The organism is Pseudarthrobacter sulfonivorans, from assembly GCF_014712225.1.
Classification (GTDB): Bacteria; Actinomycetota; Actinomycetes; order Actinomycetales; family Micrococcaceae; genus Arthrobacter; species Arthrobacter sulfonivorans.
Genome location: NZ_JACXBW010000010.1, coordinates 1 through 115,343 on the forward strand (window position 1 = coordinate 1; position 115,343 = coordinate 115,343).

Genomic DNA, 115,343 nt, shown 5'->3' on the forward strand with positions numbered 1-115,343 from the left:
GGAACCCGCCCGGAACCACCCACGCCAGCACCACGCCCCGTGGCCCCGGAACGCGGGCCCCACACCCCTTCGGCACCCCGCCCCGGCACCGCCCCGGAAACCCGCACCAACTGCCAGAGCGTTCCCCGGGAACCCGCATCAACTGCCAGAGCGTTCCCCGGAAACCCGCACCAACTGCCAGAGCGTTCCCCGGAAACCCACAGGAACTGTCAGAGCGTTCCCCGGGAACCCGCATCAACTGTCAGAGCGTTCCCCGGAAACCCGCACCAACTGCCAGAGCGTTCCCCGGAAACCCACAGGAACTGTCAGAGCGTTCCCCGGAAACCCGCATCAACTGTCAGAGCGTTCCCCGGAAACCCGCATCAACTGACAGAGCGTTCCCCGGAAACCCGCATCAACTACCAGAGCGTCCCCCGGAAACCCGCACCAACTGCCAGAGCGTCCGGATAGGCCGCGTAGAGTTGACGTCCATGGATAACCTTTTCAGTCACTTGGACGATGCCGTGCCCGTACCTCCAGAGCCGGCGGAGAGCCTCGAGCCGGTCGTCTGTACGGTGACGGTGCCAGTCCCGGTGGCGCAGGCGTTTGCCGGGTTCACGGACCATACCCACCTGTGGTGGCCACTGGAATCTCATGGCGTGTTTGGTGCCGGCTCGTATGTCGAGTTTGAGGAAAACCTCATCATGGAAACGGCTGACGACGGCAGGACAGCTGTCTGGGGCACCATCGATGACTGGCAACCGCCGTTGTCCTTCCACGCCTCCTGGTATCCGGGAACGACTGCCCTGTGGTCCACCGAGCTGAGGCTAGCTTTCAAGGCTATCCCCGAGGGGACCGAAGTGCGGTTGGTGCACGACGGCTGGGAGGGCGCCGAGGACCCGGCTGCCACTCGGGCCTCCTATGCCGCGGGCTGGCGTGGGGTGTTGGACCGTTTCGTGAGGTTCATGGGCGGGAACGGCAATGACGACTCCGCCGGCAAGTGACGGCGTGAGCTTCGTGGGCGGCTTAATCGAAGACCTCGTTGAGGCCCTCGGCACCGGGCATGTCAGCACGGATGCGGCGGCGCTGGCTAGATACGCGGTGGACCAGGCCCCCGTCCTGGACTTCCAACTGCCTGAAGCCGTGGTCTTCGCCCGCACGGTGGCCGACGTCCAGGCCGTCCTCAGGCTGTGCGCCAAACAGGGCGTCGCAGTTGTGGCCCGCGGCGCCGGGACGGGTGTTTCCGGGGGTGCTCACGCGAGCCGGAACTCCATCGTCCTGTCGATGGAACGGATGAACCGCATCCTTGACCTGAACGCGGACGACGAGACCGCCGTCGTCGAGCCCGGCGTCATTAACGCCGCACTCAATGAAGCGGCAGCTCCCCACGGCCTGATGTATGCGCCCGATCCGGCGAGCTTCCGAACGTCAACCATTGGCGGCAACGTTGCTACTAACGCAGGAGGACTGCGCTGCGCCAAATACGGCGTCACTAGGGACTCGGTGCTGGCACTGGACGTGGTGCTGGCGGACGGGTCCCTTCTCCATACCGGGCACCAGACGTTCAAAGGTGTGGCCGGCTACGACCTAACGGGCCTGTTCGTCGGCTCCGAAGGGACCCTGGGGATCGTGGTGGGCGTAACAGTGCGCCTCAAGTACCTCCCCCGTGACGTACACACCATCGCCGCGTTCTACCCTGACTTTCGGCAGGCCGCAGCGGGTGTCCTGGCCGTGGGCCGGGCAAGGGTCCAGCCAGCCATCATGGAACTGCTCGACGGCGGTACGCTGGCCCAGCTGGACCACCTCCACGGCTCGGACCTGAGCTCCCGTGGCGGTTCGCTGCTCCTGATCCAAACGGACGGGTTCGGCGCTGGGGCGGAGGCCGACGTCGTGCGTTCTGTCCTTGCCGCCGGCGGAGCCACGGTGAGTACCGAATCCACCGCGGAAGCAGAACAGCTGGTGGAACTCCGCCGGAACAGCCGCGGTGTGGAAGTGGACGACCAGTACCGGGTGGGCGAGGACGTTGCCGTGCCGCGGTCCCGTCTTGTGGACTACGTAGCGGCGCTTGAAGACCTGGCAGTGCAGCACGACGTGAATTTGAAGGTGGTGGCGCACGCCGGGGACGGCAACCTGCACCCCACGTTTTGGATTGACCGGGCGGACAGCGCCGTCGACGCGGGCGCAATGGACCGGCTGAACCTCGCCCTGGATGCCTCCGTCATAGCGGCCCTCGACATGGGAGGCACCATCACGGGGGAGCACGGGGTGGGCCAGTACAAGCTGCGTTGGCTGGGCCTGGAGCAGCCGGAACCGGTCCGGGAGCTCCAGCGGAGGATCAAGGAACTCTTTGACCCCGCCGGCATCCTCAACCCCGGTAAGGCCATCTAAGGCCGCCCGCACGCAACTGGGTAGCAGTAGATGTCGTTATGAGCGCTCAAAACGACATCTGCTGCTACCCAGTTGGGTTGTGTTAACACAGCCGTGCTGCGACCCCGGGCTCTTAGTCGTCGACGTCCGGGTACTCGTCGATGGACTCCTCGTCTCCATAGCGGGATTCCTCGGTCTCGACCTCGAGGATTTTGATCATGTCAGTGTCCGGGTTGAGCATGATGGCTGCCTCGTCGCGGCGGTGGCGCAGGACCGAGTCAATATAGGACTGCACAGCCTCGGCGAGCGGGATGTGGCGCGCCTGGTCCTCGGACATGTACCAGCGGTGCTCCAGGACCTCGTGGACTGCCTCCGCCGGCTCAAGCTTGCGGGACAGGTCCCGCGGGATGGAACGGACGATCGGTTCGAAGACCTGGCTGACCCACAGGTGCGCGCTGTATTCCTCGTCCATCCCCGGGTTGTTGTCTGCCCGGAAGGTGTCCATGTCGTTAAGCAGGCGCCTGGCCTGGTTCTCTTGGGCGTCAAGGCCGGTCAGACGCAGCAGCCGGCGCATGTGGTGGCCCGCGTCCACCACCTTGGGCTGGAGCTGGATGGTGGAGCCGTTCTGGGTGGTCTTGATGGCGTATTCCTCGACGTCGAAGCCGAGTTCGTTGAGCCGCCGGATGCGGGCGGCCACGCGCCACCGTTCGCCGAGTTCGAAGGATTCCTTCTCCGTCAGTTCCGCCCAGAGCCGCCGGTAGCTTTCCATGATGAGCTCGCTGGTGGCAACGGGGTCCACCTTCTCCTCGATCAGGCCCCCATCCAGGAGGTCCATCAGCTCACCGGCAATATTGACGCGCGCGATTTCGAGATCGTACTCACGCTGGCCGGTGGAAAGGTCGGGGTAAAGTTCGCCGGTCTCGGCGTCCACCAGGTAGGCGGCGAATGCGCCCGCGTCACGGCGGAACAACGTGTTGGACAGTGAAACGTCGCCCCAGTAAAAGCCGACGAGGTGCAGCCGGACCATCAGGAGCGCCTGGGCGTCGATGAGGCGGGTCAGGGTGTCCTTGCGCAGCATCTGGGAGAACAGGGCACGGTACGGCATGGAGAACTTCAGGTGGCGCGTGACCAGCACCGGGTTCAGCGGCCGTCCGTCCAGGGTGGTGCGGCCGGTGATGACTGCCACCGGGGTGACGCAGGGGACGTCCAGGCGGGCCAGCTTGCGGAGCATGTGGTATTCGTGGCGGGCTATATGCTCGGAAGTTTCCTTGATGGCAATGACGGAGCCGCCCAGGTGGGCGAAACGCACGATGTGCCGCGAGATACCGCGGGGGAGGGCCGCGAGGTTCTCCGCCGGCCAGTCCTCCAAGGCGATGTGCCAGGGCAGATCAAGGAGTTCAGGATCCGCCGCCGCAGCCGTGATGCTCAGAGAACTTGAGGCCGCGGCGAGTTTGGAGTCGTTGGCGCTTGCCGCCTCAAACCGGGGCAGTTTGCCCACCTGCGCGTAGTCGGTGGGCTCGTCGTGCCACTGGGCGCTGTTTTCATCGGTCATGAATCAATTCTTCCGTACATTGGGGCCGCAAGGGCAAACTGCAGAAACGCCGACGGCGGCCCTCCCGAAATGGGGAGAGCCGCCGTCGGTCAGGGCGAGCTTGGGCCCACGCCGCCAGGGTTTCTTGGCCGAAGCGGAGCGAGGTCAGGGCGCCGGTGAGCTCGGTCAGCGGTTGGGCTAGTCGCCCAGGCGCAGGCCGGTCTTGGTGTCGAACAGGTGCACATGGCCCGACTGCGGACGGACGTAGATGGACTCGCCCTTCAGCGGGGGGCGGCGGCCGTCGACGCGTGCCACGATGTCGTGGTCCTTGCCGTCCAGCGTGGTGTGGCCGTAGACGTATGCATCGGCGCCGAGCTCTTCAACAACGTCAACTTCAACCTTGAGGCCTTCGCCCTGGGGCGCGGTCTCGAGGTCCTCCGGACGTGAGCCCAAGGTGACGGTGCTGCCGTGGGCCTCTTCGAGGACATTGCGCGGCACGGGGTAAACCGTTCCGCCGAACTGGACACCGCCGTCGACGACGGGCAGTTCAAGCAGGTTCATGGCGGGGGAGCCGATGAAGCCGGCAACGAAGACGTTCTTGGGCTTGTCGTAGAGGTTGCGCGGGGTGTCAACCTGCATCAGCAGGCCGTCCTTCAGCACTGCGACGCGGTCACCCATGGTCATGGCCTCGACCTGGTCGTGCGTGACGTAAACCGTGGTGACGCCCAGGCGGCGGGTCAGGGACGCGATCTGCGTACGCGTCTGGACACGCAGCTTGGCGTCCAGGTTGGAAAGCGGCTCGTCCATGAGGAAGACCTGCGGGTTACGCACGATGGCGCGGCCCATGGCAACACGCTGGCGCTGACCGCCGGAGAGTGCCTTTGGCTTGCGGTCGAGGTACGGCTCAAGGTCAAGAAGCTTGGCTGCTTCACGGACGCGCTCGGCACGCTCCTCCTTGGAGACGCCGGCGATCTTCAACGCGAAGCCCATGTTGTCCGCAACAGTCATGTGCGGGTAGAGCGCGTAGTTCTGGAAAACCATCGCGATGTCGCGGTCCTTCGGCGGAACATCGGTGACATCGCGGTCGCCGATCAGGATCCGGCCGGCGTTGACGTCCTCGAGGCCTGCGAGCATGCGCAGGGAGGTGGACTTACCGCAACCGGAGGGTCCAACGAGGACCAGGAACTCGCCATCGGCGATTTCAATGTTGAGCTTGTCAACAGCGGGCTTCTCTGTGCCCGGGTACAGACGCGTAGCGTTATCAAAAGTAACTGTAGCCACAGTTATCAATCCCTTCACCGGCAGGTACGTGCCGGACGATCCGTAGTGAATGGTTCATGTAATTCAGTTATCCACGGCATTGCAGCCGTGTACTCCCCGGCCGAAGCCGAGGAGTATCGCGTGACGCCGCACGGTTCTGTGCGCCACATCACAAACAAGAGTATGTCAGAAGAATGCTGAATTGGTGCAAATGTTACGGACGTCACACGTGAGGTTGGACATAGGGGTCATTCAGTGAGGGTCCCTCACTGGGTGGCGGGGCCCTCCTCGGCCACCACCAGGCTCCGCTCCTGAAGAAGGGTCTCCAGCAGTTCCGCCACGTGGACGGGCGCCTCCACCCGGAACTCGGCCTGGGTGAAGTCCAAGCCAACCTTCACGCCCACGTCGCCGGCCTCGAGGCGGCCCAGGGCGTCCTCGTCGGTGACGTCGTCCCCGGCGAAAAGGACCGCAGTTGCCCCGGTGATCTGGCGCAGGAACGTGAGGCCTTCGCCCTTGGAAGCGTTGACCACGGAGGTTTCCAGGACGCGTTTGCCGTTCTTCAGGAAGACGCCTTTGCGGTCCTGGAGCACCGAGCGGGCCGCGGCCACCGCATCCTCGGCAACATCGTCCTCAGCGAGCCGGGTGTGCAGGACCACGCCGGCGGGCTTGTCTTCCAGGAGTGTTCCCGGCGCCTGCTCCACGATGTCTTCGAGGACACCGCGTACCTCAGCGAGGAGGACGCGCTGGCCCTCGTCGAGGGTCAGCTCCGCGGAGCCCGGGCCCAGCCAGGCTTCGGCCCCGTGGCTGCCGATCAGCAGGGTGTCCACCGGCGGCGAAGCCACCGCACGCAGGGAGGCGAGGGCGCGGCCGGAGAGGAGCGCCGTCGTCGTCCGTGGGAGGGCAGCCAGTCCCGCGAACGCGGTGGCGGAGCGCGGAAGCGGGCGGGCGTCTCCGGCGCGGTCGACGATCGGGGAAATGGTGCCATCGAAGTCCAGGGCCACCAACAGGTGTTCGGTCTGGGCGATGCGCCGCACGGCCTCCCGGAGTTCCGGGGACAGTGCTAGCGGTTGTTTGGCGTGGCGGCCCTCAGGAGTCATCGCGGACAACCTTTTCGTTCAGGGCCGCGAGAAAATCTGCTGACCAGTGGTCGACGTCGTGCTCCAGGATTTGCTTGCGCATGGCGCGCATGCGGCGTGCGGCGTCCCTCGGGGACATGTTGACGGCGTGCATGATGGTGTCCTTGAGGCCGTCGATGTCATGCGGGTTCATCAGCAGGGCCTGCTTCAGCTGGTCGGCCGCACCGGCAAACTCGCTGAGCACCAGGGCGCCGTCGTTGTCCTTGCGGGCTGTGACGTATTCCTTGGCCACAAGGTTCATGCCGTCCCGCAGTGCCGTCACCAGCATGACGTCCGCGGCAAGGTACAGCGCCACCATCTCCTCGACCGGGTAGCTGTGGTGAAGGTAGCGGACGGCTGTGTTCTGGATGGTGTCGTAGGTGCCGTTGATGTGGCCGACCGTACCCTCGATCTCTTCACGCAGGAGCCGGTACTGCTCCACCCGTTCCCGGCTGGGGCTGGCCACCTGGATCAGCGTGGCATCTGTGACGGCCAGCTTGCCTTCGTCGAGGAGCTCTTCGAACGCCTTGAGCCGGTGGCGGATGCCCTTGGTGTAATCCAGCCGATCGACCCCCAGCAGGATGGTCTTGGGGTTGCCGAGGTCCTGGCGGATCTGGCGGGCGCGTTCGATGACCTCCGGCTTGTGGGCCAGTTCGCTGATCTGGGCCACGTCAATGGAGATGGGAAAGGCCTGGGCCCTGGCGATGTGGGTGATTTCGCCGTCGCGGCCCTTCACATGCACCTGCTGCTGCTTGACGCTGGCGCCAAGGAACCGGCGGGCGGAGCGCATGAAGTTGCCGGCGTCGCTGGGACGCTGGAAGCCTACGAGGTCAGCGCCCATCAGGCCGTCGATGATGGCCTTGCGCCACGGCAGCTGGGCGAAAATTTCCGGCGGGGGGAAGGGGATGTGGTTGAAGAACCCGATCCTCAGGTCCGGCCGCGCCTCGCGGAGCAGCCGCGGCACGAGCTGCAGCTGGTAGTCCTGGACCCACACCGTGGCGCCCTTGTCCGCGTGGTGTACGACGGCGTCGGCGAACCTCTGATTGACCTTGCGGTACGCGTCCCACCAGGTCCGGTGGAACTCCGGCGGGGCGATGACATCGTGATAGAGCGGCCACAGGGTGGCGTTGGAGAACCCCTCGTAGTAAAGCTCAACATCGTCCGTGCTCAGCTGGACCGGGACCAGATCCATGCCGCTGTGGCTGAACGGCTCAACCGTTTCGTCGGGAGCGCCGTGCCAGCCAACCCACGCGCCGTCGGTCTTGGTCATCATGGGTGCGAGGGCCGTCACCAGTCCGCCGGGGGAGCGGCGCCAGCCGGAGCCGTCGTCTCCGCTCTCACCGGGCGTGCTGCGGTCAACGGGCAGTCGGTTGGATACCACCATGAAGTCGTACTTGGTGGGCGTATTGTGGCCGTGCGCGGCCGGATGGCCTTCGGGTACGGCTGTTGGTTTTTCTTGGACGGGTGTTTGCATTGCGGCCCCCTGGGGTTGCTTGTGCCTTTAAGCCACCTTAATAGGATGGATACTTTGGGGCCATTCCTCCGTGCGTTATCGGGGGCGAATACTTGAAAAGGCAAGCTCTCAGGTTTCTGTCCTAAAATGGGTGGAGTCGCCACAGAGTGGTCCCCCTATGTCGATCGACCCTAGGAACACATGAGCCCCGCAAATGAAATACGTAAGTCCAAGGCTGAGCGCACTTCGGAGGCGCGCGAGAAGGCCCGCCTGATCCGGGAGGCCCAGCTTAAAAAGGACAAGCGCAACAAGCTGCTGATCGGCTGGGGCATCGTTGTGGCCGTGGTGGCCATCCTTGCGGTGGTGGCCCTTGTGGTGACCACAACCATGCGGCAGAACGCCCCCATTGCCGACCAGGGACCGACGCCGGCCAACGGCAACGTCAACGGCGGCATCACCCTGCTGGCCAACGCGGACGTCGCGAAGCTGCAGCCGGCCACCGTTGACGCCGCTTCCGTGGGAGAGCCGCCGCAGACTGCCCCGGCAGAAGTGGTTGCGCCCGGCGCCGAGGCTGAAGCCGGCAAGCCGGTCAAGGTGGTCCTCTACATCGACTTCATCTGCCCGGTCTGCAAAAACTTCGAAGCACAGTACAACGAACAGCTGACGTCACTGCGCAACGAGGGCAAGATCTCGGTTGAATACCGGGCCCTCGGCTTCCTGGATAGCCGCTCGTCGACCAACTACTCCTCGCGTGCAGCCAACGCCGCCGCCTGTGTTGTGAACGAGTCCCCGGAAAAGTACGCCGAATTCGTTGATTCGTTGTTCGCCAAGCAGCCTGCCGAAGGCGGCGCCGGTCTCTCGGACAACGACCTGAAGAAGATGGCGACAGACATCGGCGCCAAGCCCATCGACACCTGTGTGGATGAGAAGACCTACCGCCCGTTCGTGAAGTTCACGACCAAGCAGGCTGCCGCCATCGGCGTTACCGGCACGCCCACCGTGTTCGTTGACGGCCAGCAATGGGGCAAGGGTGCCAGCGCGCAGACCCCGTTCCCGGACTTCCTGCAGGCTGCCATCGCCGCGAAGGGCTAACCTGCCCTAGCCTCTGCTGACATTGCAGTGATGGCCCGGTCCCGGATTCACTCCGGGGCCGGGCCATTTTGTTTTTCCATGCGCGGTTGCCCGCGTTTTTACCAGCGGGCGGTGCGCCGCGTTTTTACGAGCGGGCGGACTTGGGCTAACCTTATCTAGCGCCGTTCAGGCGCACACCCGGTAAGGGTGCGCCTCCTTAGCTCAGTTGGCCAGAGCACCGCTCTTGTAAAGCGGGGGTCGTCGGTTCGAATCCGACAGGAGGCTCCGATTGTGGGGTTTGACCTGCTGTTTTAGTGTTTTCGCCAAGCGTCATTCGCACTATTTACCCAGAGACTCACCCTTTACTCACCCCTATCGTTTTCGCCCTCGGCCGGTGCCGGACCTTCTTTTCCCGGGTTGGTCGCATTGAAGGCACCCAGTACGGCGCGCGTGTCGATGGCTTCTTTGTACTCCTCGACGTAGTGTTTCCGGGTCATGGACACCTTGGAATGCCCAACTTGATAAGCGGCTGCTTCTGCACCCATCGTTCGGGCAATAAGCGTTGCATTGGCCTTTCGGAAGGTTTTCAGCGTTACCCAGGGGTAGCCGATGGCGTCCGCGGCTTTGCGCCATGTCTTGCCGACGTTGTTCTGATCGCAGACAGTGCCTGTGGACGAGGGGAAGACCAGCCCCATTGGATTCGGCGCGCCGCTGCTTTCTTGCCTGGCACGTCGGGTGCGCAAGGCCGCGGCGAGATATGGGGGCACTGTCACATACCGGATCCCGTGCTCGGACTTGGGATGATCCTGAATTGTCACACCGCCGACGGATGTGCGAATGACGGTCGAGTGAACATGGACGGTAGGCGGATCCGCGTCGAGATCTATGTCTGTCCAGCGCAGTGCAAAAAGCTCGCCGGTGCGCAGCCCGGTGTTGACAAGGAAATCCGCGATTTCGTGAAGGTCTTGGGATCTGTTGCGGCCAAGCGCCGGCTCCTGTTCCCATGCGATGAGTTTTGTTCTCATGTCCAGAAACTGCTTCGGATCCAGGGCCTGGGGCTTTGCCGCATGACTCTTCGGAATGGAAATTCCAAGAACGGGATTGATGCTCACGGCGTCGTGGCGGAGCGCGATCTTGAACATCCAGGACAGCACTGCCCCGCAGGTGCGAGCCGTAGCCGGGCCTGCTGTATCGACAACGTTTCGAATGAAATGGTCAACAACGCCGGGCGTCGCCTCACCGACGCGAATCGATCCGATTCCCGGGGAAATGTACTTCTTGACTGTGAAGCTGTACTTGTCTTTCGTCCGGGCGGCCTTGTCCGACCTCTCCAGTTCGGCCAGGAAGACTTCGGCCAAGTGACTGATTTTGCTGGTTGAGGCGACAATTGCGTTTCGTGGAGTCTGTCTCTTTTGCAGCTTGATCTGCAGGTTTCTTGTTGCCGCTGCGGCCGACGGTCCCCGGGCTTCGACCTTGCGTGTCGTCCCATCGAGGTCTCGATATTTCGCCCGCGCCCGCCAGCTTCGTGCCGTCGCTTTGTCAGTGCGAACTAGGCCCCACGTGCCTAGCGGCAGGGGATACTTGCTCATGATCAGGTGCGGCGGCTATTGCTCTGCATGCAGTGCGAGCCATGCGATGAAATCGCTGTGACTGATACGCAGATGCCGACCAATGCGATAAGCGGGCGGCCCGACACGCTTGGCGCGCCACTGGTAGAAGGTTTGCTCCGGGATTTGGAGCTGGGCGCAGATGTCTTTCGGCGTGAGCCATGTTTCGTCGGTGGATTCTGCGGTCCGGCCGCGTTCTGGAAGCGAGGTCATTTGGGTCTCCGTCGTGTCGCCTCGTTCGTGCCAGCACGAATGCCAACTCTGTTCCTAGCTCATGGAATCCAAGCGATCAGACGGCATGACGGTGGCGTGGAAGCTCGCTGCGAGGGCCTCCAAGTGGTGCTGCACGTGTTCGGGGGAAGTGCTGAAAAAAGCCGATGAATGTTGCACCAGTCCGGCGTCCCGAAGCAAGTGGAGGTGTCGGCGGACGTTCGACGGCGACGCGTCGAGATGGATGCCGATCTGGCCGCAGGTCGACGGGCCGTTCCTGAGGAGGAAGCGGATGATTCGGCTTCGTGTTCGGTTCATCAAGATGCTCGACATGGAGGCCACAACCTGAGGAGTGATGAAGGACTTGCTTCTGTAGACGGGTCTACACCTGCAGGGTACTCCCCTTGGGCGTCATGTTGGAAGAGGCCGGCGGCGGAAATGATCGCCAAAGGACGGGAGGAGATTGCCATGAAGTACTACCCGCAGATAATAGCTTTCAACAAAGCAGCCTCGACGCTGGGTGCTGAACCGTACTGGGACTACGGCTCGACAGACGAGCGCGTCGAATGTCTGCGGGCGCTTGGCGACGTGCTGACCGAGGTCTCGTACCACCTACACGCGAATGCGGTGCTGCCGCCGGCGACCCTGGAGGCATGGCAGAATGTGGCGGATCCAGGGATCCGGGAGCTACGGCTGCCGCCGTCGTCCGGGTCTGTTCTGATGTCTTACCTGGACCGCCGGATTGAGCAACTGATTGCAGCGCCGGATGACGCACGGAATACTGGGGCGATAGGGATCACCCAACCTAACCGGGCGGATGGCCTATGAAACTGCTGAAGGGTAGGCCATGCGGACGGACGAGACGGGGCCTGGTGACATGTTGTCACTCCAGGCCCAGCTTGCCCGTCGTCTGAACCTGTTGCTCGACGTCGTCGTTGCTGAACGCGGCAAGCCCGTGACGTTCCGGGAAGTACAGGCCGAGCTCGAGGCTAAGGGCATCAAGTTGTCCCGCGCGCGCTGGTTCTACATGAAGGAGGGCACTGGGCGTTTGGTCAGTGATCCGGTGCTATTGGCTGGGCTCTGCAACATCTTCAACGTAGACCCCTCCTACTTGATCGGTGACGACGCCGAGCTGCCTGAACGCATCGATTCGCAACTCGAGTTCGTGAAATCACTCCGTGCGGCCAGAGTGAAGTCCTTTGCCGCGCGTACGTTGGGTGACGTATCGCCTGAGACGTTGAAGGCCATTTCTGAATACCTCAACAGGGACATTGGGCGCCATCCTGGAGCGGAAGCGGCTGCTGCTAGTCCTCCAGAAGATACTGAAGATGAGCGGCCAACAGCTCCTTGATCCTTGCCGAGTTAGCTGAATACCGAGGCGACCGGCCATGCCGCCGGCCCGGTTCGACGTCGACTATGATGGCGCCAGACTCCTCCAGCGCAAGAAGGTGTTTCGCCACGCTGGGCTCGCCGGCACTAACCCCTTCCACGATGTCCCCGCGGGTTGCCGGACCGTGCGCTGAAAGATAACGCAGGATCTCATTGCGGGACCTGTTGCCGAAGGTCGCGACGGCGGCTTCGACGTCGGCCGACCATGCGGCGTCGTGAGGCTGCGTAATCCTGGGCATGCAACCATTCTTGCCGAAGGCCAGTCGAAAAGTAAGACCGGGAATCTTGACGATACTTTAAGTATCCTTGACAATAGTTTGCATAGCCTTCGTGTAGTCGTGTTTGGCGCCCTGTGGGCGGTCACTTTAGCGGCCAGCAGTGCTGGCCGCGGACTTATTGGAATCGCGAATTGAAGCGGTGAAGACCATGCCAGTCGAAGCCCGGGCGAATCAAGCCCAGCAAGAACAAGTCAACCAAGGAATCATCGATGTTTCCCTGCGCGCTGCCCCAGAGTCCGCCATGCGTTCCGTCCCGGTCGACCAGATCATGGTGGCCGTGGACGGGGTGCAGCGCTACGTCGTCTCGCACCTGTCGCGCATCGGGCGTGCGTGCGATGTGGACGACGTCATGCAGGACATCCGCGTCGCCGTCTGGGATGGAGTGACACGAGGTCATTACCGGCAGCTACCCGGGGTACCGTTCGGTGCGTGGGTCCAGGGCGTGTGCGCGAACGTATGCGCGGCCCACATCCGCCGGGAGATGACCCACCAGACGCTACCGCTGCTCCTGGAGCCAGAGGCTGATGATTGTCTGTCACTCGACGCTGTGACGCTGCTTGGTATGGACCGTGGGGCTGATCGAAGCGCTGAGAAGTTTGCCGACCAGCAGTGGGCGCGAACCATTATCGAACTGACCCGTGAGAGCGTTCCTGGGGGAGTGTGGGAACTCGCCGTTGACAGTCTCACCGGGCCGCGGCAGTACGGTCCGCCGTCGCCGCAGGACCGCCGACGGTGGCACGCGGCGACGGTGGTCCGCCAGACGGCGAGGACTGTTCAAAGCGCTCTGGAGGTTGATCATGCCCGCATCCGGAACATCCGGGATGTCTGCGAGCAAGCAGCAGAGTGCTTGCCTACGCCGGTGCTCCGCCGCACGGCGGCAACGATAGTTCGTCCAGATGTCCGCGGCCCGGAACGAACCAGGGCCGTGGCGGCACTGGCCGCCGAGCTTGGCGTCACGGAGCGCTATGTGGCCGTCCAGATCGGCTTTGCCCGGCGGCTGTATCAAACCTCGTGGAGGATTCTCCGGGCCGGAATGCGTTCAGCTCCCTGAGTCACGTCCTTATCGGCCGTTCATGACATGAACGGGCGTGGAGCGTGGAAAATTGTTCTCTTTGAAAAATGCACTGGCGAGTCTGGGTCGACGCCGCCGATGGTGGTTTCTGGCAATGGTCATCTTGGGCGTGGCCGTGGCGTTGTGGACTCTTGCACGGCCACCGTCCGGGCCCGCCGCCGAGTCGGTTGCGTCGCCGTCGAGCGGACCGGCCGGAGATAGTCCGGTTACGTCGGCCCCGAGCCCGGAACGGGAAACCCCGACGGCGGCTCCGGCCATTTCGGGGCCCGTTCCTGATGGTGCCCCGCGAACCACCGACTTCCGGCAGTTGGCTTTCGCGGCAGCAACGGCGATCTATTCGTGGGACACCCGCTCGTCGTCGTACTCTGAGGTCTACTCGCGGGTCCGCGCATGGTGGCATGTGCTGCCGGACGACTCCAATCCGCTGGCGGTGCTGGTGCAGGAGTTCGAAGCGACAGGCGTCAACGCCGCATCATTTGCGTCCTTGGCCAGCCAGCAGGCATACCGCTCGGCCAGCGTCGAGTCGTTGGCGTGCGACGGCGAACTGGCCAAGGTACGCGAACAGCCTGCTCCTTGGGTGGGGCTGCACGTGTGCACCGTCTTCCTAAAGGTTCTGGAACAGTCGACGGCGACCCGGAACTCTTACACGGCCCCCGTCAGCGTGATGGTGAACTGCCCGCCCGCCTCCACGGCACCGCAGGATCACTGCGCCATGGTCGCCTTCTACGCTTCGCCAAGCAGGATCGTGTACTGATGCCTGCCGCTGTTGTGCTCGCGGGGCTTGCTAGACGTCGGGTTATTGGGCGGGCAGTGGCCGCAGCGGTCTCAGCGCTGTTTCTGGCGGGTGCCCTTGCGTTCTGCGCCGCGGTGGCGGTGCTCGGGGCCAATTCAGCAAAAGCGGCGTCTGTCTGCTCCCCAGCGTCCTTGGGTGGTCCGCCAGGTGCCAGTGCCCCCGCTACGGTTGTCCGCGCTGGCAGTCAGACAACCCTGAACCTGACCGCACGACAAGCGGCCGTGGCCATGGACTATATTTCAATCGGAAAGCAGCTGGGAGTACCTCGGGATGGCCAGGTCATCGCGATCATGATGGCTCTCCAGGAATCCAGTCTGAGGGTCCTGGCCAACGCGAACGCGCCTTCGTCGCTCAGTTACCCGAATGACGGCGTCGGCAGTGACCACGATTCTCTGGGTAGTGCCCAACAGCGACCGGCCGCCGGATGGGGGACCATTGAGCAACTGATGGACTCCGCCTACGACGTGCGGGCTTTCTACGGCGGCCCAAGTGGTCCCAACCACGGGAGTCCACGGGGGCTGCTCGATATCCGTGGATGGCAGTCGATGACCAAAGGCCAAGCTGCCCAGGCGGTCCAAGTGTCCGCTTTCCCGGAACTCTATGCACGGTGGGAAGAGGAAGCGACGGCGATCGTCCTTGCTCTCGATGACGGGACGGCACCGGTTCTGTGCAGGGGAGCGCTGAACCTCCCGCCGGTGATCCCAGACCTCGCAAATCTGAGTGAGATCCGCAAAGACATCTTGCGGTTTACCCTGGAAGGCGTCGGCGGCACGTATGTATGGGGCGGCACAGCATTCAAAGCATGGGACTGCTCCGGCTACGTTCAGTGGATCTATCGGCAAGCCGGCATCGACCTTCCGCGTGTGGAGCAATGGCGCGTCGGTGTGAGAACTGAAAATCCCCAGCCAGGAGACCTGGTCGTCCAGAACGCCCAAGGGCCGAACAATTGGGGACACGTTGGAATCTTTGCCGGCGACGGCATGATGTGGAGTGCGCTCAATCCTTCGGTGGGAACGTTGCTTCATCCAATAGCCTGGAACTCGGACACAGCATACTTCGATCTTCTGGCCTGACAATTGGCGCAGGAAAGGATGCTCGAAGAGATGGCGCTGTGGCAGAACCGGGCGCGTTCAGGTTGCGCCACTGTGAGACATTGGCTAAAGAGGCGCGTGCGGCTTTTGGTTGCTCCCGGCAGTTTAGGTGACGGAGGTTGACCCAGTTTCGTTGTCGATGAGCCCGAATGGCTGGACCTCAGGATCTCGCGTATATCGCACTACGACATGTTCCTCCACTTTGTCCGGAGGAGTGTTATCGACGACGATGACCTGTGCACCGGTACCGGCAGTCCCGAGCCACCCAACCAAGTGGGCATAGACCCTCTCGACCAAGTGAATGTCTGCGAACTCTGCGTCGTCGGCCGCCCCGCCTAGATTCTTTTGGGGCGTGTCGATAAGCAGAACTCCTGGGTGCGCCGCGTTCAGTTCATAGGCAATCTCAAAAACTGAAAGCATCCACGCTAGCGATACGAGCACCTGGCCGCCGCTGCTTGCCTCCCTGAAATGTTGATTTCTGACGTAAGGAACCAGTTTCTCGTCCAGATAAGGCGGCAGCACACCGTCCTGCATCACTTTGGGGTATTGGATCTCCACCAGGATTTGTGCGTATCGTTCCGAGATCTGTCGGAGGACTGCATCTCGGTCTGGGCGCTCCTTCTTATCCCGTTGCTCCTGGCGCAGGATGTCGAGATTTCGCCGGGATCGATCCAAGTTTGTCAGCCGCGCTTCAAGCCCAGTTCGGAGCTTTATTCCGTTCGTTGCTTCGCTCCGCAAGACGAGAGATGCTTGGCGCCTTCGCTGTAGCTCGTTGCGTTCCCCGAGGAATGGGGTCAGCGCGGCGTGGGTAGCCTCGTCAAGACTGGAACCAGCCTCAGCCTCGGCCAAGGCGGCAGCCTCTGCGTTCCGGTGAAGCGTCGGCAGTTCGTCGTTGAGACGTTGCCAATAATCATCCAGTTCTTTGTAGCGGCGCTTCCCAGCCCGCAACTCTTTGCGGGCATGCTGCTTCGAATCGTCCTGCCGAATCGACGCTGCTTCTTCGGGCTCGTCGAGTTGAGGAGGCGCGCTCTGATGGCAGAGACTGCAAGTGCCGTTGTCTTGATTCGGGGCGTCGAGCAGAGTATTGAAGCAGGCGGGGCATACCTCCACAGATAACTGGTCGAAAGCGTTCTCGGCCTCAACGAACAGCGTGAGTTTGCGTACGTCGTCCGCATACTGCGCACGCAGGCTGCCGAATCGGTTAATCAATGAAAGCCGGTCCCGCACAAACGCATCCGTCTTCGCGGCTTGGATCGCCAGCTCGGCGTGCCGTTGGCGAAGTTCCGAGGCGAACGCTGAAGCTGCAGCTTCGCGCCTGCCGAGTGCACGGAGCTCTTCGTCGATCCCACGGAGCTCTTTGTCGAGATCTTCTGCTTCGATTTCGAGCGCTACGAGTGGTTTGGGTTGCTGTTGTGCGACGAACTCCTGTAGCAATTCGACAGCTTGACGCTGGTTGTCCAGAGCTGCTTGCGCTTCCTTAATCCTTCGTGCCAGCTCGGCCTGATCGTTGTCGTGAACACCATAAATGGCGTCGACGACCTGGCGAAGCTTCAGCTCTTTCATAAAGTTGCCGGAGTGCAGAAGCTGCTGACTTCCCACGCGCTCATTAAGGTAAAGGCAAACCCCCATGACGTCCCGAAAACCTAGCCTGTCGGTGCCCGACTCATCTTGGGTGGGGGATTCCTTGAGTTTGACGTCCTGCAGTCCGACGGTGGCTAGCAGCAGTTGCGAGACACTGTCTGGGTGGCCGGTCGGATCGATTACGAAGGTGGACGCCGTGACTGCATCGGAGCTGTCGATATCGGACGGATAGAGAATGGCATTGTTTCCGCCGAGCACTCGCTCGAGGGTGACGATGCCGTCGGGAGTCTGCAACTCCAGAGCGACCGATCTGACTTGACGCAGCACTTCGCTGTGATTAGGGAACGTCTTTGCGCCGAGCGCATATTCAATGAATCGAAGAACACTTGTCTTACCGGTATTGGTTCTTCCGGCGATGATGCTAAGGGGGCGGGACGACCCGTCAGCCTCACGAAAATCGATATCGAACGAGCGAGTGGAGCCAAGCAATCGGAGGCGCCGAATGCGTATTCCTCTTCCAATAGTCATAAGGGGAACCGGTTCCTTCGACGTAGTCTCGTGGCTGGAATCGTTCCCGTTCTCGTTGGCTTGGGTAACGGGACGCATGCTTCCACTTCCCGTGCCTTCGGTACTCAAGATAAGTCACGTCCATCCGTGTCGGATACAGGTTGTGCGGACACGAAATTCTCCGCTGGGACGTCGACTACTCCATATAGATCGAGTAATAGCGATGGTGTCCGTAGCCAATCGCGGACCGCGGCCGCGAGTTGGCTGTCAGATAGCCCTTTAAACCGCCTGTGTACGACCCTGACGGAATCTCGGTATTGATCGGCGTACAGGGCGGTTAGAGAGCTGGCGAAGTCGTTGCCCTTGTCACTGATCCCGTATCCGGCGCCACGCTGCACGGCTAATCGGTATGCGACGAGCAGGGCTACGTCGTGTTGCAGCCGCTTTCGACGGTTGGCAAATCTTGATCCAGTCGATGCATAGGACAGTTGACGCTCATCGAATGCTGCTCGGTGCAACTGTGCTTGCTCAACCGGGTCTTCTGCGCCGAAGATCGCGAACGGATTGGCGGAAAAAAAGTCGTAGTATCCGAGTCGTTCGAGATCGAGCCCCTTGGCTCCGAGCGGTGCAATTTCGTCCAGTAGGATGACAAGCTGAGCGAGCCGGAACGTGGTGTGATCCTCCGGTGAACTCGCGGATAGGCGGCCGAAACCGTCACTGTCCGATTGGCCTTGCTCGTGGTCCAGGCTCATATCGTTTCCCCGTCAGCTTTTGGCAAAGCCGCTGCTGGCACAAGCGTTGGGGCACCGTCCAAGTCTGCGGTTACATCGGATCGGTCGATGACATGATCTTTGGCGATATCGTGCCAATCATGCACCCAGCCGGCCCGGCCGTCTTCGACGATTCTGTGCATGAGGCCGCGCGTATGAACCGGCCGGAGTGGTAGCTCAATCGGTGGCTGGACAGCCCTCGTCTGCTTCATGACGCTGGAGAAAAGTTTGCGTGCAGACAGTTGGTAGTCGTTAGCGTTTGGCGTAGTATCCGGGTCTGCAACGGCATCTTCCCAGTTGCCGAGCAGTGTTGCGTCAATTTCGCTAATCGCCGCAAGTTGATCCGGCATCGCCCGTGCGCTGACATCCCGAACTAACATGTCGGCATTGAAGAACGCTTTGCGTTGGGCATCGATAGCACTTACCCCTGCGACAGACATTTGTTTGACGAACAGGGCACTTTCGTAACTAGGAGTCTCCTCAAGCGATATGGGCGGCGCGGGTTGTGTCACTCCTTCGGCGTTGGCGGCTGCCCGCGCCTCAATTACCTCTCGGTTGGGTCCGTAAAACTCGGCCCAGACGTCCTTGGCGTCTGGTGACATCAGCTTCCTTCGCAGGCGAGGTGCGTCCCACAGATCGAATTGCACTCCGTCATGGAGTTTCTTCCACTCTCTAACCTTCATATCCCACCATTTGCGTTCTGGTGCGCTGACCTCGCATGCCACGCAAAGCGTCCAGGTTTCAACCGTGTAGCCTTCATTCTTCGCATTTTTCATTGCGGATGCGAACGATTCGCGAATCTGCTCTTTCTGGGAGTCCCCAATTTTGTTGTAGAAGTATTTCGACTGCCAGACCGAGACTGTGCCCACTAGGCTGCCGACGAAAACGTCGATGCCCCAGTCACCAGGGTCGGCTCGAACGTCAGTAGCTGTAGGGTGCGTGATGCCGACCAACGCGGAAAGCATCCGGTGAAAATCGACCCTGCCTGCGTCGTCGCTGCCGGTCCGCACCGCGTGGATTCGAAAGTCGATCAGAGAAGGTATCGTCACTGCATCCTCATGATTCTTCTGTGCGGGGTCGAGAAGGCAGGTCGGCCTTCGGCATGCACCAGGATGTGAATCGACTGCACAGCTGTCTTTCCCCCGTCCCCCTATTCCGCTCATCGTATGACATTCCTCGTCCACCTTGATTCCGAAGCTTCGGGCATCAATGCAATATCCACGTTGCGACGCCGGAGCGAGGCCGCGCAAGCGACGGGGAAACCGTCAATACGCCCTGTTACCGCAGCGCTGGCCCGTCCCCTCCTCGACCACGCATGTTTGCCCGCACAAGCAAACGAAAGGGAACCAAGTCGTCCGCCGAATCAAAGACGCTGCCGTGGCCATTAGGAGGGTGGCGAAAGCCGCCGCCGCTGTGGTTTGGCTGCTGGGGAGTGCGCAAGGCCGCCGTATGCGCTATTTAAGTTGCCTACCAGGTGGGATGGTGGCCCGCAGCTTGTCCGACGTTCGAGCTCACTAATTCAAGGGCGTCGAGCCGCGACTGCCGCGGATATCTGACTCTCTAATATTTCGGGCCACGGAATGGCGGCGGCCTTCGGGACGGAATCCCCTGACGATACGTCTATAAACTCACTCGGCCCGTGGGGCACAGTTTGGTTTCGGTCAACGAGGCGTTCCAGCTGTATGAGGTCAGAGCGTCCAAAAGCTGCCCCGATGGGTTGCCTTGTTCGGTGGCATATGTATTGAAGTCCTAGCGGGCCTGCGTGATTGGAATCAGCGTCAGTCATGTCGCCCCATCCCGCCGCCTCCATGAAGTCGTGAACCCAAACCTCTCACGCCCTCGAAGACAACAAATGGAGCCCCGATGTTGATGGCAGCAGTAGACCCCGGAATCACCCCCAACGCCAGCTTTCCCTTCCTTGAATCGCTAAAGCAGATCGGCGGCGGCATCTTGGTCGGCGCATTCATAGTGATCGCCATTGTCGCAATCGTCGGCGCGGCGATGTTACTGGCGGGGAAGCTGAGCCAATCGTCGCGGCTGGCTTCCGGCGGCGGCATGATCCTGCTCTGGACTGGCCCTGTGGCCGCGATCCTGGGTGGCATCAACGGCTACATTCTCTGGTCCCAGACGGCGTTCAACCTCGGATTCTAGGCCCGGCCTGTCATGCCCGTTCAGTGTGATCTGAATGGATGGTGGCCGCCCGGGTGTGGTCTCGTGTCCCAGGCCAACGACGGTGTTCAAAGTTCCATCACGTCGTTCTTCGCGAACATTTTGCAGAATGTCGCCGCCTGGATCTGGTCGTTCATCACGGGCGCTTTCAGTGTCTCCAATGTAGATGATTCGCAGTGGACCGCCATCGAAGGACTGACGAATTGGTGGGTCGTAGTCATGCTCACGCCGCTCGTCGTCGTGATGATCCTCCAACTGCTCTCCGCGCTGATCAGCCAGCAGCCCCGCCGCCTGGTGCGGGCGCTCGCGGGCGGCGCCGCCGCTATCCCCATGGTCGCGGGCGCCGTCTACCTGGTACGCCAGCTCACCAAGGTCAGCGATGAGGCGTCGACGGCGCTGCTCGGCTCCCTGGGTACGGACCCCTACGTGCTGTTCATGCGGCTCTTCGGCTTCGAGAAAGCTCCCGCCGGCTCTGGCCGGGAGTGGAACGTCGTGGCACTGGCTCCCGGGTCCACTGGCGGCGCAGCTGGGGCGGTCGTCGTCACCGCCTTGGCCGTCATCGTGGTCTGGGCCCTGGCCTTCATCCTGATGTGCTCTATGATCTTCCGGTCGTTCGCGCTCATCGTGCTGGCCGCCGTCGCCCCGGTGGCGCTGATGCTCATGCCGTGGGAGAAGACGAAATCATTGACGCGCCGGTGGACAGAGGTCGTGGTCGCCCTACTCTTGGCCAAACCGCTGGCCGCGACAGTGCTCGCGGTGGCCATCAAACTCTTTGCCGAGTCGAAGTCGTTCGCCGGTTTGGCCGCGGGGACCGTCGGGATGGCTCTGGCGTGCGCCGCGCCCATGATGGCACTGCGCCTGGTGAGCTTTGCCGGTGGCGAGCTGGCGGCAGCCGCCCAGACCGCAGGTGGCGGCCACGTGCTTTCCCGGAGCTCTGGCTTCGCTGCCCGGCAGATCAGCCGGCAGACGGGAGGCCGCTTCACGCTCGCTGCGTTGGCCAGCCGCTCAGCCATGAACCGCCCCATCCAGTCCAGCAGGCCGGTATTCCCCACCAGGACGCTGCCGCCCCGTGTACCGCTGCCCGGGATCGGGACAGGCCCGGCGCCGTCGCATACTTCCGGCGGTGGAGGCACCGCTGTGATGCTCGACGCCGGGCCGTCGCCTTCCGAAACCATGCCGCCGCATGCGCATGCGCAGGAGCACGAGACAACGGGACCGAAGGCGCGCACGTCGCCAAGCGGACTGACGCCCGGCGCGAACCTCGAGCCCGCGCGGCCGCCGTCGACCCCGTCCGCACCTGATCCCGGCGCCGTTCCTGCAGCGGCGCCGCCAGTGCGGCCGCTGAAGCCGCGGCATCCTATCGTCCAGCCACCCAAGGATGGTGATTCCCGTGTCTGAGAACTCCCGGGCCCTCGAAGCCGTCAAATTTCCTAGGTATGAGCGACGCGGCTTGTTCATGGGTCTGAAGTGGTACCAATTGCTCTTCCTCGCTGGCGGTGTCCTGGTGGCCAGCGCGGCATCGGCGGTCAGCGGCCCTGCCGGCCTTTTCGCCTCGGGACCGATGTGGCTGACGCTGCTACTCCTCGGGTTACTGCAGTACTCACGGATTCCCTACCCGGTCTGGGCCAGCCACGCTGTCCTGTTCTTCGTCAGGCTAGCCACGAAACAGACCCGCTTTCTCGTGAGGCCTGAATGGGCTGCCCTGGCCGGGCGGCTGGCGCTGCCCGGCGGATTGGGGAACCTGGAGGTGCGCCGGACGTCCAGCGGCGAGGCGTTCATCGTGGACGCCCGCGGCAGGGAAGCCATCGCCGTGTTGCGGTGCAGCACAAGATCATTCGCCCTGTTGGACTCTGACGACAAGGCGTGGGCTGTGCAGTCATGGTCTCGAGTGCAGGCAGGTTTGGCTCAGCGCAGCAGCGTTGCGAGAATCGCAGTGCAGGATTACACGGTCCCGTATCCCTCGTCAGCTCTGCGCGACTTCTATGACCGGACAGTCACGAACGCGGACCGCGATGGGGAACTCACCTGGGGACAGCGAGCCTACGAGGACCTGATCTCCGCAGCCGGCTCGGCGATGAGCCATGACCTCTTGCTCACCCTTGTTGTGGACACCGCCAAGGCCCGACGCCGTATCAGAGAGAGCGGCGGGGGACTGGTCGGCGTCGAACGTGTCCTGCGGCTGGAAGTCGAGGCCATGACCACCGCGCTGGGCACTCACAATGTCAGGGTGGAGGAGTGGCTTCCCGAGGCGGGCATCCTCGGGGTCATCCGTGGTGCCTTCGATCCCTCCGCTGTTACGGACGCCGTTTCGGCGCCTGACCACCAGAACGACGGCGACCCCAAGGTTCAGAGCCTCCCGGCGGGACCCATGGCAGTCGAGGAGCACTGGACCTACCTGCGCACGGACACGGGCTTTCATCAAACCTTCTGGATCGCCGAGTGGCCCAGGCAGAAAGTCTTCCCTGGATTCTTGCATCCGCTGATCTATGTCGGCGATTTCCGCCACACGGTGACCGAGGTGATCCGGGCTGTGCCCACAACTGAGGCACTGCGGGACATCCGATCCGCCCAGGAAGCCCACGAAACCCGGCGACGCATCAACACGCGCTTCGACAGGCCGCTCACGCGTGAGCAACGCGCCGAGGAGGAGGAAGTGGCCCAGCGGGAGGAAGAGATCGTCGCAGGTCACGGCGACGTCCGGCCTGCCGCCTATGTGACCATTACGGCGGTCACGTTCGAAGACTTGGCCAGGCACAGGCAGGAACTGGAGTCGGCTGCGGCTGGCGCGTTCGTGGAACTGCGCCTACTAGCCGGGCAGCAGTGGGCCGCGTTCGTCGCCGGGGCGCTTCCGTTCGGGAGGGGGCTCCGATGACACGGGCACGTCAATCGGTTCAGTTCGTGCCGGCCGGTGGGAGCCGACAGGAGCGGAAGGAACGACGCCGGCGCTCGGCTGCCGTGGACGGCCAACCGTGGGAGGGTGCGCTCCACGCCTTGGGAGAGAGGGCAGTTTCTGCACTAGACAGGAACGAACTCGGCGACTGGGGGAGCCGCGAACCGAACTCCCTGCGCGGTCCGCACCGTCTGCGCCCGGCACCGCACCGGGCGTCCACCATGACCTTCGCCGCTGCTTACCCCTTCATTACCGAATCCGGCCTGGGCCACGAGGGAACCTACATTGGCACGGACGTGTTCGGCTCTGGGGCCTTTGCCTATGATCCGTGGATTCTCTATGACAAGGGCGCCATCAGCGGTCCGTCGATCGTCGTCATCGGCACCGTGGGGACCGGGAAGTCCATGTGCGGAAAGTCCTTGGTGGCTCGGTCGATCACGCTGGGGCGGAAGGCCGCCGTCGCTTCTGACCCCAAGGGCGAGTGGGTCGCCGTCGCCAATGCCGTGGGCGGCAAGGTCATTTCCGTTGGCCCTGGCCGGGCAGCCAGGGTCAACCCACTGGACGCGGGACCACGCTCCAGCGCACTGAGCGAGGCGCAATGGCAGGCCGTGGTCCGGCAACGCCGCCGCTACCTGCTGGTGGCCCTAGTCTCTCTGATGCGGCAAGGGATGCCGCTAAGCCCCGTCGAACACACAGCCCTGGACATGGCTCTCATGGAGACCGTTGCTGAGAACTCGAATCCCACGTTGCCCATGGTGCTGGACCATCTGCTGAACCCGTCCAAGGAAACGATCGGGCTGGTCGGCAAGGATGGGGGACAGGCCGTCAGCCACTCGCTGCGGAGGACAGTGTCCGGTGACTTGGAAGGGATGTTTGACGCTCCTTCCACCGTTTCGTTCGATGCCGACGCGCCCATGATGGTGATGGACACCTCCGCGCTGATCGGCGCCTCGGAGCAGGCGCTATCGCTTGCGGCGGCGTGTGGCGCCACGTGGCTCGAGGCAGCAGTCACCAATCCCGACGGCGGCAAACGGCTGGTGGTCTACGACGAAGGCTGGCGAATGCTGGCAGACCCGTACATGCTCGCCAAGATGAGCGAGCAGTGGCGGCTTGCCCGTACCTACGGCATCGCCAATCTGCTGATCATGCACAAGGTCGCTGACCTCAACGAAATTGGCGACAGCACGAGCGGCCATCGCCAAAAGGCCCTTGGCCTGCTCACCGAAGCCGACACCCGGATCATTTACCGGCAAAAGCACGACGCCATGCGCCTGACCAAAGAAGCCCTCGGGCTGACGGAAGCTGAGTGCGAGCACGTGGAGAACCTTCCCAAAGGCGTCGGACTCTGGAAAGTCGGAAACCGCTCATTCATCGTGGCCAACCGGGTTACCACCGATGAGTTGGCAGTCTTCGGCACCGACGACCGGATGATCTGAGGCCGGGCATGAACCGGCGGAATACTGACAACCCCTTGGTTACGGCCGGGCTGACGGCCGCGGCCGGCTATGTCAGTCTGTGTTTCCTTGTTCAAGCAGCCGCCCAAATCCTGACGCTCTGGCGGTGCGGCGACAGCCCGCCGTCACCCTTCAACCCGGGAGCCGCCGTCGGACTCCTCGTCGGCAGGATCGACTGGATCGTTCGGCAGCCACCGGGATGCGACGTCGGCGCCGGCAGCGTGGGGTGGGTGGTCGGCCCTGTGTTGATTCTGGTCGCGGCGCTCGCCGTCGGCTGTTATCTGCTGTGGAGGCGGTGGAAGCAGTCAGGTGCGTGGCTGCGCCAGGACATCCTGAAGCGTGAGGGGATCGCCCAGCGCGCCGAAATCCTCCACGATTTCGGCGCCCGAGCCGTCCGGAGGCGAGGCAAATTCACTAGGCCAGGCTTGGTGAGACCCCGGATTCAGGACGTTGCGTGGACCCTGGGCCGTTCGCGCGGGGTCACGATCCATGTCTCCACGGAGGAGTCGATGGTCATTCAGGGAGCTCCGCGCTCGGGTAAGGGCCTCTACGTAGTCATCAATGCCATCCTCGATGCGCCGGGCGCAGTGGTTACGACCTCCACCCGGGCTGACAACCTTGTGGTCACCATGACGGCACGTGCCAGCGGCGCTAGACCCGTCACCGTATTCGACCCGCAGGGCATGTCCGGGCTCCCGTCAACGCTTCGCTGGTCTCCGGTGAGAGGCTGCCAGGACCCAGACATCGCAACCCGCCGGGCCCTCGTCATCACCGCCGACACGGAGATGAAAGGTGAGAATGCCGCCTGGCAAAAGCGCTCGGTGATCATTCTGCAATGCCTCCTGCACGCTGCAGCGTTGTCCGGGGATGGCGTCCGCGCCTTTCGACGCTGGTCATCGAGCCCCGTATTGGCACGCGAGGCCCTGGAGGTGCTCAGCCGGCCCGGCGCTGCACTGGGATGGCAGGCCGATCTGATGGGAATCCTCGAGGACGATCCCAGGAACACGTCCAACTCGTGGATTGGGGTCTCGGCCGCCGTCGCGCCGCTGTCATCCCCACGAGTGCTTGCCGCCCTGGACCCCGAGGATGAGACGGTGGAGTTCGACCCAAAAGCGTTCATCCGCGACCGCGGCACGCTTTACCTGATCGGCACCCGCGCCGGAGCAGCCGCAGCTGGGCCTTACCTCTCGGCACTGATCGACGACATAGACAATGCCGCCCGCGAGATGGCCTTCGTCGCACCCGGAGGGCGGCTGGATCCACCGTTGTCGCTGATCCTGGACGAGATTGCCAACCTGGCCCCGTGGCCAGGGCTACCCATCGCACTCTCTGACGGTGGTGGCATCGGCATCTCCACCTTGGTGGTCTTGCAGTCGCTGTCCCAAGCACGGACGGGTTGGTCCATCGATGAGGCCGCAACCATCTGGGATTCGGCCATCATCAAGGTGATTTTCGGCGGGGGTTCCGACGAACGCGATCTTCGGTCGCTGGCCGGCCTCCTGGGAGAACGGAGCCTGACCCTGAACACCCGTTCCTGGTCCGCGCAAGGCCGCCAGGACGGCGAACAGATCAGGGAGAGCCCAGTCCTGCCACTGCATGAAATCAGGCGCCTACCGGCTGGCACAGCCCTCATGCTGGGGCGCCGAACCCGCCCCATCCTCCTGGATCTGCGCGAATGGCACAAGCGAAAAGATGCGGCCGAACTCGGGCGCTCAAAGCTCGAGCTCGAACGGGCCTTGGCCGATGGCCACCGTTCGCGGCAGCAAGCAACGGAGGAGGTGAGCGATGGTCAGCCGTGACGAGGTTGAACGGTTTGAAATCCCGTCGGCCGGAGCGGACGACGACGACTTGACCGCTGAGCTTTTCCGATCTGCATTCCGGCAAGCGGCCCGGGTAACGGGCGTGACATATCGCTGGCGGGAATTGACCGACGCCCAGGCTGGGAGTGTGTGGAGCGCCCTGGCTAACTGGGTCAGGTGGTTTGTGGCCACGTACCAGCTTACGACGTCGGTGGTCCCGGATTGCTGGTGGCGGCACTCGGAGATTGTGGCCGAGCTTTATGCGCTGCAGCGGGCTGAATTGGCGTCCTACGCGAGTGATGATCCGGGATTTGGGCCGCTGGCCTTTCACGAACGGCTGCCACACGCCGTCGAACGCCTGCGGATGCACACCCGGACTGCCGGCTGCGTCGGCCTGCAGGCGCACAAGGAACCGGTGGTGAGAATCCTGCGGCTCGATGACGCGGGCTTCGTTAGGTGGCAGGCGGCTACCCATCAGCTTGCGGACGAATTCTGAGGTCATGCAGTTTGACGCGTGCAGGACATGAATGGGTATCCGCAGGGTAGTTCCGGCGGTACCCGGAAGTATGGAGGGCGGCTGTCGTGGCCCCTGAAGCTGAAAACGTATCGAGCGATATGGCGGCAGAGGCCGCGCCCGCCCTGGCTGACCCCGGCACTGTCCGCATGACACCGGAAGAGCGCATCGCCGCACTGACGGATGGTCTCCATACGGTCTTGGAGCAGGCCATTGAATCGCCATCGCACTGGCAGGTGCTCCTGGACGCTTCGGCAACGCTTTGGCGCTACTCAGGTGGCAACGTGGCTCTGCTCATGATGCAGATGGCCCAGCGCGGCACAGAGGAGCCCACCCTGGTCGCCGGGTACAAGGAGTGGGAACGCCACGGCCGCACCGTTCTCCGGGGCGAGCACGCACTGTGGGTGATCGCCCCGCGCACTTCACGGGTCCAACAGGTGACTCTTCCTGACGGTACGCGGCAGCAGGTTCCTCTCGGCGAGAAGCAGCCGCGCGGTGCTGTCGACGATGGAGAGAAGACGATCATCGTAGGTTGGCGTGGTCAGGCAGTCTTTGACGTCTCACAAACACAAGGGACCCCGCTATTGGTACCCCGCACCACCGCCGGACCGGAAGCGGACGCCGCTGAGCTTTGGCGGTCCCTCTCAGAAGTGGCGAGCCGGCACGGCTTCAGGGTCGACGTCACAGATGCCCAGTACGGGCTGACGAGTGGCTTCACGGATTTCACGCAGCGCCGAATCCAGGTTGGTGCCTGGCTGGACTCTGGGGAGCGTTCGGCCGTACTTGCCCACGAGCTTGGGCATGCGCTCCTTCACGGGCCAAACGACGAAGTCGGGCGGTTGTATGGCAGCAGTGCGGACCATCGCGGGCTTGCCGAAATCGAGGCCGAATCCGTCGCCTATACAGTGCTGAAGGCCCATGGGATCGACCGCGGAAAGCAATCAGCGTTGTACTTGCTGGGATGGGCAGACTCTGTAATCCGAACTCAGCGTTCCGCGTTCGAACAGGACATGTACAGCCCGCAGCCAACGTCCCGGGTGGACGTGGCCAAGTCGGTCCTCGGCCGCGTCACCGCAGCCACCAAGGGCATCCTCGAAATCACCAATCCGCCAGGATTCGGCGGCAAGATTTCCGCCATTGACGCGGACCCACGGTTGAACCCGTCGGCGGCAGCATATGCGGACTTCGGACAGCCCAGGCCGTCCACGGGCGGGCCGATCATGGCCGGTCCGTGACGACGACGCAACTATCGGTTCGGTGGGACAGTCCCGCCTGCTATGGAAAGGACAAGAACAATGAGCACCAAGATCCCGGTCAGCATCGCCGGCAACCTCGTGGCCGATCCAGAACTGAGTTTTGGTGAAAGCGGAGTGGCCCACGCCAAGCTGCGCGTCGCCGTCAACCAGCGAATCCAGGGAGCCGACGGCGCCTGGCACGACGGGGAAACTGTCTTCCACAATGTCTCGGCATTTCGTGCGTTGGCGGAGAACTCCGCGAACTCACTAAAGAAGGGTGACCCGGTCACTGTCGCGGGGGAGTTGGAGTTCCGTGCGTATGAGAAGGACGGCGAACGCCGTGAAGCCCGCCGCATCGTCGCCGACACAATCGGCCCGGACCTTCGCTTCGGCACAGCGCTCTATCAGCGCTCGTCCCACACCGCGGTAGCGGGGCCCGACGCTGACGTTCATGCTGGCCTCGAGGCGCCAATAGCGGCAGAAATTGGTTCGCCGGCCTACAACATCACCTCCAAGAGCCCGGTGGTGATGCCCCCTTTCGGGGTGGTAGCCGGGAATGAGATGAGCTACTGAACCCGCGAGGCGAGACTGAAAGTTCATGCGCCGCGCCAGACCTCCTTTGCACTCCGGCCGGTAAGGCTATCTTCGCAAAGTGGTCCGACTGCGGAACCTGCGACGTCACAAGAGTGCTATCAAGCCCAACGCGGCAAATAACCCGGGAAATCTGGGGCGGACGCGTGACAGTTACCCCATGACCGTATGGTGGAGGCGCGCCCAGTGGGCCCTGAATGCCAGTGCCTCGACCCACGACACGATGTACTCCTAGGGCATCGGGATCCTTAGGGTTCTGGCCAAGAGTGATCTGGCCGCTCTGAGGAAGCGTCACTGTTCGATGCTGTCTGGGAAGAGTCCTGCACGAAAGTGCGGGATAAAGAGGTCCGGCAACTCCTGGAGCAACTCCGGGACGCCGCCCGGCAGGATAAGGGCGGACCGTTGAGTGGGCACTCTTCCAAACCAGAATTAGGCCGCCCAGGCAATGTCAACGATCGCCGGTATCCGGAGAGAATGGAACCACCGAGGACGAATCTCATGGGTATCCCCAGGACACGACCCGACGCGCAAGGAGCAGGTATTCGCTGCATTGTGCCGCGAAATCCTCGCTGCGCGCCTGAAGGTCACCCCCCGACGAGCAGTTGAACAGTGAGACTTCCCCGACCGTGAAGGCTCTAGCCGAGATGAAGATGCCGCCGATCGTGAGGCCCTACTATCGCGGCGGTGATATCTAGGCTGTTCCAGCCTGGCCCCTGCCCCTTCGGAGTAGACCGGTCGTTTGAAGACGGTGTCCTGAAGATCAGCGCAGATAGGTCAGCTGCAAGAGATGTTAGGCCAAAGCCAGGTCAGCCGAAGCCTATATGATGCCTGAATACACGGCCCGATAAAGGGTCTCGTAGCAGCCTACGAGCGCGCCTGTTGGGCCGACTCCGTGTGCACCGCACATACAATCAGAGGAAGTCCCTGGGGGCTTCCTTATTCATATCCGCACCATTTTTGGGGAACCGTGACCACTACGTTTGACGAGCTGCTTGGCACCTACCGAGATCTTTCGGATTCCGAACGGATGAAGGGCAGCTACCTCGAACAGCTCGTCGAGCAGTATCTGGAGAACGACGGTGTTCACGCACCTCAGTACACAGACGTGTGGCTATGGCGGGACTGGCCGAACCGTCCCGAGAGCTTCACCAATAAGGACAACGGCATCGACCTGGTCGCGGCCCGTACCGACGGCGGACTGACCGCTATACAGGTGAAGTTCTACGCGCCTGGCTATAGGATCCAGAAGCACGACATCGACTCATTCCTTTCAGCGTCCTCGAAGAAGCCCTTCACAAACGCCGTCGTCGTGGACACCACTGAGGGCGACTGGTCGACAAACGCGCTAGAGATGCTCGACGAACGTCACGTGCCCGTGCAGCGCATCGGTTTGAGCGACTTTAGGCACTCAAACATCGACTGGTCGACCTACGATCTGACGGCACCCACCACGCCCAAGTTGTTCGACAAGCAGGTACTGCGCCCGCACCAGCACAAGGCTGTCCAGGCCGCGTTGAAAGGCTTCGAGGACAGCGATCGCGGCAAGCTGATCATGGCCTGCGGCACTGGTAAGACTTTCACGTCCCTGAAGCTGGCCGAGCGGTTCGCTGAAGACTTGGGCCACGCCCGGATCCTGTTCATGGTCCCGTCCCTGGCACTGATGTCGCAGTCTTTAAAGGAATGGTCGGACGAAACCGAGCAGCCCATGCACGCTTACGCGGTGTGTTCAGACAACAAGGTCGGCCGCGTCAAAGACACAGATCTAACCGACGTGGCGCTTCACGACCTGCAGATCCCCGCCACGACAGACGGCGCTCGGCTCATTGAAGCGATGAACACCCGAACGCTGGACGAGGGCATGACTGTGGTGTTCTCCACGTACCAGTCGATCGACGCTGTGCGGGCGGCGCAGCAAGCCGGCCTGCCTGACTTCGATCTGATCATCTGCGATGAAGCGCACCGAACCACGGGCGCCACTCTGGCCGGCGACGGCGAATCACATTTTGTGAAGATCCATGACAACCACTGGATCTCCGGCAACAAGCGTGTCTACATGACAGCGACGCCGCGGATCTTCAACGACAACACTAAGGACGCAGCCCGGGAGAAGGACGCCGTCCTATGCTCCATGGACGACCAGTCGATCTACGGACCCGTGTTCTATCGGATTGGATTCGGCGAGGCAGTCGAGCAGAAACTCCTGACCGATTACAAGGTGTTGGTCCTTGGAGTTGATGAGACGCAAGTGCGGACCACTTTTCAGGATCAGTTGGCCGACAGCAACAGCGAACTGAACATCGACGACATTGCCAAGCTGGTGGGTGTCTGGAACGGCTTGGCCAAACGGCGGGCGGGCGAGTTCCAGGACGGCTTCGGCCTTGACTGGCAGCCCATGCGCCGGGCAGTGGCGTTCAACCGTTCCATCAAGGCTTCCCAGGTCATCGAGTCTGAGTTCCAAGACCTAACGCGCCTGCACCTCACCGACCTGACCAACGACGATCCTACAGATGACTTGCGGGTCGAGGTGAAGCACGTTGACGGCGGTTTTAACGCTGTTCGCCGCGGGGAACGACTTGACTGGCTGAAAGCCGATGCAGACGTCATCCTGGTTGATGACCGGACGGCGCCGCGGAACGCCGACGGTTCCTGGCCGAAGAAGGAACAGCCGACCTGCCGTATCCTCACTAACGCGCGCTGCCTTACTGAAGGCGTGGATGTCCCGTCCCTGGATGCTGTGTTGTTCATGAACCCGCGCAACTCCATGGTCGATGTCATCCAAGCCGTCGGCCGCGTCATGCGCAACCACGTGAACGCCGAGACCGGCGAGGTCAAGAAGTTCGGTTACATCATCCTGCCGATCGCCATCCCGGAAGGTATGTCGACCTCGGAGGCACTGAAGGACAACCAACGCTACAAAGTTGTCTGGCAGGTCCTTCAGGCGCTGCGCGCGCACGACGAGCGCATGGATTCTTCGATCAATCAGATCGAGTTGAACAACAAGGCTCCGGAATCCATCATCGTCGACAAGATCGACTTGGCACCGAAGAAGAAGGGGCCCCTTATTGACCCGACTCCGACGCCGGATATCGAACGAGGTCCCGGGCCTCTGGATCCTGGAACGCAAACGACCCTGACGTTCCCCGTGGAGGAGTGGAAGGACTCCGTCTATGCGAAGATCGTGGACAAGTGTGGGAACCGCATGTACTGGGAGGACTGGTCCAAAGACATTGCCTCCATCGCCAAGAAGCACATCGACCTGATAAACGATTTGCTCGAAGATGCCGATTCCACCCACCGCGACGCTTTTGACGGATTTGTTGCGGGGCTCCGGGAGAATCTGAACCCTGAGATCGACGACGCACAGGCCGTGGAAATGCTGGCCCAACACCTGGTGACGAAGCCGGTGTTTGACGCCATGTTCGCCGACTCCAACTTCACAGAGCACAATCCGGTCTCCCGCGCTATGCAGAGCATTCTCAACAAGCTCGGTTCCAATGCCGTGTTTGAAAAGGAGAGCAAAGGCTTGGAGAAGTTCTACGAGTCGGTCCGGGCTCGCGTCGTTGAGATCGACAATGCAGCTGCCAAGCAGGCCATCATCGTGGAACTTTACGACAACTTCTTCCGTAACGCCTTCCCCCGCGTCGCCGACAGGCTCGGTATCGTCTTCACCCCAGTTCCCGTGGTTGACTACATCCTGCGTTCGGCCGATGCGGCCTTGCGCCTGGAGTTCGGCAAGTCCCTCTCCGACGAGGGGGTCTCCATTCTGGAGCCTTTCGTCGGAACGGGCACGTTCCTGACCCGACTGCTGCAGAGCGGGCTGATCAAGCCGGAGGACCTGCACCGCAAATACACGCAGGAGATGTTCGCCAACGAGATCGTCCTGCTCAGCTACTACATCGCAGCTATCAACGTCGAGACGGTGTACTCCGAGGTTGCGGCAAAGGCAGGTGCCGAAACTGCCTATGTGCCATTCGACGGCATCGCATTGACGGACACTTTCCAGCTCAATGAGAGCGACGGCCGGCTGGAGACCACAGGCATTTTCCCGGAGAACAACGAGCGTGTGAAACGCCAGAAAAACGCGCCGATCCAGGTCATCGTGATGAACCCGCCATACTCTGCCGGTCAGACGAGTGCGAACGACAACAACCAAAACCAGAAGTACCCCGTGCTGGACGTAACCATCGCGGACACCTACGCGAAGCAGTCAACTGGGACGCTCAAGAACAAGCTCTATGATTCCTACATCCGCGGCATCCGCTGGGCCTCAAACCGCATCACGAACGACGGAGTCATCGCCTTTGTCTCTAACGGAGGCTTCATCGACAGCAATAACGCCGACGGCATCCGCAAGACCTTCGCGAATGAGTTCAGCCGCATTTTCGTCTACAACCTCCGAGGAAACCAGCGCACCTCGGGCGAACAGTCCCGCAAGGAGGGCGGCAAGATCTTCGGCAGCGGATCCCGCACCCAGGTGGCTATTTGTGTGTTGATCAAGAACTCAGCCCAGAGTGGTCCGGCGGACGTCCTGTACCGGGACATCGGTGACTACCTCACCCGCGAACAAAAGCTCGACATCCTAAATGTCGAGCAGTCCCTCGAAGGCACCGATTGGGAACCCATCACCCCTAACGAACACGGCGATTGGGTCAACCATCGCGATGAAAACTACGACACGTTCCAGCCACTGGGTGACAAGGCTTCAAAAGGCAAGGCCCACACAACTGCGCTCTTCGAGACCTTTTCGAGCGGACTCGTCACGAGCCGCGATTCATGGGTGATTAACTATTCGTCAATTCGGCTCTGGAACAGCGTCTCTGCCATGACAGAGACATACAACCAGTCCTTGACACACTTCAATTCGGCAGTGGCCTCAGGGATGGAACCGCGCATCGCTGCAGAAGCAGCCGTGACGTCCGACCCTGCACGAATTAGCTGGTCACGGGGACTCAGAGACCGGCTCAGGCGCAACAACATCCTTGAAGTCGACCGGTCAAACGAGGTTTTGGTCGCATACAGGCCCTTCAACGCTCAGCGTGGCTATTTCGGTTCAGGCGTCGTGGAGAATCTCAGCCAGCTCCCTCGGATTTTCCCAACGCCAATTCACAAGAATCTTGCCATCATGATTCCGCAGGGCGCCTCCGCTGCGGCGTTTTCCGCTCTTGCTGTCCGGCATATACCTGCGTTGACTCCCAACGGCGGTAACCAGTCATTCCCGCTATACACCTTCGAACCCGTTTCAACTGAAGCCCAAGATGACCTTTTTGCTGAGGCCGGTTCCGACGTTGTGGATGGCTACCGGCGCAAAGACAACATCACCGACACCACGCTGAACACCTACCGTGCATTCTACGAAGACACTGCCATCAGCAAGGAAGACATCTTCTATTACGTCTACGGGCTACTGCACAGCCCGTCGTACAAGGAGACGTACAAGGCTGACTTGACGAAGATGCTGCCGCGGATCCCAAAGGTCAAGGACTTCTGGGGCTTCAGTTCGGCTGGACGAGATTTGGCGGATCTGCATCTGAACTACGAGAGTCAGCCGCCCGCAGTGCTGGCTGAAGCGCGCCGGACGGAGCCGCCGGCGGACGTTGAAGCGCAGTACGACTATTACCGCGTCCAGAAGCTTTCCTGGGGTGCCCGGAAGGACCGATCGCGGATCGTCTACAACGCGAACGTCACACTGGAAGGCATTCCGGCCGAAGTGTCCGACTACCAAGTCAACGGCAAGTCAGCTATCGAGTGGATCATTGACCGCTACCAAGTCACGACGCACAAGGACTCGCAGATCACCAACGACCCGAACGACTACTGCCTCGAAGTCGCCGATCCGCGCTACATCATCGACCTGATCAAGCGGATCGTCACGGTGTCACTGGAGACCAACAAAATTGTGGCCGGACTGCCCGCGCTGGAGATACTGCCGGCCCTGGAGACGGCGGAATAGGCGGTGGTTGACGCCGGATGACCAAATGGGAAGCAGCGGAAGCCCCCAGGAAGCGACGTCGCATTTTTCCAGGGGCGCTCATACGTGCAACAACTCGGCGTTGAGCTCCAACAGCCTGTGCAATAGGTAGATTTGCTGAATCACTAGTGGTGCTATCGAGGGGGACACATGGAAGAGCTTGTGGAATTACCGAAGTTGGCGGACAGCGGCGGTTTCGTCGTAAATAACGCCAGCTATGTCATAGATCCGGAAGGTGACGACGGCTTGGTCCGAGTGGGTTCAGTCGCGCAGCTTATCAGCGTTCTGACGTGCGTGATGGGGCGCTCTGAGCGGGAGATCTGGTTCCGAGGCCAACGACTCCGGTCGCGACGTCTGGAGCCAACTTATTTCCGAAACACTAAACGGCGAGATGCGGGAAATTTGACAGCCGCGTATGACGCTGACGCAATAAGTCAGCCTCAGCACGATCTGGGGGATCTGCACGCCTTGCTCGCTGTTGTCAGAACCGTTTTTTTGAGGCATGGATTCCAGGACCTCACTGACATGAAAGTCCTGCTGCTCGCGCAGCACTACGGCGTGACGACACCGCTGGTGGATTGGTCTACGAGCCCGCTCGTCGCGGCGTGGTTCGCGCTCGAGAAGTTTCCGAAGCTCGACTCTGAAGATCCACCGACCCTCTGGCTTCTCGACCCGCAGTTCGTGAATACCGGAGTCCCGTACGCGATACCGGCCCGCCTCTCCAATAGTCCAGGTCTCGACATTGTGGATGTCGCCGAGGTGCTCTTGAGGTCTGCGGACACGCTGCGGAACAATGAAACTTCTCAGGACTTCCCACTCGCCCTGTACTCGGGCAGCGACTTCTCCGCTCGGATTGGGCGTCAATCCGGCAAATTCACTTTTTCCGGCCCGAACCTGCTCTTCCGAAATGTTGTCACAGGAAGCGCGACGCTCGGCGAGAACGGCGAGCGACCTTTTGCGCCAATCCTGCTGGATCCTGGACGCGCCGAGGATATGCTTCGAGAGTTGCGCTTGCTGGGGATCAACGAGCTGACAGTCTACGGGCCGCGTGACCTGGATAAGGCAATAGCGGACGAGTTGGCGCGCGAAGGACTTAGTACTGACGGCAGACGCAGCAGTTGGCTACGAGTTCCATCTGCGGACTTGGCTTGACTGACATCGATCGACGCATGGCGGGATAAACCTTAGAACTACCGTCTTCACGCCACTTGGTGTCTAAGGGGTCTACCAGCAGGAGCGGTCTGGAAACCCTCCGTAACTCTGCCAAAGGTGGTGGCTCACGATAACCCGCTGCGAGACTCTCCGGATTGCGGCGTGAAGGGATTGAGTTGAACACATCCACACTTCTCGGCGGCTGTGAAGTCACGGGTCGATTCAATCACCCACTGGGGGAATGTAACCGGATGAGCGACAAATCTGCAGCGTATTACAATCACTTAAAGTCCCGTGAACCCGACCTTGAGGGGTGGAGGATCCGTGCAGGGAGGCACGAGAATCCACAGGAGGGTAGCGAGCTTCATAAGGACGATGCTGTCTTCGAGTCCCATCCCATCAGCGAGGCCGCACGCATCTGCCTCATCTCGGCCGGTGAGCATCTTCGCCTCGCCTGGACAGCCATCAAAGCAAGAGAGGTTTACCCAATAGCGCATTACACCACTCTGCGTGGCGCTTTACTGGCAGGGTCCCAGGCCGTCTACATTTTGGGACCGGACGATGCTGAGATCCGCAGGGGTCGCGGACTGGCTGCGATCGCTGAATCGTATAAGCGTTCAAGGCAGTTCCACGAAGAGACTCTGAAATCTCCAGGCCTCACAGGTGATGAGCAGCGGCGGGTCCGGGCGCAGGTGGAATGGCTGACAGGTCGGATGGAAGAAGCTCGACGGGCTGGTGGGGACAAATCTCTGAATGTTTCAGATGCGGTAATCCCATATGCCGCCGGGGTGACCTACAGGACGAACGCTGACTTGCAGAACGAGGTGAATCTCCTGTGGCGCCAAATGAGTGGAGACGCGCACGCCTTGACTTGGGCTTTGGCTCAGCGAGCTGTATTTCAGTCCCCTGTAAAGGGGCAGCCGCTCAGCACGGGCGTCGCAGGAGGATCCTTGAAAGAAATCGCTCAGCCTTTCGAGGCGTCATTCCAAATCTTGAAGCGAGGATGGGCACTCTACGATCGCCGCTGCGAAACGCCATAACAAAGGAGTTCCGAACGCCGAACCTAACCCGACAACATCTAAGCGACTCCTGTGACCTGCCGGTCTCCGCACGGCCGTTGACGGAGTACCTGCGCGCGGAACGACCTGTCGTCTCGGATCCGGGCCGTAGCCCACCGGTGATTGCCATCGACAAGGACGATCCTGCCATCACGAAGCTGAACCGCAAGGGGACCAAGGGCACCCCACGATGAAGGAGCCTCATCATAAGTTCGTTCTGGCCCTGCTATATAGAACTCCAAAACATCCCGTCGCAGCACCCCCTGAATACTCGCGTTGATATCCGACAACGGAACATCTTCTTGTGCATCAAGCTCAAGTAGTCCGTGATGCCATTCCCGAAGCAAGGCTGTGGCTTCGGTGTCATCGTCAACGGATGCCTGCGGCAGTCCGAATTCCTTGGTGGATATGTAGTGAAAACCTTCATTCTTGTCCCACTGACCCATGAGACTGATATCGCTCATGCGAACCCCTAAATTTGCCAAATACTGTCCTGAAATCTTTTGTGAATCTATACACCATAAACCCACACACCATAATGTCGGTTATGGTGTGGACGAGTGAGTCAGTGACTCGCTAATAACATTGCACCGGACACGAACCCGGAACGAAACGCCCATGCTATTCATGGGCCTATCTTTCGGAGCGGTCAAGGTCTGGCCTAGTACAAATCAGGAGTAACGCCCATTGGGTTTCCCGTTAAGGACCTGATGAATAAATTGACCTCGAGATTGACCCGGAGCTGTGAACTCCTCCCAAACGTCTGGCGTGCACCCGCCGTACCACCACTGAACCCCACCTCTAGGGAATTCCACATAGATCGTCTCGACGTCAGGATCATAGCCCTCCGCCACAATGCGTGCGGATTCCACAGGCTGCCATTCAAACGTCATTGTTTCTCCATCTCATAGATACCCCGCCATCTGGCCAGGGCAGGTGCAGTATCCCGTGTTCCGTGGCCATTCCGCCAAGATTCCAAGGATGGATCCTCGGCCAAAGGTAGTGGGTCGGGGCGATCCAACAAAGCTCGCGTGGGCAGAACTAGTCCTTCTCCACTTATTATCGCTTCACCTGTTCGAAGGGAGGGAAGTGTCTCTGCTAGTCCGGCCACGCTGTCCGGCAAAGCCATGCGAATCTTGCCCTGATCGGCACTGTTACTCAGTCGCAGTGCAATAATCGTCCCGCACTGAGCCAATGCCGTATCGGGGAGGTCTGAGGGCCTCTGAGTGACTAACATCAAACCAATGCCATATTTGCGCCCCTCGCGGGCGATCTTGTTCGCCGCATTCCTAGCAATTGGGGCGGCACCATCACCCAGGTATCGATGAGCCTCCTCGAGCACGATCAAGACTGGACTTGGGCGTCCGATTCCCACAGATCCATTCGGCGTACGTATTGCCACATCAAATAGCAGCTTTAATATGACCCCTATAGCAAGTTCGGCGGCGTCATCGGGCACACCATTGAAATCAAGAACAGACAGGGGCTTAGACCCCCCAATCCAGGAATCGACCGCATCAACCAAAGGATCGGGACCTTCCGGAGTACCTGAGGGCTCCAGAAGGAACGCTAGCCGTGGGTCCAGCAGCCCGAGCCTCAGTAGCTCAGGAGTACTCCCGTGTGTCCCGAACATGGGGTTCTGCATCGGTGGTTTTCCGCCAGGACCGTGGGGAAGGTATGCGTTTGGGGTGAGTGTCTCCGCGCTCCCTTCTTTGTCCAAGCAAACCGTCGACGGGTCTTGCTTGTCTCGACGAGTCTCCCGATTCTCGGAATCAAGCCGGAGCCATGCTTTCCGAATGTCAAAGGGCACTGGGGTGTCAGCAGTCACTGCACTTGGATTAAGGTGAAGCCACGATGCACTAAGCACAAATTCGCGTCTGGCATCTGCGACCAAAGTTGTCCAAGTTTTCTGGGTGGTCGGCCCACCTGAGGAGCCGGCAAAGGCCCGCAGGATATCTGCTGCGGGGAGAGCCCAAAAGGGGACGTGCAGTCGCGTCTCCCCGCTGCCGAGCACTGATCGTATCGAGGCATGTTGTGCCAAAGCGTGTCCGTACTCACCGTGACTGTCAATAACGACAATGTTTGCGGCTGGCCAGTGTCCGTTTGAGAAACCTTGGAGCAAAGATGCGACGGCACTGGTTTTTCCTGACCCAGTCGAACCAACGACGGCCGAGTGGCGCACGACGAGCTTGTTAACATCAAGAGCCACAGGAATGGCCTGAGAAGACGATAGGCGACCAACCCGTATGTGAGTCGTAGAAGGGTTGGGATAGACGGCTTCAAGTTCTTCTGTCCGCGCAAAATGTACTTGATCGTCAAGCCCGGGGTAGGAACCGACGCCGCGGCGAAACTGTCGCGTACCTCGGTCGACTTCACCTAGAAGCTGTACTTGTAACCATCTCTCGCCCACGGGTGACGTTTCCTGAGGACCAAGACCAAGCGTGAGCTCTGAAATACCCACAAGAGTTACGGTGGCAATGAGGTCAACCATTCCTTGTGGGAGGCGGACGAGCGAGCCGATTTGACCTACTTGTTGAAGCTGTCCCTTATAGATTGGGGCAATGCCCGCCAATTCAGGATCCAGAGCTACGGTAATCTGCGAGCCGAGCACATGACGTACGCGTCCAATATAGGTTTCATCTTTAGATCCCATTGAGCCCACCAGCATCCGTGAGCTGCGTACTGGCGGCGGGCGCGGACGAACTCCGAGCGAGGAAGGTCGCCAGCTGAGCAAAATCGCCCAGATGGCATCGGTCGTCGTTCCAGACATCTACCGGCATCATCGCAGTCGATTCTGGACTGCACCACGGCGCTCGGATCCCGCCAATAATGGCCTCTTTCTGAGTTATCACTTGGAGGTTGGGGGTTTTGAGAGCCGTATCAGCAAGGGTAGGAGGTATCTCGGCATAGCAGAAAGCCACAACCTCCGACCGAGGTCGACGAGACACAGCATCGAAGATCAGTTCGTTAAGATGATCGTCGGCCCAAGAGTAGCCTGACACCAGAAACAGTGTCTCCGGCTCGTTTAACGCGCGCCGCATTCGGTCTTGAAGAACCACGAAAGGCATGCGGCGGGATTCCTCGTACTTCGCATCCGAAGGGAAAATGGCAGCCAGTTCGCCAGCAGGAATGGCCGATCCCAACCTGACAACCTGGTCCATCGGACCGTCCGTGTCCCAGGTCCAGTTCACGGATCCGTGAAGCTTCCAAAGACGTGCATAGAAGGACGGAAGCCACACGTCAGTGTCTCCGGAGGTAGCCTCTACCATGTCCGTTCGGAAACGGGCTCTAAAGGAACCAACGAAACCATCGAAGTATGGAACACCCTGCGCCTCAAGAGCTTGCTCAAGCAACGAATCATAATTCACGGTGAAAAGCTCGATCGGCTTCACATAATCCGCTCGCGCAACCCAGGCCGCCAAGTTACGGACGGGATCAAGGTCAACCTTTGTCGTCGACAGCTCAGTAATAATTAGTCGGCAGATAGCCGTATCTAAATCTTTTGCCTGACTCCCGGTCAAACCATCGACGACATCATCGCCTTCAACCACGGCTTGAATCCTCCGGAGGCGGCTGAGCGCCTGTTCGAGATTTCTCACTGAAGTGATTCGGTTGAATGCTGCCAGCTCATCGCCCTTGAGCTGTGCCGTTATTCGCGCCTGCAGTGTGGCTACGTCCGGCAAACCGCATGCTTTCGAGGTTCCAGCGCCTAAAAAGCCGCAAACATGGCGTGATCGAGTTGCGAGTTTAGCGCTCAAACCGCCTGCAAATAGGGCCGGGTCATGGGTAGTCATGATTCTGACAGTAACGAACTTTTACCTGGGGCTCGGTCATTTGTCGGAAGTTGAGCAAGTCCAGAAGTTGGAAGTAGCTTGCCACACGTCAACTCGGTACCGTGCTGGAGAGCCTTGCTGTACTTGGCCATGACGTTGGTGACATAACCCTTGAACTGAGGAGGGCCCACGGTGTTTGAACCGTGCCGCAGGGGTTCCTGACCAACCTTTCGCTGATCGTCGCCCCGGCGCGGCATCGCGCCCCCGGGCTGCCTGCGCCCCCTCAACGGATATGTCATCCAGCCACACGCTGCTTCGCACCGGCGATCCGAGGGCCATCGGGCTGTGGCGTGTTCGCCTTTGTCCTCTGAGCGGTCGACCGGAGCCGGGTGTAATCCAGAAAATAATCGCCCCATGCGGCCAAGGCTTCTTGGGAGACTCGCTGGTGTTGGCGCCGGTGGTGGCTGAGTATTTGGCTTCGAGCCCCGGTCCTGGCGACGGCTGAGCACAGAGCTCCGCGAGAGTTTCGTTACCAGTGCGTTACTGTGGGCGGGATTTGGGGGCAAAGCAAAACCCCTACTTCCTTTTGTTCATAAGGGAAGCAGGGGCCTTACTACTTGCCTGGCGGCCACGGTGGGATTTGAACACATGGTTCGTGTGTAAGCGGCATGACGGCAACTTCGATGGCAAAAGGATTCTGCTACGGTCAGACCAAGCTGCTTGTCGGCGCGACGCAGTCAGTGCCATCTGCGGCCAGATTTTGACTGCTGTCCACATCCCAAATCTCCCCGCTGCTCAAAAGCCGAGACGATGGGATGCGCGATGACGCAGTATAAAGCCCAGCGATAGGTGGATCGATGGCAGGCTTTGTACCGCCAGTCAGGGTTGCGATGCCTGTGCAATCGTCCGTCTGCATTGGGGGCCGACACCGAACGCTGAAGTAGGACTTTTGAGCCTATCTAACTCCCCATCGCAGAGCCGAAGGAATTTAGAAGCCAAGCGTCTGGCTAGCCGTGAGGCCTTAGCCTTTTTTGAGCCACGCTGCCTGGTGCCCAAGCGAGGCAATGCGAAGCCTCTATGTAGTAGGTAGTGGGCCACGGCGAACCGGGCGCAACTTGGGCCGGGTCCGGTGCAATCAACAATATTGACCCGGGCCAGATTGGGTCATGCAACGCTTCCATCCAAGCGCTCTGAACATGTTCGAAACGGTCCCACCTGATTGTGATCCAGGATCCGGTTGGCTGGAGGGAATCGACACTTAGAACGGTGACCTCTGTCGTGGTTCCGTGGGTTCGCTTCATGTCGTCGAAGTGGTTCCACTTCTCACTTGCTGCTGCTTTCCAGGCACGAAGTCGGCGGGCTCGGGCGAACCAGATCATGCCGACAATGCCAGCAAGAAAGACAGACGCCCAAGCCGCCAGGAGCAGGAACAATGTCGGCTGCCAGTTGGCGGCAATTGTTCCGGCAAGGGAGACGACGCAGACGAAGACGACCGCGCTGCTGAGGATAAGCGCAGGTGTCGCATGCTTCGGTTTCAGGACTGGGTTCGTATCCATGGATTGCCTTCTTGCCCAGTTTAGAGTTGCCAACCGACATTGATAAGGCGGTTTTTTGAGCTATCCAGGTATCTGCTCCGCTCTTCCGCCTGTACATGCCGGGGGGACGAATGCCTGGCCCGATCCATGAGACGCTCAATATTTGCCCGCTTCTCCTGTTGTTCCCATTCATGAGAGGCCGGAACTGGTCCTACTGGAAGGGGCGAAGCACCGATGCCCCACCTGTCCCTATATAAGGCGGCGTGGCGGATGACTTCCATCGCATCCTCCGGAAGGACGTTGGGACCCAGGGCCTCCATCAGGGTCCGCTTCCAATCAGTGTCTTGCACGATTGCTGTTCGGCCGACGTGGTCCATCCTGTTCTGGAAGCGGATCTGTACCTGGTGGATCAGGCCAGCCAGGTCGGGTCGGGCAGTAGGGATCGCCTCGGCTATGGAATCCAGTCCGCCATCCGGCATCCCGGAGAGGTACCGCCGGAGCCGGGCATGGACCACGGCCGCTGTATCTTGCGCGCCTGCGCTCGTTTCCAGTGCGCCGAGCACCAGCCGTTGTGCGCTGGGACGGCTGACTTCAGCGGATCGGCGCCATGCCGCGACGGACGCGCCCCACGATGGTGATTGCTGGAGTTCAGCGGCCCTGCCGGGCGCGTGACTATCAAGGAACGTCGACAGGTCCTCAGCGGCAGCGATCTGTGAGAGGTAGTCGTATTCAGCGCTGAGGCGCTCCAGACTGTCCGCCTTGGACTGTTCGGCCTCGCGGACTTCGTGGGCAGTACGTTCGGCACCCTCGGCGGCAAGCACCTCACCCAGGATCTGGCGCCACGAGACTTGAAGGGCTGGGTCCAGTGGCTCATCGTCCATGGGACTGTTTTCGCTAACGTACGCATGGTTTTCCGCGCGACCCCGGGTCATACTCACGTACAGCAGTTCGCGTGTCAGCCGTCCCTGTGTGACCACGGTGTGTCCTGTGTGCACAGTGATGCCCTGCGACCGGTGGGCTGTTGTTGCATATCCCAACTCAACTGAGGCCTCAACGTAGTCGCGATGCAGAGTGACTGTCGCGCCGGTATCTCGGCGAACAGCGGTCAGTGAGCCGTCGCGCCTGCCGGTACAGACGACGTCGAGCATTGTTCCGTTCCGGATGAAGTCACCGCTACTGTCCGCGATGTGGCGGTCATTGCGGCGGGCGATGACCGTATCGCCCGTGCCGGCTCGCGAGCCGTCACTGAGCGGTACCGTGTGTTCGGCGTCCACGGAACCTTGGATGACTCGATCGGCCTGAGCGCGTTGGTTGAGCATGTTGACGGTGTCGTTATCGGCAGCGATGAGAATGGACGACTTGCCGTCGCGGATGTCCGACTGCCAGCTTTGGTATGCGCGACCCACCATGTCGAGGTACGAGCCGTGTTGGATGCGGCGGTACCGCTCGTAGTCACCTATGGCCGCAAAGTCCCCGGCACGGAGCTTCAGTGAAGCCGCCTGCTCCCACACCTGCTCGAACCGCCATATTGTGCTCAGCCGCACCGTCTTGCCCTGCCGGTCCAGCCACCCGAGTACTCCACCGGCGTCAATGGCGTCCAGTTGCCCGGGATCGCCGACCAGGAGCACCTTGGCCCCGGCATCCCGGGCTTGCTGCACCAACGCCGACAACTGAAGGGTGGAAACCATGGACGCCTCGTCGACGACGATCAGCTGGTTGGGATGAAAACGCCACCTGTCCTGGTCAGCAGCGAGGCGGGCGGCCTTCTGTGCAAGCCGGGTGGACTGCGGGCCGGAACCCGTCGTTTGCGAGCGGAGTCGACGCTCGGCGTCGAAGAACTGTGAAGCTCGGGTGCCGGCTCCCTGGCCGACGGACTCGTACAGCCATTTGGCCACGTTCTCCGCGGCCATCGCCAGCTCGCGTCCCAGGACCTCGGCACTGGCCGCTGCAGGGGCCAACCCGACCACACTGCCTGCCCCGAATTCGGTTTCCCAGACAGCCTTGACTGCTCCGAGGGTGGTGGTCTTGCCGGTTCCCGCGGGACCGACGACGGCGTCCAGACGGTTGCCGCTCAACAGAACCTGGGCCGCTGCTGCACGCTGGTCGCTGTGCAGCACGAGCCGATCACGGCGTCTGTAACTGGCGAGTGACTCCATGGCGACGGCCGCGCTCACGGTCGGGCCGCCGTCGTCGTCCCTTGCCTCCATGACGAGGTTCTCGTTGGCGAGCGTCCCGGCGTCCGTGTAGAGACGGGAGCCGTGAAAGTCGAAGATGCTGCGTTTCGCGAAGCGGAGATCGGGCTGCGCGTTGACGGGGACGGTGTAGCGGTACTCGTTGAGGGGGACGGACTGGCTTTCGGCGGCTGTGGCTACAGCGTCGATCATGGTGTTGCGGTCTTCTGGGGTGAGGCAGCGGATGTCGGCGCAGACGCGCTCGGCTTCCGCGAGAAGGTTCCACCGGTTCCAGGTGGCCCGTTTGGCCGCTACGCGCTCGCGTGTCAGTGAGCCGACGGCATCGATCCAGTCGGGAGTGAAGTCACCAGTGCGGAAAGGGGTTGCGCGGGAGCGCCGGATGGTGTTTGCGAGTACGTCTCCGGGCTCAAAGCCTTTGGCGGCCGCGCGCGTGCGCCACTGTGCGGACAGCTGGTGGAGAGGGATGGCTGTTTCCGGTTTCGCGGTGCGGGTGGAAAGGGTTGCCTGTTGGCGGAGCTTGATGGTGGTCGTAGCGGTTGGGGGAGTGCCGTGGCTGGCGGTCCATTCGGCGACGAGACGGTCCGTTTCCAGATCGATGAGGCGGGAGCGGTTGGAGAATTCGCGGATCAGCGCGTCGTCGATGCCGGTGAGCTGCTGAGTGGGATTGTGCGTATTCGCGGCTGGTTCGCGGATGTCCGTGTCCGTGCCGAGGTTCCGGTGGAGGGCATCAAAGAGGAGACCGTTGTAGTGCTCGCTGGCGGCGACCGCGGCCTTGTAGATCGTCCGCGAGTCCGGGGTGACCCATGCACCGTCGGTGATGCGCTGGACACGGTTGGCGATGACCATGTGGGTGTGCAGTTGCGGATCTCCAGCGCGGGACTCCCAATGGTCGAACGCGGCCGCGATGGCGCCACGCGTGCTGAGGTGGGCGACGCCATTCCGCCCGGCCCGCGTATGGATGACATGCTCTTCGAGCCACTCAAGGGTGGCGCTGACTGCTTGGTGGTGGGTATCGAGGATTTGGTCTTGAATGCTCCGTGGGCTGAGGGCCCAGAGGACCGACACCGATTTTGGGACACTGAAGGTGAGATCGAAGCCGACGACGGCGTGGCGGGTGCTTACTTGTCCGTGGCTGTTTTGGACGACCGTGGGCTGGCCGTGCGGACGGCCCAGGGGAGCGCCTGTGTCTGGATGGGTGGCGTGGTCAAAGATTGCTTTGGCGTCAGTTTCTGTGACTTTGTCTTCGCTGGTGCGGTTGATGCATTGTAGGCCTTGGCCGAGCCAGCGGCCCTGGGGAGTTCCTGCTTTCATGTAGTAGGTTGTGGCGTCAGCGGGGGTGACCGTCAGGTCATCCATCATGGTGGTTTTGAACAGGTACTTCAGGCCGGACTGGGCCGAGAGCCTGGCGATGGACATCGTCATTGCTGCGCGGCTTGCTGGCTGCGGCTGGCGGACGACCAGCCGCGACGGCGAAGGAGCTGTTTGGTGCTGTTGTCGAGTTCTACGCCGACTGCTCGGATGAGGGCCAGTAGCTTGCCGGCGAGATGGAGCAGGTCCTGAGCGTCGGTTTGCTGGACTGTGTGGAGGCGTACGACGTCGGCACGGAGGGTTTTGATGGTTGCCCTTTGGTCAGCGTTCTCGGCTTCGAGGCGGTCGATGTCTGTTGCTTGGGAACGGAGCTGACGGAGGACGAAGTCCAGTGCCTGGTTGCCAGCGGGACCGGGGGCTGCCGGGGCAATCGAGGAATCTGGGGCCGCGGCTTGGGGTGGGACCTGGCGGGGAAGGGGTTGGCGTCGCGGTGAGGCGTGGCGCCGCCGTCGACGGTCACGCTGTCGGTTGGCGCAGCGCGTGGAGCAGAACCGTTGCGACGCGCGCGAGGGTATGAAACGTCCTCGACATTCCTCGCAAGTTTTCCCGCTCACGACCGTTCATCAGCGTCGACGTATCTGGCGACATGACTGGTCGTGAGCAGGCGCTCACGGCGACGGCCTTGGATGCCAGAGGTGTGAGGTTCTTGGTGGCTTGGTGCGGTCCGAGGCCTGAGCCGTTGGAACCGGCATGCCTGGAGGAGTCGGCGGGATAGTTGCTCTGGACATGTCCAGAGCAAGGGCGTTCAATGGAACTGAGGCGCCTCTTGATGTTCTTGGAGGAGCGGACCGTGAATCAGATGGCGAGCGTACGACACAAGTCGGCGGCCGCATGATGGGGGTTCCGATGGACGGCACAACATCCGCTAAATATTCGCCGGCGCGATCCGCTGCAGAAGGTTTCCTCGCACTTAGTTTGCCGAGTCGTCTCTCGCTGGAACGCTTGATATCGATTGTTGAGATCCTCCGGCATCGGCGGATTGAGATCGACGTTTCCGAGTCCTTGAGCGGGGGATCGGTCTGCGGGTTGTGGTTGTCCACGGAGAGCACGGAGGTCATTCTGCACGCGCCGACGCCGTCGGCACTCCACCGGCAGCAGTTCATCCTTCACGAACTGGGCCATATGGTGCTCCGACACGATGAGCTAGTGGTGTCTTCAAACTATGCGGAGACGTTGTTTCCGAATCTGTCCGGCGAGAAGGTGTCGCGGATCCTGGGGCGGAGTGACTTCCTGGACCACATCGAGGCCGCTGCCGAAACCTTGGCAGATCTCTTTGCCGCTGCCATCCGGGACAGCAGCCCCGAGCCGCGGTCGTTTGAACGGATCTTCGGATGATTCAGGACATTGCTGCAGCCGTGATCTGGTGTCTGGCGCTATGCCTCCTGCCGGATCTGAAGCGGCGCAAAGACAAGAGCATCCTAGTGGCGGCACTAACGATCGCTACGGCACTCACGCTAAACATTGACCGGATCTACGTCGCGGGAGACCGCGTACTCGGTAGCCGTAATTTCTTGGACCTCATAGCCAATATCTTCATGGTTGTCGGTATCTACTTCCTGTCCCGTGCGATCCTGCGCGCCGCCGATGTCAGTGAAACGGCGGACGCACACAATAGGGTAGGGCTTTCGGCGCTCGGGGTTGTGGTTGGGGCCCTCATTGTTAGCTTCAGCCTGGTTGATGCACCGCGGACTTCCACCTCCTTCATGAGGGATTTTGGAAGCCAGTGGCCAGCGGCCGCATACTCGGGTGTTCAGTTCCTCTACATCGGGGTGGTGGTGGCCACCACCGGCATTACCTGTTTCAGGTTCCGCAGCGTGATGGCGAGGCCGTACTTCCGCGTCGCTTTTGTGTTCATCGGCGTGGGCTGCGCTCTGGCTGTGGTGATGGTCCTCACGGTGCTGGGGATGGATGTCCTCCATCTCATGGGCGACCTTGAGGCCATGACACGTCTCTCCTACGTCTACGACGCCGCGGTGGTGGGCGCCATGGTCTTCCTTTGCGTGGGTCTGGCCTTGCCGCCCGTCGCCCGTCGTCTGGAGCGGAGAGCTGATGCCCGGTCCGCAGCCATCCTTGTCGAACGACTTGCTGGGCTCTGGGAACGAAGCACGTCGAGGCGATCCGAGATCCGCCTGGATTTGGCTCAAACTGCGATCGACCGCCACGATGCCCCGAGGCGCCGACTGCACAGGATGTTGGTGGAGATCCAGGACGCGCTGTTCGTGGACCCCCACCTTGCCCAATCGCTGAGTCAGAATGATCTAGATGTTCTCCGAGAAGCGGAGCAGCATCTCGGTGCGCGGTTGGCAGTGCCCGAACATCGAGGACCGTGGTTGTCGCGGAAAGGGGACTCACATCCGTGACCGATATCGACGCTGGGATTCCCGAACAGCCGCAGGCGAAACTCGCGCGGAAGCTAAATCTGCTTCTGGATCTTTTTGAGGCCCAGGGTTCAGCGCCCCTGACTTATCCGCAGATAAGCAAGCACATGTCTGACCGCGGAACGCCGTTGTCCCGCTCCCGCTGGGCCTACATGCGTGCCGGCGACAGTTCCATGGCGACTGACCCGGAGCTCTTGAAGAACCTCGCCGAATTCTTCGGCGTTGATCCCAAGTACTTATTGGACGACGACGGCGACGTGCCCGACTTGGTGGATGCGCAGCTTCAGCTACTGCGGACACTTCGGGAAAACCGCGTGAGAAACTTTGCTGCAAGGCAACTGCAGGGGATTTCTCCGGAGACGCTCGTGCGCCTGCGTAAAGCAATCGACGAACGCCTTAAAACTCCCGAGGACGACGCCGGTGCGTAGTGCCGCTGCAGCTGTCGCCACAGGCTGTGGCATTGTGGGCGCTGCGTCCCTTCTCGCCGCGGCCTACTTTGCCCGGCAAGTGGTGGTGCCCAAAACGCAGCGGAAGGAGGACCTGCAAATCCGTCGTGTGTTCCGCGATGCTGACGAAACGTTGATGGTGGAGTTACCGGCGTCGGTGCGTACCGCGGCACCAGGCCGTTACAGCATCTGGTTTGCCAACGGCAGAGGGCATGCCTGCATTGGAGAGATCGTGTCCTCTGACTATGCGGCCGGGACGGTAACCCGCCGCGTTGAACGGGTTGACTCCGGCGATCTTATGACTGCCAAGGCCGGCATTTGGAGCGGATACGTCTATTCGACGCCGGAGGCCTTGGGGCTGCCATACTCTAACGTCCAGATCCCAGTCGAGAACGGAGTGGCGCCCGCCTGGAAGTTCACACCGACGCAGCCATCCGGAGGCTCTTCCCCGTGGGCCATCCACATCCATGGCTTGGGTGGTTCGAAAGCCGGCGCCCTCCGCGGTGTGCCCGTTGCGGACGGACTGGGATACACATCCTTGGTTGTGTCACTCCGCAACGACCGCGATTCTCCTGCATCGTCGGATGGCAGGTATCACCTGGGGCAGACCGAATGGCACGACGTTGAAGCGGCGGTTTCGTATGCCGTTGGGCAAGGGGCACGCCATATAGTGCTTTTCGGATGGTCTCTCGGTGCCTCAATCGCCCTTCAGCTGGCGGCATCTTCGGAGTTTCGGGACCGCATCTCTCGGCTCGTGCTGAATGCCCCCGTTATCGACTGGAGCAGCACGCTGGTGGCCAATGCGCGGTCCAGCAAGCTTCCTGGTTGGGTTGCCCGGCTTGGGCTGCAGATGCTTTGTTCCTCCGGAACGCGCTGGATCACAGGCTTGGATGCGCCCTTGAATTTTCCGGCCCTGGACTTCTTAGCCCGGGCGAACGAACTCAGTGTCCCCCTGCTTGTCATCCACAATGAAGGGGACCGTTCGACACCGTTTGCCATTTCCCGCGAGTTCGTCACCCGGCGCCCCGACCTGGCAACGCTGCTCACTTTCCCTTCCGCGGAGCACACGCAGGAGTGGAATTCCGACCCGGACGGATGGGATGCGGCGGTGGAGAACTGGCTCCGGAACGCCCCGCCGTCGTCGTCCGTATCCCTATAACTGCGGGGCTTAAGACGCTTCGAGTCCCCGATCCCGGTAGGCAGTGCCCTTGTCCATGCTCCAGCCGGCGACCATTCCGGTTCCGATCATTTGGTCGCTGAGCCTAGCCAAACGATAGTTTGGGTCGGCGTCGAGGGCGAGTTCCAGGAACTGGTGGGCCTTGCTGCCTCGGCCTTCCCACCAGTTGATGAAGGCGATGGCGGTCAGGGACGGAGCAGAGTGAACTGTGGCACTGTGCGTGTACGCGTGGACCAGTAATTGCTCAGCCCACTCGACCCGGGACCACTGCGGCTTGCCGTGTGTTTGGGCAAGGAGGATCCGGTCCATGGGTTCGTCGATTCAGGGGATATCGGCCATGAGTTGGTCGCGGATGGCGGGGAACTGGAGGTTCGCGATCAGTCCGATGGTCTGCTCGTCATCCGGGTATGTCTTCGCTTCGAGCATTTTTGTCCACAGCGTCCTGGCCTGCTCCATCGCGTCCCAAAGGCTCAGGCCTTGGATTGCGGCGACACGGTGTTCGACGGCATCCAGGGCCTGGGATTCTTTGGTCGATGCCGGCAGCGTGATGCGGTTGGTGGTTTCGATGGTGCTGCCGCGGTAGACGAATTCGGCGTTGATCTCGCTGGATTGGGTGGCACTCAAGGGGAGCCGGACGCCATTCTCAGGATCGCCGTCGTACTGTGACACCGTCTGGTCTCCGACGAGGAGTCCTTCCCTAATGGTGAGTCCTCGCTCGGCGAGGGCGCCGGTGAGCGCGGCGATGGTAGCCGCGTGTGGCTTGTGATCGCCGTTCCTGGGTTCGGAGGTGTAGACGGCGAAGAGCACACCTTCGGCGCTGGTGTCGTGGCTGAGGTATCCGGCGACCATCTTTGCGTAGCTGATTTCGGTGCCTGGCTTGGGCAGATCGACGCGGAGGGTTGCCCCTACGTGGTTGTTGGCGAGGGTGATGCAGACCAGGCTTTCTTTGGGCCAGAAGCCCAGGGTGTGGCCGATGAAACTGAGGACGTCGGCAGGGGTTTTGATGGTGAGCGGTTCCATGATCCTTCTCCTTCAGCGACTGGCCGGCACAGGACGCGTCAGTCAGATGTGTGCGTCGTTCTGATAGAGGAGTCACCGCTGGGTACGAGGGGCCGGAGTGCAACTTGGGGAACCGGGAGCGGGCCAAAATTTCGCGAGGAAATAAGCGACGGAGGAGCGCCGAACGAAAATTTGACCCGCGCCGGCGCATCGCTCCTTGGTTGCGCGGAGGACCCGCCCAGCGATGATGGGGATCAGAATGACAAACAGCGAAGTTGCTTCTGGCCATTCATGGAGGATTTTGGCCGGCGCGGCATGACGGCATGCAGAGTTTCGCATCGCGCGAAGGATGAGGCTTCTACCGTGTGCCAGCGTGCCTTTCGAGGGCGTATTCGGCGCGTTCGACGACGGCCCGGTCTTGGGCGCTGAGGTGTCCGTTGGTGTCGGGGCTGGCCACCTCGCAGTCGCGAATTTCGGCAATACGTCGGTGGAGTTGGGTTTCAGGGTGCCGGGACACGGCGACGAGCTTGTTGGGGCTTGGCGAGGATCAGCTGGTCCTGGCCGGTTGCCACTCGAGTCCAGATAGGCGCAATTTGCAGGAGCAGGAAGCGTGCGCGGATTCCGAAAGCGCCGTGATTCAGGTGAAAGGCCAGACTGGGGAGCAGCAGGCCAGCACTGACCGTAAGAACGGCGAACGTTTCCCCGATCCAGTAGAACGTTGTCAGGGCGACGGCCGACAGGCTGTTTGTGCCTTCGACGCTGATCACGTACCCGTGGAGGAGCCGGTCGAGAAGAACCAGGGCGAACAGAATGCAGCCCGCGCGATCAATGTGAAAGCTGCCCGGAAGGCAGTCGCGTGCATGTTCCGAACGTTGGTGTGGGAATTCGAGCGATATCGCCACAGATCCACATGATGAATGCCGATCCCGCCCACAGGAATAGTGCCACGCCGGGCTGGTCACCGTAGGTCAGCGGCACGTTTGGGTCGGGGACATCCACCCGACTCGTCAGAAACGCTAGCGTCACTGCTCCGCAGGCGATGCCGCAGCCCACCGACCAAAAGTGAGCTGCCGCCGTCGTACGTTAACGTCCGTGACGGCGGCCAAGAGGATTGCTGTTCGAGATTGCCAAAACCCGAGGAGAAGGGACATAAAGGTGGCCAGTCCGACACGGTTTTGGCCGAGCAGCGGATCGAAGCGGCAGTAGATGGAAGGGATCTAAAGCATGCAGGCCATAGCAGCCAGGGCGGTTGCCCGAAAAACGCTGCCGCGGCGGGGATCGAGGGCGCCAGACAGCCATAGGACCGTCAGGATCCAGAGCACAGCTGCGGGCACGAACTCCTCAGTCAAACACCTCGGGGATCGATGCAGCCGCGCTGGACGCGATCGAGATGGCTGTCCACCTTGAAGTGGACATCCACTGTCACGGTTCCTTGCCCAACGCCGTCAAAGAGGCTTCGGCGAAGTATTTCACGGTCAATGACCGCATCTCGTCCCTGGACCGGTTGCCGAGATGTGCGGGGAGCTGAACCTGGCTGCCGTAGTGTTCACCATGGACCCCCGCATCCAGCTCAGGCACGAACCAAACAATATTCTTGAACTGACGGCCCGGGGCCCCGCGGAACAGCGATGTGCCGATCCCGTTCGGCACCGTGGACCCGCGCACGGGCCGAGACGCGATCAACGACCTGAAGCACCAAGCCGCCGAAGCCGGCTATCACCCGCCTGGTTCAGCCGACGGGCGGTCCACGATGGAGTCACTCGACGCGCAGCGTCCGCCGCACAAAGCGCCATCGGTGGCCGTCCCAAGCGACGACGTCCGAATACATGCCAGTGGTCATCACTGATGGGGAACCTGACTCGCGGTCGCGAGCAGATACCAGCAGCGCGCATTCACCGACAACGCGGTCCCCCTCGCTGCTAAGCCGGATATCTGAGTTCCAATGCCGCAGACCGGTCACTGGTTGTGCAGCGGCGCCCGCGGCCCGCTGTCGAACGAAGGAAGCTAGCTCCTCACGCCCCTTGTAAGTTCTTGCCGGGTGTTCGAACACACCGTCTTCGCACCAGACCATCGCCCACGACTCTGCGTCCCCCCGGTCGATGAAATCGTTGTATCCCTCGTAGAGTCGCCGGATCGCCAGCTCATCTGTCGAATCAAGCGACGCCGCCACTTCGCTCCGCTGGGTCATCGTGACGGATTCCCGACGGGGAGAGCAGACTGCACCTCGGCGATGGTAAGTACTTTTGCCTGCTTCGGGAAGATCTTTTCCATGAGGAAGGAATGTATCGTCTCATCCGGATCCGCGCATGCATCTGACAGGACAATCACGCGATAGTCCAAATCGTGTGCCTCACGCACAGTCGTCAGGACAACTCCGCTCGTATGAACGCCCGCCAGGATCAAGGTCGTGATTCCAGCATTCGTCAACTGCTCGTGCAGATCGGTCGTCGAGAATGCACTGACACGGGTTTTCCGCACGACGATGTCGCCGTCTTGGACGTTCAGTGCTTCGTGCAGAGCAGTGGTCGGAGAGTCGGCATCCATGCCGGGACGTCCAGCTTTCACTCGATCTCCCATAATATGGCCGTCGGGGAACCCCACATAGTCTTCGTCGGTGAATCCCACGCGAACGAAGCCCACGGCACCTCCTCCTGCGCGGACCGCAGCAGCCACGTCGGCGGTAGAGGAAACTAGCGGCCTAGCTTCGGCTAGGAAGCCCAAAGTTGACGCTTGGTAGTCCATCAACAGAAGGGCAGTGTTCTTCGGATCCAGCTTGGGTGTCATGATGTGTGCTCCTTTGAGATATTTTGCGCTCGGCATAATGCCGATCGCTGCGGCAGGCTGCCGAACACGGTCAGTGTCCGGTAACTGACAGTAAGAGGTTGGTGGGGTCTGCCGGCAACGCGTCACCGCGCCATGCGACATGTCCGTCGGGGCGGATTAACGTCAAACGTGTTTGATAGAAAGACCCAAGTGATGCCGGAAGCACCTCCCTGCGTAGGGGTATTCCACGGGACGCGGCCACATCGAGCAATGCTTGCAACTGAGGGTCTCTCGCTTCTGCGTCCAGATCGACGAGGACAAATCCGTCGCCGAAGAGGTCCAAGGTTGATCGTCCGTCCTCCAGCCAGGCATGTGGTGCTCGATGTCCGGCACGGTTGGTGGGCTCGTAGACGCGGTAGTCGTCGGCAGGCTTCGGAGAGCCGTCAGCGATGCAGATCGGTGAATCCTCGTACCGGTAACCCAAGATGACTCCCTTGGACTCCCACTCGGCGCGCGTGCCCGCCATGAGTTCCTCTCCTACCGAGCTCCGCAGACGAGCCCCCGCCTCATCCTGATCCAAGAGTCCGGTCAGATCAGCGTCGCTGAACCAGCCCTTGAAGTTCCGGGTTGCGGCGGAGCTGTTCCGGACTGCGATGGGACGGCGCTCGCTCTCATATGAATCAAGGAGTTTGTCGCCTCCCCATCCTCGGAGCACAGCGTCAAGCTTCCATCCCAGATCCACGGCCTCACCGATGCCGGTGTTGGAGCCAAAACCACCAGTGGGAGACATCGTGTGGGCCGAGTCGCCGACCAGGAACACCGATCCCTTCCGAAACTCGTTGGCCACTAGTTGCGACCTGCGCCATGGGGCAACGGACAGGATATCGATTTTGATCTGATCACCCAGAACCTCGCGCATGGTCGCCTCGACGTCGTCCTCCTTGAGATCGGGACGGCTGTCGCCGACCATATAGGTGTAGCGCCAGAGGTCGCCTCCATTGACGACCGTCAAATTGCCCACCGGTCCATCCGGCGAGATGAAGATGAATCGCGCGGCCGGGTCCTGCTTGCTGGCCTCGAGCAGGTTCGGGGAGCGGAAGAACACGCCGACGGAGTAATTGAGCAGGGGAATGCCGCCCATCTCGACGCCGAGGGCGCTGCGAACCCGGCTGCCGGCACCGTCACAGGCGACGACGTACCTGGCATGGATGAGAAATTCCTCGCCCGTTTGGGTGTCGGTGCAGCGGACGACGGCGCCGCCGTCGGAGTTCTCAACCACCTCGTCAGCCCGGGTGTGGTAGCGAACCTCCACCGACGGCTGTTTCGCCACAGCTTTCGCCATGATGGGGTCAAACCACAGTTGGGGACACCGTTGACGGCGTTCGGGGCTCTCCGGCGGGACCGGCATCTCACCCAGGGACGGGTAGTGCTCCCGGATCAGGTCATATCCCTCAAGCCCTGTGCTGAAGACGATGTCCAGCGGATAGTTATCAGGAAAGCCGCAGTTGCGCACATCGTCGACGATGCCCCATCTTCGGCAGAACTCCATCGTGCGGATCGAAAGCCCGCCAGCCCGAGGGTGGTCAACAGCGCCATCCCCAGCCTCCAGAACTATCACCTCTTGGCCGCGGAGTCCGAGCTCTAGCGCCATGGCTAGCCCTACCGGTCCTGCACCGATCACTAGTACGGATGTCTTCTGCATCAACGCCTCTTTCATAAAACTGTCAACAGCTGACTGTTTACGCCTACAATAGAGGGCGAGCCGCTTCATGGCAACAATTTACTAACCCATTGACAGATACCTGCCGACTGTCTACAGTTGGCAAATAGTGAAGGGTAACGATGCGCTCAAACCGCCGCACATCCCGCCCTGAAACAGAGAGGAAATACCTTGCCCAGACTTAGAGAAGTTTCCAGGGGTGAGCTCACCTCAGAACGAGTCCTTGAGACCTTCCAGAAGCACTTCGGTGATCGAGACCCTGTAAGGGAGCCTGGCACCCTTTCTGGTACGCCGGGAAACTGGTGGACTGTTTTCGCCCTTGACGAGGACCTGTTTACGGTGATGCTCGACCGTCAGGCCTGGCAGTTCAGTGCCGAGCGTCAGCTGGCCCCGACCCTCCGCGAGCTTGCACTCGCCCGGGCCGGATGGGTTGCCGGGTCCTCGTTTGTCTTCACGCAGCATTGCAAGCTCCTGCGTCGACTTGGGTTCCCCGAAGATCAGGTCAACTTGATTCCGTCGTGGGCCGCCGAGTCCACGTGGTCGCCGACTGAGCGAACGGTGCTCGCTTACACCGACAGCCTCGCTGCTGGTGGGCGGGTGCCTGACGGGCTCTTCGAGCAAGTCAAAGCAGTTTTCTCGGACGTAGAAATCCTGGAGCTGACCTTCATGGTCACCACGTACATACAGTCCGCGACGATATGTCGTGCCCTGCGCCTGGAATTCGACGATCGTCCGGACCCGGTCGTCGATGCGAAGCCGTCCCCCAACTGACACCACACTAATCACACCCTGTGTAGATCGGAGAGTTCCATGACAACCAAAACTGGATTCGAGTTCAAAGGACTGGATCACGTAGCACTGATCGTCAGCGACATGGAGGAGACCGTGGATTTCTATCACGGGAAGCTCGGCATGCCCATCCTTCACACGCTGGAGTACTTCGACGAGGACGAACAGTTGGTCGGCCAGCACTGGTTCTTTGGGGTCGGAGATCCCAGTAACCCTGATGCCCACATCGCCATGTTCTGGTGGAAGGACGGCTATCAGACGCTTCCTGAGGAAGTCGTGACTCCGACCGCTAAGCCCGCAAACCACCGTGCCGCTCCCGTGGGCAGCATTTTGCACTTCAACCTGCGTGTGGATGCCGACCGGATCGAGGAATACTGCAACCGTCTGGCTGAAATGGAAATCCCGTTCCGTCATGCAATTCGCTACTTCAATCCGGATCGTCCGCACGCCATGCGGGCCGTGGAATCGTATGACAAGTACATTCCGGAAGAAGAGGGCGCCCTGATGACTTCGGTGTACGTGACCGACCCGAGCGGCAACCAGGTCGAGTTCAATGCCTGGCTTCCCGGCTGGGAATCCTGGCCGAACGATGCTGTTGCGCAGGCCGATGACAAAAAGGTGCTGTCGCGTTCCTGAGGGATTCCGTCGCGACGTTGAGTCCGGCAGCACCCTGCGGAGCCAGGCGTCCCCAGCACACTCATCGTGGGATTGCTGGGGACCCCGGCTTTCCGGCCAGCCACGTCACGGGCATTGGCGTCGCCCACACATGTCTTGCGAATCAGAACAATATGCCCGTCACCAGCTGGTACCAGGCAGAGAAACAGGAATGCGATGAAAATGCACCAATTCCAGTTGGTGTCCGGCCGAGAACGGCGGGTCGGCAAATGACCTTGCTGCTCTCAGCTGTAGAGACACTTCCGCCTCATTTGGACGAGTTGCGCGCGGATGTGCGCACTTTCCTCGACCGCGAAGTCGCGGAAGGGCGATTCACTCCCGAATCCGATGCATGGTTATCGGGAATCGACCCCGAATTCAGCCTGCGGCTGGCCGAGCGGGGTTGGGTCGGCATGACGATCCCAACGCAATACGGTGGCTCTGGCAGATCGGACCTTGAGCGTTTCGTCGTTACCGAGGAATTGCTCGCTGCAGGCGCTCCCGTTGCGGCTCACTGGATCGCTGACCGGCAAATGGCACCCGGCATCCTCCGCAACGGGACGGAGGAACAGAAGCGCACTTACTTGCCCGGGATCGCCCGTGGTGAACGCTACTTTGGGATCGGCATGAGCGAACCCGACGCGGGCTCGGACCTGGCGGCGATTCGTACCAGCGCTATCAAGACTACTGACGGGTGGCGGATCAGTGGAACCAAGCTGTGGACCAGCGGCGCTCACATCGCGACCAACATGGTGCTCTTAGCCCGGACAGATGCTTCCGACGACCGACACGGCGGGTTCTCGCAGTTTCTGGTCGATCTTCCCCACCCGCAAATCGATATCAAACCAATCATCACCATCGATGGCGGTCACCATTTCAACGAGGTAGTCTTCGACGACGCACTCGTACCCGCCTCCGCCCTGCTCGGCCAGCGCGGTGACGGCTGGCGCCAGGTCACCCAGGAGCTGGCCAACGAGCGATCCGGACCCGAACGCATCCTCTCCACCCTTCCACTCCTGCGGGCCTGGGCCCGAACGGACGCCGTCCAGACCGACGCGGCGGTACGTTCCGCCCTGGGACGGCTCATCAGCCGCATGACTGTCCTGCGCCAACTGTCCATATCGGTAGCACAGGAATTGGCAGCGGGTCGAAACCCGGCCGTCGAGGCCGCCATGGTCAAGGACCTCGGCACCGTCTTCGAGGGCGATGTGGTCGAGACCATTCGCGCCCATGCAGGGATCGAACCGGATCCTCATGGCGATGAATTTTCCGTACTGCTCGCGAAGTCGATCTTGCACACGCCGGGTTTCACCCTGCGCGGCGGCACGAACGAGGTCCTCAGGTCCATTGTTGCAAAGGCGGTGCTGTAATGTCGGAACATTTCGACGCGATCAACGATTCGGTACGAGCTGCCCTGGCTGTATCGGCGTCACCCACGTTCGTGGATGTGCCGTTCGACGACCGGGCCTGGGCAGAACTCGACGAGTCCGGTTTCACCACTCTTGCCTTACCCGGCGAGCTCGGTGGCTCGGACGGCGACCTTCGTGATGCTGCGGTCGCTTGCCGGGCCGCGGCTCTAGCCGCGATTCCACTCGCAGAGGCCAATTTCCTCGCTGTGCCGGCCCTTGCTGCCGCTGGTGTCGCCTGGCCCGGAGGTGTGGTGACCGCAGCCCCCGGCCCGGAAATCCGACTGGCGGGAATGGGAGACGAGCTTGTGTTGACCGGGCGGGTGGCCCGTGTCCCTTGGCTCCGCAATGCCGACCATGTGGTCCTGCTGCTCACGGGCGGTTCGAGGCCACGGGTGGCTGTGGTCAAGACGACAGTGGACGGTTTCGCGGTCTTGCCTGGGACCAACGTCGCCGGTGAACCCCGCGATGAGGCTGTGCTCACAGGCGTTCGTCCGCTGGTTGTCGGCGACCTACCTCCCGAGTGGGACGACTCTCGCGTTGCGCAGTACGGGGCCGCCGCACGGGCGACGCAGATCGCGGCTGCAGCATCGGAAGCTCTGGCACTCGCCACACAGTACGTCTCAGAACGAGTGCAATTCGGACGTCCATTGATTAAGTTCCAGACCGTACAGCATCAGCTCGCCCGATTAGCGTCCGACGTGGTGACGCTGCAGTCTGCAGCCGACGCCGCCGTGATTGCCTTGCGTGATGGTAGCCCGACGCCCCTGCTGGTCGCTGCGGCGAAGATCGAGGCGTCGGTCCTCGTTAGCCGCATTGCCGCTGTGGCCCACCAGCTGCACGGGGCCATCGGAGTCACCACCGAGCACCGCCTCGGTGCATGTACCACCCGGATGTGGTCATGGCGGGAGGAATTTGGCAACGAGCTGGTTTGGCAACATACCGTGGCCGATCTGGCGGCAACTAGGGGTGACGACGTATGGGCCTTGCTGACAGGGCTGACCCTCGACATCCGAGCGGAGGCACACACGTGAGCCCGGACCGATCTTCCGCCTGGCCCGATGACGAGAGCACTGAGGGTATTCTCAAAGGCCTAAAGGTCCTCGACCTCAGCCGGGTGCTTGCCGGACCGTATTGTGCCCAAATGATGGCCGATCACGGCGCCTCGGTTCTGAAGGTAGAGTCTCCTGCGGGTGATGAGACACGCCAATGGGGAACGTTGTCGGACGATGGCACTACTAGCAGCTACTACTACGGACTCAACCGCAGCAAGCGGAACATTGAACTCGATCTGACCACGCCGCTCGGCAAGGAAGCGCTTCGGCGGTTGCTCGACGAAGCGGACGTCGTGGTGGAGAACTTCAAGATCGGCACAATGGCCCGCTGGGGATTCGACTACACTCATGACCTGGCGCCCCGCAGGCCGGAGCTAGTGTACTGCCGGATCAGCGGATTCGGTGCTGACGGCGTCATGGGGGAAATGCCCGGCTACGACGCGGTGCTACAAGCCCACGGCGGACTGATGAGCGTCAACGGCTACGCGGACCGTGGGCCCCTCCGGGTCGGCGTGCCGATCGTCGACATCGTCGCGGCGAATCTCGCCTTTAGCGGCATCCTCCTTGCACTGCAGGACCGCCACCGGACCGGACTGGGCCAGTTCGTCGACATCTCCTTGCTCGACTCGGTGGTGTCCCTGCTGGTCCCGCATTCGGCCAACTGGGCCATGACCGGAAAGACGCCCCGACGCACGGGAGGTGCGCACCCCGCCGTCGCACCTTACCAGACGTTCGATACGCCGGCGGGGGAGTTCTTCATCGGCACCGGAAACAACCGCCAGTTCCGTTCACTGATGACGGTACTGGGTCGTCCCGAACTCGCAGACGATGAGAAATTCGCGACAAACTCGGACCGCATCGCGCACATCGATGAGCTTGCCGCCATCATCACGGACCTGGTCCGGGCACGAGACCTTGACGTCCTGGCCCGCGAACTCAGCAAGGTTGGGGTCCCGTCCAGTGCTGTCAAGACGGTGGAAGAGGCGCTTACCGATGCCCAAGTGGTGCATCGGGAGCTGTTCATCGACGACGGCGACTATCGCGGTGTCGGTGTCCCCATCAAGCTGAGCAGGTCGAAGACGAGGAAGCCGATTCCGCCAGCGGCTAAAGGCACCGACACCGAAGCAGTTCTTCGAAGCCTCGGACTGCTTGATCCCGTAGGGAATGATCAAAGTGCAGCACACACGGCTTCGGTGACGGAAAACTGGGCGGACAGGGGCGATGAACGTGTCGCCACGCTGATCTGACGAACCAGCCAGTGCGCCGCACGAGTCCATCGACAGCTGTGACACCAAGGGCCGGTTCACTGGCCCGTTGTCGCAATTCGCGGTGGGGCTGGCGGAGGAACTCGCGCGGCTTGGCTACACGACGACGTTAGCGGTGGGTGTGCTGCAGCTGGCAGCGCATCTGTCGCGGTGGCTGTATCCCGAGGACATAGAGCTGGGTGACGTCAGTGGCTCGGTCATCCAACGGTTCCTGGCCGCCCGCCGCGTCGCCTACACCGGCCACTATTCGTTGGAGGCATTGGAGGGCCTCGTGCTCGGCTACCTGCGCCGTGAGGGGCTGGAGTTCGTGGGACCGGTACCGATGCCGTCATCACCGATCGAGACGATGTTGGTCCGATATCGCCGGTATCTGATCGACATCGCGGGGTGAGCTCCCCGGTCGCTGACGCCTACTCGCATTGGGCCACCCCGTTCTTCCAGCACGTCTCCGTCACAGAGACTACTGCCGCGGGGCTTGCAAGCGTTAGCGCCTTTGACGTCACCGAGTTTCTGGCCACGCATCTGCCCTCGATGACGCGGAAGGCGGCGCAGATGACCGCGTGCGCGCTGCGGTCATTCCTTCGCTTCCTGCACTATCAGCGGATCCTCCAGATCGCGCTGGCTGACGCTGTCCCGGCTGTCACGCACCGCAGACTGTCGGTCCGCCTCAGCCGTTGAACCAGGAGCAGGTCTTCGTGTTGCTGGACTCCTGTGATTCGTCGACCGCGGTGGCACGACGCGATTTGCGGGTGACCGTGCTGCATCGGGTGGTCTGCGTTGCGGGGAGCTTTCGGGGCTGCGACTGGACGACGTGGACTGGCAGGCCGGCGTCCGGACCATTCACGGCAAGGGGGACCGGACCGACCAGCTGCCGTAGGGAGGGGCTGAGTGCATCGTCGCGCGGGCAGCGCAGCGCCCAGGGCTGGGGCACGATCCACTCAGATCAGCCGGTTAGGCCGGCCGAAATGCGGAATGCCATGAAGACGGACGCGGCGCCGGCCGTGGCCCACGGCCACCACACGACTTCACACCACCGCCCCTGGAGCAGGAAGCAAAGTGTCGACTTACGGACTCATAGGCTCGCGGCCGAGTGGATTCGAGGCTGGTTGGGTGGAAGTCCAGGGTTTCGGCGGTCCAGGGTCCGGCGTGCTGTTCGTGCGTAGTCTGGAAGTTACATGAGTACGGATGTGACACAGTGACAGGCTTGCGTGGGTTCGTTAGGGGCTCGGCGTTGGATATGCGGAGTTGACCGCGGATCGGCGGCCAGCGGGCAGACCGACATGGCGTGCCCATGCTCCAGGTATGCGGAACATCAAGATCGGTCTCGTTGGTTGCGCCGCCATGGTTTACAGCATCTACCACCGGCTGCATCTGTTCTTGCCCCATAAGTACGTTGCACAGCCCGGTAAATCTGTCGTCTCAGCGTTGCCATGTATGGGGCTTGAGGACCAATGCTCGGGAAAGTCACGCTAAGCCGATCTTCAGTGGTAACGATGGTAGCCCTGGGTTGCGAACACTCGATCCTTGCTACGCGGAGGTTTTCTATGGGTCATCGCGGGATCTGGCACCCGGGGGCAGACAAGCGTAGCGTTGAACAGGCGGCGTCCGTCAGCTGGATTGAGGAGTCCGCTGGACGCGGCCCTGTGTCGTTTCCGTTGAAGGAGTCTCAGGATGGCTGGATGGAATGCCGACACGGCGGCCGGGCCGTTAGGGGCCGGGACGGTCACTTTGGTGGAGGGATCCTCCTTCTGTATTTCCTTGCCGAACGGGGATATCCATCCCGAGTATCCGCACGGGGTTTTCCATGAGGACACGCGCACCCTGTCCCGCTGGAGCCTGGCTATTAACGGCCACGCGCTGGAGCCGCTGGCAGCGGAGACGAAGGAGCCGTACCGGGCGCTGTTTGTCGGGCGCGTGCCCCGATCAGACGGGCACGCGGACAGCCCGCTGATTGTGGAGCGGCTGCGAGAAGTGGGGGCCGGGATAGTGGAGGAGATCACGGTCCGGAACTACTCCTTGGTCGCCGCTGAATGCGTGATCTCCCTCAGCGTCGAATCGGATTTCGCGGACCTCTTCGAGGTGAAGGAGGCGCGAATCCAGCAGCGCTGGGAAGAGACCCGCCAGCCCGACGGCAATTCGCTGGCCATCCTGGCCATCCTTGCCGTCTGGCAGGACGCGCGGAAGGGCGTCATCGTGAAGGCAGACGGCGCAGACGTCGCAGCGGACACCTTGACGTACCGGCCGGTCATCCCGCCGCACGGTCAGTGGAGCACCGTCCTTAGCGTGGTGCCCACCGTGGACGGAGAGGCTCGCGGGGCGCCGTTCGCCCATCCGGCGCCGGGCGAAATGTCTCCGCGCGACCGGCGACGCCAGGAGTGGGTGGCGAAGATTCCTAAGCTGCAGATGGGCAACCGCTCCATCGAACGGACCCTGCGGCGCAGCTACGACGATTTGGGCGCGCTGCGCATCGAGGATCCGAACCATCCGGACCGGGTGGTGGTGGCCGCCGGGGCGCCTTGGTTTATGACCTTGTTCGGCAGGGACTCGCTGTGGGCTTCCGTCATGGCGTTGCCGGTGGATCCGTCCCTGGCCCTGGGCACCCTGCAGACGCTGGCCGACCGTCAGGGAACCGTGGTGGATCCGATGACCGAGGAAGAGCCGGGCAAGATCCTCCACGAGGTCAGGCTCGATGTCTCCAGCGGGCTGGCACTTGGCGGCAAGTCCGCCTATTACGGCAGCGTCGACGCGACGCCGCTGTTCGTGGCCCTGTTCGGGGAGGTCAGCCGCTGGGGCTTTGCCCCGGAGACCATCGCCGCCCTGCTGCCCCATGCAGACCGCCCTCTGAAGTGGATCCGGGACTACGGGGACAAGGACGGCGACGGATTCGTCGAGTACGAGCGCCTCAACGACCGGGGCCTGGTCAACCAAGGCTGGAAGGACTCCTGGGACGGAATCAACTTCGCGGACGGCAGCCTGGCCGAGCCGCCCATCGCCTTATGCGAGGTGCAGGCCTACGTCTACGGCGCGTATCTGGGCCGCTCGTGGATGGCGAGCGATGTCGGTGACGCGGCCTTGGCGGCCGAGTTCCGGGACCGTGCAGCACAGTTGAAAAGACGGTTCAACGACCAATTCTGGATGCCAGACCGCGGCTACTACGCCATCGCACTGGATGGCAAGAAGAGGCAGGTCGACGCCTGCGCGTCCAATATGGGCCATTGCCTGTGGAACGGCCTCATCGATGAGGACAAGGCGCCGCTCGTGGCTGAACGCCTGATGTCTCCGGAAATGTTCAGCGGCTGGGGAGTGCGCACCCTGGCCAGCGACATGGGAGCCTACAATCCCGCCAGCTACCACAATGGGTCCGTGTGGCCCCATGACAATGCGATCATCCAGGCAGGACTCCTCCGCTACGGCTTCGTGCAGGAGGCGCAGCGGCTCTCCACGGCACTGCTGGAAGCGGCCGAGTACTCGGACGGACGGCTGCCCGAGCTGTTCTGCGGCTTCCGCCGGGACCGCTTCGCCGCGCCCGTACCCTACCCGACGGCGTGCTCTCCGCAGGCATGGGCCGCCACAACACCGATCCAGCTGATCAAGAGCCTGATGGGCTACTATGCGGACGTTGCCCGCGGGGGGCTCTGGATGGATCCCGTGCTCCCGGAATCCTACGGCGACCTGCACATCACCAACGCGCCCATGGCCGGCGGCCGGATCACCATCGACATTTCCGGCTCCACCGCATCCATCCAGGGACTGCCCGAACGGATGGTGTTTCACCACGGGATCCGGCCATGGGCGGCGGACCTGGTGGAGCGGGGGCACCTTCCGCCGACGCGCTGACTGGCCCAAGTTACGTCTGTCGGAGAGGGACTGTGGAAATAAAGGTGCATCCGGCTCGACACGCCGGGCGGTGAGGAATCCGAGATCGCCGCAACACTTGAGGCTGTGCCGCGTACCAAACCATAGGAAAACTGATTCTCCGGCCGTGCCAGTCGGTAACCCGGCGCATGGCGCAGCGCAAGGTAGTCAGCCCATTCCTCACGCAGAAGCCGGCTCACGACACACCCCCGGCCGGGTCGACGGGCCGGGCGGGCCAGTTATCCCCGTAGAACGCCCGGTCATAGGCCCGCTCCAGGACTTCGAAGAGTTGCGCGAACACGCCGTTCATTTGGTAGGTGTACGACAGGGTCGCCGCTGGCGGACCCCGCATTGATCAGATGCAGTGCGATCGGGGCGGGTAACGGCTCATCGATGGGGTTGTTGACAAAGTGCATCACCTCAAGAGCGCATATCCGGAGCGAGCGGTCGGAACCCCAAAAATGAATTGGGTAAGCCCAACAATTCGCACCGGCAAGGCAGGCACAAAGGGGACGCTTCAGAAACGGAAAAAAATACTACGCCAACCCTTGGCCAGTGGTGGTAATGGCCTGAACTTGCCTGTGCGGACCCCGGCCGCCCGCATAGGACCAGCGCGTTGATCGGCAGATGTCAACTGCCTGGAGAATGCGGACACCTCACCTGACTCATCGGTTACGGTCGGCCCACGTGGGAGACGTCTGTTATCCCGGCTGATGGCGTACTCCTTCGCCGAACGCGCGGCACGGGGCTGCTTCCCCGCCTTGCATCAGCGGCGGACCTTCCTGTTCAGACGAGGGAGCTTGCGTCCAGCGGTGCGCGGGCGTCGGACGGGGCCGGAACGCCGGTGAGGGCTTCCTCGTAGAGCCGAAGGTGTTCGGAGACCATTCGTTTGGCGCTGAAGCGAGTTGCGGCCACGCCGGCATCCGTTGCGGTCCAGGGTCCCGCCTCGTTGAGGGCTGCCGCGAGTTCGCCGATTCCGCCGCGCAGGAACCCGGTTGCGCTGTCGTCGATGATTTCCAGGCGGAGCCCCGGGGTGTCGCGATCACCGGGGTGCCGGCGGCCAGGGACTCGATCATGACCATGCCGAAGGGCTCGGGCCACTGAATGGGATTCAGAAGGGCCGCCGCGCCTCCGAGCAGCGCGTACTTGTCCGCTGTGTTCATTTTGCCCAGATACTCCGCGTCCGGCCCGAGCAGCGGCTTGATGACGGTGCGGAAATACTCGTGCTCGTCCCTGTTGTGCATTTTCGCCGCGATCCGCAGCGGCATCCGGGCAAGCGGTGCGGCCCCGATGCCCAGGGGCAGGCCCTAGCCGGGGTGCATCCGGCCCAGATGCATACGTAGCCCCCTCGCCGCGTCCCACCGGAACCGCGCCGGTGGGCATGCCGTGGTGGATGACCCGGCTGATCCTGAGATCTGGGGCGGAGCGGGCCTGGTGGTGTGAGATGGCAATGAGCGAGGCTTCGGCAGTCATGGCGTGGTAGATCCCGCGCACGCAAGGTGCTTCCGGAGTAGGTGGTGCTCTTCTTGGATCTCCTCGCCGGGAATCACATCGCGGTCGACGAAAAATCCTTGACGCCAACTTGCAGCCCGACAGGTAGCGGGTAGAGCCGTCCCCGTGCGCGCTCCGAACTACGAATAAGTCAAGGTCTCTTTGACAAGGTGGATTAGTCGCTACCTATTCAAAGAAACCCTGACTTCCGTCTTCTGCGGCCATCCGTACTGCTCCAAACCCTGAAACGCGGCTGGACCGAACCATGCTTAGAGGCGAAGGGTCGGATTGCCTCATCACCGACCCTGACAGGGGCTGCCCGAGCTGCCGGTGTTGGGGCGGGCGTTCCGTGGAACACACTGACCGCCGCCTGGCAACTTTGACGGGCCTCCGCTCCGCTGAGCAGCAGCCTGCGACCCCAAGGCGGTACAAGTGCCCGTCGTTAGTTTGAGATGTTCGCCAGGAACTCTTTTATGGCCTCGTTCACGATCTTGGGATGCGTGAGGTTGGGACTGTGGCGTGCGCCATCGATCTTCACGAAGGTCTTCCGCCCGGGGAGGGCGCGGAACAGTTGTTCGGCATGGACCATGTTGATGGCTTCATCTGCAGTTCCGTGCACCTGCAGCACGGGACAGGTGATCTCGCCAAGGCGATCGAGGACGGAGTCGCGTTCCATTAGAGTGACGTTTGCGCGAGCAATTCGGCGCGGATCCATTGCCTCCCACCTCTTAATCCAGTGGGCCTCGAGCGCAGGGTCTCCGAGCATCTTGCCGGCAAGGGCAGGTCCGTTGACACCCGGTCCGTTGGCGATCCAGTCCTTGAAACGTTCGACACGCCCCACCTTGTGTTCATCAGGCATATCACGGGCCTCGGTGTTGAGCAATATCAGGCCGAGCACCCGCCCGGGGTGCGCGAGGGCGATTCGCTGGACGACGAAGCCGCCCTGCGACATGCCTACGAAAGCTGCGCTGCCGATACCGAGATGGTCGAGCAGTGCAATGGCATCGTCGGCGAGATTCCAAAAGGTGAACGTCTCGTCGGACTCCTGAGTCCGGCCATGGCATCTTTCGTCCAGCGTTATGCTGCGGAAAGTGGCTCCCAAGGCGGCTACCTGGAAGTCGAACATGGTCCCATCCATGAGGAAGCCGTGAAGGAACACCACAGGGATGCCATCACCTCCGGTGTCAGTGAACCAGAGTCGCTGTCCGTTTACTTCGACAAAAGGCATGTGCCGATCCTTTCTCGTTGACTACCCGTCATCGTTCCACTATGAAACACCAGTTACAAGTCAGCAGAAAACTGTTGACAGTTGAAAGATTGAGGTGCATGCTGGAGGAAATAGCTACAGTACAGATGCAGGAGAACGCCCACGATGAATGAGCAGAATGCCTCGATGTTCCAGAAGGCACAGGAGTGGCTCAAAGATTTTTCGTCCGCTCTGGAGCAGGGGAACGCACTCGACCTAACGGAACTCTTCTTCGAGGAGTCCTTCTGGCGTGACTTGGTAGCTTTCACGTGGGACGTGAAGCAGGTCCACGGGTTGAGCGCCATCAGCGAGGAACTCTCCCGGGCGGCGGTTGCCGTGCGCCCTCGTGACTTTGCCGTACATCCGGACCGCACGCCGCCGCGTGTGGTGCCCGAGACAGATTCCCGTCAGGCAGAGTTTTTCTTCCGCTTCGCCACGGACGCGGGGCATGGCGAGGGGTATGTGATCCTGCGGATGGACCAGCAAGCCCGCCACGGCATGCGCGCCTACATGTTGGGGACCAACCTGACTGACCTGGTAGGTCGGCCGGAGAAGGTTCCGGGAAGCCGGGAGCAGCTGTTCGGGTTCGAGCCCACGGAGCCTGGCCAGAACTGGGCCGAGTACGTCGAGAAGCGGTCCTCGTTTGATGACAGGGACCCGGAGGTACTGATCGTCGGGGGAGGCCAGGCGGGCCTCTCCGTCGGGGCCGAGCTGGAGCGGCTCGGAGTCGACTACCTGATCATCGACAAGGGCGAGCGACCCGGCGACAGCTGGCGTGAGCGTTACCACTCCCTCAGCCTGCACACGGCACTGTCGCGCAACAAGCTTCCCTACATGGACCTGTCTGCCAATTTCCCCCCGTATATCTCGAAGGACAAGTGGGCCAACTGGGTCGAGTCGTACGCGCGCACCATGGATCTGAACTACTGGTCCTCGACGGAGTTCCTTGAGGGTTCATTCGACGACGAGACAGCAAGCTGGGTAGCACAGGTCAGATTGGCCGATGGTGTCATCCGCACGATGCGGCCGAAGCACCTGGTCATGGCCAAGGGGATCGTCGGGCGCCCCAGGATCCCGGACCTCCCGGGTCTCAATGACTTCGCGGGCGAGATCGTCCACTCTTCGCAGTTCAAGCACGGGGAGGACTACCGGGGCAAGAACGTCATGGTGGTCGGCGTCGGGACGAGCGCTCATGACATTGCCCTGGACCTGTACAACCATGGTGCGACCACCAAGATGCTGCAGCGGGGTCCTGTCACCGTGGTAGACATCGCGGTGGCCAACAGGGCGTATGATTTCCACGTTCCTCGGATGACGGTCCCCGAGGCCGACCAGCGCACCGACGCGATGCTGGTCCTTCCGGTGTTCACGGAGAACATGAAGGCCTACACCCAAAAGGCGAATGAGTGGAGCGCTGAGCTGCATGCGGGGCTGAGGAAAGCCGGCATGAAGATCTCCGGAGCCGAGAACGAGACCGGGTGGCTGTACATGGTGTACAGCAGCCGCTCCGGCTACTACCTTGACCAGGGGTGCTCGCCGGTCATCATTGACGGTGGCATCAAGGTCCTGCACATGGAGCACGTCGACCGCTTCGTGCCCGAAGGTCTCCGTTTTATCGACGGTACCGTGCTGCCGCTGGACGCGCTCGTTATGGCGACCGGATTCCAGAACCTCCAGGTCGAAGTTGAAGCGATGGTGGGCTCAGAGATCGCAGAGCGGGTCGGCCCGGTGGGTGGATTTGGCGAGGATGGTGAGGTTCGCAACTTCTGTCGCCCCACTGCCCAGCAGCAGTTCTGGATCGTCTTCGGTGGCGTGATGGACTGCCGTAAGGGTGCAAAGCAGATGGCCTTCCAGATCAAGGCGCAGCTCGGCGGCCTGGTCCCGGCGCTGTCTCGGAGCTCCGACGGGAGGCTGGATCCGTGTCCGTATGACGCGATTGTCCAGGCCCGTGACGTGAGCTTGTTGGTGTAGGGCCTGCCACATGCGGCCGACGACGACAGTCGATAACACTACCGGGGCGCAGGCCCAACAAAACGTTCGAGACCAGGAGGTTGTAATGACGCAGGAATCAGTGACGCAGGAAAGAGTGACGCAGGACGCGATGGATGTGCAGCCGTTCCCGCTGCCCCGCCCCTCGGGATGTCCGTTTGACCCGGCCAATGAGCACCGGGCACTTCACGAGCAGGGCCCGATTTCACGTGTGGAGATCTGGAACAAAAGCACGCCTTGGTTTGTCACAGGGCACGAGGAGCATAAGGCGCTGCTTAGCGACCCCGCGCTGAGCTCCGACGTCCACCGGGCTGGGTTTCCCCACTTCAGCGAGGCGACCAGCCATCGCCAGACGGATGACGTGACCTTCCTGCACATGGACGATCCGGAGCACGCGCGACAGCGACGGATGCTGATGCCGCGGTTCACCAAGGCCCGCATGGAAATGATGCGGCCCGGGATCCAGCAGATGGTCGATGAGCATATCGACGCGATGCTTGCCGGCCCGAAGCCTGTCGATTTCGTGGACGCGTTCGCACTGTCAATCCCCTCACTGGTGATCGCCGAGCTGCTCGGCGTACCCCACTCGGACCTTGAGAAGTTCCAGGACCTGACCCGCGTCCTGGTGACACGGACCACCGGGGTCGACGACGCCCGTAATGCCCAGAACAACCTGCTCGACTACCTCGAGGAACTCATCAACCGGAAACTCGAGGCGCCTACCGACGACTTGCTTTCCCAGCTCGCCGTGGACCGGGTCCGGACCGGTGAGCTGACGGTGCGCGAGCTGGCAACGACAGGATTCCTCGTCCTCGTCGCCGGACACGAGACCACCTCGAACATGATGGCGCTGGCCACCTACGCCTTCCTTCGCGACCAGGAACAGCTCGACAAGCTGCTCGGCATGGACGATCCCAAGCAGATCGCGGGGGCGGTTGAGGAGTGCCTTCGCATGATCCCGATCTTCCAGATGGGCCGTCGTCGCGTCCTCAAAGACGACGTGGAAATCAACGGTCTCACGCTTAAATCAGGCGAGGGGATGATTCTCTCCTCTGAGCTGGCAAACCGGGATCCGAAGGTCTTTGAGAACCCCGATGTCTTCGACATCGAACGTGACGCCAGGCGTCACGTGGCATTCGGGTACGGCGTTCACCAGTGCCTGGGCCAGCCGCTGGCGCGCGTGGAACTACAGGTGGTGCTCGGGACGCTGTTCAAGCGGATCCCCACCCTTCGGCTCGCCGTCGACGAGTCGAAGCTCGAGTTCAAGAACGACGGCCTGTCCTACGGACTGGTCCGCCTGCCACTGACGTGGTAATCATCCAAACCAGAGAAAGTGAGTTCACCATGAAGGTCAGCATTTGCGAAGCAAAGTGCATCGGTGCCGGAGTATGCGTTGACGCGGCCGAGGAGGTGTTCAGCCAGCGTGACGAGGACGGAATCGCCATTGTCCTCGACGCAGAGCCCCGGGCGGAACTCCACGCAGCAGTCCGGGAAGCTGCAGTGAACTGCCCGGCCGGCGTTATTGAAATCCAGGAGTGACGGGCAGCCATCAGGTTAGTTCGGACTCAACAGCCACAACCAGCAAGGTGACAGTAAGATGACAGTCTTCGACGTCAATGAGGAAGAGCTTTCCGCGGTCAAGGCCGGATGTGCGGAACAACGAGGCGGCATAGACGTCAAGAACGTCGTGATCGTGGGTGCCGGCGTCGCCGGGGTCCGCACCGCCGAGCGGCTGCGAAGCAGGGGCTTCGATGGCCGGATCACGCTGCTGTCGGCTGAGCCGCACCTGCCGTACGACCGTCCGCCTCTGTCCAAGGACGTCCTGAGTGGCGACAGGGGCCTCCCTGTACTCCGAGCTGAAGAGGACTACCTCGACCTCAAGGTCGAGCTGCAACTGGCCCGCAGAGCACTCGGAGTCGACACGGACCGGCGCATCGTCCACACGGACGCACACGACCTGGCGTATGACGCGCTGGTCATCGCCTCCGGCGCCATTGTCAGACGGGTGCCCGGGGTCGACGGGCACGTGCTGCGGACCTGGGACGATGCACAGCGAATGCGTCGACTCCTCGGCCCGGGGGTGCGCGTCGGAATCATCGGCGCCGGACTGATCGGCTGTGAACTCGCTGCCAGTGCGGTCGCCCTGGGCGCAGAGGTTCATCTGGTCGACATCCTTGATGAACCGCTGATCAGGGTGGTCGGACCGGAGTTCGCCCAGATCTTCGCCGACATGCATCGCGCGCGGGGCGTACACCTCCATATGGGCCAGGCTGTCGAGGCTGTTGACCCGGGGGGCATCTCCTTGGTGGGAGGAGTGAGGATTGCAACTGACATGGTGGTCGAGGCCATTGGCGTCATTCCCGATGTCGAATGGCTGGCGGAGAGCGGCCTTTCCCTTGTCAACGGGGTAGATTGCGACGACGCAGGCCGCGCCAGCGCTGACGGCGTCTATGCAGTGGGCGACGTTGGACGGTGGGATGGTTCGCGTGCGGAGCACTGGAGCAGTGCGGTGTGGCAGGCGGATCGAGTTGCAGCAGACATTGTCGGCGGAGCCGTACCCGAACCGGAGATTCCCTACTGGTGGAGCGACCAGTACGACGTTAAGCTTCAGGGGGTGGGCACAATCGCCGACGCGGACGAGATCCACATAGGCAGTTTCGGTACGGCCGGCCGCCCGCTCGCTCTCTACGCGCGAGGCGGCACGGTTATCGGCGCCGTTGGCGTCTCCGTACCCAACGCCATCCGTAAGGCTCGCAACGCCATCAAAGCCGGTGCGATGCTCGAGGATGTGCGGGTCCTTCTGGACATCTGAGCTGTGCGTGAACACGTGCGCCTACAGCGCTCCCGTGACGGCCGGGCGCCGGATCAGTTCGGTTGCCTGGAGTCCAGGCTTTCAAACCAGCTCGCCACCTGCGCTCGGGTATTGAATCCCAGCTTGACGAGTATGTGATCGACATGTGACTCGGCAGTCCGCTGCGATATTACCAGTCGATTTGCGATCTCCCTGTTGGTCAATCCTTCCGCAATCAACGCTGCTACTTCACGCTCTCGGCGGGTCAGGGTTTCCCGGCGCGGCTCCACGGAGCGCTCCGTCTGCTCATCAGCACCGGACTCGTCCAGGCCGAACGCGATCCGGGCGTCCTGGGCCAGCCCAAGGCCCTTGTTCACCAGTTTGTGCATTTCCTTAGGGGACAGGGTCGCTCGCAGGGTCCGTTCGCATGCTTCCAGTCTTTGGCCACGTCCAGGGAGTGCATCGGAGGGAACCCCGATCGCGGCGTAGGCCGCGCGGGCGCTTCCTAGCAGGACCGCAGCTCGGTGGGGATTCGACGAGGTGGTGATTACTGCCAAGGAGTCCAGACACATCGCTATGCCAAGGCGGTCGTCCAGTAGAAGCTTGAGCCGAAGACTATCCTGGACATGTCGGGCCGCTTGTATAGGTTCGCCGTTGTGGAAGGCGAGAAGCCCCGCAGTGGCAAGTGAGAACGCCCGGAAGTACACATCGGCGGTTCGCTCTGAGACTTCCATGCATTCACGATGAAATGCCATGCCCCGGTCGATGAGCCCGGCCAGGTCGTGGGCTACTCCAAGCGGGCCCAACGTTTGCAACAAATGGTAGTCGTCGCCCTCGGCACGGAACCCGGCTGCCGCTTCCTCCAGATATTCAAGGGCCCCACCGAGGTTGTCGGAATACAAGGCGTGGATACCACGCGCCTGGACCGCCAGGGTCCGCGCTGTACCGTCCAGTAAGGTGTCTAACTCTTCCATTTCGTGCAGATACCGCCCCCCCCTTTCATGGCCACCGCTGATCGAATGCAGCCACACCACTGCATGGAGGGCCTCGAATCGAGGGAGGGTTGGATCCGGGGAGGCCGCAAGGAAGCGTTCCAACCACGCGATTCCTTCGCTGACAGGACCGAAAGTGGACCACAGATTCAGCAACCGAGTGGCCATCACCATCCCTGCCTCGGTTCCATCTCCGGAGTCCAGGCAGAAGAGGAGTGCCGCCCGGAAGTTCGAGTGTTCGCGGTGCATCCGGTGGAACCAGCTGAGCTGCTGGCCTGGGAGCCCCTTCGAGCGGGCGCCTGCCGCCAGGCCAGCATAGAAGTCGCGATGCAGCCGCTGCAGGGCGTCCCGCCGTTCGGAGGTGGCTACCTTTTGCTCCGCGTACTGCTGAAGCATCCCCAGCATCTGATACCGGACTTGACCGGATTGCTCTTCGCGGATGAGGATCGATTTCTCGACCAGCGACAGCAGGCCGTCAACTAGTTCTTCCCTGGATTGGTTCGGGTTGATGGCGTACACGGCGTCGAGTTCGAATCCGCCCGAAAATACAGCGAGGCTTGTCCATAGCTCTTGCTCACCGCGGGTGCACAGCTCGAAGCTCCAGTCGATACAGTTCTGTAGCGTACGCTGGCGTTCCGCGCCGCCACGAGGCCCGCTGGTCAGGAGCTGGAATCGATCCTGCAGAAGTCGCAAGATCTGGGCTGGCGCCAGGCCGCGGAGGCGCACGGCGGCGAGTTCCAGGGCAAGCGGTATCCCTTCGAGGTGGCGACAGATCGCCACCACGTCGTCGACGTTATCTTCGGTGAGATTGAACTGGCCGGTGGCTGCCCGTGCTCGATCGACAAACAGGCTCACACTCTCCGTGTGCATCGAGGCGGCAACAGTGGCAGGCCCGTCGTTGGGTACTGAGAGCGGCGGGACGGACAGGACATGCTCGCCGGCGCAGCCGAGGGCTTGTCGGCTGGTGGCGAGGATGCGCAGGTACGGGCAAGCCCGAAGAAGCGTCGTGAGAAGCTCGTTGCACCCGTCGATCAGGTGCTCGCAGTTGTCAAGGACCACCAATACCCGACGCTCGGAGAGGAAATCCATGAGGGCGTGGAGGGTGTCCTCATGTCCGGTGCCGCGAAGTCCGAGAGCCTTCGAGACGGTGCTCACCAGCAACGCGGGAGTTTTCAGCGCGGCCAGTTCCACGAACCACACGCCGTCAGGAAACGCGTTCCGGGCGCTGTTTGCGGCGCGAAGGGCTAAACGGGTTTTTCCTACGCCTCCAGGTCCTGTTAAAGTCACCAGCCTCGCGGAGGTCACCATGCTCTTCAGGTTTGCGCCGATTTGGCGCCGTCCAACGAAACTCGTCACATCCGAGGGGAGGTTGGAGGGTCGCGGTGCAGCGGCGTCGGGAAGCATCGACATGAGTGTACCCGCATAAGCGCCCGGGCGTTATGGAGATACGTAGCTGTCTCCGTATCCCCACCGATGCCACAAACTGCCGGACCTAGTTGACTATGACTTACATCACGGACCGAATCTGTTCATTGGAGAATGGCATGCACCGTACCGCCCCCGACCACCCCAACCTCTTTATCGGAGGGAGGTGGGTCGCGACCTCGTCAAACGATCGTTTTGAAATTGCACCTAACCACACCGGCAGCGGGACGGTCTCGTACCTGCTCCCGTCGTTCCTTGACGTCGAGGATGCGGTGGACGTCGCTCACCTTGCGTGCCATGGAGCCGCGTGGGTTTCGGCGTCGGCGTGCGAACGGGCCGCAGTTATCACCAAATTGCGCGACACTTGCCATCGCCACAGTCTCCGATGGGCGGGGCCGGCATTGGTGGCGGGTGACAAAGGTGCATACGTCTCGGGGGGTGCGGTCGTACGAATGCAGCCCGGGACCGCCGGGGACTGTAAGTCCCTTGCAGTCCCCGGCGGTCCCGGCGTCGTGGTAGTCGTTCCAACGCCCGGCACCCCGACGATAGATGTGGTGACGGCCATCGCCGCTGGCCTCGCGGATGGATGTGCAGTGATCGTGAGCATGCCCGCCGAATCAGTTCTAACCGGACGGCAGATCGGCGACGTACTGGCCGAGGCGGGCGTTCCGGAAGGTCTCGTCAGCGTCTTGTGTTCTACGAGATCAGTGAGTCGGTATCTGCAGACCCACCAGGATATAGATCACGTAGTCGTCGTTGGTGCCGATACCAGCAGGCCAACAAGCTTGGTGGCATGAATAGGCATTTAAAAACCCAGCAAGTTGTGCTATGAAAACCCAGCAAGTTGTGCCAGGGAAGGAAGTTTCATGGGAGTCCACATAGATTGGCTGGATTTGGTGGGCAGCCAGGTTCGGGTTCAAAAGGAAGGGCGAACTATCCGGACCGGCCGCGTCGAGGACGTAGCAGTCTCTGCGGGTCTACTCTGGCTGGAAGCCGACGGGATCGAATCGCGCGCTCTTTTTGGGGATGCACTTGGCCATAAAATTCTGCCAGTACCTGAGCCGGTCGGCAGCCAGCCATGAGGCCCCTCACCTTCACGGAACAATTCGACCAACCAGCCTGACGGCTGCGGTCATTGTTTTCACTCTCTCCGCATTTAGGGTCCATCTGACGGCAGGCACCCCTTATTAGCAGGCATTCGCGGTGACTGTCGGCGAGAGGCTGTCGGCTGGTAACAACTCTGAGTAGACTGTAGACAGGGCTACGAGGGCGCGGCCCATCGGAAGGATGAGGAAAATGCCGGCGAGAAGCACAGTAGCTGCGAATTCGACAGACTTGGTCGCGCGGGTCAGTCTGCGGGATCAGGCCGTCGACTTACTGCGAGGCTGGATCGTCCGCGGCGAGCTCGAGACTGGAACGAGGCTCAACGAAGTCGAGTTGGCCGCGAAGATGGGGATCAGCCGGGGCCCGCTCCGTGAGGCGATCCAGCGTCTCAGTGCAGAAGGACTGATCGATTTGCAAGGCGGCCGGGGTGCTTTTATCCGAGAGGTCAGCGGTGATGACGTCCGTCAAATGTACGAACTACGTCAGGTGTTGGAAGTGGCGGCGGTGAAGTTCGCCGCTGAGCGCATCAGTGACAATGATATTGCCAGGATCGAGGAGATGATCTCGGATATGGACCGTCGGTCCAAGGAGGATCCGCCCACGGCCCATACGGTTGATTCCGATTTCCACCTGAACATTCTTCAGCTCGCGAAGAATTCTTATTTGGAGCAGACCGGAGGTGAGCTCCAGACGCAGTTCCGGATTGCGCGCCTTCGCACGGGAGTCTCGCCGGGGCTGACGCGGGAGGCGCGCGATGAGCACCGGGCCATCCTCGTCGCCGTAGCGGCTGGGGACGTTCGAGCCGCGGGCAAGGCAATGACATTGCATCTGCGCAAGTCACTCAGCCGATTTACTGCCATGTCTGGTGATGTCGACTAGCGTCTATGGCGTTTACTCCTTCGAATGGTCGCCTGATGGTGAAAATCGACGCTGCCCTGACCTAGCCCTCGCCGGAGACGCTGCCCTGACCTAGCCCTCGCCGGAGTGGTGCGTGTGGTTACGGAGGTGTCTCACTGGTGCCGTGCCACGCTTGATGCCTCCTGAAAGCCCTCAGGTGCGTCTGCCGCGGGTTGCTCGAATAACGGCAACGCATCAGTATCCGCCCCATCCGCCCAGGCAGAATTGTCCAGCTGGATCAGCCGAGCGCACTGCACCCGGAAGGCGCCTCATGCGGGCGGATCCTCCTCGGCGTTCGTCGGGCAGTGGGAGGACATAAAGCTATGCTCTGCCTCCTGCCCTCTGCTGCTGGATGGATGCACTCTTCTGAAGCCGCCGTGCCAGCGAGCGTCAATGTACCTAGGCACCCGACTCATTCGGCAGTTTTCAATTAACTGTTGACAATACCTCTTCGGACTGACATTCTTCTGCTGTGCCGTGAATCACAACAGCTAGCTACATCGCTGACCAGGACGGCGCCTTAGCCGCCTCGATGCAAACGAGGATCATAGAAAGAAGAAGTCGATGACGACTAAACGAGCACAAGAGCGAGCAACCAGCAGTTGCGGCACGTTGGAGATCTTTAGCTGAACAGCCCGGCGTCTGGACGTCGCAGCGGGGCCGAAAGTTGTCGGACCTGGCGCTCCGAAATACAAAAAGAGCAGATCCCGCCACGGGCTCGTGGAGCAAAACCCGCGCTCTGAATGTCCACAACTCACAATCGGACCCCGGCGTCGACGGGTGGCACCCCTATGGCTGATGCCGTCACTAGCGACGAAATGTGTGCAAGTGAACTCAGGCTGGTACAGCCACCGCCCTTCAGTCAAGCCGTCCCTTACCCCATCTGGAGAGATTAGTGACCATAGAATTAGAACAAACCGGAGATCGTGCAGCATCCATGAAAATGCGCCGCAGGAGCAGCGTCGCGGCCATGCTGGGTACCATGATTGATGCCTCCGATCTTGTGATGTATGCATACCTGACGGTCTACACAGCACCGTTATTCTTCCCGAATCAGAATCCGCTGGTTTCGGTGCTCGCGACTCTTGGGGTCTATGCCGTCGGATTCCTGGCTCGACCTATCGGTGGCATTCTCTTCGGACGAATGGGTGACCGCCGTGGTCGGCGGGCGACCCTGGTAGCCACGCTTTTGCTCATGGGCGGCTCGACACTTCTGGTGGGACTCATTCCGTCTTACGCAGCCATCGGAATTTTCGCTCCGATACTGGTGTTGCTCGCCAGGATTGCCCAAGGCATCGCGGCCGGTGGTGAGGTGATGGGTGCAGCTACCTATGCCTTGGAGTCAAGTACGCCTGGGCGGCGTGGCTTCTACAGTTCAATGACGCCGTTGGGGTCGATCCTTGGCCTGGCCGTGGCTCCTACCGTGATCGGACTAACGACGCTCGCCGTCGGACCTGAGGCGATGGCCGCATGGGGTTGGCGGATCCCGTTCGTCGTTGCCGCCATCATCACCTTGGGTGTTCTGACCCTTCGGCTGAAAGTCGAGGACAGCGCCGAGTTCGTCGCCCTCGAAAAGACCGGTGGCCTTTCCCAGACTCCGCTGCGGGAAACCTGGCGCAGCCATAAGGCCACCATCGGATGGACCATCGTCATGGGGGCCGGTGCACTCTACATCGTGTATGCGATCCCCGTGTACCTTCCTATCTACTTCACGACATCGACCGAACTATCACCTGCTACAGTTCCGTGGATTACGGCCGGTGTCATGTTGCTTACCGCTCCAATGGTGGTTGTAGGTGGGCTGTGTGCGGACCGGTTCGGTCGCGTCCGTTTCCTCGTCACCATGCTGGTCATTTTGGGTATCGTCGGCTATCCATTGTTCCTGGTTCTTTCGAGCCACGGGGCGGGGACGATGACGATCACACTCACCTACTTTGGGGCGATGGTCCTGTCCAATCTGGCGCTCGCAGCCCTCTACCAAGCGTTTGCCGATGTTTTTCCGGCACGAATCCGATACACAGCAGCGGCCATCGGCTATAACATCGGCAACATGATCGGCGCGGGATTCGGTCCACTGGCATCGACGGCGCTGATCCAATCAACGGGTAATTCGAGTGCGCCCGGCTTCCTTTTCATTGGAGGTGCCATCCTGGGCATCGTAGGACTGGTAGCGGTAACTCGACTCCACAGGGCGCAGCCGCAAACCGAGCCCGTAGGTGAGCTCAACGGCGCCCGCTAGACAATATGAAGTGGGGCCACGTACGGAGAGTCGGGACTGCAACTTCGCATTCCGACAGGCTGCGTAGGTTGCGGGTCCTGTTTCCCTTCCTCGACCACAGGGACACAAGGGCGCATTGACGTAAGAGGGCCTCACGGTGAGGTGTGGCTTGCTGAAGGCTGCACGAATTGCCGGAGGCCCTCTGGCCTCCCAGCATCATTCAACGGCCATGACGACCTCAGAGGAGCAGCAATATTATGGATAACAATAAGAAAGCGAAAGTGATTCACGGATCCACCATGGCGTACGTCGAGTCCGGCCAGGGTGACCCCATTGTCTTTATCCACGGCAATCCGTCGTCGTCCTACATCTGGCGGAACATCACACCGCATGTTGATTCTCTCGGACGGTGCATTGCTCCGGACCTCATTGGGATGGGCGATTCGGACAAGCTGGAGCCGAGCGGACCCGATCGATACACGTTCGTGGAGCATCGCGACTACCTTGATGCGCTTCTCGAAGCCCTCGGGGTCGACCAAAACGTCACTCTTGTTGGACAGGACTGGGGCTCAGCGCTCGCGTTCGATTGGGCGAACCGCAATCGTGAAAAGGTCAAAGGGATTGTCCACACAGAAGCGATACTTCGGCCCTGGACCCCTGGCTGGATGCCCGGAGCCGAATTTCCAATCGAGGGAAACCTCGAAAGCTTTCTCGCGCTCCGGACGCCACTTGGCGAGCAACTCATTCTCGAACAGAACGTCTTTGTAGAGGGAACCGTAGTTGAAGGAACAATGCGCAAACTTGGGGCCGAGGAATTTGCCGAGTATCGTCGACCCTTCGCTGAACCTGGCGAAGGACGTCGGCCGACCCTGACATGGCCGCGGCAGATCCCGTATCAAGGGCAGCCGGCTGACGTCGAGCAGATCATCTCCTCTTACGCGCAATGGCTGCCCAACTCAGACGTCCCGAAGCTATTTATCAACGCCGAACCCGGGTTCATCATCGATGAGAACACCCGTGAATGGTGCCGGACCTGGAAGAACCAGACCGAAGTGACAGTCAGGGGTAAGCACTTTGTGCAGGAGGACTCACCTTCGGAGATTGGAAGTGCAATCGCAGATTGGTACCGATCGCTCAATTGATCGTTATAAGAATCGGCAAGTGGAGGCGAGATTGCGTCGCCCAAACCGGGCAGAGGAAATCAGACGCACCCGGCGTGGACCAACAGGCCTTCCGCTCTTCATCGTTCGTTCCGTGCTGACCGAAGGGGGAGGTGTTGTGAATCGTCCGGGCGAGTAATTCCAAGGGGTGCAGCCTGGCGCGGCTTGACGCATTGTAAGCAAAAGGGTGTCCGGAATCAGCGCAATCGTCGTCGACCTGGGGGCTCACGTGGACACCGATCTGGACATCCTTGCAGATGATTCCCCGGGAAGACCGCTGACCTGCTGGAGGCACATCCCAAACGAATTCGCCTGTCTCCGGATCTGTATCGCGCTCAAGATCAGAATCTTGGTCTGCATCGGCGCGGCTGCCCGTTGGGTTCACTCACCGGGGTAAAGCCGAACCTGGCTGTTGGGCCCAGTCCCGGCTGCGGTGGGCATCGCGTGTTCGACCGCGACGAGGGCTTGGACGGTCCACGCCGGGAGCGATGCGCAGGTATTCAGCGGAGAAGTGGTGTTGTTCGATCTCGCGGCTGCGGCGATTGTAAGCGGCCATGAAAAACTGCCCACTGACGGCCACGAAAACTGCCCGTTGGTGGCCATGAGATCTGCCCACTTGCTTTAGTTAGCCCTGCTGTTTAAGCGGCGGGAGCCTCTTCCCGGGGTTTGATGACGGTGTCTAGACGCACCAAATCGCCCGGGAAGAGGCCCTAATGAAGTTTGACGGAGAATCATGGAAATACTTGCTGCCTATGATCTGACCGGATCGTTGCGCGCCGCCGCAGAACTCGCGGGCTGCTCGCACCACACGGTCGCCAGGCACGTCGCTGCCCGGGACGCGGGCCAGCCGATCGCCGTGCCGGTCTACCGGCGCCGGGTCACCGATGCGTACTTGCCCAAGATCGAGGAGTGGATCGAGCCTTCCAAGGGCAAGATCCGCGCCGACAAAGCCCACGAGAAGCTTCGTGCCCTCGGTTATGAGGGCTCGGAACGCTCGACCCGCCGGGCCGTAGCGCAGGTCCGCGCCGCCTGGCGGCTGGGCCATGTCCGGGTGCACCGGCCTTGGGTGACCGAGCCGGGCCAATGGATTCAATACGATTTCGGCGACGGCCCCCTGATCGAGGGGAAGAAGACCGTGCTGTTCGTGGCGTGGCTGGCATGGGCACGGTTCCGGGTCGTGATCGCCCTGCGAGACAGGACCGCGCCGAACGTGTTCGCGGCACTGGACCGCACGTTCCGTGGTCTGGGCGGCGCCCCGACCTACGTCCTGACCGATAACGAGAAAACGGTCACCGTTTCCCATGTTGCCGGGGTCCCGGTCCGCAACCAGCAGACGGTCGACTTCGCCCGCCATTACGGGGTGACGGTGTTGACCTGCCAGCCGGCCGATCCCGCGTCCAAGGGCGGCGTGGAGTCCTCGGTGAAACTCGCCAAGGCCGACATCGTTCCCAAGGACACCAACCTGCGCGCCGAATACGCCTCGTTCGGCGAGATCGAGGCAGCCTGCGAGGCGCTCATGGACGAGGTCAACCACCGTGAACACCGGGCCACCCGCCGCAAACCCGCGGTGATGCTGGCCGAGGGAAGCGCCGCGGTTGCACCGGATCCCGGACACCGCACACACCGTCGCGTTCGGCCTCTCACGGGCCGTCCCGGAGAACACTCCGATGGTCCACCTTCGAGAACGGCCAGTACTCCGTCCCGGCATATCTCCTCGGCGCGCGGGTCTTCGTCAGATCCCACGGCGCCGGACCCGACGAGCAGGTCATCATCGTCCACCACGGCAGCCAGGGGCCGGTGGAAGTCGCCCGGCACCGGCGCGCCCGGCCCGGCAGCCCGGCAATCGACGACGCCCACTTTCCGGACCACCGGCCCAGGATTCCGGGCGATTACACGGCAAAAGCCAGGACGGCCGCGGAAGCGGAGTTCCTTAGCATCGGTGACGGCGCCCGCACCTGGTTGCTCGAGGCCGCAGCGGCGGGCACGGCCCGGATGAACGTGAAGATGGCCGAAGCGGTCGCTCTGGCCAAGATCGCCGGGCAGGCCGAAGTTGATCATGCTTTGGGGACCGCGGCCATCCACGGACGCTTCGCGAACAAGGACTTGGCCTCGATCCTGAACGCCGCGGGTTCACGCACTACAAACCCATGCCGCCGGGGAAAGCCGGTCCCTCACCCAAGGCACCGCGGGGTGGGCGGCGATTGGCCGCCCACCCATAACCGCCCATGCAGCTACCGCTCTGGAGGAAAGCGCATGAGCCCGGTCCCGGCCACCGCACCGGCGTTGCCCGCGGAGCTGGAGGCGCTGATGCGGCAGTTGAAGATGCCACATGCGCGGGCGCTGGCGCCGGAACTGATCGCGACCGCCCGCGCCCAGCGCTGGGAACCGGCCGAGGTCATCCAAGCCCTCTTCGTCGAGGAAGTCGCCGGCCGGTCCCGGTCCATGCTCGCCACCAGGCGCAAGGCCGCGGGCTTCCCGACCGGCAAAACCTTCGACACCTGGGACCCTGCAGCCTCCTCGATCCCCGCCCCGACACAGCAGGCACTGCGGACACTGGAATGGATCGGAAGGAAGGAGAACGTCGTGATCTGCGGCCCCTCCGGCACAGGCCAAACGTTCTTCCTCGAAGCCCTCGGCCAGCAGGCCGTCGAGGCCGGCATGCGCGTCGCATGGTTCGGGCTCGAGGACCTCGGCGCCCTCATGCGCGCCCACCGCTCCGATGACAGCGTCACCAAAGTAGTCGCCCGGATCCTGCGAGCAGATTTAGTGGTGGTCGTTGACATCGGCCTATTGCCCGTCGGCACCGACGCGGCCGAAGGCCTCTACCGTCTCGTCGACGCCGCCTACGAGAAACGCTCCATCGCGGTCTCCTCAAACCTGCATCCCGCCGGCTTTGACGAGCTCATGCCAAGGCTCCTGCACCACGCGCACGTATGCCAAACCTGAGGGGAATCAATCCGCCTCAGCCAAGCCCTGGCCGGAAAAGGAGTCACCCCGATGAACTAAACCAAAAACCCAACATGGCCAACGCCGCCGCACACCTGGTGGGCAGATCTGGTGGCCATGAGTGGGCAGTCTTCATGGCCGCCAGCGGGCATTTTTGCTGGCCGCCTGTGGGCAGAACGTAATGGCCATTGACAGGCGATGGTGGTGCTGAATCCTGGGATGCTCAGGTGGCCATCCATCCAGCCGCGTCCGGGATGTTGTTTTGCGTTCCGGGACGTTCCTGGCACCGCGGGCGCTGACCAGCATGATGTCCAGCCCGCCGTCCTGAATCGGTTCCAACAGAAGGTGCCTATGTTCCCGGGCGGGCGGATAAACAACACCTCTGACATTCGTCCTCGACGGAAACAATCCAGTACTCGAAGCCCGTGTTCATCCCGCCCGCCCCGATACGCCGGCTTCGGGACCTGACCCTGTAGCAATTCGACCTTTCAGGGTGCGGACGGTCTGCTGGACGTCGCGTTTTTTAATGACGTGGTCGCCTCGTTGGGTGCGGGCGGCTGCATCCCCGTGGGCGTGACCGTAGGCCTCGTCTAACCTCGGCTAGTCGTGACCGTGGCCGTCTGGCACAACGATTGTATGGACAAGCCGTCCGCTGCCCACTGACCGCCTACGACACTGACCCCTTGGAATTACTCGTCCAGGCAACCGCCGCAAAGTCATGCCAGCAAACTGTGGGTCCCAGGGTCCAAATTGATGGTCTTAAGCTCGAAGTAGGCCTCGACCCCCTCGCGTCCAGTGTCTCGACCAATGCCCGAGGCCTTGACCCCGCCAAAGGGTGCCTCTGTGTTGTAGGCGAAGGCATTGACACTGAATGTCCCCGTCTGGACGGACTGGGCGACATGCAGAGCTGCCACCGGATCCTGGGTGAACACGGCGCCGTGAAGTCCGTAGTCCGAATCGTTTGCTATAGCGATGGCTTCTTCGAGGGTGTGATACGGCACCAGGGCGACAACCGGGCCGAAGATCTCCTCGCGGCAGATGCGCATCGAGTTGTCGGCCGAGCCGAAGATTGTCGGCTGGACGAACCATCCACGCTCTTGATCGCGAGGCCGTCCGCCACCGGCAAGAAGTTTCGCGCCCTCCGACAGACCGGAGGCAATGAATCCCTCCACAATGTCGCGTTGTCGCCGACTTACAAGCGGGCCGGTAGTCGTGGCAGGATCGAACGGGTTCCCGACGTGTAGCTTGGCAGTTTCCGCCACCAGCGCGTCGGCCACCTCGCGGTACCGGTGCGTTGGGATCAGGATACGGGTCAGTGCCGAGCAGATCTGCCCCGAATTCGCGAATCCACCGATTACAAGTTGGGGGATTGTGACGTTGAGGTCCGCGTCTTCAAGCACGATGGCGGCGGACTTCCCTCCGAGTTCAAGTTGGACGCGGGTGAAGTTTCGTCCGCAGACTGCCCCAATCTCTCGGCCCGCCGCGGTGGACCCAGTGAAGCTGACCTTGTCGACCTCGGGATGGGCGACCAGCGTCTGGCCGGTCTCGCGGCCGCCGGTCACTAGGTTGAATACCCCGTCCGGCACACCAGCCTGGCGCAGCGCCTCGGTGACATGGAACGCGTCGAGTGGGGATTCCGGTGCCGGCTTGTACACAATGCTGCACCCGGCAGCCAAGGCTGGGACGCTCTTCATCAAGATTGAATTGAAGGGGCTGTTCCATGGCGCAATGGCCGCGACGACGCCGACCGGTTCGCGCACTACTGCCGCGACGACCCGGCCCTGGCGAATCTCGGATCGTGGGAGGGCGCCCGCCTGCTCGACGAACCAACGTCCCCGCGCGAGGGAGTCCGGGACCTGCCGGGCTGCAGCGGTGATTGGCAGTCCCATCTGGGCGGTCACGAGCTGGGCAAGGTCGTCGACCCCTGCATCCAGTATGCGGAATGCCCGCTCCAGCACTGTGGAACGCTCGTCGTGGGAAAAGTTACGCCAGTCCCCATGGGCAAACGCGGCGCGCGCGGCTCCCACCGCGCGGTCGACGTCGGACTGTCCGGCAGCTGGCACCTCCCCGATGATCTCCTCCGTTGACGGGCAGACGACTTGGATGCGCTCGACGGACGCCGGCCGAATCCATCTCCCATCTATGAAGTTTTGATCGTGGCTGGCGACCATAGATTGCCCGGCCATCATCGGTTCATGTATCCAGCGTCGACGGACAGGGTTACGCCGGTGATGTACTTTGCGTCATCGGAGGCGAGGAACACCATCGTCTGACTGACGTTGATCGGATCCAGGGGCGGCTGGTGCATGGGGTTCTGGAACTTGGGACCGGCAGCGATTTCCGGAAACTCTTCCACGAATGCGCGGTACCCGTCGTTGATGACCATCGGCGTCGCGGTCCCGCCGGGGTGGACGGTGTTTACGCGGATGCCATGCACGGCTAGCTGCGAGGCATATAGCCGCATGAGGCCGACGACGCCGTGCTTCGCTGCGCTATACGCGGCCTGCCCGGGCAGGGTGTTCAGTCCGATGCTACCCAGACCAGCAGCGGAGCTCGTAATGAGAATCGAGCCCCCCTGGCCGCGCGCAATCATCCCGGGGAGGGCGACTTCCATGGTGTGCCAGACGCCGGTGAGCATGGTGTCGATTCCGTCGAACCAGGCCTGGCGTTGCGCACCCTCGTTGATGACGGGCATGATTCCTGCATTCGCCAGAACCGTGTCGACGTGACCGAACTCGGCAATGCCGAGCTTGTAGGCCGCCTCAAGCGCATCCCGGTCCCGCACGTCGGCCACCTCGGCTATGATCCTGCCGCCGACACCCCGCACGAGCTCGACGGTTTCATCGAGGTCCTCCTTGGTGGACATCGGGTAAAAGACGCTGGGTATTTGATCGCAAATGTCGACGGCGATGATGGCCGCACCCTCCTCGGCCATCCGAATTGCGTGTGAGCGGCCCTGGCCGCGTGCAGCGCCAGTGATAAACACGACCTTGTTGTCTAGTCGTCCCATGGTGAGTCCTTTTCTGCAGGTTTCAGATATCGAATACGAGCCCCGGGTGTCCGGTGTGTGGGACCCATGCGTACATGATTTCGACGGCGGTCGGTTTGTCGGCAATGTGGATCAAGACTGCGATGTTGGCCGTCAAAGTTGGGCCGTTGGTGGCCTGGTTAGGTTCGTAGCTGACCAGTCCCTGTGGAGCGGGGTGTGATTCAAATGCTATGTTGAGTACTGTAGAATGTCAACAGTAAACAGAAGAGTTGAATGACCAACCTGCTGTTGTCAATTTACCTTCGGGCTGGGAAGCCCCGAGGTGCGGATTGAGATCTCACGGCGGGGTTGGTTAACAAAGATGCGCAGAGCGAGGAGTAGGGCATGGAGCAATCGGACCACGGCAAGGCCCCAGCCATTGGCATGGCGGCCATCAGAGATGCACGGCTCGCCGACAAGGTAATTTTGATTACCGGTGTCGGCGGGGCCATTGGCCGGGAGGCAGCCCGGCTGTTTGCTGCGCACGGCGCCACCGTGGTCGGGTGCGATCTGGATTCCGACGCATCCGCGGAAAGTGTGCGGTCGTTGTATGCCGATGGCCTCGATCTGGATGCGTCCGCGCCGGTCGATCTCCGGGACCGGAGGCAGGTCTCCGCTTGGCTGCAGGCCGCGGTTGCTAATCATGGCCGGATTGATGCGGTCTACAATAATGCGGTTCGCGCTCGGAAACTGCCGTTCGAGGGCACCAGCGATGACGATCTCGACTTCACTTTCGGCAACCAGTTTGGGTTGACGTGGAATGTTTGCCAAACGGTGTGGCCCCACTTCGTCGAAAGGGGCCGTGGCACGATCATTAACTCGTCGTCCGTGTCGGCGGTGCTGGGGTCGAAGGGGCTGCCCTACTCTGCGCATGGCGCCGCCAACGCCGCCATCCTGTCCCTCACCCGACAGCTCGCGGCGGAGGGTGGCCCCCACGGCATCCGCGCGAATAGCCTGACCATTGGAATCATCGGCACGCCTCCGGTGTTGCGGCTGACCGCCGAGCTGGGGGAGACTTCTCCCTACGCTGGCCTCATTAACGCGACGGCCACCGGCGTCGCGGGCACTCCGCTGGACGTTGCCTACGCCGCCCTCTACCTGGCGTCCGACGAGTCGCGCTGGGTTACCGGCACCAGCCTGACGGTCGACGGCGGGGCGACGGTTCTGTTGTGATCCCGCGAGTGCCAGCGGAACCTTGGCGCCGCAGGCGAAGCGAGGAAGCAGACGCTTGGGCCAAGCCGCCGTTTGCTGGAGCATGCCAGTGTCGTCGATGGTTCGGTGGCCTGCCGCAGTGATTTGAAGAACCGGGATCCCGCGCAGGGGTGTCTGGTTCCACGACATAGTTCACAGGTGAAACTTCACCGGTGAGTCGGGGACATCGTTCACACTGTCGTGGTCGAGCGTGATTCATGTCGAAGCAGAAAGTCATCGTCCTCGCCGTCCGTAGTCAGGGCCTGGGAGTCACGGCCGCAACCGGCCGCTGCGGCGTCAGCCGCCGCTGGGTCCACGAACTGCTCAGGCGCGAAGGAGAAGGGGGCATGGACGCGCCGTCGAGCCGCGGCCCAAACGCTCGCCGAGCAACCCGAAGCGACCACCGAAGCCGCTACCAACCGAATCCTGTCTCTGCGTATCGAATTGGCCGCTGCCGGACTGGACGCCAAGACCCGTCACCATCGCCTGGCACCTCGAACGCGAAGGACTGGGCCCGCCCTCGACCTCCACGATCCGCCGGATCCTTCACGCCGCAGGCTTCATCACCCCCGAACCGAAGAAACGACCCAAAGCCTCCTTGGACCGCATCGAAACAGACCGGCCCAAGGAGACCTGGCAATCGGACTTCCCCCCATTGGCCCTCGTCGACGCGGCCGACACCAAGATCCCGAACTTCCTTGGCGACCGCTACCCTTACCTACTCGCCTGCACCACGTTCAGACCCGTCACCACCGTCGTGGCCACCGCCGCGGACTGAGGCCTCCCGGCTTCCACTCTGACCGATAACGTCTACACAACCAGCCTCGTCGGCCGGAGCGAAACAGGGAGACCACTGGCGCCAACGCATCAACGGCTTCGACAAATTCGGGCAACGCACCCTCCACCACGCCGGCTAGTTCCGCCACATCGGCATTCGCTGCACCCGTGCCAGCAAACACGTCCTCATGCTCATCCACGACGCCGACGTCACCGTCAGCGATGCTACCCCCCGAGGGATCATCCGCGAACTCACCATCGACCCAAATCGGGACTACCCAACCCAGAAACACGGGCAAAAGAAAAACACGCAGGTCTGAAGACCGGGGTGTTACTGATGACTCGAGTCGTCCGTGAGGATGTCGGAAGCGTCCCGGGAATCATGCCGCCTGTTTGTTGGCGGCGTCGTCGGGTAACGAGCCGATTAGTAGATCGTAGTATGTCTGTTCATATTCCTCGGGTGTCTGGTGTTCCAGGGCGGAATGCAGGCGTTCGTTGTTGTACCAGTGGACCCATTCGAAGACGATCTGCGTCACGTCGGTTTCGGTCTAGAACGCCCCGGCGCGGAACGGTGAATTTTTCGCAATGGCTTCGTTTTTGAACAGCCCATCACGGTCTCGGCGGCGGCATTGTCATAGGCGTCGCCGACGCGGCCGATGCCCTCCAGGGCCAGGGTGTCGGTGTATCGGATGGAGGTGTACTGGCTGCCGGCGTCTGAGCGATGGATCAGTCCCGCCGGTTGCCGGGCGGCCGGTGTGTTCGCGCCGCCACAGGGCCATTCGCAGGCAGTGGACGAACGCGGTGTCCTGACGGTGGACGTTTCCCAGCCGACGATCGCCCGGGAGTACAGGTCGATGACCAGCGCGACGTGAAGGGATCCGGAGTAGACCGGGACGTAGGTGAATCAGTGACCCAGATCCGGTTCGGGGGGCCTCGGCGGTGAAGTCCCGTTTCAGCAGGTCGCCGGCGCGGCGGCGTCCTTGCCGGGGATGGTGGTGCGCGTCTTGCGGCCTCTGATGAGGCCGTTCATCCCTTCTTCGCGCATGAGCCGGTCCACAGTGTGTTTGGAGGCCTCCGGGAAGCCGTTCCGGCGCAGCCACTGCGTCATTTTCCGCCGCCCGTAGATGATCTCGGGCGGCGGACGTCCCTTCGCATCTGGAACTTTCTGGCTGCGAAGCGTGTCGGTGATACGCGCGTCTTCGATGGTGCGCAGGGCCGCCAGGCGTTTCTTCCACGCCCGGTAGGTTCGTGCGGCGACCTGCACGCCCTGCTCCCGCAGGACGGCACAGATGACTCGACCGCATAACCAACAGCGCGCATTTCATCGATGAATCGACAGATCAGCGGCGGCGAGGGTCGAGCTCCCTCGCGAAGAAAATCGAGGCCTGTTTGAGGATCTCGTTGGACTCCTTCAAGTCCCGCACCTCCGCCCGGAGTCGCTTGATTTCCTCCAACTCATCATTACTCGGTCCGGTCTTCTCCCCGGCATCGACCTGGGCCTGGACAACCCAGCGGCGCAGCGATTCAGGGCCGACCCCGAGCTTCGGCGCCAAGGCCTTGCTGGCAGAATAAACAGACGGGTACACGGACAATCGAGCCAAGATCATGCGCACGGCACGGTCACGGACTTCGGGCGGGAACTGCTTGGGCATAGTCACTAACTTTCAAAGAAGATAGCGGCATCAAGCCCGGGACGGTTCAGTCTCGAATCATCACAGGATTCGGCGGGGTACTCGTCACCGCGCCGATCGGACGTCACAAGACCTATATACAGGTTGTGCCTCACCGGCTCCTGCCCAAACGGAATCTACTGCTGCTCTCGACCGGACCACTCCTTTTGCAGTTCACTGTTATGCGGCATCAACACCATGCCTCGAGCCGATTCGCGCGCGCTAGAGCGAGGCGACGAACCGGGAGGGTTTCAACTTCCGGTCGCGGGGGTGCGAGGCCGGCATCGCTGACAGCAACGTCCGCGTGTATTCGTGCTCCGGATTCTGGAAAAGTTCCGCGGTGGGACCGGTCTCCACAAGTTCACCAGCCTTCATCACCGCCACTCGGTCGGCAATGACTTGCACTAAGGACAAATCATGGGTGACGAAGAGATACGCGAGATCACGCTCGGATTGAAGTTCGCGGAGAAGGTTGATGACCTGTGCCCGGACCGACATGTCAAGTGCGGCGACGGGCTCGTCACAGACGACGACCTCCGGGTCGGTGGTGAGCGCTCGGGCGATCGCAACGCGTTGCAATTGCCCCCCGGACATCTCGTAGGTGTACCGGTTGAGATGGGCTTGGGTTAGCCCCACACGCTCAATGAGCGCAGCGACTTTCGCGTCGCGCTCGTCCGCGCTGTAGGTGCCTTGGGCCAACATCGGCTCGTGCATCGAGTAGCGGATTGAACTGCGGGGATCCAGAGACTTGAAGGGGTCCTGGAAAATCATGGTCGCCCTGGCACGAATTTTCCGCAGCGCACTTCGCGACAGAGCGGTGATGTCCTCTCCCAGGAGTGAGACTGTGCCCCCCTCGGGCTCCACGAGTCGCAGGGCCATTCGGCCGACTGTAGATTTCCCCGCTCCGGATTCCCCGACCAGCGCCAGCGTCTCACCGTGAGCGATCGAAAAGTCCACGCCGCGGACGGCCTCATGCCGTGCAGTGGCGCGTCCGAGAAGATTCCGGCGAATGACAAAACTTTTCTTTAGCCCTGACACTTGGAGGGCTGGAGTCGTGCGAACGTCTGATTCAGTCATAGAAAGCCTCCGATAGATCAAGAGTGCCGGACCGGATGCACCGGACCTGGCCGCCGCGTGGTGTTGGCTGCAGCGGCACGAAGCCGTCCAGACATTCCGGGGCGGCGTAGGGGCAACGAGCCGCGAACCGGCAGGCGCTGATGAACTGATCTGGCTGTGGCACTACGCCGGGGATCGCACCCATCTTTTTTTCGTGGCGGACCACGTCAGGCATGGAGTGGATCAGCCCAGCCGTGTAAGGGTGTTGAGGATTGTCGAAGAGATCGAGCACGGGGCCAGACTCGACGATGCGACCGGCATACATGACTATGGCCCGGTCACAGACCTCAGCAACTACGCCTAAATCGTGGGTAATCAGCAGGACCCCGATCCCAGACGCCTCTTGTATTCGGAGGATCAGCTCAAGAACCTGTTTCTGAACGGTGGCGTCCAAAGCAGTCGTGGGCTCATCGGCTATGAGCATCTTCGGATCGCAGGCGAGTGCCATGGCAATCATTACGCGTTGGCACATGCCGCCACTAAGCTCATGTGGGTATTGGTGGGCGCGTTGGGACGGATCATCGATTTCCACGAGGTCCATCAAATCGACGGCCCTCGCCCACGCTTCCTTGCGCGATGCCCCCTGATGTTGGCGCACGGATTCCGCAATCTGGTCACCGACGGTGAACGCAGGGTTCAGGCTCCGGCGCGGTTCCTGAAAGATCATGCTCAGCTCCACACCGCGGACCTTCCCAAGTTCCCTCCGCGACATCGTGGTGAGTTCCTTGCCGTCGAGTCTGACTGAACCCGACAACTGAGAGTTGTGCGGCAGCAGCTGCATGACTGACAGCGATGTAACAGTCTTTCCAGATCCGGATTCACCAACCAGCCCGACGACTTCCCCGGCGCCGACCGAGAACGAGACATCGTCGATCAACGTGACGTTTCCATGGGGCCCCTGTACCTCCAGGGAAAGATTCTCCACCGTTAAGAGCTCCTGAGTCATGAGAGGGCCCGCACTCCTTAGTGTCATTGCTTCCGACATGTCGACTCCTTATCGTCCCGTGGCGTCACGCAGGCTGTCACCAAGCAGGGACAGCATCAGGATTGCCAGAATGAGGATCGTTGATGGGGGAATGATGATCCAGCCGTTCTGGGCAAGCCGGTCAAAGCCTTCCTTGGCCATTGATCCCCAACTGGGGTCCGGGGGCTGAATGCCGAGGCCGATAAAACTCAGACTTGCTTCCGCGACAATCGCAACCGACGCCGCCAGGGACACCTGGATCACGAGCGGTGCAACGATGTTTGGCAAAATGTGGAACCAGACGATGCGAAGTGGTCCCGCCCCGGAACTCCGTGCGGCCTCCACGAAAGTCTCGTTCTTGACCTCGACTGTTGTAATGCGCGTTAGGCGGAAGAACCGTGGCAGTAGCAGGATGCCTATGGCGATCATGGCATTTTGCAGGCTCGGGCCCAGCGCGCCGACAATGCCGACTGCGAAGAGGATCGGCGGCAGCGACATCAGTACATCGGTTAGGCGGCTGAGAAGGCCATCCAGTGGACCCTCCAGATACCCGGCAATGAGACCCAAGCCGACGCCGCCGATAAGCGAAATGGTCAGTGCAAGCACGCACGAGGCCACGGCGGTCCAGGTTGCACACATAAGCCGGCTGAAAATATCACGTCCAAGATTGTCGGTGCCCAGCCAGTGAGCCGTTGAGGGCCCTTGCATGCGGGCCAGCAGATCTTGTGCCGCTGTGTCGTAAGGAGTCCATATCAAGGACAAGACGCCGAACAACACGATGGCAATCAACAGCGCCAAGCTGGCTAGGCCAACCCGGTCGGCCAGAAACCGCTTTGTTGTCCGACCCATGGGTCGTTTGCGCCTGGCCTGTGGCCGTAGGGGAGTGGTAGAAGCAGAAGTGGTCATTGAGTACGCGTCCTCGGATTCAAGAAGCCGTACGAAATGTCGACGGCAAGATTGGTGATGATGACTATCAATCCGCTGACGAGGACAACCCCCTGAAGGATTGGCATGTCGCGCTGGAGCACGGCTTCTACTCCGAGCTGCCCGAACCCACGGATGTTGAAGATTGCCTCGACGATCACAGCTGCACCAATTATCCTGCCTACCTGAAGACCGAGAATCGTGATGAATGGGATGGCGGCGTTCTTCATTGCGTGTTTGCCCACGATTCGTAGGCGGTTCAGGCCTTTGGCGTTCGCCGTTCTGATGTAATCCTCCTCCAAGGTATCGACCAGCGAGCCGCGCATCATCCGAGTCAACTCGGCAAGGCTGATCGTTGCAATAGCCAAGGCCGGGAGAGCCGCGTACTTGAACCATTCACCAAAGCCCTCACTCATGGGCATGTACCCCGTCGGAGGAAAGATACGCAACCCACCCAGGGCGAACCAGCCCACCAGTATGGCTGCGAATACGAAGGGTGGTACGGCCAATAGGAAGACGGCGAGGCCGGTGATTCCGCGATCGAGCCACGATCCCTTGTTGAGCGCTGCGATGATGCCCAAGGGGATACTCGCGACCACGGAGACGATCATTGCGAGGACTACCAGCGATAGAGTGCGTGGCAAGCGACGAGAGATGATATCGGTGACGGACTCCTTCGACACGTAAGAGGTTCCAAGGTCTCCCCTCACCGCGCCGGAAATATAGCTCACCAGACGGTCGAGAAAAGAGCCATCCAGCCCGAGGCTCCGGCGGACCTGTTCGACGGCCTCGGGCGATGCGTCAGGGCCCGCCGCTATGGCTGCAGGATCTCCCGGGGCCAACTGAACCATCACGAAGACGATGAGGATCAGCAGGAACAGCAGCGGAATCAGGGAAATCACCCGCTGCGACAAAAATCGCAAAGTCATAGTTTTCCTAGAGTTGAGTGTTGGGCGGCTGCCGGCGGGGACCGGGAGAGTTTCGGCCCCCGCCTGGCCTGTCAGTCCTTGAGGACCGACACATACCGCATATCGACCGGGCCGTGAGTCGGCGCGAAGTCGGCCTTATCGTTCAACCCCTGAACTTTTTTGTCGGAGGCCCACAGTGTGCCAAAGCTCGAGAGGGGCACCGACCACGCATTCTCTACGACATACCGGTCGATTGCCCGATATGCCGCCTCGAGCTCCTCCGCCGAGGCCCCGCTGTTCGCCCCTGTCATCAGCGACTGGAACTTCGGCGTCACCCCGCCCGGGTTGAATGACGGCCGCAGCCAGCGATACTCCGATCCTGTATATGGCGAGGTCCCGGAAGTGACAAAGGTGAGCGCGGCAACGTCTTTGCCCTTCGCGAACCGAGACAGGATTCCGTACACATCCACCGTCTCCAGCTTGGCGGAGATTCCAGCCTCGGCAAGCTGCTGCTGGACCACTTCGGCCACGCCAGGTGTTGAAACGGAACTGACCAAGATGGTGCCCAAGTCGATGCCGTCAGGGTGCCCGGCCGAGGCCAGAAGCGACTTTGCCTTCGCCGGGTCGTAGGAGTAGGTCTGCCCGACACTGGGATCGTGACCGGCCAAACCCTCACGGTTGTACTGCCACTTAGGTTTCGACTTTGGAAAGAAGGCCTGGGTGATGGTGTCCCGGTCGAGAGCGTAATTCAGGGCCTGACGCACCAGCAGATCGTCGAGGGGTGATTGCTTCCAGTTCAACACCAGGTCTTGGCCCTTGCCCTGATCGATTTGAATGGTGTTGAGGTTGGGGTCGCCCTCAAGGTCGGCGAGCTGGTTCGGCATATACTGACCAATGTCGATCTGTCGGCCAAGCAACGCGTTGGTGAAGGCTTTGCTGTCACCGATCCCGACGAACACGAACCGTTTGACCTTAGCCGCCTCCGGGTCCCAGTAGTGGGAGTTCTCCCGTTCCATCGCCAAAGATTCGCCGGGCACGAATGACGACAACTGATAGGGGCCCGAACCATTGACCTCGGTGGCCGGGTGGCCATGGGCGATAAGATCCGGGTGCATGATCATCCCGGCCGTCTCGGCCAGTACGGCCGGGATGGAAGGCACGGGCGAGGAGAGCGTCAGGGTGACCTCGAAAGGGCCGGTCGCCTGCACATCATCGACCATTGCCAGACGCGACTTCACTACAGGTGAGTTCAGGGTTCGCGCACGATCAAGGTTCGCCTTGACCACCTTGGCATCCAATGGGGTCCCGTCCTGGAAAACCACGTCCTGACGCAGCTTCATCGCTAGAGTCGTGCCGGCCGCCTCGTAGGACCAATCCGTCACGAGGTGCCCCTTCACCTCACCGTCGCTACCGATGTGGAACAGGCGGTCGTACAGACCCCAGAGGCCGAAACGTGATGACGAGTCCTCGGACACCGCCATGTGGGGGTCGAGGGTGTCGGGTGCGCCGGCGTAGCCGACGCGTAGGGTTGCCTCGTTATCGATTGCGCCCGGGTCGGCGCCAGTCGAGCCGCCGCCGCCACCGCACGCCGCGAGTAATCCCGCCAGTGCCAATGCTATTGCCGTGATCAGTCCCATCGTCATCCGACGCCAGCGGACTCCCGCATACCGATACCGTGTCACTTTTACGGCCATGAGGTGCTCCTGTTCTGTGGTTGCTTTTGTGGCGGGGCCGGCCGCATCGCCGCCGAGGTCGCGAAACCGACCTGTCCTAGGGTTCACGGGAAGGGGTAGCCTCCGCTCCCTGACATGATCTACGACACATCAGGACCAGTCACAGTAAACGCTAGTAAGCAGTTATCTGTCAACAGATAACTGCTTACTAAAGCCACTATCGTTGCGAATATAAAATGGGGGCTGTGGATCTTCTGCCGCGTCTTATGGAGCCCGGTTGGGCCGACCTGGATTGACTGCCCGGGTGAGGCTGTAGGGACGATGGCAAGCACCTGTTCAGTGGCAGGGTTGTGTACCATGATCGGCGTCCCGAGGCCCTAGACGGTTTCACCGTCGATACTCATATCCAGGCACCACTCAACGCGGGCCGGATCAATTTTGTGCAATGCCGCGGTCATGCGAGGTCCCTGAGGGGGGGCTCGGTATTTCACGCGGCCGGGGATCCGGTTCGCGGCTAACGGGCTAGCCCGAGGTGTCTGTGGCCGGTGATCAACTGTCGGAGGCTCAGCGCGCGGCCCATCCTCAGTGACCGGCAGACGCCCTCGTCGACGTCGAGACAGGCAAGATGATCGGCACTAAGGGTGTGGAGCTCCAATTGGCCCCGATAATGTCGACCTCGTCGCGTTCGGATACCTGCAGCAACTCGTGGGCTGGATGGACGCCGCGCATTTCCGTTGAGGTACCTCCCGACACGATGGCCGGCCGTCGTTCCAGGAGGGGCCTCGATGATGTTACGGCCCTGGGCGCGCTGGGGGTAGGCGACACCGCGATGGAGGAGTCCCCGCCGATAAAGCCCGGCCCTGTCCGTTGATTGGCCGGCTTAAGTGACTTTGGTCGAGAACAGCTCTTGTTGCACGTGCAGGAAGTCGCAGTATTCGCGAATCTCGATGATCTGACCGCCAGACAGACGAATAGCGAAGTGGAACAGGTTGTTGTACTGCCGCCCATTGGGAAGATTGGCGAAGCATTCGGTCTCCACCGCAACCCAATCATCCTCCGCGATCATGCCGCAGACCTTGTGCACGATCCCTTCAGGAAGCACTTGGCTCATGCCAGGGAACAGATCGAGATATTCGTGCTTGGTGTAGCTCTCGGCAAACGGAAGACCAGAGGCCCGAGACATCAGCATGATCTTGGCGTCTGAGTGCAACAGTGGCTCGGACGTGACGCCGGTAAGGTCCGAGTAGGCGGCGATGTACTGCGTGACCACCTTCTTGTTGACAGCAATCGAATTAGCTGCGGTATCAGCGACGTTCGGGACTTCGTTCATGGGAGTGCCTTTCGTGGCGAAGTGGGTAGGAGGGCTGGGGGTGTCGGGGGCCGAGGGGATGCTGGCGACACAAGCTAAGAACTAAGCGGACGGATCCGCCGGCTTGAGCACCGCGGTCCCCGTCGACATGTCGACCGGAACCGAGAGATGCTGGTGCGCGAGCAGCCAGCGGTCGCCTTCCTTGACGAAAAGGTCGGTCTCGCGAAACACGAAGGTGAGGTCCGGGCCTCCAGTGGGGTTGTCGGCAACAAAGTTCTGAATGCTGAACGCCCACCCGGTGGATTGCTCTGCTCGTACGCAGAGCTCGAGGACCTGTGTGCGCAGGTTAGTAACCCCCTTGAACTGCTCTTCGATCTCCGCCCTGGCCTCCTCCCGGCTCCGGTAGACTCCGGGGCCGAAGTCGAAATATACGGCGTCCTCTGCCCAGTGGTCTGTGATCGAGTCCACTTCCTGAGCCTGAGACATAGCCCTCTCGATCTCGATGATCGCTGCCTCGTCACTGCCGGCGACGCTGGTATCGAAGACGGAAGGGCTGCTGTTCTTGATCGTCATGATGTTCCGTTCGTTAGGGAAGTTATTTTGTCGTTCGACGTGCCTGGGGGAGGCTCTGGTCTGCCGGACTACTGAGTTCGCCTGGTATGGTCGGCGAGGCGATCGTAGAAGGGCCTGCGGAGGGAGTGTTCGCGTTCGCTCCAGGTGGGGTGGCAGGCCACTTGAGCGGAGCTATTGAGCATGGTAGTTATGCAATGATGCTCACGGCCAAGGAAAAGCTGGCGTACAGCTCGACGTAGTCAAGTTCTGCTTTTCGGGGCCTTCGATGTGATGTCTAACACTGTAGCGCAACTGCCAACACTTCACAATCATCAGTATTTTGTTGACCGCAAGGCGCAGGAATCGCCACAAAGGCGATGGCTTGCAAAGGGCGCCAATCAAGCGTCGACGTGCACGCAACAAGTCGATCCACCCGCGCAAAAATCATGTTTTGCTCGAATGCTGACAATCCCACTGCAAACCGGGTCCCATTTGTGCGTCTGCGAACCAGCTGACGTGCGAAAGTCTGCTGTTGCACTGGCGAAGAGGGAAGCGGTGGGCGACTCATTCCGAGGACATGATGGACAACCGGACAAACCACTCCGGGGACTCCCATCAGTGGAACAGAATTTCGTTACCGGTGAGCCGGAACATAGTTCGGTGGAATTCGATGTCGGTTACAACCCGTTCTTCCAAGGATGCTCGCTTGGCCAGGTCCATGGCATCGATTGCCAGGTGCAGGGACCGGACAAACGCCTGCGGTCAGGGAGCTCGCAGAGGGCGACCGCAGCCAGAGATTCCAGCGCCACGCGGACGGTAAAAATGTCCTTGGTCTCCTTCTCGTCAAAGTGCCGGACGGAGAGCTGCCCTCGAGGGCAGGTCGAGGAGACCTTCCTGTACGAACTGGCGGAGGGCTTTCCGAAGGGTGCCGCGGCCTATCTTGACCCTCTCAGACAGTTCCGTTTCCACCAGATGCCGGCCCGCTTCCACTTCCCCTCTGGTGAACGTCGTTGTCACCGCGCAGGACCTAGACCTTGCCGAGTTCGAACGTTCGCAATATTCGTCCATGACGGAGGGCACAGCCGCAGGTAGGGGGCCTCTGAGGGGGTGAGATGGTGCCCGGCCTGTTCGATTTCGATCGAGTCGCAGAGGTCCGCGATGGTCAGGTAGGGCATAGCCTTCTGGCTGGCGACGGTTTCGATTCGTGCTCCGACGGCTTTTCGCGGCCGTGCGCACGTCGAGGGAGAACGGGCCGACATGACGCCGGTCAGGGGACTGTTCGCTTCGATCCAGCAGCCATTCCTGTGGTTCCGGACGTGAATGGACTTGATCCGGTAAGGGCCAAAGCGGATCTTCGAGAGTGCCGCAGCGGGGGACGACAGCCTTGAATAGGCACCCCGACATTCATGCATTTAAACGGACAAGCGAGACGCCGGCTTTTGGCGGAAATGCTCGCCCTGGGCCAAATCACGGAGGTGCGGGTCCCGACGCGAGAGCAGGAGGACCTGCAGGATTTGTCCCGGCTGCGGGCCACGGCGGCGAAGAACCTGGCCCATGCCTGCCAGTACGTGAATGCGATCCTGTTCCGCCACGGCATCAGGTATCCCAAGGAGACGAAGTGGACCTAGGAACACCAAGCGTGGCTGCACAGGCAGCGTTTCGACGCCCCGGTGCTGCAGTTCACCTATCAAGCCGACGTGGAACAGGCAGAACTGCTCGCGGCGCACTCCCATCGCATTGACCAGCGCATCGCGGCGGTCGCCAGGGACTGTGAGTACACGCCTGTGGTCGACGGGTTGATGTGCCTGCGCGGCATTCAGGTCACGACCGCGTTCGGGCTCGCCGTGGAGATCGGCGACTGGACACGCTTCACCGGCGCCACCATCGGCTCCTACTTCGGTCTAGTGCCTAGTGAGCAGTCCTCGGGCCAATCCCGGCATCAGGGCCCGATTACTAAGGCCGGCAGCAGATACGCCCGCAAGCTCCTGGTGGAGGCAGCCTGGCAGCACCGGCGCCCCTATGTCACGCCCGGGCTGCGTCCACTGCGGCAGCTGGACCTGGTCGGCCCGGCCACCCGCATCCGCGCGCTGGAAGGCAACCACAGGCTCCACCACAAATGGGAAGCGTGCGACGCCCGGAAGAAAAGATCCGCCACGGCCAACACCGCGGTCGCTAGGGAACTGGCCGGCTAGTGCTGGTCCCTGGCCGCACCCCTCCAGCAAGGCGACCACGGGCAAGGGGAACGCATGAACGCGGTTTAAAGAACGTGTCGGCCGGATGCGTGGCGGGCGTGACGTGGCAGCACTTTGGGGCTAACTCGAGACCCAACTATGAGCACACGGCCCATGCAGTTGACGCCCGAAACATAGACAGCGATAAGCCCCAGCCGAACAATCGTCATGCGGAAACCAGCCCGCGAAAATCAATCTGACACTGCAGTCGAATACAAGACTCGCCAGCACGACCGCCCCACCCTGACAACACCCGAACCAGCGGCGCCCACCAAAGAAGTTGGGAGCCGTTCAGCAATGCCCTTTGACGTTTCCATATATCAGACGGGGCACCAGTCCGGGTCGGCGCCATGTTGGTGGGACCTTGTGAAGTGGACTGCTGGACGAGACGCGTCGGGAGGAGCTTTGCGTTAGAACGCTTTGAGGATGTCTTCGACGCGGGTTTTGGCGTCACCGAAGAGCATTTGGGAGTTGTCGCGGTAGAAGAGAGGGTTTTGGACGCCGGCGTAGCCGACTGCCATGGAGCGTTTGAAGACGATGACGTTTTCGGCCTCCCAGACGCGGAGGACGGGCATCCCGGCGATGGGGCTGCCGGGGTCTTCGGCGGCTGAGGGGTTGACGGTATCGTTGGCGCCGATGACCAGGACCACTGAGGTGTCGCCGAGGTCGTCGTTGATTTCGTCCATTTCCAGGACGATGTCGTACGGGACCTTCGCTTCGGCGAGGAGCACGTTCATGTGCCCGGGCAGGCGCCCGGCGACCGGGTGGATACCGAACCGGACGTTCACACCCTTCTCGCGGAGCTGGTGGGCGAGTTCGGCGACGGGGTACTGGGCCTGGGCCACGGCCATGCCGTAGCCGGGGGTGATGACGACGGACGAGGCGTTGGCCAGCATTTCGGCGGTGGCCTGGGCGGTGATTTCGCGGTGCTCGCCCTGATCCGCGTCCCCCTTGCTAACGGGCGCGGCGATGCCGAAGCCGCCGGCGATCACGGAGATGAAGGACCGGTTCATGGCCTTGCACATGATGTAGGACAGGTAGGCACCGGAGGAGCCGACCAGGGCGCCGGTGATGATGAGCAGGTCATTGTTCAGCAGGAACCCCGCCGCTGCCGCGGCCCAGCCGGAGTAGCTGTTCAGCATGGACACGACCACGGGCATGTCGCCGCCGCCGATGGAGGCCACCAGGTGCCACCCCAGGCCCAGGGCCAGGAGGGTGACGACGATGAGGAGCCAGAGCTGGGAGTCGTTGACGTACCAGACGGTCAGGGCGATGAACGCGGCGAGGGCGCCGAGGTTGATCGCGTTTTTGCCCGGCAGCATCAGGGGTGAGGACTTCATCCTGGCGGAGAGTTTCAGGAACGCCACGATCGAACCGGTGAACGTCACCGCGCCGATGAACACACCAATGAAGACTTCGGCGTGGTGGATCGCCGTCAGGTCCGCAGGAAGGGCCGGGGCTTCGAGGTGGCCGTTCCAGCCCACCAGGACCGCGGCGAGGCCCACGAAGCTGTGCAGCAGCGCGATCAGTTCAGGCATCCCGGTCATTTCCACGACCCGGGCGCGCCAGAGCCCGATCGCCCCGCCGACCAGCACGGCGGCCACGAGCAGCACCAAACCGGTCAGGCCGGCGCCGGTGCCCCAGGCCCCCTGCACGGTCAGCCAGACCGTGGCGGCGAGGGCGATGACCATTCCGGTGATGCCGTACACGACGCCGGCGCGGGCCTTTTCGTGTTTGCTCAGCCCGGCGAGGCTGAGGATGAACAGCAGGGCCGCGACGATGTACGCAGCTCCGGCGATGGAGTCGGCGGTCAACGGACCGGAGACGGTGTCAGACACGGTAATGCTCCTCGAGACGATTCGGGCTGTTGCTTCGGGTACGGCGCTCATTTACGGGCCCCGTCTCCGCGGGAGAACATCGCGAGCATCCGCCGGGTCACGGCGAACCCGCCGAAAATGTTGATGCTGGCCAGCAGCACAGCGACCGCGGCGAGCACCTGCATCACGAGGTTGTCCGAGGTGACCTGCAGCAGCGCACCGACGACGATGATCCCGGAGATCGCGTTCGTGACGGACATCAGCGGCGTGTGCAGGGCGTGGTGGACTTTCCCGATCACATAGAATCCGACGACGACCGTAAGCATCAGCACCGTGAAGTGCTGCGGCAGCGGCGCCGGCGCGACCGCGTTGACCAGGAACAGGGCAGCGATGCCGGCGGCAAAGAGACCTGCCTTACCGGCCGGGCTGAGGCCTTCCTTTTTCTTCGGTGCAGGGGTTTCGGCAACCTCAGTCTGGGTCTTGGCCGCCGGTGCGGCGGAGACCTGGACCGGTGGCGGCGGCCAGGTCTTTGCACCGTCCCGCACCACGGTCACCGAGCGCTGCACCACGTCATCAAAATCAATCCGGAGCTGCCCGTCCTTGTCCGGGGTCAGCAGTTTGAGCAGGTTTAGCATGTTCGTCCCGTACAGCTGGGACGCCTGGGCCGGCAAGCGGGCCGGAAGATCCGTGTAGCCCAGGATCACCACACCGTTGTCCGTCACGATCCGTTCTCCGGCGACGGAGCCTTCCACGTTCCCGCCCTGCCCGGCGGCCATGTCCACGATGACACTGCCGGACTTCATGCCGGCCACGTCCTCGGCGGTGAGGAGCTTCGGTGCCGGACGCCCCGGGATCAGGGCCGTGGTGATGATGATGTCGACATCCGCCGCCTGCTCCGTGTACATCTCTGCGGCGCGGGCGTTGTACGCCTCACTCGTGGCTTTGGCGTACCCGTCGGAGGACTTCATCTCCTCGGCTACCTCAACCTTGAGATAGGTCCCGCCGATGGACTTCACCTGGTCAGCGACCTCAGGCCGTGGGTCCGTGGCACGCACAATCGCTCCCAGGCTGGACGCGGCACCGATCGCCGCCAGACCGGCCACGCCGGCGCCGGCGACCAGGACCTTCGCCGGGACCTTTCCCGCAGCAGTCACCTGACCGGTGAAGAACCGGCCGAACTCATGGGCGGCTTCAATGACGGCGCGGTATCCGGCAATGTTCGCCATCGAACTCAGCACGTCCATGGACTGAGCGCGCGAGATCCTCGGCACCGCGTCCAGCGCCAATGCCGTAATCGGCCGTCCCGCCAGCGCCTCTACAAGATCCGGCCGCAGAGCCGGACTCAGCGAACCGATCAACGTTGCGCCGTCGGCGAGGCGGCCGATCTCGTCGTCGGTGGGCGGATTAATCCGCAGCACCACCTCAGACCCCCACGCCTCATCAGCGCCCACGACCAAGGCACCCGCCGCAGCATAGTCCTCGTCACGGAAGGACGCAGACTCTCCCGCACCCTTCTCGACCACAACGTCGTAGCCCAACCCCAATAACTTACCTACGGTGGCAGGCGTCGCCGCCACCCGTGCCTCGCGACCCAACTCGGCCACAATGCCAATACGTGTCACGTCTATCCTCTTTCATTCATCAACGTGCCGGTGCGGAATTCCGCTTCCGCGCACAACCGGCATTTTGTACAGGAGCGCTGTCAGCACGACGCGGACGGCCAGGGTTCCATTTCGTGTACCCACACCCCGGGCGAATAAGCCGGAAGGGCGCGTGATTACCTTTGCCGACCAACTTCGGACGTTCCTCACACTCGTATCGTTACTCCCCTCGCAGGGCTGCCCGCCGTGCTAACGGCGCTTCCAGCCAAGCTCCCTACAACCCTGTAGAACTGGATGTAGGGAGCGACACTCGATCTGACCGCGGTGAGGCACCGAATTCGTTGCGATAGGTGATGATCCGAGTGACCATCGGGTGCCTCACCGCAGACTAGTGTCCGCGCTCCCATTACTGTTCCTTGCCGTCATGGGCGCTCGGGCAAATCGTTGTGTTGGATTCGAGCTGTTCCATGATGTGAGCGGTCCAGCGCATGATCCCGCGGCATCAACGCCGTCAGAGTCAAGCCAGCTGCCTTCCGGCTGTTCGACCTCCCGGGCACGAGTTCCTAGTCGACCGTGTCTTGACTGGTGGCGGGCCAAGCGACAAACTGCGTCTCTAGGAACTCCATGATTCCGTCCTCGCCGAGTTCACGACCAATACCACTGAGCTTGAATCCGCCTCCGGCCTTGTCCTGCCGGGGGAGCCAGCCGTTGATCATCACTGTTCCCACGCGAAGTTTCGGCGCAATGATCTGGGCTGCCTGGGGATCGCCGTAGATGGTCGCAGCCAGCCCGTACGCCGAGTCGTTTGCCATGTCGATCGCTTCCTGGACCGTCGAGTACGGCAACACGACGCCGACCGGACCAAAAAGTTCCTCACGGGCAATCTCTGCCTGGTTCGTGACGCCTCCGATGAGGGTGGAGTTCATGTACCAGCCTTTGTCCATGCTGGGACGACCGCCTCCCGCGACGATGCTGCCACCGTTATCGAGCGCACGCTGAACGAACCCCTCGACGGTGTCACGGTGACGGCTGCTGATCAGTGGACCCGCCACGGTGGTCGGGTCCCAGGGGTCACCGGTCTTGATCCCGGCCAGTGCACTGCGGCTGAGGTCGATGAATTCGTCGTATCTGTCCTGGTGAACCAGGATCCGCGTGGGTGATGAGCAGCCTTGCCCGGCATTGCGCAGGTATCGGGCATGGACCTGGGTGGTGATTTGCTGAAGGTCCGCGTCTGGCAGCAGCAGAGAGGGCGATTTTCCTCCCAGCTCGAGAGCTACCCCCTTGAGGCCCGAAGCAGCCTGCGACATCACCAGTTTGCCGACTCCGACCGAACCAGTGAAGCTCACCTTGTCGACCTCGGGGTGCGTCGTCAGGGCCTTTCCCGTTTCGGCCTCACCCACAATGAAGTTGACCACGCCCACTGGAAGGTCGGCCTCCTGCAGGAGCTTCCCGAGCAGCAGGAGCGCCAGGGGTGCCTGGGGGCTCGAAAGCAGCACGGTGGTGCAACCGGCAGCCACCGCGGCACCGATCTTGATCGCAGCGAACAGTATCGGGTAGTTATAGGCCGCGATGGCCGCCACCACACCGGAGGGCAGGTAGCGGATAAGCCCCTCACTAGGAGGAGGCCCCGCGGCGTACCCCAGGTTGCGGGTCCGATCCCTGACCGTCAGCTCAGCAAACTTTCGCAGGACCGCAACCGGCTCGCCGATCTGCAACGACTTCGCCAACGTCACGGGCGTACCGACCTCGGTGACAATCGCGGCCGTGAGGAGTTCAGCGTTGCGTTCGATTGTTTCGGCGATAGTTAGGATGACCTGCTTCCGTAGGTGCGGATCCAACCATGACTCCTGCTCGAATGCTCGGCGGGCAGCTCGGACGGCGCGGTCCACCTGCTCTGGCGAGGCTGTAGGGACGATGGCAACCACCTGTTCAGTGGCAGGGTTGTGTACCATAATCGGCGCCCCGAGGCCCTTGATTGGTTCACCGTCGATACTCATATCCAGGCACCACTCAACGCGGGCTGGATCAATTGTGTGCACTGCCGTGGTCATGCGAGGTCTCCTGAGGGGTTCGGTATTTCACGCGGCCGGGGATCCGGTTCGCGGCTAACGGGTCATGATGCGGCCGCCGTCGACGACGAAGGTCTGGCCTGTCATGAAACCGGATCCCTCGCCGGCGAGGAAGGCGATCACGGGGACCAGGTCCTTTCGGACGTCCCCGAGACGGCCGCCCATCGGGATGGTGCGTGCCATCATTTCGTCGTGTGCGGACAATTGCTCGGGCGTCATCTCGGAGCGGGTCTTGTCGTACATCGGCGTCCAGATCATCGGGCTCACCGCGTTGACACTGATCCCAAAAGGCCCCCATTCGACGGCGCAGGTACGCACCCAGGCCAGAACAGCACCCTTGCTCGCTGCATAGGCACCCTTTCTGGGGTAGCCGTTCATGCCAGCGCCGGACGCAAAATCTATGATGCGACCACCGTGGCCCTTGAGGTGCCTGAAAGCCGCCTGGTTGGTTAGGAAGGTGCCGCGGGCATTGATCCGCATCACCCGGTCCCATAAGTCCGCGTCGGTTTCGATTGCCGTGGCGGTCGGGGCGATGCCGGCCAGATGCACGAGCACGTCGAGCCCACCCATGACGTCCACAGCAGCGTCGAAAGCGGCAGTCACCGACTGCTCGTCGGAGACATCACACCTGACGAAGGTGGCGCCCGCCTCGGCAGCGATCTTGCCGCCGACGGATTCCTCTACGTCGAGAGAAACCACTGACGCTCCCATTTCGGGCAATGCCCGGACCAGACCCGCGCCCATTCCGCTTGCCCCCCCCGTCACAATAATGCGTCGTCCTGTCAAGTCACTCATGCTTTCCGTCTCCGATCCCAGGCGGCGACAATCCTTGCCGCGCACCGGCTGTCCTGTATTTATGGTCCAAGCCTATCCGGGTACAGCCAACTGTCAACTGTAAACTGAATCAAAGCCGGGCAATTCTCGCAACTGGGACCGAAACGTTCATTGTCGAAGACGAGACGCGCCGCACTCTGGGTATCGAAGTGCCCCGCGATCACCAACGACTCCTTCTCGGCTGCCCTGGCCAGCACTCGGTGGCGACTGCGGGCGGGTTCGTTTCCCCTTGTCGCACGCGCCGGCCGGTCAACCCGCGTCTACGTCAGCCTGATCGTAAGGCGCTTGTGTCAAGTGTTGACAGTTCGCAGTTTACGCGCAACGATTAGTGTGCTTGGAATTCAACCTGTTTCACCCACCCAAACCGGAGGCACGCTTGTGACTGCAACCTCGTTCGATCCGCGTACCGGGACACAAATCAGCACTGCCCCGGCCACCTCTGAGAGTGAAGTCCGTGATTTGTTGAAGCGGGCGAGCGCCAGCGCCGAGCGCGTGGCACAGGCAACCCCGGCACAGAGGAGGGACTGGCTGTATTCCATTGCGGATGCGATGGAATTTCAGGCCGACGAGTTGGTCGCGATTGCTGATAGGGAGACTGGGCTTGGCCGCGCTCGACTCGACGGGGAAGTACTGCGGACGGCAGCCCAGATCCGGTTCTACGGTGATGTCGCAGCGGAAGGGTCCTACCTCAGCGTGACACGCGATGAGGGTGCGGCCGGGACGGACCGCCTGGTTCGCGTCAATCGTCCACTGGGCCCTGTCGCGGTCTTCGGTGCCAGCAATTTCCCATTCGTCTTCGGGGTCCTGGGGCACGACACCAGCGCCGCCCTTGCAGCCGGTTGCCCTGTCCTCGTCAAGGCACACACCGCGCACATTGCCCTGAGTCACCGGCTGGCCGAGTTGGCGCAAACGGCACTATCGGAGGCAGGAGCCCCCGAGGGAAGTTTCGGGATGGTCGTTGGTCGTGCCGCTGGCGTGCAGCTTGTAAAGGCTCCGGAGGTGACCGCTGTCGCTTTTACCGGCTCACAGTCCGGAGGCCTGGCGCTTTGGCGGATCAGCAACGAGCGGGATCGGGTGATCCCCGTGTACGCCGAGATGGGAACAGTCAATCCCGTGGTGGTGACCGAGGCGGGCGCTACTGACATGCAGCAACTCGCCAAAGACTTTGTCGGATCGTTCACGCTCGGCTCCGGGCAGTACTGCACCAAGCCCGGCCTCATGCTTGCGCCCTTCGGATCAGATGCTGCTGCACGCGTCGCCAGCGCGCTCGAGACCCTCGACCCGCGGCCCCTAATGCTGACCGAGGGGATCGCAGGGTCCGTGAAGCAAGGCCTGGTCGAACTTCGTCACGCCGGCGCCCGGACAGTGGTCGAGCTTGGCGACGTGAACGTTGGATGGTCGGCGCCTGCAGCTGTCTTGCAGGCCGACATCTCCTCACTTTCACCCGGAAGTCGACTCCTCGAGGAGTGCTTTGGCCCGGTGGTGCTGGTGTGTGAGTACTCCTCGCAGGACGAACTACTCGCCGCACTTACAAACTTGCAACCCTCCCTTGCGGCGAGTCTCATCGCAGCAACTGAAGGCGCCGACCCGCAGGCACCGGCGCTGTTGCAGCGGTTGTCCGAACAGGTTGGGCGAGTGGTTGTCAACGGATGGCCGACCGGCGCTTCCTGTTCCTGGGGCCAGCAGCACGGCGGCCCATGGCCTTCCACATCCAATCCGGGCGTGACATCCATCGGGGCTGCGGCACTCAACCGTTTCGTGCGGCCGGTAGCCTTCCAGGATGTTCCTGACGAATGGCTGCCGCCGGAGGCCCAGCAAACGAATCCGTACAACGTCCCTCGCCGGGTGAACGGCATCTTGACGCCCGCGCCCAACTAACAAGTAACCAACAGTCATGAAGAGCAACAGGAGCGAGTCGTGCAACAACCGCAGGAAAACGATCAGCCGATCCTCGTCCACGTGGAGAACGGAATCGCCCGGATCACCCTGAACAACCCCCGTCGCAAGAACGCGATCACCATCAAGATGTCAGAACAGATAGAGGAGTTCTGCGATCTCGTCGATAATGACTGGTCCATCGGGGGTGTGATTCTGGATGCCGTTGGAGCCTACTTTTGCAGTGGCGCCGACACTCGTGACCTCGCGTCGTCGTCGGCAAATCCAGCCTCCACCGAGGCCATCGAACGCACTTCGGCAGTGTACCGAGCGTTCACCCGGGTGGGCAGCATGCCGGTGCCGTCCATCGCCCTGGTCGCTGGAGGGACAGTGGGTGCAGGGCTGAACCTTGCGATGGCGACGGATCTGCTGCTGGTCACCCCCGATGCAGTGCTCGACTCGGGATTCCTGGCGCGGCGCATCCACCCTGGAGGTGGGCACATCTCCCTCCTTGGCCGATCGCTGTCCCGGCAGCAAGCGATGGCGTTAGCCGTGCTCGGCGTTGCTGTCTCGGGTGTCGAAGCGGCGCGTATGGGACTGGCGTGGAAGGCGATCGAACAGGAGGCAATGTTGGCCGAGGCCTGTGGCCTGCTGCGGCTGGCCGCCGCCGATCCTCTGCTGGCGCGGAAGATCAAGCACAGCGCTGATCTTGAGCTCGGTCCGGGAGCCGTCCGCTGGGACGCCGCTGTCGAGCTCGAGCGAGGCGTACAGATGTGGTCGCTCGGTCGCAAAGGCGAGGCGGGTTGGGACAAGTAACCTCACTCAACGGCTGTGTCGGTGCACGGTCTTTAGCGCGGTAGGCCGCTAAAGGGCCCGGCCGCAGTCCCGACCAATTCCCCATTCTCCAGAAAGTCGGTGGTTCTCCTTGTCCACGACCCGAGTCGTATCTCCGGCACCAGCGCGTTTGTGGAGCCGGGACTTCATCCTGTTGGCCTTGACCAACCTGTTTCTCGCCATGGTGTTCTACATACTGATGACTGCCCTGGTCCTGTATGCCATGGACCGGTTCCAGACTTCGGATGTGATGTCCGGGCTAGCGGTTGGCGCCTTCGTCTTGGGGGCCGTGGTTGCCCGGCTGGCCACCGGACAGGCCATGGACCTCATGGGCCGCCGCAGGATCCTGGTCGTCTCCTTGGCCGCCGCCGCCATCACCTCGACGCTTTACTTGGTGGCCAACAGTCTAGGCCTGCTGATCGCCGTTCGCTTCGTCCACGGCTTCACCTTCGGCGCTGCCAGCACCGTCCTGGCCGCCGCCGTGATCAGCCTGATCCCCCCATACCGCCGCAGCGAGGGTACAGGCTGGTTCGGCACGTCCACCACGGCCGGCTCGGCCTTCGGTCCGTTAATAGCCTTCCAGCTGACAGATGCCTTCGGGTTCAACGCCGTGTTTCTGGCCTGCACTGCCTTCTCCATTTTCGGCCTCATGGCCGGTCTCCTGGTCAAGCTGCCCGAGCCGCCACGGCACGAAGACGAGCGCAGGGACTATCCTGCGGACACACGCTCTAACCCCCGTTTCTCCCTTCAAGGGATGCTCTCGCGCAAGGTCCTGCCCGTCTCGTTGGTCATCCTGCTGGCGGGCATGGCCTACTCGGGAGTGCTGGCGTTCCTCAACGGCTACGCCCAACAAGAGCGCATCAGCCCCTCCGTCGCGAGTTCCTTCTTCCTTGTGTATGCCGCCGTCCTCGTATTGACCCGATTCATCGTCGGCCCGATCCACGACCGGTTCGGGGACAACGCCGCAGTCATTCCGCTCATTGTGTCCTTTATGTCCGGACTCGCTGTGTTGTCCTTGTGGCCCACGACCCCAGGGATCTTGATCTCTGCCGCGTTGATCGCACTCGGCTTCGGTGCCCTGCTGACGAGCCTGCAGGCCATCGCCGTCACGGTGGTGCCACCGAGGCAGATTGGGGTGGCCACCTCCACGTACTTCTTAATGCTCGACATCGGTGTCGGCACTGGGCCCATCATCCTCGGCGCCCTAATACCGCTTACCGGCTACTCAGGCATGTACCTGCTGATGTCCGGGATGATGGCTGCCGCGATTGTCATTTACTGGCTGGTCCACGGCCACGGGTCTATGGCAGGACTACCCCGACAGGGACGTCGTTGTTCGGCGGCGCAACCGTAGACGCTTTATTGGTCTCACAATTCAACTACAGATTGCGTGGCAGCAGCCCGCAAACCACGAAGGTCGTTCGGTTTGGCGCCGGCGCTTCAGCCGACATCCTGCCTCACGCCTCGAAGGAGAAATATCCGATGAAAATCGCCGTTCTTGCCAAGCAGGTTCCTGACACCTGGTCCGATCGTAAGCTGGATCTGGTCACCGGGCATTTGGACCGGTCGGCTTCTGATGCCGTGCCGGACGAGATCAATGAACGAGCCGCTGAGGTGGCCCTCAAATATAAGGACTCCCACCCGGGGACTGAAATCGTAGCGCTGAGCATGGGGCCTGAGGACGCGGACAAAACCCTTCGCAAGCTGCTATCCATGGGCGTGGACTCCGCCGTGTTGGTGACCGACCCGGTCCTGGCTGGCTCAGACTTGGTGCAAACGGCCCGGGTGCTCCACGCCGCGTTGGAAAAGATCGGGGCAGACCTGGTGCTGGCAGGAAACGTCTCCACGGACGGGAAGTCCGGCGTCCTGCCGGCGATGATCGCCGAGTTGAGGGGCCAGGCACTGGTCCCCGGCGCGGACAGGCTGGCCATCACCGATACGGACGTCACCGCAACCGTTCAAATTGACGATGCGGTCCTGACGTTGGCCACGGCCCTGCCAGCCGTGGTTTCGGTGACGGAAAAAATTGCGGAACCACGATTTCCCAATTTCAAGAACATCATGGCGGCCAAGAAGAAGCCACTGCTGACGTGGTCGTTGGACGACTTGGGAATTCAGGCCGGCCCCGAAACAGCTACCGTCCGCTCAGTCATGGTGTCCGCGCAGCAGAAGCCGGCAAGGCGGGCAGGTCCAAAAATCCTGGACGACGGGACTGCTGCCAGCCAGCTGGCGGCTTTCCTTGCAGAGAGTCGGTTGATTTGACCACCGAGCACAGAAACCGAGCTTCGAACCAAAAGAAGGAAAGTAATGGACATTAGCCAGAACACCGTATTGGTCCTGATTGAGACCACCACCCGAGGCGTCCTCCAGCGAACGTCCTCCGGAATGCTTGGTGCTGCGTCGCTCGTAGGATCACCCGTTGCTGTGGTGGTCAGCGCATCCGGTTCAGGAGCGAAACTCTCACAGGAGTTAGGGGCACAGGGCGCCGCCCACGTGGTCGTGGTCGAGTCGGACCGGGCTGCCACGGAACTGGGAACGTTGACTGTCGCCGTTTTGGCCCAATTGATCGGCGAGTTCGCGCCCGTCGCTGTTATCGTTCCACAGACCGTGGAATCCCGCAGTGTGGCAGGGAGGCTTGCAGTGCGAAGTGGCGGCGGCGTATGTGCGGACGCCGTGGGCCTTCGGTTCCAGGACGGTGAAGTGATCGTCCAGCACTCCGTTTTCGGCGGGGACTTCGTCACCGAGTCCACTGTGGAGGGCGGCCCCTGCATTGTCAGTGTGCGCCCCGGAAGCATCGATCAGCGGGCGAGTGCCGTGGATGCTCCTCAGGTGTCCATACTGGATGGCCGGACCTTGGCGCTAGGGGCACCGGGGCCCGTCATCCAGGCCGTCAGCGAACACCCTCCGGCCGCCGATCGACCTGAACTGCGCACTGCCAAGACTGTGGTCTCCGGAGGTCGCGGTCTGGGTTCTGCTGAAGGTTTCGGGCTTGCCGGTGACCTCGCAGACGCGCTTGGAGGCGCAGTGGGCGCGTCGCGTGCAGCAGTGGACGCCGGCTATGCGGCACAGGAACTGCAGGTGGGGCAGACCGGCGTGACGGTCGCCCCAGACCTCTACATTGCGTTGGGCATTTCCGGAGCGATACAGCATAAGGCCGGCATGCAGACCTCGAAAACCATCGTGGCGATCGACAAGGATGCGGATGCTCCGATCTTCGAGATCGCGGACTTCGGGGTTGTCGGGAATGCCTTCGACGTGGTCCCCGCGCTGGTCGCCGAACTGCGCGCCCGACGGGGCTAAGCCAAACGACCATCAAGACAGCATCGACCGGAGGAGCCCCCATCATGACTACCGGCCCGCACAAGCAACCACCCGTCCCTGGCAACACGGCGCCCGAGGGAGAGAAGGTCCCCGCCTTGGCCTCGCGCCAGCGCCAGCGCATGGGCAGTTACACGCAGGCACCAGAGCCGGCCGCGCCGCAGAAGCAACGAATAGGATCGACACCATCGATCCATTTGGTCGCCGCCGTACCCCGGCAGCGGCTGGGCGGATCGGCCGGGGCGTCCGATCTATCCGCGGACCGCGCTGCTGTGGAACCAGTCCCGGCCTCGTCGAGTGGTACGCGATCTTCGGCCTCGGGCACTGCAGTCGAGGAGGGCGCGCTGGCGGCAGGCAGTCGCTCTCACTGGGTGCGCCCCGTCGTCGCAATACTGGGCACCGTCGTTGTTGGGGTGGTGCTGGTGGTGCTGGCCCGCTGGATCCGCACGATGCCGGCTGTGCAGGAGTTCATTGCGACCTACCCGGGGCATTCACGGCTCCCGGAAAGCAGTTCTGAAGGCATTCCCGCCTGGCTGGGGTGGCAGCACTTCCTGAACATGTTCTTCCTGGTGCTGATCGTGCGCACAGGACTTCAAGTACGGGGGGAGAAACGGGCGCCCGGGTACTGGAAGCCGAAGGTGAATTCTTTCTTCTCGCCCAAGGGGAACACCCCCAAGAAAGTCTCCCTGTCCCAGTGGCTGCACCAGGTGCTTGACGTGCTGTGGGTAGCCAACGGGGTCGTTTTTATCCTTTTGTTGGCTGTCACGGGGCACTGGGCCCGGATCGTGCCAACGAGCTTGGATATCTTCCCGAACATGGTGTCCGCTGCGATTCAGTACGCCTCCCTGGACTGGCCGCTAGAGAAGCGGTGGGTGCACTACAACGCCCTACAAATGGCTGCGTACTTCCTCACGGTCTTCGTCGCCGCGCCGGTGGCCGTCATTTCCGGACTGCGGATGTCGACGTGGTGGCCGGCCAAGGCCGGAACGCTGAATAGGATCTATCCGCTGGAGATCGCCCGCGCCCTGCACTTTCCGGTGATGCTCTACTTCGTGGCGTTCACCGTGATCCATGTCTTCCTGGTCTTTTTCACCGGTGCGCTGGGCAACCTCAACCACATGTACACCTCCCGTGACGTGGTGGATTGGTGGGGCCTGGGCATCTTTGTGGTTTCGATCCTCGTGATCGCTGCCGCGTGGTTCCTCACCAAGCCCGTATTCACGACTCCGCTGGCAACCCGGATGGGAACCGTGACCAAGAATTAGGTGCCGGCCGCCGGGCAATCTTATAAAGTAACTTCCGTTTTTCCGAAAGGCACTACCTTGAATCCAGAGAGCAGAACACCCGTCATTCTCGGCGGGGCACGCACCCCGTTCGGCCGTTTCCGGGGCGGCCTGGCCGCGCTGTCCGCCAGCGACCTTGGCGCACACGCCATCCGCGCCGCGCTGGAACGTGCCGGGGTGGCCCCGGAGCAGATCGAGGCGGTAATCGTCGGGCAGGTCATCCAGGCCGGTGCGGGGCAGGGCCCGGCCCGACAGGCCAGCTTGGGTGCCGGCATCGGTTGGGATGTGCCCACCGTGACGGTCAACAAACTCTGCCTTTCCGGGCTGACCGCGGTCATCGACGCCGCCCGGATGATTCGCGCCGGGGAGGCAGATATTGTCGTTGCGGCCGGTCAGGAATCCATGAGCAACGCCCCGCACCTGATCAAGGGGCTGCGCGCCGGCGTCACCATCGGCGACACCCCGATGGTTGACTCGCTGAACTTTGACGGGCTGCAGGATCCGTTCAGCGGGGAGCTGATGGGTGCCGCAACCGATGCCGGAAACGCGGCCCGCGGCATCAGCCGCGGGGACCAGGACGAAGTCTCTGCCCGTTCACACCAGCGCGCCGATGCGGCCCAGGCCGCCGGGATCTTCGATGCCGAGATCGCCCCCGTCGACGTCCCACAGCGCAAAGGTCGCGCGCTGACATTCGACGCCGATGAAGGCATCCGCCCCGGAACGACGGAGGAGGCCCTCTCGGCTCTCAGGCCTGCTTTCTCGACGGCGGAGAACGCCACTGTCACCCCCGGCTCAGCCTCCCCGCTCTCCGACGGTGCCGCCGCCGTCGTGATCGCGAGTAAGGCCGTGGCCGAAGCTGCCGGACTGGAATGGATCGCCGAGATCGGTGCGCACGGCCAGACCGCCGGCCCGGACGGCTCGCTGCATTCCCAGCCCTCCCGGGCGATCGAGGCCGCGCTCAAGCGCGAGGGCCTGGGCATCGAGGACCTGGACCTTATTGAGATCAACGAGGCCTTCGCCTCCGTGGTCATCCAGTCGGCCCAGGACTTGGGCATCAAGACGGAGCGGATTAACGCCGAGGGCGGGGCGATCGCCCTCGGGCATCCGATCGGCGCGTCGGGTGCCCGGCTCGTGCTTCACCAGGCACTGGCCCTGCAGCGCGCGGGCGGTGGGACCGGAGTTGTCGCCCTCTGTGGCGGCGGCGGGCAGGGCGAAGCCCTGATCCTCAAGGCTGTCCGGTGAACGCGGCCGTTTCCGGTGCTCCGGATGGCAGCGAGAGCACCAAATATTCGTCGCTGGAGGAAATTGAGTTACACGGGCTGGGAACCTTCGCACTGATCACGTTGACCGGTGCGCGCGACCGAAACCCGGCCACCTTCAGCCCCGAGTCATTGAACGAACTATGCACATTCCTGCGGCACGTCAAAAATCGTGCGGCGGCTGGTGAATTTGCCGGTGTTGGTATCACCGGGCAGGGCAGAAGTTTTGCGGCCGGCGCGGATCTGAAAGCCATGCGAGTACTCGCCGATGCCGGGGCAGCCCGCGGCTTCGCCGCCCTCGGCCATGAGGTCTTCGGTGTCCTCGCCTCTATGCCAGTACCGACCTTCGCGTTTATCAACGGTGCAGCAATTGGTGGGGGACTGGAGATCGCCCTCGCGGCCGGTTACCGCACCATCTCCGCCGCAGTCAGCGCCGTCTCCCTGCCCGAGGCGTACCTCGGCTTGGTCCCGGGGTGGGGCGGTGTGTACCGGCTGCCGAGACTGATTGGGCCGGCCAACGCGGTCAAAGTCATGATCGAAAACCCCCTGAGCAACAACAGGGTTCTCGACGGAACGACTGCCTTTGAACTAGGGATTGCCGACGCCGTCTTCCAGCCAGGCGATTTCCTGGAACAGTCCCTGGCCTGGGCGTCCCGGATCATCGGGGCCGATGCAGCCGGCCGGCGACAGCTCGACGAGCGTCGGGGGCGGAAGGCTTCGTACACGCCGGCGGACTGGGACGACGCCGTCGCCGCCGGCCGCGCCATCGTTGCTTCAAAGACTGCGGATGCGGCACCGGCGCCTGCGCGGGTTCTGGGCCTGCTTGAACGTGGCAGGAACCTCAACCAGGCCGAATCCGCCGAGCTGGAAATCGAGGCGGTTGTTGAGCTCCTTCAGACACCGCAGTTCAAGGATTCGGTTTACGCGTTCCTCGACGTGCTCCAGCACCGGTCCAGGAATCCGTCAGATGCACCTGATCCGGAGCTGGCCCGCCCGGTCAACAAGGTCGGCGTTGTCGGAGCCGGCCTGATGGCCGGCCAACTGGCACTCCTCTTCGCGCGGCAGCTGCAGATACCCGTAGTCATGACAGATATCGACCAGGCCCGTGTGGACCGAGGCGTTGGTTACGTCCACTGCGAGGCCGACAAGCTGCTGGCGAGGAAACGCATCTCTGCCGATGCGGCCAATCGTATCAAGACCCTGGTCAGCGGGTCGGTGTCCAAGGCCGCCTTCGCCGATGCAGACTTCGTCATTGAGGCGGTCTTCGAAGACCTGCCGGTGAAGAAACAGGTCTTCGCCGAGGTCGAAGCGGTGGTCTCCGACCAATGCATCATCGCCACCAACACGTCGTCGCTGTCCGTTACGGAGATGGCGGCGGACCTGCTGCACCCCGAGCGCGTCGTCGGCTTCCACTTTTTCAACCCGGTCGCTGTCATGCCTCTGGTGGAAATCGTCCGCGCCCCGAAGAGCAGCGAGGACGCGCTGGCCACCGTATTCGTCCTCGGCAAGGCTCTGAGGAAGACCACTGTGCTGGTCGGGGATGCCGCTGCATTCGTCGTCAACCGGGTCCTG

At 61.9% G+C, this 115,343-nt stretch carries 93 protein-coding genes, 1 tRNA gene and 4 pseudogenes (1 of these 98 running past the window's edge); 55 read left to right on the forward strand and 43 right to left on the reverse strand.

The window, feature by feature from the left end:
* Positions 1-470 precede the first annotated feature (470 nt).
* Positions 471-983, forward strand: coding sequence for an SRPBCC domain-containing protein (locus IAQ70_RS13650; RefSeq protein WP_190989863.1), 513 nt, complete (start codon positions 471-473; stop codon positions 981-983).
* Positions 961-2,367, forward strand: a complete 1,407-nt coding sequence (locus tag IAQ70_RS13655) for an FAD-binding oxidoreductase (protein WP_190989864.1) — start codon at positions 961-963, stop codon at positions 2,365-2,367. Before IAQ70_RS13650 ends, IAQ70_RS13655 begins: the two co-directional genes overlap by 23 nt.
* A 112-nt stretch (positions 2,368-2,479) precedes the next feature.
* On the opposite strand, the gene IAQ70_RS13660 is transcribed toward IAQ70_RS13655, so the two are convergent.
* The 4 genes from IAQ70_RS13660 to IAQ70_RS13675 form a co-directional block, all read right to left on the reverse strand.
* The gene (locus tag IAQ70_RS13660) at positions 2,480-3,898 is read right to left on the reverse strand and encodes a DUF4032 domain-containing protein (RefSeq protein ID WP_190989865.1); all 1,419 of its coding nucleotides are present in this window, start codon (positions 3,896-3,898) and stop codon (positions 2,480-2,482) included.
* Positions 3,899-4,075: 177 nt separating this feature from the next.
* Positions 4,076-5,158 carry an ABC transporter ATP-binding protein gene (locus IAQ70_RS13665; RefSeq protein ID WP_190989866.1) on the reverse strand — a complete coding sequence of 361 codons (1,083 nt, stop codon included), beginning with the start codon at positions 5,156-5,158 and terminating at the stop codon, positions 4,076-4,078.
* Between the two features lie 245 nt (positions 5,159-5,403).
* Complete coding sequence (gene otsB, locus IAQ70_RS13670) at positions 5,404-6,234, reverse strand: trehalose-phosphatase (protein WP_190989867.1); 831 nt, start codon at positions 6,232-6,234, stop codon at positions 5,404-5,406.
* Entirely contained in the window at positions 6,224-7,726 is a 1,503-nt protein-coding gene (locus tag IAQ70_RS13675) for an alpha,alpha-trehalose-phosphate synthase (UDP-forming) (protein ID WP_190989868.1), read from the reverse strand. The genes otsB and IAQ70_RS13675 overlap by 11 nt, the downstream gene beginning before the upstream one ends.
* Positions 7,727-7,906: 180 nt before the next feature.
* On the opposite strand from IAQ70_RS13675, the gene IAQ70_RS13680 reads away from it, so the two are divergent.
* Positions 7,907-8,797: a DsbA family protein gene (locus IAQ70_RS13680; RefSeq protein WP_190989869.1), complete on the forward strand. Its 891-nt coding sequence runs from the start codon at positions 7,907-7,909 to the stop codon at positions 8,795-8,797.
* A gap of 190 nt (positions 8,798-8,987) precedes the next feature.
* Positions 8,988-9,061 (forward strand) — tRNA-Thr (locus tag IAQ70_RS13685).
* Between the two features lie 77 nt (positions 9,062-9,138).
* On the opposite strand, the gene IAQ70_RS13690 is transcribed toward IAQ70_RS13685, so the two are convergent.
* The 3 genes from IAQ70_RS13690 to IAQ70_RS23335 are packed head-to-tail and all read right to left on the reverse strand — an operon-like array spanning position 9,139 to position 10,926.
* Positions 9,139-10,365 (reverse strand): site-specific integrase, encoded by a 1,227-nt coding sequence (locus IAQ70_RS13690; protein WP_190989870.1) that lies wholly within the window; start codon positions 10,363-10,365, stop codon positions 9,139-9,141.
* A gap of 15 nt (positions 10,366-10,380) precedes the next feature.
* Positions 10,381-10,596: a helix-turn-helix domain-containing protein gene (locus IAQ70_RS13695; RefSeq protein ID WP_190989871.1), complete on the reverse strand. Its 216-nt coding sequence runs from the start codon at positions 10,594-10,596 to the stop codon at positions 10,381-10,383.
* Between the two features lie 54 nt (positions 10,597-10,650).
* Positions 10,651-10,926: a winged helix-turn-helix domain-containing protein gene (locus tag IAQ70_RS23335; RefSeq protein ID WP_223860058.1), complete on the reverse strand. Its 276-nt coding sequence runs from the start codon at positions 10,924-10,926 to the stop codon at positions 10,651-10,653.
* A gap of 135 nt (positions 10,927-11,061) precedes the next feature.
* Here IAQ70_RS23335 and IAQ70_RS13705 point away from each other — a divergent pair, with 135 nt between their 5' ends.
* Positions 11,062-11,421, forward strand: a complete 360-nt coding sequence (locus tag IAQ70_RS13705; RefSeq protein WP_190989873.1) for a hypothetical protein — start codon at positions 11,062-11,064, stop codon at positions 11,419-11,421.
* Positions 11,422-11,440: 19 nt separating this feature from the next.
* Entirely contained in the window at positions 11,441-11,944 is a 504-nt protein-coding gene (locus IAQ70_RS13710) for a hypothetical protein (RefSeq protein WP_190989874.1), read from the forward strand.
* Here the strand turns inward: IAQ70_RS13710 and IAQ70_RS23340 are convergent.
* Positions 11,898-12,221, reverse strand: a complete 324-nt coding sequence (locus tag IAQ70_RS23340; protein WP_190989875.1) for an ArsR/SmtB family transcription factor — start codon at positions 12,219-12,221, stop codon at positions 11,898-11,900. The genes IAQ70_RS13710 and IAQ70_RS23340 overlap by 47 nt on opposite strands.
* Before the next feature lie 280 nt (positions 12,222-12,501).
* On the opposite strand from IAQ70_RS23340, the gene IAQ70_RS13720 reads away from it, so the two are divergent.
* The 3 genes from IAQ70_RS13720 to IAQ70_RS13730 all read left to right on the forward strand — a co-directional run bounded on the left by IAQ70_RS13720 (position 12,502) and on the right by IAQ70_RS13730 (position 15,198).
* On the forward strand, positions 12,502-13,311 hold the full coding sequence (locus IAQ70_RS13720; RefSeq protein WP_190989876.1) for a sigma factor: 810 nt from the start codon (positions 12,502-12,504) through the stop codon (positions 13,309-13,311).
* 115 nt (positions 13,312-13,426) lie between these two features.
* A complete protein-coding gene (locus IAQ70_RS13725) occupies positions 13,427-14,086 on the forward strand; it encodes a hypothetical protein (protein ID WP_190989877.1) in 660 nt (219 codons plus the stop codon).
* A 266-nt stretch (positions 14,087-14,352) separates the two neighbouring features.
* Complete coding sequence (locus tag IAQ70_RS13730; protein WP_223860079.1) at positions 14,353-15,198, forward strand: C40 family peptidase; 846 nt, start codon at positions 14,353-14,355, stop codon at positions 15,196-15,198.
* A 123-nt stretch (positions 15,199-15,321) separates the two neighbouring features.
* On the opposite strand, the gene IAQ70_RS13735 is transcribed toward IAQ70_RS13730, so the two are convergent.
* The 3 genes from IAQ70_RS13735 to IAQ70_RS13745 all read right to left on the reverse strand — a co-directional run bounded on the left by IAQ70_RS13735 (position 15,322) and on the right by IAQ70_RS13745 (position 19,123).
* Positions 15,322-17,286: an ATP-binding protein gene (locus tag IAQ70_RS13735; RefSeq protein WP_190989879.1), complete on the reverse strand. Its 1,965-nt coding sequence runs from the start codon at positions 17,284-17,286 to the stop codon at positions 15,322-15,324.
* Between the two features lie 143 nt (positions 17,287-17,429).
* Positions 17,430-18,056, reverse strand: a complete 627-nt coding sequence (locus IAQ70_RS13740; protein WP_190989880.1) for an ABC-three component system middle component 2 — start codon at positions 18,054-18,056, stop codon at positions 17,430-17,432.
* Entirely contained in the window at positions 18,053-19,123 is a 1,071-nt protein-coding gene (locus IAQ70_RS13745; RefSeq protein WP_190989881.1) for a hypothetical protein, read from the reverse strand. The genes IAQ70_RS13740 and IAQ70_RS13745 overlap by 4 nt, the downstream gene beginning before the upstream one ends.
* 814 nt (positions 19,124-19,937) lie before the next feature.
* Here IAQ70_RS13745 and IAQ70_RS13750 point away from each other — a divergent pair.
* The 11 genes from IAQ70_RS13750 (at position 19,938) to IAQ70_RS13800 (ending at position 36,886) form a co-directional block, all read left to right on the forward strand.
* Positions 19,938-20,225 (forward strand): hypothetical protein, encoded by a 288-nt coding sequence (locus IAQ70_RS13750; RefSeq protein ID WP_190989882.1) that lies wholly within the window; start codon positions 19,938-19,940, stop codon positions 20,223-20,225.
* Positions 20,226-20,288: 63 nt separating this feature from the next.
* On the forward strand, positions 20,289-21,641 hold the full coding sequence (locus tag IAQ70_RS13755; RefSeq protein ID WP_190989883.1) for a type IV secretion system protein: 1,353 nt from the start codon (positions 20,289-20,291) through the stop codon (positions 21,639-21,641).
* Complete coding sequence (locus tag IAQ70_RS13760) at positions 21,634-23,115, forward strand: SCO6880 family protein (protein ID WP_190989884.1); 1,482 nt, start codon at positions 21,634-21,636, stop codon at positions 23,113-23,115. The genes IAQ70_RS13755 and IAQ70_RS13760 overlap by 8 nt, the downstream gene beginning before the upstream one ends.
* A 239-nt stretch (positions 23,116-23,354) precedes the next feature.
* Positions 23,355-24,569, forward strand: coding sequence for an ATP-binding protein (locus tag IAQ70_RS13765; RefSeq protein WP_190989885.1), 1,215 nt, complete (start codon positions 23,355-23,357; stop codon positions 24,567-24,569).
* Positions 24,570-24,577: 8 nt separating this feature from the next.
* Positions 24,578-26,386: a type IV secretory system conjugative DNA transfer family protein gene (locus IAQ70_RS13770; protein WP_190989886.1), complete on the forward strand. Its 1,809-nt coding sequence runs from the start codon at positions 24,578-24,580 to the stop codon at positions 26,384-26,386.
* Positions 26,373-26,882 (forward strand): hypothetical protein, encoded by a 510-nt coding sequence (locus tag IAQ70_RS13775; RefSeq protein ID WP_190989887.1) that lies wholly within the window; start codon positions 26,373-26,375, stop codon positions 26,880-26,882. Before IAQ70_RS13770 ends, IAQ70_RS13775 begins: the two co-directional genes overlap by 14 nt.
* 86 nt (positions 26,883-26,968) lie before the next feature.
* Positions 26,969-28,135: an ArdC-like ssDNA-binding domain-containing protein gene (locus tag IAQ70_RS13780; protein WP_190989888.1), complete on the forward strand. Its 1,167-nt coding sequence runs from the start codon at positions 26,969-26,971 to the stop codon at positions 28,133-28,135.
* A gap of 60 nt (positions 28,136-28,195) precedes the next feature.
* Positions 28,196-28,708 (forward strand): single-stranded DNA-binding protein, encoded by a 513-nt coding sequence (locus IAQ70_RS13785; protein WP_190989889.1) that lies wholly within the window; start codon positions 28,196-28,198, stop codon positions 28,706-28,708.
* 1,045 nt (positions 28,709-29,753) lie between these two features.
* A complete protein-coding gene (locus tag IAQ70_RS13790) occupies positions 29,754-34,676 on the forward strand; it encodes a type ISP restriction/modification enzyme (RefSeq protein WP_190990032.1) in 4,923 nt (1,640 codons plus the stop codon).
* A gap of 168 nt (positions 34,677-34,844) precedes the next feature.
* Positions 34,845-35,846 carry an FRG domain-containing protein gene (locus IAQ70_RS13795; RefSeq protein WP_190989890.1) on the forward strand — a complete coding sequence of 334 codons (1,002 nt, stop codon included), beginning with the start codon at positions 34,845-34,847 and terminating at the stop codon, positions 35,844-35,846.
* A 251-nt stretch (positions 35,847-36,097) separates the two neighbouring features.
* On the forward strand, positions 36,098-36,886 hold the full coding sequence (locus IAQ70_RS13800) for a hypothetical protein (protein WP_190989891.1): 789 nt from the start codon (positions 36,098-36,100) through the stop codon (positions 36,884-36,886).
* Positions 36,887-36,924: 38 nt separating this feature from the next.
* Here IAQ70_RS13800 and IAQ70_RS13805 read toward each other — a convergent pair whose 3' ends face one another.
* From IAQ70_RS13805 to mobF, 6 genes are all read right to left on the reverse strand, one after another.
* A complete protein-coding gene (locus IAQ70_RS13805) occupies positions 36,925-37,368 on the reverse strand; it encodes a hypothetical protein (RefSeq protein ID WP_190989892.1) in 444 nt (147 codons plus the stop codon).
* A 207-nt stretch (positions 37,369-37,575) separates the two neighbouring features.
* Positions 37,576-37,797: a KTSC domain-containing protein gene (locus tag IAQ70_RS23345; protein WP_190989893.1), complete on the reverse strand. Its 222-nt coding sequence runs from the start codon at positions 37,795-37,797 to the stop codon at positions 37,576-37,578.
* Entirely contained in the window at positions 37,794-39,572 is a 1,779-nt protein-coding gene (locus IAQ70_RS23350) for an ATP-binding protein (RefSeq protein WP_407682594.1), read from the reverse strand. The genes IAQ70_RS23345 and IAQ70_RS23350 overlap by 4 nt, the downstream gene beginning before the upstream one ends.
* Positions 39,547-40,698 (reverse strand): SIR2 family protein, encoded by a 1,152-nt coding sequence (locus IAQ70_RS13820; RefSeq protein ID WP_190989895.1) that lies wholly within the window; start codon positions 40,696-40,698, stop codon positions 39,547-39,549. Before IAQ70_RS13820 ends, IAQ70_RS23350 begins: the two co-directional genes overlap by 26 nt.
* 986 nt (positions 40,699-41,684) lie before the next feature.
* Positions 41,685-42,233, reverse strand: coding sequence for a hypothetical protein (locus IAQ70_RS13825; RefSeq protein WP_190989896.1), 549 nt, complete (start codon positions 42,231-42,233; stop codon positions 41,685-41,687).
* 20 nt (positions 42,234-42,253) lie between these two features.
* Positions 42,254-45,826 (reverse strand): MobF family relaxase, encoded by a 3,573-nt coding sequence (mobF, locus tag IAQ70_RS13830; RefSeq protein WP_190989897.1) that lies wholly within the window; start codon positions 45,824-45,826, stop codon positions 42,254-42,256.
* A gap of 792 nt (positions 45,827-46,618) precedes the next feature.
* Here mobF and IAQ70_RS13835 point away from each other — a divergent pair.
* The 4 genes from IAQ70_RS13835 to IAQ70_RS13850 are packed head-to-tail and all read left to right on the forward strand — an operon-like array spanning position 46,619 to position 49,755.
* Positions 46,619-47,107, forward strand: a complete 489-nt coding sequence (locus IAQ70_RS13835) for a hypothetical protein (RefSeq protein ID WP_190989898.1) — start codon at positions 46,619-46,621, stop codon at positions 47,105-47,107.
* On the forward strand, positions 47,104-48,132 hold the full coding sequence (locus IAQ70_RS13840; RefSeq protein ID WP_190989899.1) for a hypothetical protein: 1,029 nt from the start codon (positions 47,104-47,106) through the stop codon (positions 48,130-48,132). Before IAQ70_RS13835 ends, IAQ70_RS13840 begins: the two co-directional genes overlap by 4 nt.
* On the forward strand, positions 48,129-48,578 hold the full coding sequence (locus IAQ70_RS13845) for a hypothetical protein (RefSeq protein WP_317983662.1): 450 nt from the start codon (positions 48,129-48,131) through the stop codon (positions 48,576-48,578). The genes IAQ70_RS13840 and IAQ70_RS13845 overlap by 4 nt, the downstream gene beginning before the upstream one ends.
* Complete coding sequence (locus IAQ70_RS13850; RefSeq protein ID WP_190989900.1) at positions 48,571-49,755, forward strand: alpha/beta hydrolase family protein; 1,185 nt, start codon at positions 48,571-48,573, stop codon at positions 49,753-49,755. The genes IAQ70_RS13845 and IAQ70_RS13850 overlap by 8 nt, the downstream gene beginning before the upstream one ends.
* A gap of 9 nt (positions 49,756-49,764) precedes the next feature.
* Here the strand turns inward: IAQ70_RS13850 and IAQ70_RS13855 are convergent.
* Together IAQ70_RS13855 and IAQ70_RS13860 are read right to left on the reverse strand one after the other, a co-directional pair.
* A pseudogene (locus IAQ70_RS13855) lies at positions 49,765-50,793 on the reverse strand (DUF4192 domain-containing protein).
* Between the two features lie 479 nt (positions 50,794-51,272).
* Complete coding sequence (locus tag IAQ70_RS13860; RefSeq protein ID WP_190989901.1) at positions 51,273-51,674, reverse strand: hypothetical protein; 402 nt, start codon at positions 51,672-51,674, stop codon at positions 51,273-51,275.
* A gap of 488 nt (positions 51,675-52,162) precedes the next feature.
* On the opposite strand from IAQ70_RS13860, the pseudogene IAQ70_RS22775 reads away from it, so the two are divergent.
* Positions 52,163-52,495, forward strand: a pseudogene (locus IAQ70_RS22775) (4-hydroxyphenyl-beta-ketoacyl-CoA hydrolase); the annotation flags it as partial.
* Between the two features lie 33 nt (positions 52,496-52,528).
* Here the strand turns inward: IAQ70_RS22775 and IAQ70_RS13870 are convergent.
* The 3 genes from IAQ70_RS13870 to IAQ70_RS13880 all read right to left on the reverse strand — a co-directional run bounded on the left by IAQ70_RS13870 (position 52,529) and on the right by IAQ70_RS13880 (position 55,306).
* On the reverse strand, positions 52,529-52,960 hold the full coding sequence (locus IAQ70_RS13870; protein WP_190989903.1) for a nuclear transport factor 2 family protein: 432 nt from the start codon (positions 52,958-52,960) through the stop codon (positions 52,529-52,531).
* Entirely contained in the window at positions 52,957-53,556 is a 600-nt protein-coding gene (locus IAQ70_RS13875; protein ID WP_190989904.1) for a cysteine hydrolase family protein, read from the reverse strand. Before IAQ70_RS13875 ends, IAQ70_RS13870 begins: the two co-directional genes overlap by 4 nt.
* 70 nt (positions 53,557-53,626) lie before the next feature.
* On the reverse strand, positions 53,627-55,306 hold the full coding sequence (locus IAQ70_RS13880) for an FAD-dependent monooxygenase (protein WP_223860059.1): 1,680 nt from the start codon (positions 55,304-55,306) through the stop codon (positions 53,627-53,629).
* A gap of 291 nt (positions 55,307-55,597) precedes the next feature.
* On the opposite strand from IAQ70_RS13880, the gene IAQ70_RS13885 reads away from it, so the two are divergent.
* The 8 genes from IAQ70_RS13885 (at position 55,598) to IAQ70_RS13920 (ending at position 64,261) form a co-directional block, all read left to right on the forward strand.
* Positions 55,598-56,026 (forward strand): carboxymuconolactone decarboxylase family protein, encoded by a 429-nt coding sequence (locus tag IAQ70_RS13885; protein ID WP_223860085.1) that lies wholly within the window; start codon positions 55,598-55,600, stop codon positions 56,024-56,026.
* 39 nt (positions 56,027-56,065) lie between these two features.
* Positions 56,066-56,680 (forward strand): VOC family protein, encoded by a 615-nt coding sequence (locus IAQ70_RS13890; protein ID WP_190989906.1) that lies wholly within the window; start codon positions 56,066-56,068, stop codon positions 56,678-56,680.
* Positions 56,681-56,928: 248 nt separating this feature from the next.
* Positions 56,929-58,068: an acyl-CoA dehydrogenase family protein gene (locus IAQ70_RS13895; protein WP_190989907.1), complete on the forward strand. Its 1,140-nt coding sequence runs from the start codon at positions 56,929-56,931 to the stop codon at positions 58,066-58,068.
* Entirely contained in the window at positions 58,068-59,138 is a 1,071-nt protein-coding gene (locus IAQ70_RS13900; protein ID WP_190989908.1) for an acyl-CoA dehydrogenase, read from the forward strand. The genes IAQ70_RS13895 and IAQ70_RS13900 overlap by 1 nt, the downstream gene beginning before the upstream one ends.
* Positions 59,135-60,406, forward strand: coding sequence for a CaiB/BaiF CoA transferase family protein (locus tag IAQ70_RS13905; RefSeq protein ID WP_317983663.1), 1,272 nt, complete (start codon positions 59,135-59,137; stop codon positions 60,404-60,406). Before IAQ70_RS13900 ends, IAQ70_RS13905 begins: the two co-directional genes overlap by 4 nt.
* 67 nt (positions 60,407-60,473) lie before the next feature.
* Positions 60,474-60,815, forward strand: coding sequence for a hypothetical protein (locus IAQ70_RS13910; protein WP_190989910.1), 342 nt, complete (start codon positions 60,474-60,476; stop codon positions 60,813-60,815).
* Positions 60,812-61,102, forward strand: a complete 291-nt coding sequence (locus IAQ70_RS13915; RefSeq protein ID WP_190989911.1) for a hypothetical protein — start codon at positions 60,812-60,814, stop codon at positions 61,100-61,102. Before IAQ70_RS13910 ends, IAQ70_RS13915 begins: the two co-directional genes overlap by 4 nt.
* Before the next feature lie 993 nt (positions 61,103-62,095).
* Complete coding sequence (locus IAQ70_RS13920; RefSeq protein WP_190989912.1) at positions 62,096-64,261, forward strand: amylo-alpha-1,6-glucosidase; 2,166 nt, start codon at positions 62,096-62,098, stop codon at positions 64,259-64,261.
* Positions 64,262-64,980: 719 nt separating this feature from the next.
* Here IAQ70_RS13920 and IAQ70_RS23355 read toward each other — a convergent pair.
* Both IAQ70_RS23355 and IAQ70_RS13930 read right to left on the reverse strand, forming a co-directional pair.
* Complete coding sequence (locus IAQ70_RS23355) at positions 64,981-65,547, reverse strand: glycosyltransferase (protein WP_407682590.1); 567 nt, start codon at positions 65,545-65,547, stop codon at positions 64,981-64,983.
* A gap of 665 nt (positions 65,548-66,212) precedes the next feature.
* On the reverse strand, positions 66,213-66,998 hold the full coding sequence (locus IAQ70_RS13930) for an alpha/beta fold hydrolase (RefSeq protein ID WP_190989914.1): 786 nt from the start codon (positions 66,996-66,998) through the stop codon (positions 66,213-66,215).
* Between the two features lie 144 nt (positions 66,999-67,142).
* Here IAQ70_RS13930 and IAQ70_RS13935 point away from each other — a divergent pair, with 144 nt between their 5' ends.
* The 4 genes from IAQ70_RS13935 (at position 67,143) to IAQ70_RS13950 (ending at position 71,817) form a co-directional block, all read left to right on the forward strand.
* Positions 67,143-68,987, forward strand: coding sequence for a flavin-containing monooxygenase (locus IAQ70_RS13935; protein WP_190989915.1), 1,845 nt, complete (start codon positions 67,143-67,145; stop codon positions 68,985-68,987).
* Between the two features lie 85 nt (positions 68,988-69,072).
* Entirely contained in the window at positions 69,073-70,320 is a 1,248-nt protein-coding gene (locus IAQ70_RS13940; RefSeq protein ID WP_223860060.1) for a cytochrome P450, read from the forward strand.
* 29 nt (positions 70,321-70,349) lie between these two features.
* Positions 70,350-70,544, forward strand: coding sequence for a ferredoxin (locus IAQ70_RS13945; RefSeq protein WP_190989916.1), 195 nt, complete (start codon positions 70,350-70,352; stop codon positions 70,542-70,544).
* Positions 70,545-70,602: 58 nt separating this feature from the next.
* Positions 70,603-71,817 carry an NAD(P)/FAD-dependent oxidoreductase gene (locus IAQ70_RS13950; protein ID WP_190989917.1) on the forward strand — a complete coding sequence of 405 codons (1,215 nt, stop codon included), beginning with the start codon at positions 70,603-70,605 and terminating at the stop codon, positions 71,815-71,817.
* Between the two features lie 53 nt (positions 71,818-71,870).
* Here IAQ70_RS13950 and IAQ70_RS13955 read toward each other — a convergent pair whose 3' ends face one another.
* Positions 71,871-74,198 carry an ATP-binding protein gene (locus IAQ70_RS13955; protein ID WP_190989918.1) on the reverse strand — a complete coding sequence of 776 codons (2,328 nt, stop codon included), beginning with the start codon at positions 74,196-74,198 and terminating at the stop codon, positions 71,871-71,873.
* 467 nt (positions 74,199-74,665) lie between these two features.
* On the opposite strand from IAQ70_RS13955, the gene IAQ70_RS23360 reads away from it, so the two are divergent.
* From IAQ70_RS23360 to IAQ70_RS13985, 6 genes and pseudogenes are all read left to right on the forward strand, one after another.
* Positions 74,666-75,010 (forward strand): aldehyde dehydrogenase family protein, encoded by a 345-nt coding sequence (locus IAQ70_RS23360; RefSeq protein ID WP_223860086.1) that lies wholly within the window; start codon positions 74,666-74,668, stop codon positions 75,008-75,010.
* A 499-nt stretch (positions 75,011-75,509) separates the two neighbouring features.
* A complete protein-coding gene (locus IAQ70_RS13965) occupies positions 75,510-76,196 on the forward strand; it encodes a GntR family transcriptional regulator (RefSeq protein WP_190989920.1) in 687 nt (228 codons plus the stop codon).
* 913 nt (positions 76,197-77,109) lie between these two features.
* Positions 77,110-78,453 carry an MFS transporter gene (locus IAQ70_RS13970; protein ID WP_190989921.1) on the forward strand — a complete coding sequence of 448 codons (1,344 nt, stop codon included), beginning with the start codon at positions 77,110-77,112 and terminating at the stop codon, positions 78,451-78,453.
* Between the two features lie 236 nt (positions 78,454-78,689).
* The gene (locus IAQ70_RS13975) at positions 78,690-79,574 is read left to right on the forward strand and encodes a haloalkane dehalogenase (RefSeq protein WP_190989922.1); all 885 of its coding nucleotides are present in this window, start codon (positions 78,690-78,692) and stop codon (positions 79,572-79,574) included.
* 751 nt (positions 79,575-80,325) lie between these two features.
* Positions 80,326-81,849 (forward strand): annotated as a pseudogene (gene istA, locus IAQ70_RS13980) (IS21 family transposase).
* The gene (locus IAQ70_RS13985) at positions 81,846-82,538 is read left to right on the forward strand and encodes an ATP-binding protein (protein ID WP_190989923.1); all 693 of its coding nucleotides are present in this window, start codon (positions 81,846-81,848) and stop codon (positions 82,536-82,538) included. The pseudogene istA and the gene IAQ70_RS13985 overlap by 4 nt, the downstream one beginning before the upstream one ends.
* A gap of 716 nt (positions 82,539-83,254) precedes the next feature.
* Here IAQ70_RS13985 and IAQ70_RS13990 read toward each other — a convergent pair.
* Together IAQ70_RS13990 and IAQ70_RS13995 are read right to left on the reverse strand one after the other, a co-directional pair.
* Positions 83,255-84,709, reverse strand: coding sequence for an aldehyde dehydrogenase (locus IAQ70_RS13990; protein WP_223860062.1), 1,455 nt, complete (start codon positions 84,707-84,709; stop codon positions 83,255-83,257).
* 14 nt (positions 84,710-84,723) lie between these two features.
* Positions 84,724-85,548: a mycofactocin-coupled SDR family oxidoreductase gene (locus tag IAQ70_RS13995; RefSeq protein WP_190989925.1), complete on the reverse strand. Its 825-nt coding sequence runs from the start codon at positions 85,546-85,548 to the stop codon at positions 84,724-84,726.
* Between the two features lie 363 nt (positions 85,549-85,911).
* Between IAQ70_RS13995 and IAQ70_RS14000 the strand changes: the two genes are divergently transcribed.
* Both IAQ70_RS14000 and IAQ70_RS22785 read left to right on the forward strand, forming a co-directional pair.
* Positions 85,912-86,739 carry an SDR family NAD(P)-dependent oxidoreductase gene (locus IAQ70_RS14000; protein ID WP_190989926.1) on the forward strand — a complete coding sequence of 276 codons (828 nt, stop codon included), beginning with the start codon at positions 85,912-85,914 and terminating at the stop codon, positions 86,737-86,739.
* 616 nt (positions 86,740-87,355) lie between these two features.
* Positions 87,356-87,535, forward strand: coding sequence for a hypothetical protein (locus tag IAQ70_RS22785; RefSeq protein WP_223860063.1), 180 nt, complete (start codon positions 87,356-87,358; stop codon positions 87,533-87,535).
* A 379-nt stretch (positions 87,536-87,914) separates the two neighbouring features.
* On the opposite strand, the gene IAQ70_RS23365 is transcribed toward IAQ70_RS22785, so the two are convergent.
* The 12 genes and pseudogenes from IAQ70_RS23365 to IAQ70_RS23205 form a co-directional block, all read right to left on the reverse strand.
* Positions 87,915-88,070: an IS3 family transposase gene (locus IAQ70_RS23365; protein ID WP_407682591.1), complete on the reverse strand. Its 156-nt coding sequence runs from the start codon at positions 88,068-88,070 to the stop codon at positions 87,915-87,917.
* Positions 88,067-88,426: pseudogene (locus IAQ70_RS23370) on the reverse strand (hypothetical protein); the annotation flags it as partial. The pseudogene IAQ70_RS23370 and the gene IAQ70_RS23365, both read right to left, overlap by 4 nt.
* A gap of 60 nt (positions 88,427-88,486) precedes the next feature.
* Entirely contained in the window at positions 88,487-88,798 is a 312-nt protein-coding gene (locus IAQ70_RS23375) for an IS3 family transposase (protein WP_407682592.1), read from the reverse strand.
* A gap of 76 nt (positions 88,799-88,874) precedes the next feature.
* On the reverse strand, positions 88,875-89,186 hold the full coding sequence (locus tag IAQ70_RS23380; RefSeq protein WP_407682593.1) for a transposase: 312 nt from the start codon (positions 89,184-89,186) through the stop codon (positions 88,875-88,877).
* Positions 89,187-89,426: 240 nt separating this feature from the next.
* Positions 89,427-90,281 carry an ATP-binding cassette domain-containing protein gene (locus tag IAQ70_RS14015; RefSeq protein ID WP_190989927.1) on the reverse strand — a complete coding sequence of 285 codons (855 nt, stop codon included), beginning with the start codon at positions 90,279-90,281 and terminating at the stop codon, positions 89,427-89,429.
* Positions 90,274-91,266, reverse strand: coding sequence for an ABC transporter ATP-binding protein (locus tag IAQ70_RS14020; protein WP_223860064.1), 993 nt, complete (start codon positions 91,264-91,266; stop codon positions 90,274-90,276). Before IAQ70_RS14020 ends, IAQ70_RS14015 begins: the two co-directional genes overlap by 8 nt.
* Positions 91,267-91,314: 48 nt before the next feature.
* The gene (locus tag IAQ70_RS14025; RefSeq protein ID WP_190989928.1) at positions 91,315-92,133 is read right to left on the reverse strand and encodes an ABC transporter permease; all 819 of its coding nucleotides are present in this window, start codon (positions 92,131-92,133) and stop codon (positions 91,315-91,317) included.
* Positions 92,134-92,186: 53 nt separating this feature from the next.
* A complete protein-coding gene (locus IAQ70_RS14030; RefSeq protein ID WP_190989929.1) occupies positions 92,187-93,137 on the reverse strand; it encodes an ABC transporter permease in 951 nt (316 codons plus the stop codon).
* Between the two features lie 71 nt (positions 93,138-93,208).
* The gene (locus tag IAQ70_RS14035; protein WP_190989930.1) at positions 93,209-94,810 is read right to left on the reverse strand and encodes an ABC transporter substrate-binding protein; all 1,602 of its coding nucleotides are present in this window, start codon (positions 94,808-94,810) and stop codon (positions 93,209-93,211) included.
* An 859-nt stretch (positions 94,811-95,669) separates the two neighbouring features.
* Positions 95,670-96,119: a nuclear transport factor 2 family protein gene (locus IAQ70_RS14040; RefSeq protein ID WP_190989931.1), complete on the reverse strand. Its 450-nt coding sequence runs from the start codon at positions 96,117-96,119 to the stop codon at positions 95,670-95,672.
* An 81-nt stretch (positions 96,120-96,200) separates the two neighbouring features.
* Positions 96,201-96,671, reverse strand: a complete 471-nt coding sequence (locus IAQ70_RS14045) for a YybH family protein (RefSeq protein WP_190989932.1) — start codon at positions 96,669-96,671, stop codon at positions 96,201-96,203.
* An 822-nt stretch (positions 96,672-97,493) separates the two neighbouring features.
* Positions 97,494-98,054, reverse strand: a complete 561-nt coding sequence (locus tag IAQ70_RS23205; protein ID WP_317983664.1) for a GntR family transcriptional regulator — start codon at positions 98,052-98,054, stop codon at positions 97,494-97,496.
* Positions 98,055-98,056: 2 nt separating this feature from the next.
* Here IAQ70_RS23205 and IAQ70_RS14055 point away from each other — a divergent pair, with 2 nt between their 5' ends.
* Together IAQ70_RS14055 and IAQ70_RS14060 are read left to right on the forward strand one after the other, a co-directional pair.
* Positions 98,057-98,278: a hypothetical protein gene (locus IAQ70_RS14055; RefSeq protein ID WP_190989933.1), complete on the forward strand. Its 222-nt coding sequence runs from the start codon at positions 98,057-98,059 to the stop codon at positions 98,276-98,278.
* A 69-nt stretch (positions 98,279-98,347) separates the two neighbouring features.
* On the forward strand, positions 98,348-98,842 hold the full coding sequence (locus IAQ70_RS14060) for a transposase (RefSeq protein WP_190989934.1): 495 nt from the start codon (positions 98,348-98,350) through the stop codon (positions 98,840-98,842).
* A 449-nt stretch (positions 98,843-99,291) separates the two neighbouring features.
* On the opposite strand, the gene pntB is transcribed toward IAQ70_RS14060, so the two are convergent.
* The 4 genes from pntB to IAQ70_RS14080 form a co-directional block, all read right to left on the reverse strand.
* On the reverse strand, positions 99,292-100,770 hold the full coding sequence (pntB, locus tag IAQ70_RS14065) for a Re/Si-specific NAD(P)(+) transhydrogenase subunit beta (RefSeq protein ID WP_223860066.1): 1,479 nt from the start codon (positions 100,768-100,770) through the stop codon (positions 99,292-99,294).
* Positions 100,767-102,320, reverse strand: coding sequence for a Re/Si-specific NAD(P)(+) transhydrogenase subunit alpha (locus IAQ70_RS14070; protein ID WP_190989935.1), 1,554 nt, complete (start codon positions 102,318-102,320; stop codon positions 100,767-100,769). Before IAQ70_RS14070 ends, pntB begins: the two co-directional genes overlap by 4 nt.
* A 542-nt stretch (positions 102,321-102,862) precedes the next feature.
* Entirely contained in the window at positions 102,863-104,350 is a 1,488-nt protein-coding gene (locus IAQ70_RS14075; protein ID WP_190989936.1) for an aldehyde dehydrogenase family protein, read from the reverse strand.
* A gap of 54 nt (positions 104,351-104,404) precedes the next feature.
* Positions 104,405-105,163, reverse strand: a complete 759-nt coding sequence (locus tag IAQ70_RS14080) for an SDR family NAD(P)-dependent oxidoreductase (RefSeq protein WP_190989937.1) — start codon at positions 105,161-105,163, stop codon at positions 104,405-104,407.
* A 333-nt stretch (positions 105,164-105,496) separates the two neighbouring features.
* Between IAQ70_RS14080 and IAQ70_RS14085 the strand changes: the two genes are divergently transcribed.
* From IAQ70_RS14085 to IAQ70_RS14120, 8 genes are all read left to right on the forward strand, one after another.
* Positions 105,497-107,080 carry an aldehyde dehydrogenase family protein gene (locus IAQ70_RS14085; protein ID WP_317983665.1) on the forward strand — a complete coding sequence of 528 codons (1,584 nt, stop codon included), beginning with the start codon at positions 105,497-105,499 and terminating at the stop codon, positions 107,078-107,080.
* A 39-nt stretch (positions 107,081-107,119) separates the two neighbouring features.
* On the forward strand, positions 107,120-107,893 hold the full coding sequence (locus IAQ70_RS14090; protein WP_190989938.1) for an enoyl-CoA hydratase/isomerase family protein: 774 nt from the start codon (positions 107,120-107,122) through the stop codon (positions 107,891-107,893).
* A gap of 178 nt (positions 107,894-108,071) precedes the next feature.
* Positions 108,072-109,265 carry an MFS transporter gene (locus IAQ70_RS14095; protein WP_223860067.1) on the forward strand — a complete coding sequence of 398 codons (1,194 nt, stop codon included), beginning with the start codon at positions 108,072-108,074 and terminating at the stop codon, positions 109,263-109,265.
* Between the two features lie 128 nt (positions 109,266-109,393).
* Positions 109,394-110,173: an electron transfer flavoprotein subunit beta/FixA family protein gene (locus tag IAQ70_RS14100; protein ID WP_190989939.1), complete on the forward strand. Its 780-nt coding sequence runs from the start codon at positions 109,394-109,396 to the stop codon at positions 110,171-110,173.
* A gap of 45 nt (positions 110,174-110,218) precedes the next feature.
* Positions 110,219-111,211 (forward strand): electron transfer flavoprotein subunit alpha/FixB family protein, encoded by a 993-nt coding sequence (locus tag IAQ70_RS14105; protein ID WP_190989940.1) that lies wholly within the window; start codon positions 110,219-110,221, stop codon positions 111,209-111,211.
* A 44-nt stretch (positions 111,212-111,255) separates the two neighbouring features.
* On the forward strand, positions 111,256-112,494 hold the full coding sequence (locus IAQ70_RS14110) for a cytochrome b/b6 domain-containing protein (protein WP_223860068.1): 1,239 nt from the start codon (positions 111,256-111,258) through the stop codon (positions 112,492-112,494).
* Positions 112,495-112,551: 57 nt separating this feature from the next.
* On the forward strand, positions 112,552-113,754 hold the full coding sequence (locus IAQ70_RS14115; protein ID WP_190989941.1) for an acetyl-CoA C-acetyltransferase: 1,203 nt from the start codon (positions 112,552-112,554) through the stop codon (positions 113,752-113,754).
* Positions 113,751-115,343: the 5' portion of a 3-hydroxyacyl-CoA dehydrogenase NAD-binding domain-containing protein gene (locus tag IAQ70_RS14120; protein WP_190989942.1), read on the forward strand. The gene runs 528 nt beyond the window's last position; 1,593 of the gene's 2,121 nt are visible here — the first part of the coding sequence; the start codon lies at positions 113,751-113,753; the stop codon falls past the right edge of the window. The genes IAQ70_RS14115 and IAQ70_RS14120 overlap by 4 nt, the downstream gene beginning before the upstream one ends.

Excerpts from the sequence above, each read along its gene's own strand:
- IAQ70_RS13650 (WP_190989863.1), top strand. The coding sequence starts at position 471 with ATGGATAACCTTTTCAGTCACTTGGACGATGCCGTGCCCGTACCTCCA.
- IAQ70_RS13655 (WP_190989864.1), top strand. The coding sequence starts at position 961 with ATGACGACTCCGCCGGCAAGTGACGGCGTGAGCTTCGTGGGCGGCTTA.
- IAQ70_RS13660 (WP_190989865.1), bottom strand. The coding sequence starts at position 3,898 with ATGACCGATGAAAACAGCGCCCAGTGGCACGACGAGCCCACCGACTAC.
- otsB (WP_190989867.1), bottom strand. The coding sequence starts at position 6,234 with ATGACTCCTGAGGGCCGCCACGCCAAACAACCGCTAGCACTGTCCCCG.
- IAQ70_RS13675 (WP_190989868.1), bottom strand. The coding sequence starts at position 7,726 with ATGCAAACACCCGTCCAAGAAAAACCAACAGCCGTACCCGAAGGCCAT.
- IAQ70_RS13680 (WP_190989869.1), top strand. The coding sequence starts at position 7,907 with ATGAGCCCCGCAAATGAAATACGTAAGTCCAAGGCTGAGCGCACTTCG.
- IAQ70_RS13690 (WP_190989870.1), bottom strand. The coding sequence starts at position 10,365 with ATGAGCAAGTATCCCCTGCCGCTAGGCACGTGGGGCCTAGTTCGCACT.
- IAQ70_RS13695 (WP_190989871.1), bottom strand. The coding sequence starts at position 10,596 with ATGACCTCGCTTCCAGAACGCGGCCGGACCGCAGAATCCACCGACGAA.
- IAQ70_RS23335 (WP_223860058.1), bottom strand. The coding sequence starts at position 10,926 with ATGTCGAGCATCTTGATGAACCGAACACGAAGCCGAATCATCCGCTTC.
- IAQ70_RS13705 (WP_190989873.1), top strand. The coding sequence starts at position 11,062 with ATGAAGTACTACCCGCAGATAATAGCTTTCAACAAAGCAGCCTCGACG.
- IAQ70_RS13710 (WP_190989874.1), top strand. The coding sequence starts at position 11,441 with ATGCGGACGGACGAGACGGGGCCTGGTGACATGTTGTCACTCCAGGCC.
- IAQ70_RS23340 (WP_190989875.1), bottom strand. The coding sequence starts at position 12,221 with ATGCCCAGGATTACGCAGCCTCACGACGCCGCATGGTCGGCCGACGTC.
- IAQ70_RS13720 (WP_190989876.1), top strand. The coding sequence starts at position 12,502 with ATGCGTTCCGTCCCGGTCGACCAGATCATGGTGGCCGTGGACGGGGTG.
- IAQ70_RS13725 (WP_190989877.1), top strand. The coding sequence starts at position 13,427 with ATGGTCATCTTGGGCGTGGCCGTGGCGTTGTGGACTCTTGCACGGCCA.
- IAQ70_RS13730 (WP_223860079.1), top strand. The coding sequence starts at position 14,353 with ATGGACTATATTTCAATCGGAAAGCAGCTGGGAGTACCTCGGGATGGC.
- IAQ70_RS13740 (WP_190989880.1), bottom strand. The coding sequence starts at position 18,056 with ATGAGCCTGGACCACGAGCAAGGCCAATCGGACAGTGACGGTTTCGGC.
- IAQ70_RS13750 (WP_190989882.1), top strand. The coding sequence starts at position 19,938 with ATGTTGATGGCAGCAGTAGACCCCGGAATCACCCCCAACGCCAGCTTT.
- IAQ70_RS13765 (WP_190989885.1), top strand. The coding sequence starts at position 23,355 with ATGACCTTCGCCGCTGCTTACCCCTTCATTACCGAATCCGGCCTGGGC.
- IAQ70_RS13770 (WP_190989886.1), top strand. The coding sequence starts at position 24,578 with ATGAACCGGCGGAATACTGACAACCCCTTGGTTACGGCCGGGCTGACG.
- IAQ70_RS13775 (WP_190989887.1), top strand. The coding sequence starts at position 26,373 with ATGGTCAGCCGTGACGAGGTTGAACGGTTTGAAATCCCGTCGGCCGGA.
- IAQ70_RS13785 (WP_190989889.1), top strand. The coding sequence starts at position 28,196 with ATGAGCACCAAGATCCCGGTCAGCATCGCCGGCAACCTCGTGGCCGAT.
- IAQ70_RS13790 (WP_190990032.1), top strand. The coding sequence starts at position 29,754 with ATGAAGGGCAGCTACCTCGAACAGCTCGTCGAGCAGTATCTGGAGAAC.
- IAQ70_RS13795 (WP_190989890.1), top strand. The coding sequence starts at position 34,845 with ATGGAAGAGCTTGTGGAATTACCGAAGTTGGCGGACAGCGGCGGTTTC.
- IAQ70_RS13800 (WP_190989891.1), top strand. The coding sequence starts at position 36,098 with ATGAGCGACAAATCTGCAGCGTATTACAATCACTTAAAGTCCCGTGAA.
- IAQ70_RS13805 (WP_190989892.1), bottom strand. The coding sequence starts at position 37,368 with ATGAGCGATATCAGTCTCATGGGTCAGTGGGACAAGAATGAAGGTTTT.
- IAQ70_RS23345 (WP_190989893.1), bottom strand. The coding sequence starts at position 37,797 with ATGACGTTTGAATGGCAGCCTGTGGAATCCGCACGCATTGTGGCGGAG.
- IAQ70_RS23350 (WP_407682594.1), bottom strand. The coding sequence starts at position 39,572 with ATGCTGGTGGGCTCAATGGGATCTAAAGATGAAACCTATATTGGACGC.
- IAQ70_RS13820 (WP_190989895.1), bottom strand. The coding sequence starts at position 40,698 with ATGACTACCCATGACCCGGCCCTATTTGCAGGCGGTTTGAGCGCTAAA.
- IAQ70_RS13825 (WP_190989896.1), bottom strand. The coding sequence starts at position 42,233 with ATGGATACGAACCCAGTCCTGAAACCGAAGCATGCGACACCTGCGCTT.
- mobF (WP_190989897.1), bottom strand. The coding sequence starts at position 45,826 with ATGACGATGTCCATCGCCAGGCTCTCGGCCCAGTCCGGCCTGAAGTAC.
- IAQ70_RS13835 (WP_190989898.1), top strand. The coding sequence starts at position 46,619 with ATGGACGGCACAACATCCGCTAAATATTCGCCGGCGCGATCCGCTGCA.
- IAQ70_RS13840 (WP_190989899.1), top strand. The coding sequence starts at position 47,104 with ATGATTCAGGACATTGCTGCAGCCGTGATCTGGTGTCTGGCGCTATGC.
- IAQ70_RS13870 (WP_190989903.1), bottom strand. The coding sequence starts at position 52,960 with ATGACCCAGCGGAGCGAAGTGGCGGCGTCGCTTGATTCGACAGATGAG.
- IAQ70_RS13875 (WP_190989904.1), bottom strand. The coding sequence starts at position 53,556 with ATGACACCCAAGCTGGATCCGAAGAACACTGCCCTTCTGTTGATGGAC.
- IAQ70_RS13880 (WP_223860059.1), bottom strand. The coding sequence starts at position 55,306 with ATGAAGCGGCTCGCCCTCTATTGTAGGCGTAAACAGTCAGCTGTTGAC.
- IAQ70_RS13885 (WP_223860085.1), top strand. The coding sequence starts at position 55,598 with ATGCTCGACCGTCAGGCCTGGCAGTTCAGTGCCGAGCGTCAGCTGGCC.
- IAQ70_RS13890 (WP_190989906.1), top strand. The coding sequence starts at position 56,066 with ATGACAACCAAAACTGGATTCGAGTTCAAAGGACTGGATCACGTAGCA.
- IAQ70_RS13895 (WP_190989907.1), top strand. The coding sequence starts at position 56,929 with ATGACCTTGCTGCTCTCAGCTGTAGAGACACTTCCGCCTCATTTGGAC.
- IAQ70_RS13900 (WP_190989908.1), top strand. The coding sequence starts at position 58,068 with ATGTCGGAACATTTCGACGCGATCAACGATTCGGTACGAGCTGCCCTG.
- IAQ70_RS13920 (WP_190989912.1), top strand. The coding sequence starts at position 62,096 with ATGGCTGGATGGAATGCCGACACGGCGGCCGGGCCGTTAGGGGCCGGG.
- IAQ70_RS23355 (WP_407682590.1), bottom strand. The coding sequence starts at position 65,547 with ATGCCGCTGCGGATCGCGGCGAAAATGCACAACAGGGACGAGCACGAG.
- IAQ70_RS13930 (WP_190989914.1), bottom strand. The coding sequence starts at position 66,998 with ATGCCTTTTGTCGAAGTAAACGGACAGCGACTCTGGTTCACTGACACC.
- IAQ70_RS13935 (WP_190989915.1), top strand. The coding sequence starts at position 67,143 with ATGAATGAGCAGAATGCCTCGATGTTCCAGAAGGCACAGGAGTGGCTC.
- IAQ70_RS13940 (WP_223860060.1), top strand. The coding sequence starts at position 69,073 with ATGACGCAGGAATCAGTGACGCAGGAAAGAGTGACGCAGGACGCGATG.
- IAQ70_RS13945 (WP_190989916.1), top strand. The coding sequence starts at position 70,350 with ATGAAGGTCAGCATTTGCGAAGCAAAGTGCATCGGTGCCGGAGTATGC.
- IAQ70_RS13950 (WP_190989917.1), top strand. The coding sequence starts at position 70,603 with ATGACAGTCTTCGACGTCAATGAGGAAGAGCTTTCCGCGGTCAAGGCC.
- IAQ70_RS13955 (WP_190989918.1), bottom strand. The coding sequence starts at position 74,198 with ATGTCGATGCTTCCCGACGCCGCTGCACCGCGACCCTCCAACCTCCCC.
- IAQ70_RS23360 (WP_223860086.1), top strand. The coding sequence starts at position 74,666 with ATGCAGCCCGGGACCGCCGGGGACTGTAAGTCCCTTGCAGTCCCCGGC.
- IAQ70_RS13965 (WP_190989920.1), top strand. The coding sequence starts at position 75,510 with ATGCCGGCGAGAAGCACAGTAGCTGCGAATTCGACAGACTTGGTCGCG.
- IAQ70_RS13975 (WP_190989922.1), top strand. The coding sequence starts at position 78,690 with ATGGATAACAATAAGAAAGCGAAAGTGATTCACGGATCCACCATGGCG.
- IAQ70_RS13985 (WP_190989923.1), top strand. The coding sequence starts at position 81,846 with ATGAGCCCGGTCCCGGCCACCGCACCGGCGTTGCCCGCGGAGCTGGAG.
- IAQ70_RS13990 (WP_223860062.1), bottom strand. The coding sequence starts at position 84,709 with ATGGTCGCCAGCCACGATCAAAACTTCATAGATGGGAGATGGATTCGG.
- IAQ70_RS13995 (WP_190989925.1), bottom strand. The coding sequence starts at position 85,548 with ATGGGACGACTAGACAACAAGGTCGTGTTTATCACTGGCGCTGCACGC.
- IAQ70_RS14000 (WP_190989926.1), top strand. The coding sequence starts at position 85,912 with ATGGAGCAATCGGACCACGGCAAGGCCCCAGCCATTGGCATGGCGGCC.
- IAQ70_RS23380 (WP_407682593.1), bottom strand. The coding sequence starts at position 89,186 with ATGCCCAAGCAGTTCCCGCCCGAAGTCCGTGACCGTGCCGTGCGCATG.
- IAQ70_RS14015 (WP_190989927.1), bottom strand. The coding sequence starts at position 90,281 with ATGACTGAATCAGACGTTCGCACGACTCCAGCCCTCCAAGTGTCAGGG.
- IAQ70_RS14020 (WP_223860064.1), bottom strand. The coding sequence starts at position 91,266 with ATGACTCAGGAGCTCTTAACGGTGGAGAATCTTTCCCTGGAGGTACAG.
- IAQ70_RS14025 (WP_190989928.1), bottom strand. The coding sequence starts at position 92,133 with ATGGGTCGGACAACAAAGCGGTTTCTGGCCGACCGGGTTGGCCTAGCC.
- IAQ70_RS14030 (WP_190989929.1), bottom strand. The coding sequence starts at position 93,137 with ATGACTTTGCGATTTTTGTCGCAGCGGGTGATTTCCCTGATTCCGCTG.
- IAQ70_RS14035 (WP_190989930.1), bottom strand. The coding sequence starts at position 94,810 with ATGGCCGTAAAAGTGACACGGTATCGGTATGCGGGAGTCCGCTGGCGT.
- IAQ70_RS14040 (WP_190989931.1), bottom strand. The coding sequence starts at position 96,119 with ATGAACGAAGTCCCGAACGTCGCTGATACCGCAGCTAATTCGATTGCT.
- IAQ70_RS14045 (WP_190989932.1), bottom strand. The coding sequence starts at position 96,671 with ATGACGATCAAGAACAGCAGCCCTTCCGTCTTCGATACCAGCGTCGCC.
- IAQ70_RS23205 (WP_317983664.1), bottom strand. The coding sequence starts at position 98,054 with ATGTCGGGGTGCCTATTCAAGGCTGTCGTCCCCCGCTGCGGCACTCTC.
- IAQ70_RS14055 (WP_190989933.1), top strand. The coding sequence starts at position 98,057 with ATGCATTTAAACGGACAAGCGAGACGCCGGCTTTTGGCGGAAATGCTC.
- pntB (WP_223860066.1), bottom strand. The coding sequence starts at position 100,770 with ATGAGCGCCGTACCCGAAGCAACAGCCCGAATCGTCTCGAGGAGCATT.
- IAQ70_RS14075 (WP_190989936.1), bottom strand. The coding sequence starts at position 104,350 with ATGACCACGGCAGTGCACACAATTGATCCAGCCCGCGTTGAGTGGTGC.
- IAQ70_RS14080 (WP_190989937.1), bottom strand. The coding sequence starts at position 105,163 with ATGAGTGACTTGACAGGACGACGCATTATTGTGACGGGGGGGGCAAGC.
- IAQ70_RS14100 (WP_190989939.1), top strand. The coding sequence starts at position 109,394 with ATGAAAATCGCCGTTCTTGCCAAGCAGGTTCCTGACACCTGGTCCGAT.
- IAQ70_RS14105 (WP_190989940.1), top strand. The coding sequence starts at position 110,219 with ATGGACATTAGCCAGAACACCGTATTGGTCCTGATTGAGACCACCACC.
- IAQ70_RS14110 (WP_223860068.1), top strand. The coding sequence starts at position 111,256 with ATGACTACCGGCCCGCACAAGCAACCACCCGTCCCTGGCAACACGGCG.